General features: G+C 46.6%; 60 protein-coding genes and 1 tRNA gene. 35 read left to right on the top strand and 26 right to left on the bottom strand.

The genetic code is table 11. The annotated features are described in order from the left end of the window. Positions 1-441: hypothetical protein (locus QUB37_RS16000; protein ID WP_333163591.1), on the top strand; the 441-nt coding region annotated here is incomplete at its 5' end. Positions 442-763: 322 nt separating this feature from the next. On the opposite strand, the gene QUB37_RS15995 is transcribed toward QUB37_RS16000, so the two are convergent. Beyond that, positions 764-5914 carry a CHAT domain-containing protein gene (locus QUB37_RS15995; RefSeq protein WP_333163588.1) on the bottom strand — a complete coding sequence of 1717 codons (5151 nt, stop codon included), beginning with the start codon at positions 5912-5914 and terminating at the stop codon, positions 764-766. 205 nt (positions 5915-6119) lie between these two features. Between QUB37_RS15995 and coaE the strand changes: the two genes are divergently transcribed. Together coaE and patX are read left to right on the top strand one after the other, a co-directional pair. Next, positions 6120-6857 (top strand): dephospho-CoA kinase, encoded by a 738-nt coding sequence (gene coaE, locus QUB37_RS15990; protein WP_333163586.1) that lies wholly within the window; start codon positions 6120-6122, stop codon positions 6855-6857. 808 nt (positions 6858-7665) lie between these two features. Beyond that, positions 7666-7869, top strand: a complete 204-nt coding sequence (gene patX / locus QUB37_RS15985) for a heterocyst-inhibiting protein PatX (RefSeq protein ID WP_333163584.1) — start codon at positions 7666-7668, stop codon at positions 7867-7869. A gap of 561 nt (positions 7870-8430) precedes the next feature. Here the strand turns inward: patX and QUB37_RS15980 are convergent. After that, positions 8431-9837, bottom strand: coding sequence for a TldD/PmbA family protein (locus tag QUB37_RS15980; protein ID WP_333163583.1), 1407 nt, complete (start codon positions 9835-9837; stop codon positions 8431-8433). A 268-nt stretch (positions 9838-10105) separates the two neighbouring features. On the opposite strand from QUB37_RS15980, the gene QUB37_RS15975 reads away from it, so the two are divergent. Continuing rightward, entirely contained in the window at positions 10106-11722 is a 1617-nt protein-coding gene (locus QUB37_RS15975) for a HAMP domain-containing sensor histidine kinase (RefSeq protein WP_333163581.1), read from the top strand. 87 nt (positions 11723-11809) lie between these two features. Here the strand turns inward: QUB37_RS15975 and QUB37_RS15970 are convergent, their stop codons facing one another. The 3 genes from QUB37_RS15970 to QUB37_RS15960 all read right to left on the bottom strand — a co-directional run bounded on the left by QUB37_RS15970 (position 11810) and on the right by QUB37_RS15960 (position 19502). Beyond that, on the bottom strand, positions 11810-17326 hold the full coding sequence (locus QUB37_RS15970) for an AAA family ATPase (protein ID WP_333163579.1): 5517 nt from the start codon (positions 17324-17326) through the stop codon (positions 11810-11812). Between the two features lie 169 nt (positions 17327-17495). Beyond that, positions 17496-18998, bottom strand: a complete 1503-nt coding sequence (locus QUB37_RS15965) for a UDP-N-acetylmuramoyl-L-alanyl-D-glutamate--2,6-diaminopimelate ligase (RefSeq protein ID WP_333163577.1) — start codon at positions 18996-18998, stop codon at positions 17496-17498. A 198-nt stretch (positions 18999-19196) separates the two neighbouring features. Further along, positions 19197-19502 carry a glutaredoxin family protein gene (locus tag QUB37_RS15960; RefSeq protein ID WP_333163593.1) on the bottom strand — a complete coding sequence of 102 codons (306 nt, stop codon included), beginning with the start codon at positions 19500-19502 and terminating at the stop codon, positions 19197-19199. A 351-nt stretch (positions 19503-19853) separates the two neighbouring features. Between QUB37_RS15960 and QUB37_RS15955 the strand changes: the two genes are divergently transcribed. The 3 genes from QUB37_RS15955 to QUB37_RS15945 all read left to right on the top strand — a co-directional run bounded on the left by QUB37_RS15955 (position 19854) and on the right by QUB37_RS15945 (position 23144). Continuing rightward, positions 19854-21128: an ATP-dependent DNA ligase gene (locus QUB37_RS15955; protein WP_333163575.1), complete on the top strand. Its 1275-nt coding sequence runs from the start codon at positions 19854-19856 to the stop codon at positions 21126-21128. A gap of 89 nt (positions 21129-21217) precedes the next feature. Then, positions 21218-21793: a Uma2 family endonuclease gene (locus QUB37_RS15950; RefSeq protein WP_333163573.1), complete on the top strand. Its 576-nt coding sequence runs from the start codon at positions 21218-21220 to the stop codon at positions 21791-21793. A 109-nt stretch (positions 21794-21902) separates the two neighbouring features. Beyond that, positions 21903-23144 (top strand): exonuclease SbcCD subunit D, encoded by a 1242-nt coding sequence (locus QUB37_RS15945; RefSeq protein ID WP_333163571.1) that lies wholly within the window; start codon positions 21903-21905, stop codon positions 23142-23144. Between the two features lie 84 nt (positions 23145-23228). Here QUB37_RS15945 and fmt read toward each other — a convergent pair whose 3' ends face one another. From fmt to QUB37_RS15925, 4 genes are all read right to left on the bottom strand, one after another. Next, positions 23229-24227 (bottom strand): methionyl-tRNA formyltransferase, encoded by a 999-nt coding sequence (gene fmt, locus QUB37_RS15940; protein ID WP_333163570.1) that lies wholly within the window; start codon positions 24225-24227, stop codon positions 23229-23231. Positions 24228-24335: 108 nt separating this feature from the next. Then, a complete protein-coding gene (locus QUB37_RS15935; RefSeq protein WP_333163568.1) occupies positions 24336-24620 on the bottom strand; it encodes a DUF2442 domain-containing protein in 285 nt (94 codons plus the stop codon). Positions 24621-24623: 3 nt separating this feature from the next. Further along, positions 24624-24884 carry a DUF4160 domain-containing protein gene (locus QUB37_RS15930; RefSeq protein WP_333163566.1) on the bottom strand — a complete coding sequence of 87 codons (261 nt, stop codon included), beginning with the start codon at positions 24882-24884 and terminating at the stop codon, positions 24624-24626. A gap of 181 nt (positions 24885-25065) precedes the next feature. Continuing rightward, a complete protein-coding gene (locus QUB37_RS15925; RefSeq protein WP_333163564.1) occupies positions 25066-28281 on the bottom strand; it encodes an SUMF1/EgtB/PvdO family nonheme iron enzyme in 3216 nt (1071 codons plus the stop codon). Positions 28282-28663: 382 nt separating this feature from the next. On the opposite strand from QUB37_RS15925, the gene QUB37_RS15920 reads away from it, so the two are divergent. From QUB37_RS15920 to QUB37_RS15855, 14 genes are all read left to right on the top strand, one after another. Next, the gene (locus tag QUB37_RS15920; protein WP_333163561.1) at positions 28664-29614 is read left to right on the top strand and encodes an RsmB/NOP family class I SAM-dependent RNA methyltransferase; all 951 of its coding nucleotides are present in this window, start codon (positions 28664-28666) and stop codon (positions 29612-29614) included. Positions 29615-29679: 65 nt separating this feature from the next. Beyond that, the gene (locus QUB37_RS15915) at positions 29680-31020 is read left to right on the top strand and encodes an ABC transporter substrate-binding protein (RefSeq protein ID WP_333163559.1); all 1341 of its coding nucleotides are present in this window, start codon (positions 29680-29682) and stop codon (positions 31018-31020) included. A gap of 572 nt (positions 31021-31592) precedes the next feature. Next, positions 31593-34106, top strand: a complete 2514-nt coding sequence (locus QUB37_RS15910) for an MASE1 domain-containing protein (RefSeq protein WP_333163557.1) — start codon at positions 31593-31595, stop codon at positions 34104-34106. 296 nt (positions 34107-34402) lie between these two features. After that, on the top strand, positions 34403-38134 hold the full coding sequence (locus QUB37_RS15905) for a response regulator (RefSeq protein ID WP_333163555.1): 3732 nt from the start codon (positions 34403-34405) through the stop codon (positions 38132-38134). Beyond that, on the top strand, positions 38127-38501 hold the full coding sequence (locus QUB37_RS15900; protein ID WP_015177895.1) for a response regulator: 375 nt from the start codon (positions 38127-38129) through the stop codon (positions 38499-38501). Before QUB37_RS15905 ends, QUB37_RS15900 begins: the two co-directional genes overlap by 8 nt. Next, on the top strand, positions 38498-39556 hold the full coding sequence (locus QUB37_RS15895; protein ID WP_333163553.1) for an adenylate/guanylate cyclase domain-containing protein: 1059 nt from the start codon (positions 38498-38500) through the stop codon (positions 39554-39556). Before QUB37_RS15900 ends, QUB37_RS15895 begins: the two co-directional genes overlap by 4 nt. A gap of 77 nt (positions 39557-39633) precedes the next feature. Continuing rightward, a complete protein-coding gene (locus QUB37_RS15890) occupies positions 39634-40152 on the top strand; it encodes a Ycf51 family protein (protein WP_006631825.1) in 519 nt (172 codons plus the stop codon). A 146-nt stretch (positions 40153-40298) separates the two neighbouring features. Further along, the gene (locus QUB37_RS15885; protein WP_333163550.1) at positions 40299-41630 is read left to right on the top strand and encodes an ATP-binding protein; all 1332 of its coding nucleotides are present in this window, start codon (positions 40299-40301) and stop codon (positions 41628-41630) included. A gap of 2 nt (positions 41631-41632) precedes the next feature. Next, entirely contained in the window at positions 41633-43315 is a 1683-nt protein-coding gene (locus QUB37_RS15880) for a tetratricopeptide repeat protein (RefSeq protein ID WP_333163548.1), read from the top strand. Positions 43316-43756: 441 nt separating this feature from the next. Continuing rightward, a complete protein-coding gene (locus QUB37_RS15875) occupies positions 43757-44959 on the top strand; it encodes a tetratricopeptide repeat protein (protein ID WP_333163546.1) in 1203 nt (400 codons plus the stop codon). A 79-nt stretch (positions 44960-45038) separates the two neighbouring features. Continuing rightward, on the top strand, positions 45039-46562 hold the full coding sequence (locus QUB37_RS15870; RefSeq protein WP_333163544.1) for a carboxypeptidase M32: 1524 nt from the start codon (positions 45039-45041) through the stop codon (positions 46560-46562). Positions 46563-46691: 129 nt separating this feature from the next. Continuing rightward, entirely contained in the window at positions 46692-49112 is a 2421-nt protein-coding gene (locus tag QUB37_RS15865; RefSeq protein ID WP_333163542.1) for a sucrose synthase, read from the top strand. Between the two features lie 608 nt (positions 49113-49720). Then, complete coding sequence (locus QUB37_RS15860; protein WP_333163540.1) at positions 49721-50431, top strand: peptidoglycan-binding protein; 711 nt, start codon at positions 49721-49723, stop codon at positions 50429-50431. 223 nt (positions 50432-50654) lie between these two features. Next, positions 50655-50736, top strand: a tRNA-Leu gene (locus QUB37_RS15855). Between the two features lie 52 nt (positions 50737-50788). Here the strand turns inward: QUB37_RS15855 and QUB37_RS15850 are convergent. Further along, positions 50789-51976 carry a transposase gene (locus tag QUB37_RS15850; RefSeq protein WP_333163538.1) on the bottom strand — a complete coding sequence of 396 codons (1188 nt, stop codon included), beginning with the start codon at positions 51974-51976 and terminating at the stop codon, positions 50789-50791. Between the two features lie 52 nt (positions 51977-52028). On the opposite strand from QUB37_RS15850, the gene tnpA reads away from it, so the two are divergent. Further along, positions 52029-52427: an IS200/IS605 family transposase gene (gene tnpA, locus QUB37_RS15845; protein WP_333163536.1), complete on the top strand. Its 399-nt coding sequence runs from the start codon at positions 52029-52031 to the stop codon at positions 52425-52427. Positions 52428-52619: 192 nt separating this feature from the next. Here the strand turns inward: tnpA and QUB37_RS29860 are convergent, their stop codons facing one another. The 6 genes from QUB37_RS29860 to QUB37_RS15820 form a co-directional block, all read right to left on the bottom strand. Further along, on the bottom strand, positions 52620-52748 hold the full coding sequence (locus tag QUB37_RS29860; protein ID WP_445300031.1) for a BrnT family toxin: 129 nt from the start codon (positions 52746-52748) through the stop codon (positions 52620-52622). Continuing rightward, a complete protein-coding gene (locus QUB37_RS15840; protein ID WP_333163534.1) occupies positions 52729-52926 on the bottom strand; it encodes a hypothetical protein in 198 nt (65 codons plus the stop codon). The genes QUB37_RS29860 and QUB37_RS15840 overlap by 20 nt, the downstream gene beginning before the upstream one ends. A 252-nt stretch (positions 52927-53178) precedes the next feature. After that, positions 53179-53838, bottom strand: a complete 660-nt coding sequence (locus QUB37_RS15835; RefSeq protein ID WP_333163532.1) for a transglutaminase family protein — start codon at positions 53836-53838, stop codon at positions 53179-53181. Further along, positions 53835-56147, bottom strand: coding sequence for a DNA phosphorothioation-associated putative methyltransferase (locus QUB37_RS15830; protein ID WP_333163530.1), 2313 nt, complete (start codon positions 56145-56147; stop codon positions 53835-53837). The genes QUB37_RS15835 and QUB37_RS15830 overlap by 4 nt, the downstream gene beginning before the upstream one ends. A gap of 211 nt (positions 56148-56358) precedes the next feature. Next, positions 56359-59775 (bottom strand): response regulator, encoded by a 3417-nt coding sequence (locus tag QUB37_RS15825; protein WP_333163528.1) that lies wholly within the window; start codon positions 59773-59775, stop codon positions 56359-56361. Between the two features lie 124 nt (positions 59776-59899). Continuing rightward, on the bottom strand, positions 59900-60331 hold the full coding sequence (locus tag QUB37_RS15820; protein ID WP_333163526.1) for a response regulator: 432 nt from the start codon (positions 60329-60331) through the stop codon (positions 59900-59902). A gap of 397 nt (positions 60332-60728) precedes the next feature. Between QUB37_RS15820 and purC the strand changes: the two genes are divergently transcribed. The 8 genes from purC to QUB37_RS15780 all read left to right on the top strand — a co-directional run bounded on the left by purC (position 60729) and on the right by QUB37_RS15780 (position 69835). Beyond that, positions 60729-61457 carry a phosphoribosylaminoimidazolesuccinocarboxamide synthase gene (purC, locus tag QUB37_RS15815; protein WP_333163524.1) on the top strand — a complete coding sequence of 243 codons (729 nt, stop codon included), beginning with the start codon at positions 60729-60731 and terminating at the stop codon, positions 61455-61457. A gap of 184 nt (positions 61458-61641) precedes the next feature. Further along, positions 61642-64026, top strand: a complete 2385-nt coding sequence (locus QUB37_RS15810) for a BamA/TamA family outer membrane protein (RefSeq protein ID WP_333163522.1) — start codon at positions 61642-61644, stop codon at positions 64024-64026. A gap of 191 nt (positions 64027-64217) precedes the next feature. Then, the gene (gene lpxC, locus QUB37_RS15805; RefSeq protein ID WP_333163520.1) at positions 64218-65072 is read left to right on the top strand and encodes a UDP-3-O-acyl-N-acetylglucosamine deacetylase; all 855 of its coding nucleotides are present in this window, start codon (positions 64218-64220) and stop codon (positions 65070-65072) included. 89 nt (positions 65073-65161) lie between these two features. Further along, positions 65162-65683, top strand: a complete 522-nt coding sequence (gene fabZ, locus QUB37_RS15800; RefSeq protein ID WP_333163518.1) for a 3-hydroxyacyl-ACP dehydratase FabZ — start codon at positions 65162-65164, stop codon at positions 65681-65683. Positions 65684-65797: 114 nt separating this feature from the next. Further along, complete coding sequence (gene lpxA, locus QUB37_RS15795; protein WP_333163516.1) at positions 65798-66592, top strand: acyl-ACP--UDP-N-acetylglucosamine O-acyltransferase; 795 nt, start codon at positions 65798-65800, stop codon at positions 66590-66592. A gap of 41 nt (positions 66593-66633) precedes the next feature. Then, positions 66634-67236 carry a Uma2 family endonuclease gene (locus QUB37_RS15790; protein WP_333163514.1) on the top strand — a complete coding sequence of 201 codons (603 nt, stop codon included), beginning with the start codon at positions 66634-66636 and terminating at the stop codon, positions 67234-67236. 9 nt (positions 67237-67245) lie between these two features. Continuing rightward, positions 67246-68418: a lipid-A-disaccharide synthase gene (gene lpxB, locus QUB37_RS15785; RefSeq protein WP_333163512.1), complete on the top strand. Its 1173-nt coding sequence runs from the start codon at positions 67246-67248 to the stop codon at positions 68416-68418. Positions 68419-68554: 136 nt separating this feature from the next. Continuing rightward, the gene (locus tag QUB37_RS15780; RefSeq protein WP_333163510.1) at positions 68555-69835 is read left to right on the top strand and encodes a DNA cytosine methyltransferase; all 1281 of its coding nucleotides are present in this window, start codon (positions 68555-68557) and stop codon (positions 69833-69835) included. Positions 69836-69969: 134 nt separating this feature from the next. Here the strand turns inward: QUB37_RS15780 and QUB37_RS29855 are convergent, their stop codons facing one another. After that, positions 69970-70137 (bottom strand): hypothetical protein, encoded by a 168-nt coding sequence (locus QUB37_RS29855; RefSeq protein ID WP_445251246.1) that lies wholly within the window; start codon positions 70135-70137, stop codon positions 69970-69972. Positions 70138-70322: 185 nt separating this feature from the next. Here QUB37_RS29855 and QUB37_RS15775 point away from each other — a divergent pair, with 185 nt between their 5' ends. Beyond that, the gene (locus QUB37_RS15775) at positions 70323-70667 is read left to right on the top strand and encodes a BON domain-containing protein (RefSeq protein ID WP_333082559.1); all 345 of its coding nucleotides are present in this window, start codon (positions 70323-70325) and stop codon (positions 70665-70667) included. A 243-nt stretch (positions 70668-70910) separates the two neighbouring features. Continuing rightward, positions 70911-71282 carry a DUF4278 domain-containing protein gene (locus QUB37_RS15770; protein ID WP_333163507.1) on the top strand — a complete coding sequence of 124 codons (372 nt, stop codon included), beginning with the start codon at positions 70911-70913 and terminating at the stop codon, positions 71280-71282. Between the two features lie 119 nt (positions 71283-71401). Here QUB37_RS15770 and QUB37_RS15765 read toward each other — a convergent pair whose 3' ends face one another. From QUB37_RS15765 to QUB37_RS15740, 6 genes are all read right to left on the bottom strand, one after another. Further along, complete coding sequence (locus QUB37_RS15765) at positions 71402-72583, bottom strand: RtcB family protein (RefSeq protein ID WP_333163505.1); 1182 nt, start codon at positions 72581-72583, stop codon at positions 71402-71404. A gap of 325 nt (positions 72584-72908) precedes the next feature. Continuing rightward, positions 72909-76133, bottom strand: a complete 3225-nt coding sequence (locus tag QUB37_RS15760) for an efflux RND transporter permease subunit (RefSeq protein WP_333163503.1) — start codon at positions 76131-76133, stop codon at positions 72909-72911. Positions 76134-76801: 668 nt separating this feature from the next. Continuing rightward, entirely contained in the window at positions 76802-77746 is a 945-nt protein-coding gene (locus QUB37_RS15755; protein ID WP_333163501.1) for a GDP-L-fucose synthase, read from the bottom strand. A 405-nt stretch (positions 77747-78151) separates the two neighbouring features. Then, positions 78152-79183, bottom strand: coding sequence for a GDP-mannose 4,6-dehydratase (gene gmd / locus QUB37_RS15750; protein ID WP_333163499.1), 1032 nt, complete (start codon positions 79181-79183; stop codon positions 78152-78154). 225 nt (positions 79184-79408) lie between these two features. Then, positions 79409-80140 (bottom strand): sugar transferase, encoded by a 732-nt coding sequence (locus QUB37_RS15745; protein WP_333163497.1) that lies wholly within the window; start codon positions 80138-80140, stop codon positions 79409-79411. Between the two features lie 243 nt (positions 80141-80383). After that, positions 80384-81550 (bottom strand): glycosyltransferase, encoded by a 1167-nt coding sequence (locus QUB37_RS15740; protein ID WP_333163495.1) that lies wholly within the window; start codon positions 81548-81550, stop codon positions 80384-80386. A gap of 301 nt (positions 81551-81851) precedes the next feature. Here QUB37_RS15740 and QUB37_RS15735 point away from each other — a divergent pair, with 301 nt between their 5' ends. After that, entirely contained in the window at positions 81852-83960 is a 2109-nt protein-coding gene (locus tag QUB37_RS15735) for an iron uptake porin (protein WP_333163493.1), read from the top strand. A 467-nt stretch (positions 83961-84427) separates the two neighbouring features. Here the strand turns inward: QUB37_RS15735 and QUB37_RS15730 are convergent, their stop codons facing one another. Both QUB37_RS15730 and QUB37_RS15725 read right to left on the bottom strand, forming a co-directional pair. Continuing rightward, positions 84428-86191: an NFACT RNA binding domain-containing protein gene (locus QUB37_RS15730; protein ID WP_333163491.1), complete on the bottom strand. Its 1764-nt coding sequence runs from the start codon at positions 86189-86191 to the stop codon at positions 84428-84430. A gap of 551 nt (positions 86192-86742) precedes the next feature. Then, positions 86743-88296: an NAD(P)/FAD-dependent oxidoreductase gene (locus QUB37_RS15725; protein ID WP_333163489.1), complete on the bottom strand. Its 1554-nt coding sequence runs from the start codon at positions 88294-88296 to the stop codon at positions 86743-86745. A 243-nt stretch (positions 88297-88539) separates the two neighbouring features. On the opposite strand from QUB37_RS15725, the gene QUB37_RS15720 reads away from it, so the two are divergent. After that, on the top strand, positions 88540-89124 hold the full coding sequence (locus QUB37_RS15720; RefSeq protein ID WP_333163487.1) for a hypothetical protein: 585 nt from the start codon (positions 88540-88542) through the stop codon (positions 89122-89124). A 42-nt stretch (positions 89125-89166) separates the two neighbouring features. On the opposite strand, the gene QUB37_RS15715 is transcribed toward QUB37_RS15720, so the two are convergent. After that, positions 89167-89361 carry a tetratricopeptide repeat protein gene (locus tag QUB37_RS15715; RefSeq protein WP_333163485.1) on the bottom strand — a complete coding sequence of 65 codons (195 nt, stop codon included), beginning with the start codon at positions 89359-89361 and terminating at the stop codon, positions 89167-89169. A gap of 351 nt (positions 89362-89712) precedes the next feature. Between QUB37_RS15715 and QUB37_RS15710 the strand changes: the two genes are divergently transcribed. Next, a complete protein-coding gene (locus QUB37_RS15710; protein ID WP_333163483.1) occupies positions 89713-90372 on the top strand; it encodes a hypothetical protein in 660 nt (219 codons plus the stop codon). The last annotated feature ends 59 nt before the right edge of the window (positions 90373-90431 follow it).

Here is a 90431-nt window from a genome sequence, read left to right as displayed (position 1 = left end):
TGGTTGGCTTGGGTGGGAAAACGAACTCTACCTTTAGAAATAGTTTGGTTTAAGTATTTACGACGTTTTGGAGTGGATCATTGGTATCGGTTTGCCAAGCAAAGATTACATTGGACATTGCCTAACCTGAGAACTCCCTCTCAATGTGAGCGGTGGAGTGATTTAATGCCCTTGATGAGTTGGCAACTCTGGCTGGCTAGGGATTTAGTTAAAGAAAATCGACTGCCTTGGCAATCTGCTAGGATCGATTTAACTCCTGGACGTGTTGCCCAATCAATGTTATCGATTTTAGTTGACATTGGTACTCCGACGAAACTACCTAAACCGAGGGGAAAATCTCCTGGTTGGGAAACAGGAAAGGTACGGATATCGGCACCACGATATCCCACTGTAAAAAAACGAGTCTCTCGACGCAAAAAGTCCTCAAGATTAGTTGTTTAATCTCCTCTATTTGGAATTGTTGAGCAATAACTTGCCCGGTGTTGAAAGGCAGGTACTTTTAGATGCGATCGTTTTTTAGTCTAAACTCCAGTCATAATTTATCTGGGCTAAAAGTTTTTAGTAAACACTTGTCTACTATCAATATTTTTGGCACTAGCAGTAGAGTTTTTTTATTTTTATTGTTCCATTTTATCCCGTTTTCGATGTTGAGGTCGCGGTCTCTAGTGTGAGTTACCGCACTTTTTTAGGTATTCCCATCCTCTGAGTTGTGCGACTTGTTCTCTCCCGGTTTTTTGGGCGATCGCACCCTCTTCCTTCAGAATTACCACGGCGAACCGATCATTGTAAAAGCGGCCCAATAATAAGGATGCGACAAATTCCGATCGCCCCTGGTGGCCAACTCCGACGGCAAAGGCAGAGCTTGATTGTTGCCCGATCGTACCAAATAACCATCTTGCAACCGCACTTCACCCCGCAACATCGCCAACTGCGCTTGCCGCAAAGCCTCAGCCTTAATCGGCGCTGTACGCAACTGCTGGTAAAATTCAGTCATCAGCCCCAAAGTACCGACATCGCTGACATACCACAAACTCGCCAAAGCCGATTTTACCCCCGCGTGTACCGCCAACCCCGCAAACCCCAACTCAGCTTGTTCGTCTCCCACCGCCGTAGTACAGGCACTCAAAACCAACAACTCCACCTGCGGGTTAGATAGATTCAACTGATCCAACTGATTCAACTGCAACTTCGTATCCCAAAACTGAATGTAAGAATTTTCGGCCCCCCCAGGCTGAAAATCGCCGTGAGTAGCTAAATGAATAATTTTGTATTGCGGTTGATTGCGCTTGTGCTTCAAATTTGCCAAAGTAAAAGCTTCATTGAGAAAAGACGAACCCGGCCAAATCTTGCCCACAATTGTCGATATTTCCAACGGCACGGCAGGCAAAGGATTTTGATCGTATTTGGCAGGAAAATTCGACGCACCCATCGCTAACACTTCAGAACCCTTAACATCGGCATAACGAGTATCAGTTAAACTCAAACTCGGAATCAGCCCCAAACTGTACTTTTCTACCAAAAACTGCTTGCCGTCGTAAAGAGCAGCCAAAGGCAAAGTCCGCAAACCGGCATCCATGGAAAACACCAAAGTGTCAATCTTGTTAGCATCTAATTCCGGTTGCAGCGGTGCAATTAACCACTGGTAAAGTTCCTCGGCAGGTTCCTTGTAGTCAGCAGCATTCAATCTCCTAGGAGTTCTGATAGCATTAGTGAATTCTTTAGCAACTTGCAGCACTGTCTCGCGGCTTGCAGGCACGCTTTTAAAAACATTTTTGCCGTCTGGCAATAACAACACAAGTTCTAAATGTTTTTCTTTCGCCCACACGTAAAGGATGGCGGGTTTAACCCCAGTCAACCGATTGACGCTGCTGAGAGTATCTCGAATACTTTGCTGCGTCACTGACTTTTCAGTGACAGGGCCCCCAAAGTAACGTTCAAATTCCCGGCCCTGAGTTCTATCCCTTTGCTGCACTGCGTCGATCGGATTTATTTGTGCCATCGAACTCGATCGAGAAATTTCAGGAACTCTCACATTCCCCATACTTTCTGCTGTCACCGCACTCGTCGGCTTCTGTGGAGTTGTTGCCACGCTGGCGTTTTCTGTCGCCGCAGGCGTACCCAAATTGTCTTTTAACACCGACGGCGACAGCAGTACCGATGATCTCGCAGTCGCGTTCGACCGCGCCTCAACAGGCGCAGCAGCAGGTTCTGGCGAGATATTTTCGTTAGTGTTCTTTGGCTCCGAGACTGGGGGGCCGAGACTCACCTGAGTCACAATTTGTTGAGAATTGTCTGTCGTTTGCAGTTCCACGCTGGTAGTTGGTGCCGGACTCGGCACGATGATCGCCAGCGGCCCGATCGCAGTTGAGGAGGTGGCAGTGTTCGACTTCGAGTTTCCCGTCCCAACAGTCGTCGCCGTGCAGGTTCCCGACGGGCAAGTGCTTTGCAGCAGCGTCTGTGAACCCGATTGAGCCAGCCCGTCTGTAGAAATGCTGACCTGGGCGGGTTCAGCAGCCGTTCCTGTTCCCGCAGCCCGAAACGCTCCCCCAGCCTCGATTGCCACATCGCCGCCCGTATTGCCACGAGCTTTGATCGAAACAACTTCAACATCTTTCTGCCCGATAATTTGGCTCGAACCGGCACTTCCCGATTGCGAACTCGAGTTGATCACCCCTGTAACGATCCGGCCCGGCGCCGCAATCGAAATATCTCCCCCACTTCTGGCACCAAAAGCATCGATGTTACCGGTTTCTACCGCACCGGCGCTGCGAATATTGATAGGGCCCGCCACCCCGGAAGTTGAGCGAGATGAAACCGTAGCAGCAGTCAACTTGCCTTGACTGCTAGTGATGTTAATCCCCGCAGTCGAGGTAACGTCTCCGACGGCTACAGTACCGCCCCTCAGAGAGATCGTGGCGTTATCAGTGCCGACGATCGCACCCGTTCCCACGATCGCGCCGCTGCCCAATGGCGATCGAATCGTCGTCGGATCTTGAAATGTCAACGCCACTGGCGTTGAATTCGGCGTTGAATCTGGCGCTGGAGAACCAATCGAGATCACACCGCTACCGTCAGAACCTCCGATCGTGATCGAAGCAAACCCATTCCGAAAAGTGTTCAATTCAGCAGCAGTCAAGTTCAGAGCTTCTGTATCGCCAGAACCTTGAATTATAATATTTTGACTAGGATCAGCCGGTTGCAGCACCAGATTGCCGTTGCTGGCGATCGAATTTTTGTCACCCGTCAAGTCAATGTCGTTGCCCGTCAGGGTAATATCTCCCCCTGTTTGGGCGCCACCAGCTTCGATCGTCCCTGCAGTGATTCCATTGCGCCCCGTCAGCGTCACATTCCCCGCGCGATCGCCCCTCGTGTCGATCGCCCCTGCAGTCACCGTACCCTGTGCAGTAACACTAACATCTCCCGCCGAATTGCCTATATCTTCGGAAGAATTGACAGAAGTGTTGATGGTGCGGGCTGTTCCAGTACGTAGCTGACCGGTTGTGACATTGCCTGCGGTGCTAGCGATGCGAATTTCCTGATTGTTGGTAGTGATATTTCCGGTTCTGATATTGCCGTCAGCTTTGAGAGTAATAGAGGCATTGTCGGCCGCTGTCAAAGAATTTGTGGTAGTGATTGTTCCCAAACCCCCTGGCGATTGAATAATTAGCGGATCATAAAAGGTGAAATCGTTGGCAATCAGAATTGAACCGATACCGTTGCTGCGGCCGATCGTAATTCCAGCAAACCCATTTTCCAAACTTCCGAGGTCGTTTGCCGTCAGATTCAAATAAATATTAGTACCGACATCTCCAGAACCGCCGATCGCAATATTTTGACCGGGACTCCAAGGTTGCAGTACCAAAAACCCAGTGCCGCTGACTGAATTTTTGTCGCCTTTGAAATTAATTTCATTACCAGTCAAAGTAATGTTTCCAGAACCCGCTGCGAGCGAGCTCACTCCCAGAACATTCTGAGCCGTCACAGTTACATTTCCCGTCGCTTCCGGGCCGCTGGCATCAAGTTTTTGGGCCGTTACGTTCAGACCTTCGAGCACAATATTCCCGCTGCTGCCGGTGCTGGGATTGGATGAAGAAATATTGTTTGCAACAGTCGAACCCGGACTAATCAAACTAATATTTCCGCCGTTGCTAGACAAATTGCCCGCAGTAATTTGACTTCCCGAAATGGCTAGCGCACCGCCAGCCGTGGTAATTGTATCTCCAGAATTCATCGAAAAAACACCCGCACCATTGCGATCGGCATCTGCTCTAAATGTTACCGAACCAGTAGTTGCTTGAAAGCTCAACTGATTGTCCGCCAAATCAGCAATTGTAATATCATTGAGCGCTTCGAGAACCACATTTGCAGTCGCCGACATACTTTCCAAAGCTCCAGCCGAAATTGTCAGCGAAGGCTCAGAATTGTTTTCCTGTCCTGGTAGCGTTCCTGTTGCCAAAATATTATTGTTGGCAATTATTGCCGCATCGCCCGCAGCTTCTGAGGAATCTGTAATGAAAATATTTTCTGGATCTAACAGCAAAGTCCCCAAACCGTTCGTCCCGGAAGTATCGACAGTACCGTTAAAAATCAATCTTTGCTTGCCCGAAACTTCCACAAACCCCCCAACACCTGCGGTTGCCGTTGCAGAAACGCCATTTGCGGTGATGCTGCCCAAAAATGCTGTTGTGTTGTCAGCCCAGACAACAACACTGCCGCCGTTGCCTGATTCAGTTGCGTTGGCGGCGATCGAACTTTTGCCATCCACGTAAGTCATCCTGGCATTCGGCACAGTTCCCTCGCCTCGGTAATCTCCCCCGATCCGCACCGTTCCGCCACCGTCCGGCCCCGAAGCCTCAATCTTCGCTCCCAATAGCCCTACCTTGTCGCCTAACACGTTGACGCTTCCTCCCACGCCCCCCCTGGCAGACACGTCTGCAGAACCCGCTACCAGCGCAGTTCCAGCATCTGCAGGCACTGTTTGGTCGCCTGTGAGCACGACTTCACCTTGAGCGTTCGTAGTTATACCCGTAGCGTTAGCCACGCCGGGGCCCGAAAGCAGCCGAGGTAAAGTCAGCGGAGAGAAGGGAACCGCTTCGGAACCCGACACTCCGGCTGCTGGAGCAACTTCTAAACTCAGCAAAAGTCCGTTTTGACTCAACCGCACCAGATTTTCACCAGGGACAGCCGCCACAGTAATTTGACCGCCCGGGGCTGAAAGTTGGCCTGTACTGATGACCGTACCGGCGAGCAAAGTCAAATTTTGCCCCGTGCCGACAGCCAAGTTACCGGCATTGACAATACTTCCGGGCTGTGGGCCAAAAACAAAAGCATTGGGCGTTCCGACTAGGGCTGCGTAGTCGATCGCCCCAGTACCGTTGAACCAGCCGTTGTCAAAACCGATACCGCTAGCAGTGGTAGCAAAAAAAGACCCGGACACATCGAGTCGGGCATTCGTTCCAAAAATAATCCCTGCGGGATTCATCAGCAACAAGTTAGAATTGCCGCCACTAACTTGAATTAGACCGTTGATTAAGGAAGCATCCCCGCCGACAACACGACCGAGGATATTTTTAACGCTTGGGTTGGTGATGAAATTGGCAGTTTCGCCAGAATTCAGACCGAACCGAGTAAAACTGTGGAACAAATTTGCTCCGTCTCTGGAGGGAGTGCCGCCTTTAATATCGTAGCGAGGAGACAGCCCTGTACCTGGGATGGTGACAGTGGTTCCGGTGCCGTCTGGGGCTGGAGTAATAGATTGTGCCGCAGCAATTTGAGATTGGGGATAAATTGCCACGAGTACCCATCCGTTGCTGTTTTCTTTGAGGAAAACCAGGCTGGGGAAAAAATCTACTATCAAAAATCCAGCAAGGGGAATTGCTGCCAGAATCGACCGCACAGCACGTTGAGCATTCATAAGTTTGCCTCGGTCTAGACCTTAATTCGAGTTTAAAATTGAGATTTTAGGTAAAAAAGAGTCGATCGCACCCCAACGCTGACACTTCCTAACGCGAACTCTCGATCGCAAATCTTAAATTTTAAGTCTAAATTTGATTGTGTCACCAACATAGCAAAGACTGACAGTAAGTGTCGAAACACAGGAAGTTTAAACAGAGAAAATTATGAGCGATCGAATTGTCCGTCTGATCGGTTTAACTGGGGGCATCGCCACCGGTAAAACCGCCATATCTAATTATCTGGCAGATGCCTGTGGATTTCCGATTTTAGATGCCGATATTTACGCCCGCGAAGCTGTGAACCCCGGTTCGCCAATACTTGACTCTATTGTAAAACGATACGGCGCGGGTATTTTGCTCCCGGATGGCAATTTAAATCGACCCGAGTTGGGAAGTATTATTTTTTGTAACGCAGACGAGCGGCAGTGGTTGGAACAACAGATTCACCCTTACGTGCGCCGCCGATTAGTTGAGGAAACTCAAAGCTGCATTGCTGCATCGAGTTTGGTATCCCAAGACACACAGGATTTAGGTACAAAGACTCAAGAAACCGGCTTTTTTCACCATCATCAAAAGCTAGAACCGAGTATTGTTGAAAAAAAAACCGGTTTCTGTGCCAAGGCTGACACGTTGACTTTGGTTTTGGTAGTGCCGCTGCTGTTTGAAGCTAACATGACTGACTTGTGTACCGAAATTTGGGTAGTGTACTGTTCACCCAAAGTGCAGTTAGAACGACTAATGCAGCGAGACGGCTTGAGTTACGATCGAGCTAATGCCCGCATTAACGCCCAGTTGCCGCTAGCTCAAAAGTGTCAACAAGCTGATGTTATTTTGGACAACTCGTCAACCCTCGACTCGCTATTCCTGCGGGTAGATTTGCAAGTCAGTCGCTGTGAGATTTGATACTTGAGATTGACTCGGCGATATCAGTTTTAAAACCTGGTTTTTTACTTTCTGCGCGGCAGTTCGATTTGAGAGTTGAGATTTGAGATTGACTCCACGATTTTGTCAACGGGCTTTTTTTTCCCAACCGCTTTCGACTCCTCCTTCGGAGTGGCGCGTAAGCGCTTTTGTCACAAAGCAAGATCAGAAAAGATCAGAAAAGATCAGAAAAAATAAAAGGTTCACAATTTATTTAAAAATACAATAGCAATCATTTATGAAGTTAATGTAAAAAATTAGGCACTGCCCCCTTTAAGGAATCTCATTCACCAAGATATTTATATGTAACGTGCTGATGGCGCGCCTGGGTACTCTCCTGTTGTGTCTTTAATCCCCCGATTGCGGCTTCAACTCAATAAATTATGAAGTTAATCATAAAAGTCGTAAAACTTTACAATTGGCGGTTTTTGTTTCCTTGTTGGAAGGTCGTTTCCAGAGGATTCCAGAGGCGATACCATTTTAGATTTTAGATTTTAGATTTGGGAAGGATTTATAACTACCAGGGTTGGGAATACGGGCATAGAAGAGTAGCATTCTTTTTTTGAACATGGTCTTGAATTCTGCTGGTTGCCCGCCAGTAGCAGATAACTAGAAATTACCCGCGAACAAGCGAGCTAGATAATGGATTTCACCCGCTTTTAACCAAAACTAAAAAAATTGTAGGTGCCGTCACTTACTAATTGATGACTTCGCCACAAATATTTTTTTTATCCTGATAGCAGAGTACACACTGCGTATCAAGAAGGGGAAAATACAAATACCAAAATTTATGATGCGCGTTTACTCTTCCATCCTGATGTCCAGCCTGTTACTGAGTTGTACCGCAGTTAACGCTCAAAGCTTAGAAACTCGATCGACCTTTTTTGCTCAAGACAACTCTGCTCCCGAAATTTTAACCGCCGTAGCCGAGACTCAAACCTTTTACGAAGATTACGATAAAAATAAACCGCCCGGACGAGGCGACGGGAGATAATCCCAAATAAATGGCTATTTTTGCAAAAAAAAAGCGAAATCTACTGACTTATTACTTGTGTAAATTTTGCTTTTTTTTATATTAACGAAGGAATTCAGAATTTATCAAACTAAAAATTAACCGCCATTAGTTCCGGATATGCAAAAAAAAGTCTGTATCGGGGAGGAGAAACTTTGAGCTAAAACTTCACAATGTATACTCTGAAGCAATTGGCATTATTAAGCGCACTATTGGCTAGCGCCATAGCTGTTACTCAAAAACCAGAAAACAGTTTAAGATCGGAAAATCAGTTTACTACATCTCAAAAACTGTTATTAGCTAAAGATAGCGGTAGCAAATCACAACGCTGTAACTCCTCCCCGACTCCGGGGTGCTCTCGCCGAGATAACGTCAGTGATATGTAGAATTAAATCTCGGAATGCCAACAAAAATCTAGGATTAAGATTTCTATATTTTTGGGGCGGGTGGGAAACCCCACAAGAAAATTTAATTTTCTTAGGAACAAGCCGGAAAGCCTGTTCCTAAGAATGATGCCTGATGTGAATTTAAGCGGACTTGATATCAATCCTCCTCAGCAGCTTCGCCACCAACAACGACATCGCGAATCCGCAAACTCGGGCCGCCGCAGCCCACGGGCAAACCGCTTTGCCCTGCCTTGCCGCAGCCCCCGGATTCATCCCAGTAGAAATCGTCGCCGATCGCCTCAATATCGGCTAAAGTGCTGAAAACATTACCCGAAAGAGTAACATCCCGCACCGGATTGTCCAGTTTTCCGTCGCGGATCATCCAAGCTTCGCCGGCACTGAAAGTAAACATTTCGCCGTTAGTCATGCCGCCTTGCCAATTGCGCGCATAAACACCTTCTTTGATACCAGAAAATAAGTCAGCAACTGGCGTGTCACCCCGTTCGATCCAAGTATTCGTCATGCGGACGATCGGCGGATAGTGATAATTCAAACAGCGAGCATTGCCAGTAGGCGTTTCTCCCAATTTGCCCGCAGTTTCCCGCGAGTGCAGTCGCCCGACTAAAGCGCCGTCTTTAATTAACTGAGTAGTAGTCGCGGGAGTGCCTTCATCGTCGTAGAAATAGCTGCCTCGGTGTCCCTCTGGCGCTGCACCGTCGAAAATTTGCAAGTTTTTGGGGCCGAACTGGCGGCCGAGGGTCATAATTTCCAAGATGTCGGGATTTTCGTAGGCCATGTCGGCTTCGGAAAGGTGTCCGAAGGCTTCGTGGACGAATAATCCGCTCAAAATTGGGTCGATGACGACGGTGTAGGTGTTGCCTTGGACGGGGGGTAAGGCTAGGGAATCTACAGCACGCTGGGCGGCGCTGCGAACTTGAACATCGAGATCCGTTAAGTCTTCGTAGGCTTTGCGGGAACCAGTGGTTTCGCGGCCAGTTTGTACGGTTTCCCCGCTGCGGGCTGTGGCGGCAAAGCGCATTTCCATGTCTGCCCAACCTTGTTCGAGCATGGTGCCTTCGGAGGTGGCGAGGATGATGCGCTGGGTGCTGTCGCCGTAGCGCACGGAGATTGTGGCGATGCGGGGGTCAATGCTGCGGAGAATGGCCGCGTAGCGATCGCACAATTGCTTTTTGTCAATTAGGGGAACCAGACGGGGGTCTGTTCCTGTCAGCGGCAGCAAGCAAATGTCTTGTATTGGGCTGACAGGCGCCAAGATCGTTTCTTCTTCGCCGATCAGTTTTGCCGCGGCAATGGCTTCTTCGATTCTTTCGGCGAGGGTGGAAAGTCGGTTAAAGCTGGCAAAGCCCCAGCCGCCTTTGTGACAAGCTCTGACTTGACCGCCTATTGAGACTCCTTCGCTGAGGGTTTCAATTTTTTCGCCCCGCAGCAGGATGTCGGTGCCTTCGGCTTCTTCCAGTCGAATTGCCAAATAATCGACTTGGTGGCGGTAGCGTGCCATTAAGTCTGACAGCAGATTTTTCGAGTCGGCGATCGAGGTGGGCATAAGGAAAGCACGGTGTTTAACTTACTTCATTTTGCACTTTTGTCAGGGCGATCGTGCAAAATATCGCCCCAAGCACGGAGATTGCGACTTATTGGTACGGTTCTGCCAATATCGTTAGTTAACAAATGTGGATATCCTGTGAGTTAGGAGGAAGGTGCAAGAAATTATGCGGGATTTTTTGATCGTGCTGGTGCTTGACTCCTAACTCCTGAACTTTCCTATACATAAATACTTCACCCTTCATGCCTCCGAAGGTGGGTTTATAACTGTGAATACTTACTTTTTACCGACAATAAGCGAAATTTTAGCCTCCGAAGGCCAAGAAAATGACCTGAGTCTCTTTGATGCTAAGTTGGCGGGAGAAAACAACCGCCATCGGTGTCCTGCAAGCCGTGGGGCTTCTCGGCTGAAAGCTGAACACGAATGGTACGGGGCGATCGCAGCTTTGAATCAAATGCTCGATCGGCAAAAAGCAGCACAAAAAACAGATGTCGATCGACAATTTGCTCGATCAAAAATCTCCAATTCCTGTCAGGGATTGGTGTTGTCTGGCCCGTCTTCGGTTTTGACTGACCCTGAGAGGGCCAACGGCTTTGCCAATTGGATTTTTACCAGTATTCCCAATAACGATGCAGCTTTGTGGTCTTTTCGGGCTAGACAAACTTTAGCTTTAATGCCGGCGGCTGATGTGCAAACATCAGCGCCTGCAGCGGCCCCGGCTTTGGCTTTGGCAAGTGGCGATCCCTTAGCCAACGAGCAGTTTTGTTTGGTTTTAACTGCTCGTTTTAGCCTGGTGATGGTTTTGGGTGAAAATTCTGCAGGAATTCCGGCTTTTCTATTTTCTTTCGATCCGCAAGTAGTGGCGAAAGCTTGGGAGGTTTTGCGGCGCAGGGTGACTGAAAGCGAATGTTTGCTTGCCAATTCTGACGGTAGCTTCAATTTACCAGTTAGCAAATTCACTAATAATTCTACTAAATTAGACGCGCTGTTCCAGCAATTTTTGCCTGTGGAACCCCATTATCAAACGGTGATGCAGTTCAGCCGCTTGCTGTTGCATAATTTGCCGGTTGGGAAAGATGAAGCAGGCAGAATAAAGGATGAAAGAATTGATGATTGTTTGAACCCCAGGCATAAAAAGTTATCGGCTACAGATATCAACTGCAAATCTCCAATTCCTCTGGCTACTAAAGAGGTGGAATTGCTACAGGCGATCGCCCACGAAGTCCGCACCCCTTTGGCTACCATTCGCACGCTGACTCGCTTGCTGCTGAAACGTCCCAAACTCGATCCGGTGGTGGTCAAGCGTTTGGAAATGATTGATGCTGAGTGTACCGCTCAGATCGATCGCTTCGGTTTAATTTTCCGCGCCGTGGAATTGGAAATGTCGCACGCTAAAAATTCTGGCGTGCAGCTAACAGCAATGTCCCTCGGTGAAGTGCTACAAAATAGCATTCCCCGCTGGCAAAAACAGGCGAGTGTTCGCAACCACACTTTGGAAGTTATTGTGCCGAAAAAGTTGCCTGCGGTAGTCAGCGATCCGACGATGCTGGATCAGGTTTTAACTAATTTGATTGAGAATTTTACTCGAACTTTGCCTTCCGGGAGTCGCATTCAGGTGGAGGTGACATTAGCCGGCAATCAGTTAAAGTTGCAGTTGGAATCGGAACACCTACCTGAAGGTAATGGCGCATCAACTTTTGCAGCTAAGGCAAATGGTCCTTTGCGATCGATCGGGCCTTTGTTGATGGTGCAGCCGGAGACGGGAAGTTTGAGTTTAAACTTGAGCGTGACTAAGAATTTATTTCGGGCTGCTGGCGGGAAGTTGGTAATTCGCCAGCGGCCCCAAAAGGGTGAGGTGATGACGGTATTTTTGCCGCTGCAATAGTGATTAGTGATTAGTGATTAGTGATTAGTGATTAGTGATTAGTGATTAGTCATTAGTGATTAGTCATTAGTCATTAGTCATTAGTCATTAGTCAATTAAAATCTCAATGACAAACTCGGTTCCTTCTCCCGGTGTAGAAAAACAACTCAGTTTTCCGCCGTGTTTTTCTTCTACAATTTGACGTGCGATCGCCAGTCCTAACCCAGTTCCTTTGCCCACATCTTTAGTGGTAAAGAGATGGTCGAATATACGATTTTTTACCTCGTCTGACATTCCTTTTCCGTTATCGGCGATGGAAATTTTTACCTTTTCACTTTCTACTTGTGTCCGAATAGTGATGTGATTGGGATGGGCTTGAATTTCAGCAAAACTCCGTCCTTGATTCGATTCTTCTAAGGCATCGATCGCATTTGCTAACAAATTCATAAATACTTGGTTTAATTGTCCCAAATAACATTTTACTTTGGGAATCTTGCCGTACTCTTTAATGATTTGAATTTCAGGATGCTTGTCGTTCGCTTTCAGGCGATGGCGTAAAATCATCAAAGTGCTATTGAGTCCTTCGTGGATATTAGCCTCAACTTTATGGGCAGTATCGGCGCGAGAGAAAGTGCGGAGGGAGGTGCTGATGTTTTTGATGCGCTCGCATCCTATTTTCATGGAACTCAACATTTTGGGTAAATCTTCTACTAGATAATCTAAATCTATTTCCTCTGCTTTCTTAATCAATTCTGCTTCCGATGGAGGATACTTTTCTTGATAGAGGCGCAAATAATCAATTAAGTCTTGGACTCCAGCATGAGCTTCATTAATGTTCCCGGCAATGAAACCAACGGGGTTGTTGATTTCATGGGCAACCCCGGCCACTAGATTACCTAATGCTGACATCTTTTCACTTTGGATCATTTGCATCTGAGTTTGCTGAAGTTCATTCAAAGTCTGCTGCACTTGGTGATAAAGGCGGGCATTCTCCAGAGCGATCGCCGCTTGACTAGAGAGAAAATTCAGCACTAGGAGGCGATCGCGACTAAACACCCCACTGGTTATCCGATTTTCTAGATACAAAATGCCGACCAAATTCCCCTGATTTAGAATTGGCAAACCCAGCAAACTCTCTGGTTGATGGTGATCTAAATAATCGTCAATCACAGGCAGATCAGTTTTGAGGTGATCGATGACAACTGCTGCTAGGGTGTTTTTGACATACTGGATTAATTTAACAGGAACGGTGGGATTATTCTCTAGGGGTTCCCTTTGCAGGCTAATGTTTTCCCACGTAGCTATCGCCCGCACTTGCCATTGTTGATCTTGGCAGAGCATCAGTGCACAGCGATCGGCTCCAGAGTTTTGTAGCATGGTTTGGGTCACAATTTGCAGCAACTCATCCAGGTCGATCGTGCTGGAGATCATTTGGGAGATTTGCAGCAGGGTCGTAAAATCTAGAGCATGGTTGATCGAGGTGCTTGAGGTAGTGTGGTGGGTGCCCGAATGAATGGAGTAGGTGGGATTGGTGAGGGTGGATAGGGTTTCTAACATAGTGAAGGGTTGGGCGCACTGTTGTAAGATGGGGCGCAGCAGATCGGGATAACGTTTTTCTAGGTCATCGGTTTTGGCTTTTGCTCCCCAGCGGGCGTAACAATAGTAGGCTTCCTGCATATAGCCTGCGGCGACTTTTTCTTTGCCCCAGTCGAGGTAGAATTTAGCTGCAAGTTCGTGGGCGAGGGCTTCTTCGTTGAGGAATTGGTTTTCTTTAGCGAGGATGATTGCGCGATCGTAAAAATCAGCAGCCTGCCATTTTTGTTCAGCAACACGGGCCATCTCCGCCTCTAAAAGCAGAAATTTGGACAAACAATTTTCAGGACAGTTCTGTGCCCAGATTTGAAGTTGTTCCCTATTCTCTTGAACAACTTCTTGATAATCTTTTGGTAGTTTTTCCGGTACTCCCCCATAAAGTTGCAATACACTCAAAGACTGATAAAAACAATGCAGGACACGTTGAAATTGTCCATAAAGTGTATTAGAAAACTCAGCCGCAGCTACTAACATTTCATAAGCTTTAGCATACTCACCGTAGGTGAAAAACAAAAAGGCTTTAGCGAAATAGTAAGTGCTACTGCCATAGCCATAGCCAATTTCATTGAACGTTGCTAGCGCCGACTCTTCATCAAATGTTTCAGAGCTAAGGCTATACTTCCCTATTGTTAGCCCTTGCAAATTCTCAAGGAGCTTGCACTGAAGAATTAGGGCAAACGCTGTCGTAATCTCCGTCCGTTCCGCAAAGCTGATGTACTTTTCATGTCGAGCCAGCAAACTGTGAATATCGCTGGATACGATCGCCTGCTGCCAGAAACTGAACAGAGCACTGTGATGACACCAAGAAAAATCGCCTACCTCCATTGCCCCCTGATAAGCAGCTTGTTGCAGAACAAGATTAGAACTAACGTGCTTGCGCCAATGGTTGATAAAGTTGCCGAAGGACATATAAATTTTGCCATTCAGGGTGGTGTTATGAAATTTTTCATTCACCTTCAACCCTAAAAGTCCAAACTCATAGCCCAATTCATAGTCTTGGAAGCGTTGACAGAGAATTGTTCCATACCAAACATAAACAAAACCCGCCACATTTGTATTCCCGTATTGCAAACAGAGATTGGTCATGTGTAAAACAACCAGCACTAACAAATCCTGATTAGTTAGGTAAGTAGGCGGTACCATATTCATTAGCAGTTTGATCAGCATCTGGCGTTCTTCATCGACAATGAGTGGTGCGTCGATTAGTCCTGCAACTGCGCGCTGATTTAAGGTTTTTTTAACTTCCAGAGCCATCCCTTCTAACTCGGCTTCATTTGGCATAATTGCCAGTTCTAAGCCTAACAGTTTCAGTCCTTCAATTCCTACCTGAATCGCCTTTTGATACAGGGCTTTATTTTGATAATGGGTTAGCTGAATAGCAATAATTTTAGCTCGATCAAGAATATATTTAGCAGAGCTAAATGCGAGGTCTGTCAACTTTTCAGCTTCCTCAAAATTTCCAGCCAAAAATTCAGCTTCAAGGCTTTCTAAATACATCGTAAATGTTAATCTATAGGCAGATTCCCAGTTATTGCTGGGTAGGAAACTTAAACCGAAAGCGAGATATCTTGTCGCCGATTCATAAGCCGTTGAGAGTTTGGCTCTCTGCCCTGCAAAGAGGCTAATTTTAGCAAGCCTTGTTCGTTCTTCTTGCTGCGTTATTAGCTCGGAGCCAATGATAAAATGATTAATAATATCGAACACTTCTTCTCCTCTTTCAACTTCGGAGAAATTCGGAAGAAGTAACTGTCCTATTCTGAGATGGGTTGCTTGCTTTTGGTCATCAGGAATTAATGAATAAGCAGCTTGCTGAACCCGATCGTGTAGAAACTTGTAGTGAGGTAATTGAGCTGCTGTCGTTGGCAATGCAGAGCTGGTTGTCCGCTCTTCTTTTCCTAGATAAAACTTGTAAATTTCACTGGTTGGTAAGATGAATCCTTCTTGCAATGATTTCCATAAATCCGCAGCAGTTTCTTCCGGTGACTTCTCGCTGACTACCGCCAATGTATTCAAATCAAAGTGCGCTCCTATGCACGCAGCCAACTTCAGCACATCCTGAGTTTCTGGTGGCAACTTCTGCAATTGCACCGCCATAAACTCCACTACATCATCGGTGATAGTTAGGGCTTTGACTTTGGCGATATCGCACTGCCACCCCCCTGTTATCCCCCTCTCTCTCCCCTGGGAAAGGGGGGTGGGGTCAAACACAATCAGCCCATCTTCCTGTAGCGCCCTGAGAAATTGCGTGGCAAAAAATGGATTGCCTTTGGTTTGTTGATAAGCTAACTCGGTTAATGGCTGAGCCAGAATGCGATCGCACGAGAGGGTATCTGCTATCAAATCGTTAATATCGGCTTGACTCAGAGGTTGCAAGGTAATAGTATTTACCGTTACTTGGGATTTTTCCATCTCTGCTACTGCCAACATAAATGGATGAGCTGGGGATACTTCGTTATCCCGATAGGCTCCAATTACCAGCAAATTTTGACTATCTTTTTCACTCATCAACACTTGCAAAAGCTTCAGGGATGCTGAATCTGACCATTGCAAATCATCTAAAAAAATCACTAAGGGATGTTCTTTTGTAGCAAAAACCGAGATAAATTTTTGAAATAGTAAATTGAAACGATTTTCGGCGGCACTTCCCGAAAGTTCAGAGACAGGCTGTTGTTTACCAATAATTCGTTCTAATTCAGGAATTACTTCTACAATAACTTGACCATTTTCGCCAAGAGCCTTGATAATTTTCCTTTGCCATCGTTTGAGCTGAGCGTCGCTTTCTGAGAGTAATTGATCCATTAAATCTCGGAAGGCTTGCACAAAAGCACTAAAGGGAATGTTACGTTGAAATTGGTCGTATTTGCCTTTGATAAAATAACCGCGTTGGCGAACAATGGGTTTGTGAATTTCGTTGACTACAGCGGTTTTCCCAATGCCGGAAAATCCGGCAACTAGCATCATTTCGCTGCGGGATAAATTCGAGTCACGCCACTCCTCCTTAATCAAAAGGAGGTCTTCTTTTCCCTCGTTTCTATCGGTTATAGGCTCTTTTGGGGAAGGAGAATTAGAGGGGTTTGCTACTCGATCGAATGCTGCTAATAATGCAGCGACTTCGGTTGCTCTGCCGTAGAGTTTTTCGGGTATGATAAAGCGATCGCAAAAATCTCGCCGCCCAATGGCAAAACTCTCAATTTTACCTGTCTCATTGAGTTGTTGCAAACAAGTTTTTAAATCGGCTTTCAGCCCTAATGCACTCTGATACCGAGCTTCGGCATTTTTTTCCATCAATTTGCTGACCATCTCCGAGAGAACAAGGGGAATTTTGGGGTTAATTTCATGTACAAATGGTGGGTGCTGGGCAATGTGACAGTGGATCAATTCCATCGGATCGCTGGATTGAAATGGCAATTTTCCTGTCAGCAATTCGTAAAAAGTTACACCTAGTGAATAAAAGTCGGTGCGGTAGTCAAGGCCGCGATTCATTCTTCCTGTTTGTTCGGGAGATAAGTAGCTTAATGTTCCTTCGATCACGTTAGGACTCATCAGCATTTGAGTTTCTCGCGGCAGCAAAGATGCAATACTAAAGTCAATGAGTTTGACTTGTTTAGTCTCAGGATTTATTAAAATATTGGCGGGTTTAATGTCTTTGTGAATTATGCGGTGGCGATAAAGTATATCTAATGTGTTGCTTAGGTCGATCGCAATTTGGAAAAAATCAACCAGAGATTGCACGGCTTTTCCTTTCCCCGTCCATTCCTTCAGAGAAATTCCCCCGAAGTCTTCCACAATCAGCGCATAGCCGTTGCGGTAGGGTTCCAAGCTGTAGGTTTGGATGATTCCGGGTAAATTCAGGTTTTTGGCGATCGTGTATTGATTGCGAAAATGCAAGAGTTCGCTGAAGCTGGGATACTCGTTCCGCAAGACTTTGATGGCGACCGGTTTTTGGTCCGAGAGGCGAATTCCGCGATAAACTAGGGTGCGAGTGCCTGAGTAAATTCGAGCGAGAATTTGATAGCCAGTTAATTCTATCATAACAATAATTATTTCGCTATTAAAATATTTTATTTTACTATTATAATCTACTGCAAATCAGATTATACCTTCGTATCCATACTTAAAAATACAATAAATTTTACAGCCAGCGAACAGCTAACAGTTAACGGTTAAGTGAATTCACTTAACTGTTAACTGTTAACCGCATTCACTTAACCGAATTCATTCTCGCTTTCAAGGCATCTCGCGCTTGTTCTCGATCGTCAAAATGGACTTTTTCGGTGCCCAAAATTTGATAATCTTCGTGTCCCTTTCCTGCAATCAGCACGCCATCTCCCGGTTTAGCTTCCATAATAGCAGTGCGAATTGCAGCGGCTCGATCGCACATCACGATCGGCTTTACTGCGGCGGGAATTCCTGCTAAAACATCCTCCAAAATGCGATCGGGATTTTCAGTGCGCGGATTGTCGGAAGTAACAACCGCTAAATCAGCTAATTGTGCAACGATTTTACCCATGATCGGCCGCTTAGTGCGATCGCGATCGCCACCGCAGCCAAACACGCAAATCATCTGACCCGGAATAAACGGCCGCGACGCCTTCAACAAGTTCTCCAAACTGTCTGGAGTGTGCGCGTAATCCACAATAACGCTAATATCTTGGTCGGGACTAATTTGCACCCGTTCCATCCGTCCCGGAACTCCTGAAAACTGAGATAACTTCTCCACAATTGCGGACAAATCTAAACCCAATTCTAAAACAGCACCAACAGCAGCCAACATATTTGATAAATTGAACTGACCAACTAAAGGCAAAGAAAAAGCTGTTTCACCCTTGGGAGTGTGCAGCATTCCCTTAACTCCATTGGGCTGATACTCCAAATCAAAAGCATACAAATCTGCGGTTTTCAGAACAGTGCTGTAACTCCAAACTAGGTCGGACTTTAAACTTTCAACTATCCGCTGCCCGTAGGGGTCGTCAATATTAATTACAGCGCGCTTTTTGAGATAATCCGAACTAAATAAAAGCGATTTTGCCTCAAAATAATCTTCCATATCGCGGTGATAATCGAGATGATCTTGAGTCAAATTTGTAAAGACAGCAACTTCAAAACTACACCCCAAAACTCGCTGCTGCGCTAAAGCGTGGGAACTGACTTCCATCACCCCGTGTTTGCATCCGGCGACTACAGCTTCTGCTAATTGCTTTTGCAGGTCAACTGCAAAAGGTGTGGTGTAAAGTGCAGTTTGTTGGAAGCCCGGCCAGCGAGTATAAAGCGTGCCGAAAATCGCCGTCGGCAACTGCATTTGATTGAGCAAAAATTCGATTAAATGAGTTGTGGTAGTTTTGCCGTTAGTCCCGGTAACGCCGACAAGTTTTAATTTGCTAGCTGGATTGCCGTAAAAAGCAGTTGCTATTTGACCGCAAACTTGAGCCATATCCGCTGCTGCGATGACGCAACTACCCCCGTCTTCGGAAGGTGTCTTCTCGGCTGCTTGGGTGGAAATTATGGCGGCAACTGCACCAGATTCGATCGCACTTTGCCAAAAATCTCCGCCATCTACCCGAGTTCCCGGCATTCCCAAAAACAAATCACCCGCCTCACAAGCGTGGGAATTAGTGGATAAACCCTTGACTTCGGCATCGAGGGCGGGATGTTGCGCGTCAAAGGAAATGCTGGGAACTGCTGCTAATAATTCTCTCAATTTCATCTAAAAAACTCCTCGCTTGAATGTCTTGAATATGACTGGCGGAACACATTGTTTGAGCCATTCTCTACAGGTTTTTGCTGTATGCGGTGCAAACCCTACGTTTTTTTATGCGCGGTGTAAAACCTATCGGCCTAGAGTAAGCTGCACACCGAGCACCCTGAAGTCAGGATTAAAACCTGAGTTTTTGGGTAAATCGTATTATTGTGATCGATCGATTTGCAAATATTTCTGTAACATTTGCTCCAATTGGGCGACACTACAGCGGGGAGAAGGACGGGGTAACAGTTCTTCAGTGGAGAATGCAGCCTCGCCAACAGAATTTATTGGCTGCGGCTGCACTTTAAACAAAACTGGAACTTCGTACTGATAAGCTTGAAACCAGTCCTCGCGTTCAGTAATATCTCGGACTTCGAGTTGAAACTTGACACTTTCAATCTGTTCGAGTTTTTCTTGCAACCCTTCACACAAGTGGCATCCGGGTTTGCTGTACAAAATCAATCGCATCATAACAGTAATATTAAACTCGATCTTAAATTCTCAAACCGGCGATCGCCAGTTGGCGAACTCAACGCGAGTAAGACGCAACTCACGGCTTTATTGGTCGCAATGCGCGATCGAAGTTATCTTAGCATTGGCAGCGAACAGATTACCGCGCTTGACAATCAAAACACTACAACCCCATCCCTCTTTTTCTTCTCTTCCTCTGTGCCCTCTGCGCCTCTGCGGTAAAAAAATAAATCTAGTTCACCAATGAAAGAGTTAAATTTATTCACATAACCTAATTGTAAACTCCACCTTGACTAATAAATCAATCTTTAGTATAGTATATAAATATCCCTACATAAAGGAGGCAGTATGGACTGCACCGAATACGCAGAAGCCAAGCGAAAAGCAGCTAAAAAAATTAGCGCCGACATTCGAGAACGCTGGAACAATCGCATCGTGACGCGAGGATTGCACTTGATGGGAGAAGCGGGGGCAGTGCAGTATTTGGCTGATTACGGGCGGGGAATTGGAACGGCAAAAGTTATTGGTTTTGCACTGTGCGCGGAGTCGGAAGGATACCCGGAAATGGCGATCGGCTTTTGGAAAAGAGCGTTTGAATTGGAAACCGGAGAAAAGCCGATCGCCCTCAATACTCCAAACAAATCTAGCACCAATCTTGCTGCTGCAAAATCAGCTACCGCTGCCAACATAGAGACTGTTAATAACCCCGTAGTTCCCGAATTACCACCGCACTTACAGCCGGGAAGGATTGTCACCATGCAGCCGGTTGACGCGCCGAGTGAACGTTCTTATTACATCGAAAATCCCGATTATTGGGGACAGCCAAAACGCGACGGCAATCGAGTAGTGGTCATCGCGACGCCAGATAAAGTATACTACCAATCGCGATCGACTAACCTGCGGCAACAAGCATCGGTTGAGATCGATCGCACATTAATCGACACAGCCGCTAAAATTGGCACCTTTGTTTTAGACGGCGAACTGTATTACAAAAGCTGTACAGGCAGCGAACACCGTACCGGGGCGCAAGCTGCTACAGTTAATATTGAAAGCGGTTTTCCGACTACTCAGCCCAGCGCAATTTATGCCATTTTTAAAAGTTTGTTTTTCAAAGGCAATGATTTAACTCCCGTGGCAGAATCCGAACGAATTGCAGTGGGAGTTGAAGTTGGCGAAATGCTGGCGAATTTATCCCCAGCCTTTGAAGTTGTACCGACATTTCGCACCACCGCCGAAAAGCTATTCCTGGCAAATCAGCAGGAATCCGAAAATAAAGAAGGCGAAGTTTGGGTGTTGCACAACTGTCACTATGTCGGGGGAAAAGATGTTAAGAAATATCCGATGGTGAGAACTAAATACTGTCAAGAACACGATTTGTTTATTGTGGGTTTGACGGCGACCAAAGTTGCGGGGCGGCCGTTTAGCGCCGTCAAAGTAGCGCAAGAAATTGAGGGCAAATTAGTCCCAGTAGGAACTGTGGGAACCGGGTTTAGCGCGGAGGAAATGCAGGAAATTGCCCGACTCTACGAGGCTAACCCCAAAAGTGTCAAAATTAAAGTGCGATCGCAGGGTTTGACGGAAAGTGGCAAATTATGGCACGCACGATTTCTGGAGTTTTGTTAAATTTGTAGGGAAACGGCACTGCCGTTTTCTTCCCCAAATATGCGAGTTCCAACACATAGTATCAGATAAAATCAGCCGAGTAAAAATCAATGGTTATCAGCAAAAACAATTTCTACATTTCTCCAGAAGAGTACCTAGAAGGCGAGCGAGTAAGCCCGATCAAACACGAATACAGACGCGGACACGTTTATGCAATGACAGGGGCAAAAAAGCCTCATATTGTTATTGGTAGTAATTTAGTTAGGCTGCTGGGAAATCATCTTCTGAATACACCCTGCTTAGTTTTATCATCAGATATAAAAGTCCGACTGGAAGAGGCAAATTGCTATTACTATCCTGATGTAGCGGTGACTTGCGGCGAAAGAGATACCTCAAATACTGAAGATTTCATTTTATATCCATCTTTAGTAGTTGAGGTATTGTCGCCCTCAACAGCAGCTTTCGACAGAGGCGATAAATTTGCCGATTACCAAACTTCTCCGAGTTTGCAAGAATACGTACTCATCACTCAATCTGAGATTAAAATTGAGTGCTTTCGGCTGAATGAGTCAGGAAATTGGGTTTCTCAAACTTACGGACAAGGAGATAGAGTAGAATTTGTTAGTGCGAATTTTAGTTGTGCAATTAGCGAAATTTATCAAAAAGTCCCCGGCATCATATTGTGATGTATGAAAAACAACTTTCTTTGGTTCGTAGTCAGGAATGCAAGTCCTTCTTCTGAGGACTTCCGTCCTCACTACGAACCAAAACGATAGCTAACCAATAGAAAAAACAATGATTAAAATCTTACACCTTTCAGACATTCACATGGGAAGCGGCTTTTCCCACGGCCGGATTAATCCAGAAACTGGTTTAAATACGCGACTGGAAGACTTCGCGGCGACGCTGAGTAAATGTATGGATAGAGCAATTTCTGAACCCGTAGATTTAGTCATATTCGGCGGCGATGCTTTCCCAGATTCGACGCCTCCACCGTTTGTCAAAGAGGCTTTTGCTCGCCAATTCAGCCGCTTGGTTGACGCGCAAATTCCGACTGTTTTGCTAGTAGGAAATCACGACCAACATTCTCAGGGACAAGGTGGCGCGAGTTTGGGAATTTATCGGACTTTGGGAATACCTAAGTTTATTGTAGGCGATCGCCTGGACACTCACCTCATTCAAACCCGCAGCGGGCCAGTACAGGTGGTTACTTTGCCTTGGTTGACTCGATCGACCTTAATGACGCGATCCGAGACTGAAAGCCTGTCTATGGGCGATGTTAACCAATTATTAACCGAAAAACTGACGATCGCAATGGAAGGCGAAATTCGCCGCCTAAACCCCGACATACCAACCGTACTTTTAGCGCACTTAATGGCAGATAAAGCAAGTCTGGGTGCCGAACGTTTTTTAGCAGTTGGCAAAGGTTTTAACATTCCCGTTTCCATGCTAACTCGCCCTTGTTTTGATTACGTTGCTCTCGGCCACGTTCACAAACACCAAAATCTCAATGCTTCCAACAATCCGCCAGTAATTTATCCCGGAAGTATCGAACGAGTTGATTTTAGCGAAGAGAAAGAAGATAAAGGTTTTGTGTTAGTTAATTTGGAACGGGGAAAAGCTGAGTGGGAATTTTGCACTTTGCCCGTGCGGGTGTTTCAGACGATTAAAGTGAATGTTTCCGAATCGGAAAATCCGCAAGCCGAGTTAGTTAAAGCTATTGGCAAGAAAGAGATACAAGATGCGGTTGTGAGATTGATTTACCAATTGCGATCGGAACAATTAGATTTAATCGACAATGCTGAATTGCACATACTTCTGGGCGAAGCGCACAGCTACACAATTCAGCCGGAATTAGTCAGTCAGTTAGCGAGGCCGCGCTTGCCAGAATTGAATGCTAATAATAGTATAGAACCGTTAGAAGCTTTGAAAACTTATCTGGCAAGTCGCGAAGATTTGAAAGATGTTGCTGAGAGTATGTTAGAGGCGGCACAAGGTTTGTTGGGCAATACGGAAGAAGTTTTGGTGGAATTTTAAGTCAATAATCGCGCATCTAATTACAAAATGATTTTGCTGCCCAATATTGTAGGGTGGGCATCTTGCCCGCCCTAAATATACTATTTAACTCCCCAAAATCTCACCCACCGCCAACCGAGTTCCATTGGCAAAATCCACCCCCGACTGCACCTTTTTCCCCGCTAACTGCACCTCCCGCAACAATAATAAACCATCACCGGTTTGGACGATCGCTCCCAACCCCTTCACAACCTTAACAACTTCCCCATTCGCGCCCGATAACTGGGCTAAAACAGGCCATTCGCGTTCCAAAACTCTCAAATCCGCTGGCATTTGCAGCCAATATTCCGGCCCGACGGGCACAGTAGCTATCACCTTCAGAGAATTGCCGCGAAAAGTCGTCGTGCAATCCGGGAAAAAGCCCCTAACTTGATTGTGAAGGGCGATCGCACTTTTCGACCAATCCAGCACATAATCTGCACTCTTAATCATCGGTGCGTAAGTCGCCTCAGCATCATCTTGAACAACAGCTTTAACCTTATCGTCTCTCAATTTCACCAAAGTTTCTATCAACAAATCCGCCCCAACTTCCGCCAACCTATCCGCCAAAGAATCAGCATTATCCAACAGCGAAATACCAGCAAAAGCCTTCAATAGCATCGCCCCAGTATCCATCCCAGCATCCATCAGCATAGTAGTAATTCCAGTTGTCTTTTCCCCGTCAAAAAGACAGCGCTGAATCGGCGCGGCACCGCGATACTTCGGCAAAATTGAACCGTGAACGTTAACGCAACCCAAACTAGGAATATCCAGAATTTCTTGAGAAAGAATTTGGCCGTAAGCCACCACCACAAACACATCCGCCGCCGCTTCTCGCAACTTAGCAAGCGTTTCCGCATCTTTCTTAATTCGCTGCGGCTGCCAAACCGGGAGACTGTGATTTAAAGCCACATCTTTTACAGGTGAAGGCATCAATTGATTCCCTCTTCCCCGACGTTTGTCCGGCTGAGTCACCACACCCACAACCTCGCATTCTGGGTGACTTAGCAAACTGGATAAAGTAGGAACAGCAAAATCGGGAGTGCCAAAAAAGACAATTTTCATAGATTTTTAGTTAAGTACATAGGTTTTTTGAATGATTAGTAATTCATTCATGGTATCATTTTAAGCTGCCGCGGTTGTGACAGCAAGATTTTTATCTGTATACTAAATCTAAAATCTACTGACAGATTCTTTTTTATACGTACCGATTGGCTGATTGGTAATAATTGAGTAGAGAACATCCGGGTCTAAATCGGCTCCATTTTCCCAATAAATAGTTCCCAAATCTGGATTAACTTTGACTTTAACAAAGTAACTAAGGTCTTCTAAAGGGGAAAAAATTCCCGTAAATTCAATCAGTTTACTGATATCAACAACTCCCTCTATATCGTCTTCAAACTTGAGATGTAGTTGATATAATTCAAACGGCTTAACCGAGATAATATCTTTAAGCATTTTCTACTCCAACGGTGTGATAGGCTCTAAAGGAGATTGAACTCTAGCTAGTTGCCAGTTTTGCATTAGTTCTGTCTGATGAATAGCCGCCCATTCTATAACTAGACCTAAGATGCGGGGGGAAAGTTTACCTTCTAAAATCGAAAGAGTTTCGATATCAATGATAGCTTTTTGTTGATTGTAGCGGACGTGAAAATGTGGAGGCGGGTGGTCTTTGTAGTACATGGTGATGATGATACCTAAAAAACGGCTAATTTCTGGCATTATCTCGCCTTCTCCATTATCGGTTGGAAAATGATTCCTGAATTGTTCATTATATACCGAATGAAATCTATTGACGGTTGTTTAGCGAATCTGTTGGCTGTAACGAAGTATTTTCCTAGAAAAACCCGGTTTCTACCCACTCATCGCCACTTCCCCGAAATAAAAATTGAGCGCTAACGCACTACCGGAAAATGAAATAGAGCAAAAAAGCAAAGAAGATTACACACAGGCAAGACCCCCCTCCGCTATCTTCTTCCTCCCGGTGCAAAGGTTCCGCTGGTGCTGGTTTACCTTGACGTTCTCTTGCTTCTGCTTCCCGGCGCAAACGTTCGACTTCTGCTTCCCGGCGCAAACGTTCGGCTTCGGCTTTCCGCTGTTGACGTTCGCTTTCTTCTGCTTCCCGGCGCAAATGTTCGGCTTCGGCTTCCGGCTGGAGAGCCAAAGCCTCCACTACACGAAAACCCCTGTGCAAGTTCGAGTAGCCCGCAGAGAGGTAGTTGCGGTTGCCAGCACGGCAAAAGACCGCATAGTCGAACCACGAACCCCCACGCTGCACCCGATTATTATCTCCGCCAGTTCCCCTGGAACTACCATCGGATGGTGCGCCGTTATAATTGCCATGCCAAGGATCAGCACACCATTCCCAAACATTCCCGTGCATATCGTATAAACCAAAGGCATTCGGCGGAAAACTCCCCACTGGCGTTGTTTCTTGGCGATAAAGTCCTTTGGGTGCCCAACTGTAGGGAACATTGCCATCATAATTAACTAAATCTGGGGTAATTGTTGGACCAAAGTGAAAAGGTGTTGTTGTATCTGCGCGACAAGCATATTCCCATTGGGCCTCACTCGGCAAACGATAGGTTTTCCCTGTTTTCTCCCGTAGCTTCTGACAAAAAATTACAGCATCATGCCAGGATACATTTTCTACAGGCCGCTTCGCACCTTTAAAATGAGAAGGGTTATTTCCCATCACAGCTTGCCATTGTTCTTGGGTAATGGGATATTTTCCGATATAAAATGGTTGGGCAAAAGTGACCTGATGTTGCGGGCGTTCATTATCATTACCTTCTCCCGACGGTGAACCCATCATAAAACTACCCGCTGGGATATGCACCATTTCCAGCTTCACCCCATTGCCTAAATCTTCGTCTTTCTGATAAGCTTTCCCCGACTGCTTGCTACTTCGTTTTCCATTCTTGTCCACCGTAATGATTTCAAAAGTAAATTCTTTACTTTTACTGGCTTTTTCCTGCCGGCGCAAACGTTCGGCTTCGGCTTCCCGCTGTTGACGTTCGCTTTCTTCTGCTTCCCGGCGTTGAATCTTTACTTCCGCTTCCTGGTTTCTATCCTTTAATACACCCAAAGCAACATCGCGAGTGTGCGAAACACCTGGTAAACTCGGATTGAGTTGCAAGGCCAGATTAAAATCTTCAACTGCCTGTTCTAACTGTCCTAATTTATGATAAACTAGCCCGCGATGATGGTAAGTATGAGCATCATTAGGATTTAATCGCAGTACCCGGTCAAAATCTGCGATAGCGCCCTCATAATCGCCAACTTGATAATAAGCCAAACCGCGCTGAATATTCGCGTCTAAGCGAGAACTATCTAACTGTAAAACTTGATAAAAATCTGTAATTGCCGAGGAATATTCCCCATTGTTTGACCGTTGTAAACCCCGTTGCCAACAAGACTCGATCGCGCTTAGTTGTAAATCCGCCCCCAAACCTTGCAAACATTGATTTAGCTTGGTTACATAGGGCAAATCATCAATGGTTAAAGCCGCAGCCAAAGCATTTAATAACTGACTTTGTTCTGGAATCGGCAAACCATGCAGCTTTAACCAATCTTGGACAGACAAATATAACTGTGCTGCGGCCCACTGCTTGTCAGCCAAACTCAACAGAGATACAGCTAAATCCAAACGCAAATCAGGAATTAATGCGGACTGTTCTTCAGCCAAGTTGTCATATAATGCCTGATAATAACCCACTGCAATTTCTATGACAGTCTCCTGTTCCTCTGCGGGCATTTTTGCCAACATTTCCGGGAGTAACTGCGGCAGCAAAGGTGTTTTTTGCTCGTTTGGAGGCAGAAACATCAGACAATATTCATCAACAATTAACCCCGCGATTAAAGCATGGAGTATTCCCATAAATTCTGCCAAATCATTGTAATCATTTTTGTGCAAATGATAAGGGCGATGAATTTCGCTTAAATCTTCTCCTTCCTCTAGGGCACCGCGTTCAATTTCCGAAATTCGTAAATTTTGCTGATAGCCTTGAACTGTTTCCTCACCATAACGGCTATCAAAATCAGCCACAGGCTTACCAGAGTCAATATACGCTTGTCGTTTCCCTTGCCAATTCACAGCCCGTTGTTTGGCACAATCATACAATACCTCAACCCAAGGTAACTTATTAATTGGGGTCTGGTAGCGATATTTTTTAAAATTAATATGCCAAAAGCCAAAGCGCAAATAAAAGTCATCGGGCGTGGCGGATGAGTCTAAAATGAGTGTGGGAATTACCCGCAAACCTGCAAATAAGTTTTCCGCCGCCGCTTCTTCCCGAAAAACATTACTCCGCCAATAACCGCCCATAAATTGCACTGGCCGGCCCTCGGTGATATACTTGTCTAGGAAGTTTCGCAGATAATTGCTTAAAAATTCCTCAGATACCGGAAAGTTTTGATTTGGTCTAGCAGCATCGTGAGTCAAGACTGGCGGTGATAAGAAAACTCGTAAAATGGGTGTATCTTCGGGGTTGATGTTGGCAATAATGTTTTCGGCAGTGACTAAAATTGGGGAATTTTCTAAGTTTTTTTGTTTGACAATGGTGGCAATTGCTGTTTCGCGATTTGCCTGAGCAATCTCTCGTGCTAAGAGAGAATCTAACTGTTTTAATTCTAGTTGGAGTTGACGCTGTTCGGCGATGCAGAATTTTTGCAATTCGGCGCGCAATACTTCTAGTTGGGCGCTGTGTTCGCGGTTGAGTTGGCCTTCATTGGCTTGAAAATCCCAATTTAATTGCGCTAATTTATCTTGTAACTCGCGGTTAAGCATACCTTCATTGCCTTGAAAAGCAATATTCATTTCTGCGAGGTATTCCTGTAAACCTCGGTTTAATTCGCCTTCTTCCCTTGTGACATCAAGGGTGGCTTGATGTTGCAAGGCTTGGAGAATAGAAATATTTTCTTGTAGCTTTATTTGTTTGTTAGCGTTTTCTGAATTAATCTTGGCAATAGAAATCGCCGTGTCTGCATTGATGTTAGCAATAGAGAGGGCGGTTTCAGCTTGGATATCTGCTTGATATTTTGTCGAAAAAAGTTTCGCATTAGCATCATCTCTAATCTGAACCAAAACACTTTTTTTTCCTGGCAATGCTTTCGTCATAAAAAATTGCTCCTATTTTGTATGGTTAAGGTTTGATCAACAAGATATTGATGGAATCTAAGCGTTTTTTGGGGCTGTTGCTGGGGTGTGGGCGGGTTTATTCAGATGATTGGTGGGTGGCACAATTGAGCGGTGAACCAGTCCCTACGGATTTTATTGAAGATTATACCAATAATTTTACCATTCATGTAGGAGCGGGTTCATCCACATATTTGCTACCCATCGACAAACGATCAAAACCCCCCCACCCCTCTTTGGGATTTTTAATGGCGACGCACCCTAGGACTGCTTGATTAAAGTGAGAGAGGGGTGTTCCGAAGGACGATCGCCTACAATCTATAGGTGGTAAAGTTGTCAAAATTTCGATCATATCTCCTCGAACATGGAAAAACCGTCAAATCTCCTGCTGAAACTCAGCCGCAGCTTATTTGCCGACACCGCCGAACAAGAAAAGTTTATTCATGCCGTCACCAATCCGCAAGCTTTTAATCCTGCTATCTTGTGGGTGCAACCAAAACCAACAGAAAACTCATTTTATCTCGAAATTCCCGTTTCTTGGCAACCGCAATTTGTAGATAGACTGGCATTAGAATCCCAGCCGGGAAAACATTCCTTACATCAAGCAGGACATTACTACTGTCTAGACTTTTCCTCAATCTTCGCCGCCTCCACCTTATTAACAATATCGCAGCCAATCAAAGTAATCTTAGATATGTGCGTCGCCCCTGGAGGAAAAAGTATATTTGCCTGGAAAACATTAAACCCAGAATTGCTGTTGTGCAACGAAGCCATAGGCAAAGGCATGGGAATGTTGATCTCTAATTTAAGACGCTGCCAAATTCTACCATCCGCCACCGCCAACGTCGATTCAAAAATACTTGCCGAAAAGATGCCACAAACGGCTAATTTAGTAATAGTAGATGCTCCTTGTACTGGTCAATCACTCTTAGCAAAAGGAGACAAAGCACCCGGCTGCTTTCATAATGTCACCATCAACAGCAATGCCAACCGCCAAAAAAGAATTTTAGCCAATTCTGCTAAAATTGTAGCGCCCCAAGGTTATCTTGCATACATGACCTGCACTTATTCAACCGCAGAAAATGAACAAGTCAGCGAATGGCTGTTAAGCAAATTCCCCGAATTTCAGTCAGTCACTGTTCGTCATTTAGAAAAATATCGATCGCACCTGACAGAAATTCCTTGCTATCGGATGTGGCCACAAGATAGACTAGGAGCTGGAGCTTCCACCGTTTTGTTTCAAAACACCTCGGATGGAGAAAGAAATCCGCTACCAGCAGATTTTCTAGATTTAGCTCGTTTTACCAACCTCTAACTATCGGCGTCCATCCCCGTTCATCTGCGGTTAAAAAAGTCTTCTTCCCTGAATCTAACTAAAAAATGATATTATCCAAATTATCCAAAGCAATTAAAAGACCACTCCAACTAGCGATCGGCATTTTACTTACCTTAAATCTGCTAATATTAAGCGGCTGTCAAAACAGCACAACACCCGCAGCCAAAAACGGCGAACCACTCGAAATCACACTGTGGCACGGCATCAATCCTCCGCCAAATCGCGACGTATTTCAAACCCTTACAGACAAATTCAACCAAACACATCCTAACATCGAGATCAAACCAGTTTACATCGGTCAGCCCGACCAACAACTACCAAAAATACTAACAGCAATAGTTGGAAATGCACCGCCTGATTTGTTGTGGAATGGCCCCTCAATTGCAGGAAAACTAGCAGAACTCGACGCAATTGAACCCTTAGAAAACTGGCTCGACAGATCGCCCCGGAAAGCCGAAATTGACCCGGCACTCTTCGAGTCAATGGAACTTGGCGGACATACTTGGTCAGTTCCCCTAGGCACAAACAACGTCGCCATATTTTACCGTCCCAGCTTATTTGCAGCAGCAGGAATCAAAGAAGTGCCGCAGAATTGGGCGCAATTAAAGCAAGTAGCCCGATCGCTCACGCGAGACACGAACGGAGACGGCCGCACAGACCAACACGGCATAGTGCTCCCCCTAGGCAAAGGAGAATGGACAGTATTTACCTGGCTGCCATTCATGTTCAGCGCAGGCGGCGAACTCAAAGGCAAAATACCTCAAAGTCCTGTACCTCAAATAGATAATCCCGGTTCTCAGGCCACCTTAGAATTGTGGAGCGACTTGTTAAAAGAAGGTTCAGCAATATTGTCAGCACCCGAACGCGGTTACGAACTCGACAATTTCATCGCCGGGAAAGTCGCCATGCAAATCACCGGGCCGTGGACGCTAGCACAGTTGCAGCAAAGCGCGATCGACTACGCAGCAATGCCTTTACCGATGCTCAAACGCCCCGCAGCCGTCGTAGGGGGTGAAAACATATTTTTAATGAAAACCTCGCCAGAACGAGAGCGAGCAGCCCTAGTATTCTTAGAATACGTTATAGGTGAAGAATTCCAAACAGCATGGGCATTGGGAACAGGTTACTTGCCCATTAACTTAAAATCGAGACAGAGCCAAGCTTATCAAAGCTTTGTGGAAAAAAACCCTGTTTTGCGAGTATTTTTAGAACAAATGAACTCAGCCAGAGCGCGACCCATTATATCAGGTTACTCCCGCCTATCAGAAAACCTCGGTCGCGCCATAGAGGCAACCCTTCTCGGCCGCAACCCCCAAGACGCCCTTCAAGAATCTCAAGAGCGTTTGACACTAACCTTAGATATTACAACAGCCAAAGAGAAATAGACAATAAAAAATATTTTTTTTAGCTGTAAATTATCCGCTTTGACTGTATTCGAGCGACAGACTTGAAGCCTCGATTGATTGGTTAAAAATCTAGTGAAAATCACTACAGCCTGCAATTCTAATCAGAAACCGTGTTTCTTGCCCCAAACTTACCGAAAAGCAGAGATTTTACGTCGCTGTTATTGGTATTTTAGGTATTTTAGGTATTTTAGGTATTATTGAGCATCGTGCAAGATGTTAGGGTGAATAGAGTTACGATCGCCCGACACAAAAAGACACCCGCTGTCGCTCGGTAATAAATTTTTAACAAAAACCAAAAATTTCCAAACCAATTGCTTAGCCATTAGAGATATATTTACAAAAAAGCGATACTCCCGAAATTCATGGGCAGATTTGATCGAACAAAAAAACCACTCCCTCAACGGCACCACAAAAAGTTAGCTCAAAAGCTTCTCCCACTACCTACCACTCATGACCTACCATCACTTAATAGAAACATTTTCTCTACCCTCTGCCTGTCCCGTGCCACCTACTGAGACCCCAACAACCGTCCACCTTTTCCCCAAACGACCATGCAGACAAAGTTCCTTAATGCAATCAAAGGACATTCCTGGCGGTACTTCCTCGCAGTAGGCGCGATCGCCCTGGTCTACTATTGGGCGTCGCAATTCGCCATTTCCACCCTCACCCTCAGTTCAGAAATTTACCCGATGTGGCCAGCAGCAGGAATTGCCCAAGTCGCCCTGCTGCTGTTTGGGCGGCAACTGTGGCCGGGAATCGCGATCGGAGGCTTCCTGTTCAGCATGAACGTACCGTCGGCCAACATCGCCACGGCATTGATCTCGGCAGGCGCCAGAAGCCTGCAAGCGTGGACGGGAACTTATCTACTCCAGGGCATTAACTTTAGCGCCGGGCTCGATCGGCTCAAAGACGTTTTAGGAATAGTCGGGCTAGCAGCCTTGGGATCTACCCTGATCAGCTCCACAATCGGCAGCATCCTCGTATGTCTGAGTGGTATATCTAGCTGGAGCGATTTTGGCACGATTTGGGGGACTTGGTGGGTGGGAGACGCTATGGGAATTTTGCTCGTCGCCCCGCTGCTACTGACGTGGCAACAATTGCCCAAAGTCCCCACCCATCGCAAACAGATAGCTGAACAAGCGATTTGGCTGCTGCTGCTACTAGCAGTCGGCTGGCTCGTCTTTTGCTCCCGCACCCGCGCCGCCTACGCCCGCTATCCCCTCGAATACTTACCATTTCCCCTAGTAGTTTGGGCTGCCTTTCGATTCGGTCAGCGCTACACCGCCCTCTCCAACCTCATCCTCTGCGGCTTCGCCATCTGGGGAATAGCCCGAGGCAGCGGCCCCTTCCTCAAACACGCCAGCAGTATCCCCCAAGCACTGTTATCCCTGCAAGCCTTCATCGCCGTCATCGCCGTCACCGGCTTAGTCTTAGCTGCCACCGTCGCCGAACGCCACCAAGCAGAAGCCTCCCTGCGCGCCAGCGAAGCCAGCCTCGCTAACGCCCAGCGCATCGCCCAGCTAGGCAACTGGGACTTAGACCGCAACGCGCAGCAATTGCGGTGGTCAGAGGAAATTTACCGCATCCTGGGACAGGAACCGGGAACTTTTGAACCCAGCCTTGAAGCCTTCTTGGAATACGTGCACCCTGAAGACAGAGAATTAGTCAAAACCTCGATCGAAGCCGCTTTATTTCAGCAACAGCCTTACAGCATCGACTACAGGCTCATACTCCCCAACGGTAGCAACCGCACAGTCTACGAACAAGCGGCCGTCACCTCCCTCTACATCACCAGCACCGTCCAAGACATCACAGACAGAAAGCAAGCCGAAGCCGCCCTACGTTCTTCAGAAGAAAGATTTTCCAAGGCCTTTCACGCCTCCCCAGTCGGGATCAGCATCTGCACCCTCACGGATGGATGCTTCCTCGATGCCAACGAAAGCTTTTTGCGCTCATTAGGGTGGCTGCGGCACGAATTTCTCGGCCGCACTCCCAGCGACTTAGGAATGTTTGTCAATTCAGAAGACGGGGGGCGGCTCGCCCAGATTTTGCAATCACAAAATTCGATCAGCAACCAAGAAATCAAAATTTGCACCAAAGCCGGCGAAGTCCGCGACTGGCTGCTGTCATTGGAACTCATCCACCTCGGCAGCACTCAGTGCGTTTTAATCATGACCACCGACATCACCGAACGCTTGCGTTCCGAAGAATTCCGCCGGGCCGCATTAGCCGCCGAAGCTGCAAATAGATCCAAAAGCATTTTTCTCGCCAACATGAGTCACGAACTCAGAACCCCCCTCAACGCCATCATTGGCTACAGCGAGATCCTGCAAGAAGACGCCCGAGACCTTGGTGCCGAAGAGTTCATCGACGACCTCCAGAGAATTAACACGGCCGGTCAGCACCTACTCGCGCTGATTAAAGATATTCTCGACTTGACCAAAATTGAAGCAGGCCACACCGACTTGCACGTCGAAACTTTCACCATTCCAACTCTGGTTGAGGAAGTAGTTGCCACGATCGCGCCGCTGGCGGACAAAAATAGCAATATTGTAGAAATACAATGCCCCGAAAATATTGGCTCGATGCAGACCGACTTGACTAAACTCCGGCAGTCTCTGCTCAACCTCCTCAGCAACGCCGCGAAATTTACTTGCTCCGGCGCGATTACCTTCGCCGTTACCCGATCCGTCGAAACCCCCGCCGACTCTGCAAAGAAAGACAAAAAACTTGGAGCGTATAGAGAAGGTGGCCAAGCTGAAAATAGCTTATCTCTCTTATCTTCCGCTCAAGATTGGATCATTTTTACGGTCAAAGATACCGGCATTGGCATGAGTCCCGAACAGTTAGCCAGAATCTTTGAGCCTTTCACCCAAGCCGATTCCTCCACTACTAAAAAGTACGGCGGCACTGGTTTGGGGCTGACCATTACTAAGAAATTCTGCGAAATGATGGGCGGAGACATTACCGCATTCAGCGAGGAGGACAAAGGTTCTACTTTTATCATTCGGCTGCCAGCTATTTTCACCGACCTTTCAATTTCAACCGAAAATTCTGATAAATAATAATTTATTGACATTTCTTTTCGAGCGTTTCCGGTTTTATTAGCCTCCGCAATTCGCTGATTCTTTCGCTAGCAGGTATCGAGATTTTAAACATATAGCCAAATCATTAAAGCCGTTAGGATATAATTAGCGCAGTTTAAAGTTTTTTGGAGAGCAGAGATGCTCAATAGGCTTTTCGATCAAACCTAGTATTTGCTTGATCCCGTAGCTTTCGACTAACTGTATAGCTGCGTATATATAATATTATTAATTAACAAGATATACTGTAGAAAGTTGCCTACAAAGCGCCAGAAAATATGCACCCCCACCTCCAGCGCCAACTCGAACAGCTCGGTTTAGTCGGCGAGTCTCCCCCTCCCACTGCTGAGCAGTGGCAGCTTTTATTAGAGCAGGTAAGTTGTAGCTATGACGGAGTTCAGAGTCAGCAAGAACTTCAGCAGCAGGATTGCTGGAACTCGGAGACAGTGGCGCTCAAGGATTTAACTGACTCGCCCCAGTCCCCTAAAGACTCTCCAACAGCTTCACAATTCGATCGACTGCGGGCGAGTGTCAACAGTTGGGGGGCAGGATTGTGTATCCTTGACGCGAAGGGCTGTGTAATCTCGGTGAATCCAGAAGCAGAACGCTTGCTGGGGTGGCAAGAGTCGGAACTTGCAGGCGTTTCTCTGCTAGAGCGCATCGGGAAGCAAAAGGAAGGCAACAAATCCCAAGTTTTGACGGTTCCGAAACAGTTCCCAAGCAAGAGTGAAGATAGGCCGATCGCACCTACACTAGATTTACAAGAGGCGATCGCTTCCGGTCAACCTTGCAACAACTGGGACGACGAGTTTTTGTGTCGCGACGGCAAGATGTTACCAGTTTCCTATTTTTTCCATCCCGCAGTTGAGGGCAGCGAAATATCAGTCTTGGTGTTTTTTGACATTTTTGACATTAGAGAACACAAGCAATCGCTCTCGATACTGCAAGCAGTTCTAAAATCTACAGATGCAGGAATTCTGGCGGTTGACAGAAACGGCAATATATGTGATTATAATCAGAAATTTCTAGAGATGTGGGGTTTGTCCGCCAGCCAAGGAAAGTTGAGCCGATCGACCTTCGGCACACTCAAAAACACGCTCAAAACAGGATTACCCTTCGACAGGGAACAATTAAAATACCCGCAAAGATTTCTCGAAAACGTGATTAAAGTGTCGGCAGATTCAGATACTCAAATCAGCGAATTATTAGAATTTAAAGACGGAAAAATTCTGGAATTAAATTCGTTGCCATCAAAAGTCGGAGCGAGAACAGTCGGTAGAGTCTGGAGCTTTCGAGACGTTACTAAACTCAAAAAACAAGAACAATATTTGCAGTATCGAGTAGAATTAGCTCAGTTGATTGCCCGTTTGTCAACCGATTTTATCAGCCAGCCCTTATCAGAAATAGATCAAAGCATCGATCGAACCCTGGAAGCGATCGCCACTTTGAGCGGGTTTGACCGCAGTTACATCTACCTGTTATCAGAAGACAAAACCCGCGCCGACAAAACCTACGAGTGGTGTGGCGAAAGCATTCCTGCAGTCAAAGACAGCACCGACAAACCAATAGAACTCGCACAAATCCCTTGGCTCGCAGAAAAACTCGATCGCGCCGAATGCCTCTATTATATTCCAGAAATCGGCGAACTCCTGCCCTCAGCAATCGCCGAAATTGCCTATTTTCTCTGTCTAAATTCAGCCCAATTCCAGACAGACTTCGCATCCCAAACAGTCAATCAAACAGCAACCGCCTCAATAGCTTCGATTGGCGCTTCCCTCAATAATTTAGAATCCCAAAAACCGCTAATCAATATCCAATCACTGATAATTATTCCCCTAATTTCTAATAAAAACCTAGTAGGATTTCTCGGATTCGATGGCTTAAAGCAAACAGCAGGTCGAGCAACCGAAATATCCACAATATCCACACAGCTAAAAATGGTAGGAGAAATGCTCGCCAATGCCCTAGAGCGCAAGCGAGCAGAAGCAGTCTTGAGACAATCCGAAACAAAATACCGCAACATCTTTGAAAACGCAGTCGAAGGCATATTCCAGACCACCTCAGACGGGCGCTACCTCAGCGCCAATCGCGCACTAGCCGAGATTTACGGCTACGAATCCTGTGCCCAAATGCTAGCCGAACTCACAGATATCAACCGCCAATTTTACGTTGACCCGAATCGGCGTGCCGAGTTTATGGCCCAATTGCGCGCGCGCCACCAAGTGTCAAAATTTGAATCCCAAGTATACCGCCGAGACGGCAGCACGATCTGGATTTCCGAAAACGCCCGCAGCATCTGCGACGAAAGCGGCAGCGTTTTGTACTACGAAGGCACAACCCAAGACATCACCGATCGCAAACAGGCAGAATCCGCCTTGCAGTCGGCCCTAGAAGCAGCAGAATCAGCCAACCGGGCAAAAAGCACATTTCTCGCCAACATGAGCCACGAACTTCGCACACCCCTCAACGCCATCATCGGCTACAGCGAAATGCTTCAAGAAGAAGCCGAAGAATTGGGCAGTTGCGAATCGATTCCCGACCTCGAAAAAATCTGCAGCGCCGGCAAACACTTGCTGTCCCTGATTGACGACATCCTAGATATTTCTAAAATTGAAGCAGGTCGAATGGATCTCTACTTAGAAACCTTCGACATCCATACCTTAATTGAAAGTGCTGTTGCTACGGCCAGGCCACTGGTCGAGAAAAACGGTAATACCCTAGAAGTGTACTTTCCAGACAACCTCGACACCATGCACGCGGACATGACAAAAGTGCGGCAAGTGCTGCTTAACTTGCTCAGCAACGCTGCCAAGTTCACACAAAACGGGAGAATTGCGATCGGAGTGGAAAGAATTAAAAATGAACAATTAAAAATCAAAAATCAAGAGGAATCTTCCCAAATTTTAATTTCCAACTCCGAATTTTTAAGTTTCCGCGTCGCCGACACCGGCATCGGCATGACACAAGAGCAATTGGAGCGAGTTTTCCAACCTTTCACCCAAGCTGATGCCTCGACTACCCGCGAGTACGGTGGCACCGGTTTGGGACTAGCAATCAGCCAGCGCTTCTGTCAGATGATGGGCGGTAGCATTGAGGTCAGCAGCGCCTTGGGCTCCGGCACCACTTTCACCGTGCTCTTGCCGAAAGCCATCAAACAGCCGGAAATCCCCAACAAAGTCCATGACAGCACTAGCCCTCCCGACGCCCCCGCTGTCGGCACGGTGCTGGTAGTGGACGACGACCCGATCTCGCGGGATTTAATCCAGCGCGCCCTCAGTCGCCAAGGACTGCACGTAGAAGTCGCCGGTGGTGGCGAGCAAGCTCTCCGGCTCGCTAAGCAACTACGGCCAGACGCCATTACCCTCGACGTGATCATGCCCGGAATGGACGGCTGGGCGGTACTCTCAGCGCTGAAGGCCGATCCTGACCTTGCCGAAATTCCCGTAATCCTGCTATCCTTTGTGGGCAACAAAAGCCTCGGCTTTGCATTGGGTGCCTCGGACTACCTCACCAAACCAGTGGACGGCAAACGGCTGGCTGCTTTGTTGAACAAGTACCGACGCGACCAAGACGGCGTTGCAAGTAGCAATTTGACCTGTCAGATTCTAATTGTGGAAGACGACGTTGCCACGCGCGAAATACTGCGATGCGTACTAGAAACACAAGGCTGGGCAGTAACGGAAGCTGATAGTGGGCGCGCTGCCCTCGATCGGCTAAAAGTTGCTCGCCCGCACCTGATATTACTGGATTTGATGTTGCCAGAAATGGATGGTTTTGAGTTGATCGGGGAACTTCGCAAATCCCATTCGGGAGATCCTATACCGATTGTTGTGATCACGGGGAAAGACTTGACATCGGCCGAAAGCCAGCAGCTAAACGGCTACGTCGAGCGGGTGCTACAAAAGGGAGTCTACAGTTGCGATAGTTTATTGCGCGATGTTCGCTCTATAGTCAATAACAGGTTCGATCGCAGGTACGACTCGAAAGGCAAGGAGAACACCAATGGCTAAAATCCTGTTGGTCGAAGATAACGAAATGAACAGGGATATGCTTTCCAGGCGTCTGGCCCGCAAGGGACACGAGGTCTTTATTGCTGTTGACGGTGCTGAGGGAGTGTCGATGGCGCTCGCGAAAGTACCAGATTTGATTTTGATGGATATGAGTCTGCCGGTTCTCGACGGGTGGCAAGCAACGCAGCAAATTAAGGCGGCTCCTGAAACTAGCAGGATTCCGGTGATTGCGCTGACGGCTCACGCAATGGCGGGCGATCGTGAAAAGTGTCTGGCTGCAGGCTGCAATGACTATGACACTAAACCGGTCGAGTTTCCCCGACTTTTGGGTAAAATTGAAACTCTTCTGAAAGAGGCCCTGACATGAAAGGTGACGAGGGCAGCGTGCTGGTTGTTGACGACAATGAGGTAAACCGCGATTTGCTGGCCCGCCGACTTCAGCGTCAAGGCCATCTGGTGACTGTTGCTGAAGATGGTCTCCAAGCTCTGGAAATGTTGCGAAGCGTTCCTTTTGATTTGGTTCTCCTAGACATTATGATGCCGCAAATGAACGGCTATCAGGTGCTCGAAAGTCTGAAGGCGGACGAGAATTTGCGCTACATCCCGGTGATTATGATTTCGGCGGTGGACGATATCGACAGTATCGTCCGGTGTATAGAGTTGGGGGCGGAGGATTATCTTTCTAAACCGTTCAATCCGGTATTGCTCAAGGCTCGGATTAGCGCTTGTTTAGAAAAGAAGCGGCTGCGGGATAAGGAACAGGCGTATTTACATGAGTTGGCCCAGGAAAAGGAAAAGTCCGAGCGTTTGCTGTTAAATATTTTACCGAAGGCGATCGCACAGCGCCTGAAACACGGGGAAATTACGATCGCAGACAGTTTCGCCGAGGTAACAGTGATGTTTGCCGATTTGGTCGGTTTTACTAAACTTTCGTCTCATTTATCGCCGGCCCAGTTGGTGGAGTTGCTCAACGAGATTTTTTCGGCTTTTGACGAGTTGGCCGAGCGCTACGGACTTGAGAAAATTAAGACGATCGGCGATGCTTATATGGTGGTTGGCGGTTTGCCGACGCCCAGCGAGGATCACGCCGAGTCGATCGCGGAAATGGCGCTGGAAATTCAAGCAGCAATGACTAAGATCCGTACCAAGGGAGGTCAGCCGCTCAGCATCCGCATCGGCATCCACACAGGCCCGGTGGAAGCTGGGGTAATCGGTACTAAAAAATTTACTTACGATTTGTGGGGAGATACGGTAAATACAGCTTCCCGGATGGAATCTCAAGGCGTCCCCGGCAGCATTCAGGTGACAGTTGCTACCTACGAGCGCTTGCGGGGTAAGTACGTTTTTGAGGAGCGCGGCGTGATTCCAGTGAAGGGGAAAGGCGATATGATGACTTATCTGCTTGTGTCCCGAAACGCTTAATTAATCATTGGGCATTGGGCATTGGGCATTGGTAACTAATATCAACAGTCAACAGTCAACAGTCAACTAATCATCAAATGAACGTAAATTCTAATCTTTTAATGTACGCCCAATGGGCGGGAATTCTGACAGTAGCTTTAGCTATTTTAACAGTTATAGCATTTATCTTCAAATGGGGTTTTCGCTTCCGATTGGTAGGAGTGACCAGCTTTATGGGAGTAATTGCTGCCAGTATATTCGGTCTGGGTTTGGGACTGTTTTCCCGTACAGAAATTCCTGGTGCGGTGCGCTATTCTTTAGTTTACGATACTGGCGGCGCTCAAACAGTAGTTACTGTGCCACCTACGATCACCGAATCGGAATTAGAAGCAACGATGCAGCAAGCGGCTGCGGATTTGTACTCTCCAGGGCGCTCTGGGCGCGGCAGAGACTACATGACAATCCGGGTTCGTACAGTGGTACATCCTGAACCTGGGTTGTCGCAGCCGCTGTTTTTGGGCGAGGTGAGGCGATCGCTCGCGACTCGTTATGATGACAAAATGGCGATCGAAATCTTCCCCGAAAAAGTTGCTATTCTGAAAAAGTATCAAGCCTAAAAGTAGTGATTGTTGGGTGCGCGATGTGCACCCAGCCTTTTGCATAGATTCGATCGCTCTTATTAAAATTATCTGCGTTTATCCCTGTTCATCTGCCTTAAATCTGCGGTTGAGCCTATAAAAAACCAAAAATACTAAAAAAAATTATGACTCAAAATACAGAAAAACTACTAAAAGACCTCTACAACGCCTTTAACCCATCTTCTCCTTTACCAGCAGGCGACCCGCAATATGTTGACTGTGGGGAAGTGCGAGGAGATGACAATATTACCCTAGACTTGGGCCTCAATATTGAGCGTTCAGAACCGATGACTTGCCAGTTGTATGCAGGACATCGCGGTGCTGGAAAATCAACGGAATTGCTGCGGCTACAGCAACACTTGAACAACAAAGGTTATTTTGTAGTTTATTTCGCGGCTGACGCGGAAGATATCAATCCCGAAGATACTGAATATACAGATATTTTGCTAGCTTGCACCAGACACTTATTAGAAGCAATTAAAGAGGCTGACTCCAAGCCTTTGCTCAATTGGATGAAAGACCGCTGGGACGATTTAAAAGATTTAGGGCTAACAGAAATATCTTTTGAAAAATTGAGCTTAGAGGCGCAAATTAGTCAGTTTGCCAAGTTGACGGCGAATGTGAGAACTCAACCGAGTCTGCGTCAAAAAATCCGAGAAAAAGTTGAACCCCAAACACAAACGCTGATTGATGCGCTAAATGAGTTTATTGGCGATGCTAAAAAAAAGTTGCCCAATAAATATTCGCAACTGGTAGCGATTGCCGATAATTTAGACCGGATTGTGCCATTTTCTGCGACAGACGCAGGAGGACGCAGCAATCTAGACCAAATTTTCTTAGACCGCAGCGAACAACTCCAAGCTTTAGATTGTCACGTCGTTTACACTGTACCGATTTCCCTCGTGCATTCTAACCGTGCTGCTGATTTAAGCGATAAGTACAATACTCCGCAAGTGCTGCCAATGATTTTGGTACAGAATCTAGATGGTAGCGCTCACCAACCGGGACTTGCTAAAATTAAAGAGTTGATTAAGAAGCGGGTGCAAAAAATCGCTCCAAATCTATCTTTAGAAACAGGCTTGTTTGACACCGAAGAAACCCTAGAACGGCTGTGCTTGATGAGTGGAGGTCACGTTAGGGATTTGATGAAGATGATGCGAGAAGCTGTGAATCAAACACAAAATTTGCCAATTACTGCCAAAGCGGCCCAAAGAGCAATCACGAAAGAGCGGAATGTCTACCGCAAAACTCCCGGACAAGATGAATGGTCAATTTTAGCAAAAGTCTCTATTTCTCACCGGATACTTAATGAAGAAAAGCACCGCAATTTGTTATTTAACCGCTGTATTTTGGAATACCGATATTTTGATGATGAAGGAGAAATGCAGCCTTGGTATGATGTTCACCCGCTAATTAAAGGCATTCAGGAATTTAGGGAAGCAGTCACTCTACTTTAGCCATGAAACCAGAAGCAATTGATTGGGACGAAGATTTGCCACCGGCAGAACCGGAGGAAGAATATCTAACTCTGGTACGCACTCTCAAGCGGACAGATGGCTTTAGCTTGTTGTTTGTGGAGTGTTCACCGGCGGAGGGAGAACGCTTGATTACTAGAGTTAAAACAGATATTCCGCAGCAAAATATTGAGGTTTTGCGGCTGAAGGAATCGGTTTATGATTTTTACAATCTAATTGAAGAGTTGCCAAATGGCGATCGCATCAATATCCTATTCGTCCAGGGTTTAGAATATTCACTTTATGAATACGAACAAGAGAAAAAGGATATCGGCTGGGAAAGTAAGGATATTTACTCTTACAGTTGGCGGGGAGTGCCGCCTGTTTTAATTAATTTAAACCAGCAGCGAGAACGATTTCGAGATAATTTTAAAATCTGTTTTGTTTTTCTGTTGCCTAAGTTTGCTATTGATTATTTTATTCAGCGGGCACCTGATTTCTTTGATTGGCGATCTAGTCTATTTAAGTTGTCGATGGATGAAGAAAGCTTACAAGCAGAATCAAAGCAGGCTTGTTCCGAAAGAGGGAAGCGAGAAGATTATCTAGCTTTGACTCCCCAAGAAAGGAAACGGGAATTGGTGAGGATTCAATCTTTAATTGATGAGGATGGGCAAACACCCGAACAACAAGCAGAATTGTTTTATGAACAAGGTTTATTGTATGGCTATGCTGAAGAATATACAAAGGCGAGATTCTCCTTCGACAAAGCCTTAGAAATCCAACCAGATTCATACGAAGCCTGGAACTATCGGGGCAGGGCACTAGGTAATCTAGGAAGATTGGAAGAAGCGATAGCCTCCTTAGACAAAGCCTTAGAAATCCAACCAGATGATCACGAAGCCTGGTACATTCGGGGCATTGCACTTCGTAATTTAGGAAGATTGGAAGAAGCGATAGCCTCCTACAACAAAGCCTTAGAATTTAAACCAGATTATCACGAAGCCTGGAACAATCGGGGCATTGCACTGCGTAATTTAGGCTTATTGGAAGAAGCGATAGCCTCCTACAACAAAGCCTTAGAATTCAAACCAGATAAAGACAAAGCCTGGTATTGTCGGGGGATTGCACTGTATAAATTAGGAAGATTGGAAGAAGCGATAGCCTCCTACAACAAAGCCTTAGAATTCAAACCAGATAAAGACAAAGCCTGGTACTATCGGGGGATTGCACTGTATAAATTAGGAAGATTGGAAGATGCGATAGCCTCCTTAGACAAAGCCTTAGAAATCCAACCAGATTTACACGAAGCCTGGAACAATCGGGGCATTGCACTGCGTAATTTAGGAAGATTGGAAGAAGCGATACCCTCCTACGACAAAGCCTTAGAAATCAAACCAGATTTACACGAAGCCTGGTACAATCGGGGCATTACACTGCGTAATTTAGGAAGATTGGAAGAAGCGATACCCTCCTACGACAAAGCCTTAGAAATCAAACCAGATAAAGACGAAGCATTTTATAATAAAGCTTGCTGCTATGCCTTACAGAGTCAGATTGACCAAGCGATTCAGAATTTGCAGCAAGCCATCAATCTGAATCCTGGCAAATACCGAGAAATGGCAAAAACTGACTCGGATTTTGACAGCCTGCGATCGCATACTCGGTTTCAAGCCTTGATTCAAGGATAGGGATTTGCCCTTGGGCAGGGCGGGTTTATGAGATTGTCGGTTTTAGGCAATTATTGTTGGTAAAACCCGCCCCAACAGCATCAAAAACACTCTTATTATTTATTAGTCTGTCAACGCAGACTTCGCTTGACAAGACGCGGTTTCAACCGCCGATCGCTCAAAAGGGTTACGTTAAAATGATATCTTGGGTGAGGTTTGTCACACCTCAGCGCGATCGCCCTTTCCTCTTTTCTACGCAGTAATATAAAAAAAATAGTATTAATCTATACCTACAAATCCCCGATGTAGGATTATATTGAAAAAAATTGAAAAAGTTCCCAAAATCCTGTAAAATTGCCATAAATAACCAAATAATATCGATCGAAAGCACTCACAGGCAAAAAAGATCGCATATAAAAAAGAAAAGTATCAACTAGACAGAAAATAAAGAGGTGAAACCCCTTGCAAAAATTAGCCAGCATAGAAAAGCCGATCGACTCAGGGGAAAAATCCATAGCAGTCAACACCCAAAAGGCTCAAACCTTGTACGATCGCGGCAACGCCCTAGAAGCAATGGGACGATTCCAAGCTGCGATCGAATCTTGGGAAGAAGCGATCGAACTTGAACCAAAATTTTATGAAGCCTGGTACAACCAAGGCGTAGCCCTCAAAAAATTGGGCCAGCTAGAAGAAGCGATCGCAGCCTACAACCAATCCCTAAAAATCAAACCCAACAATCCCGAAGCGTGGTATAATCGCGCCAACGTTTTGCGGAAGCTCAACAGACTCTCAGAAGCGATCGCATCCTACGAAAAGGCGATCGAACTCAACCCCAGCTACCCCGAAGCCTGGACGAACCGCGGCAACACCCTCGTCAGCTTAGAGAAATTATCAGAAGCGATCGCCTCCTACGAGAAAGCTATAGCCATCAAACCAGACTACTGCGAAGCTTGGTACAACAAAGCATTTGCCCTGAGAAAGTCCGACCAAAATACAGCGGCGATCACTTCCTACGACAAAGCGATCGAACTCAAACCAAACTTGCATCAAGCCTGGTACAACCGCGGCTTAGCCCTAGCCGATGAAAAACTCTACCCGGAAGCCGTCGCCTCCTACGACCAAACCCTGCAACTGCGGCCGAATTCCGCCGAAGCCTGGAACAAACGCGGCACGGCGATCGCACAAATGGGAGAATTTGAAGAAGCGATCGCATCCTGGGACAAAGCCCTCGCACTCAAGCCAAACGACAGCGAAACCTTTTACAACCGTGGCTTAGCCTTCGCCAACTTACAACGCTTTGAAGAAGCAGTCGCCTCTTGGGACAAAACCGTAGAGTTGCAGCCAGACAACATCGAAGCCTGGTACAACCGCGCCATAGCCCTCAAAAAAATCCAACGATTTACCGACGCGATCGCCTCCTACGATAAAATCATCGCACTCAACCCCGACGATCCCAACCTGTACTATCAAAAAGCTTGCATTTACGCCCAGGAAAAAGCAGCAGGCGAACTCACAAACAGCCCCGAACTTGTAGCCACCAGTCTCGCGCTGGCGATCGAAAACTTATCCAGGGCGATCGAACTCAATCCGCAGAAATACCGGAAATTGTGCAAAAATGACTCTAAATTACTTACAATACGGGAAGAAGTGCGGTTTTTAGCTTGATTTCAGGGTAGCTATGATTGATGGATACGGATGCCGCACTGCAACCTTTGTAGGCAAAACAGCACCATAAAGCCCAATCATGCAAACCCTAGACAAAACTCAAGCAAAATTCGCTCAACTGGCAGCCCATCTCAGAGAAGTTACGGACATCGAATCAGCCTCGTCGCTGCTGCATTGGGATCAATCCACTTATATGCCCCCCAAAGGTGCAAGTGCCAGAGGCCGCCAGTTGGCTACTCTCAAACAAATATCCCACGAAAAATTTACCGATCCAAAAATAGGTGAACTCCTAGAAGACTTGCGTTTCTACGAACAAACTCTCCCCTACGACTCCACCGCAGCCAGCCTGATCCGCATAGCCCGCAGAGACTACGATCGCGCCGCCAGAGTCCCCGCAACCTTCATGTCCGCACTCTGCCGCCACCAAGCCGACAGCTACGAGGCTTGGGCAGCGGCTAGGGCAGCCAACAATTTCGCAGCCGTTGAGCCGTATCTCGAAAAAACCCTAGAATTAAGCAGGCAATACGCCGAGTTTTTCCCCGGCTACGAACACATCGCCGATCCTTTGATCGATCGTAGCGACTACGGCATGAAAGTATCCCTGCTGCGCCCGCTTTTCGCCCAACTGCGTCAAGAATTAGTGCCGATAGTCGAAGCCATCACCTCGCAACCTCCCGCCGACGACTCCTGCTTGCACCAAGACTTCCCCGAATTCCAACAACTAGAATTCACTCGCAAAGTTGTAGAACGCATGGGGTTCGACTTCCAACGGGGACGGCAAGATACCACCCTGCACCCGTTCATGACCAACTTTTCTATAGACGACGTGCGAATTACCACCCGCGTCTACGAAGACCACTTGGATCAAGCACTCTTCAGCAGCATCCACGAAGCCGGACACGCCCTCTACGAACTCGGAAATTCCCCGGAATTTGAAGGCACGCTTCTGGCTGGTGGCATTTCCTCCGGCGTGCACGAAAGTCAATCGCGACTTTGGGAAAATCTGGTCGGGCGCAGCCGCGGTTTTTGGGAATGTTTCTACCCGCAACTCCAAGGCATATTTTTGCGACAGTTGGGACACGTATCCACAGACGCATTTTACCGGGCAATTAACAAAGTCTCGCGATCGCTCATCCGCACCGACGCCGACGAAGTAACCTACAATCTCCACGTCGCTATCCGCTTTGACCTAGAATTGGCAATGGTAGAGGGAAAACTAGCAGTGCGAGACCTCCCCGAAGCGTGGAACGAACGGTATAAAACCGACCTCGGCGTTGTCCCCGCCACCGACAGCGAAGGCGCGATGCAAGATGTTCACTGGTATGTTGGTACGATCGGCGGAATGTTCCAAGGTTACACCCTCGGCAACTTGATGAGCGCCCAATTCTACGAAACAGCAGTAAAAATCAATCCTGAAATTCCCGTAGAAATAGAACAGGGCAATTTTAGCGTACTCCACGACTGGCTAAAACAAAATATCTACCAGCACGGCCGCAAATACACTGCTGTCGAATTGATCGATCGGGTTACAGGTTCACCTTTAACTATCGATCCCTTTATCCGTTACATTCGCCATAAATACGGGGAGTTTTATGTCATTTGAGGGATAGCAACTTCACTTTGCAGACTTTAAAATTACAAAAAAAGTAGCCGCTTAAAAAAAAGGGCGATACTGTTTGAGTATCGCCTAATTTCGCAGCGGAAATCAAAAGTCTTAGATAAGGGAGTATGTATGTCTGAACTCTTTCAGGCTGTTATCGCCAGCGACGAAAAAACCGACTTACGTCAGTTTGTCAGCGATTTGCGCGCATTGGGAAACAAATATTTACTGCGAAACGACATAGTTAACGCTTTTGCCGCCTACTGCACCAAATACGAAAAGCCCGAACAGTTCCATCAATCTTCTCTTTTAAGCAAACTGATTTACTACGTTCAGGAAATTCTTCTCGAAGATGACAGCCTTTGCGTTCTGCTGCGACCAAAAATTGCTACAATGGAAATAGTGCGAGTGGCAGACGACTTGACTGTTGAGCAGATGACAGTGCAAGAATTGCTCGATGTGCGCGATCGCTACGTCAACCATTTTCATCCCCAAGAAGGCGACATCCTCGAACTAGATTTCGGCCCTTTTTACGATTATTCCCCCACAATTCGCGACCCCAAAAACATCGGCAAAGGAGTGCAATTCCTCAACCGATACCTGTCCAGCAAACTGTTTCAAGATCCCAGACAGTGGCAAGAAAATCTATTTAATTTCTTGGGTCTTCACCGCTACAATGGCGTACAATTACTAATTAACGAGCGCATAAAATCCCAAGAACAACTTTCAGAACAAGTCAAAAAAGCCCTCACCTTTGTCGGCGATCTTTCTGAAGAAGAACCCTACGAGAGATTTCGATTGGTTCTGCAAATGATGGGTTTCGAGGCAGGTTGGGGAAATACTGCCGCCCGCGTGCAAGAAACCCTAGGAATTCTTGACGAATTAATTGATTCCCCCGATCCGCAAACCCTAGAAGCATTTATTTCTCGCATCCCGATGATTTTCAAAATCGTCCTAGTTTCTCCTCACGGCTGGTTTGGCCAAGAAGGAGTTTTGGGGCGACCGGATACGGGAGGTCAGGTAGTTTATGTCCTTGATCAAGCCAAGAGTTTAGAGAAACAACTGCAAGAAGACATTCATCTTGCCGGTCTCGATAGTTTAGGAGTCAAACCTAAAGTAATTATTCTCACCAGGTTAATTCCTAACAGCGACGGCACGCGCTGTAACCAACGTTTGGAAAAAGTTCACGGTACAGAAAATGCTTGGATTTTGCGGGTTCCCTTCCGCGAATTCAATCCGAAACTGACTCAAAATTGGATTTCTAGATTTGAGATTTGGCCTTATTTGGAAACTTACGCTATCGATGCAGAAAAAGAACTGTTGGCTGAGTTTCAGGGCAAGCCCGATTTAATTGTCGGTAACTATTCTGACGGGAACTTGGTAGCGTTTTTGCTGTCTCGCAAACTCAAAGTTACTCAGTGCAATATTGCCCATGCGCTGGAAAAATCTAAATATTTGTTCAGCAATCTCTACTGGCAAGAATCAGAGGAAAAATACCATTTTTCGCTGCAATTTACTGCCGATATAATTGCCATGAATGCAGCTAATTGTATTGTCAGCAGCACCTATCAAGAGATTGTGGGCCAACCCGATAGTGTCGGTCAGTACGAATCTTACCATTGTTTTACGATGCCGGATTTGTACCACGTCGTGAACGGGATTGAACTGTTCAGCCCTAAATTTAACGTCGTGCCGCCGGGAGTTAACGAAAGTGTGTACTTTCCCTACACGCGGATCGAAGACCGGGTGCAAGGCGATCGCGATCGACTCAACGAATTGCTGTTTACTCTAGAAGACCCCGAACAAGTCTTTGGAACACTCGACGATCCGCACAAGCGCCCTTTATTTTCGATGGCGCGGCTCGATCGCATTAAAAACATGACAGGCTTAGCAGAATTGTTTGGAAAAAGCCAGGAACTGCAAGAAAAATGCAACTTAATTCTAGTAGCTGGCAAACTGCGGGTCGAAGAAACCGAAGACTACGAAGAAGCAGAAGAAATTAAAAAGCTCTACGCAATTATCGACCAATACAACCTTCACGGTAAAATTCGCTGGTTGGGAGTGAGGCTTTCCAAAAGCCTGTCCGGCGAAATCTACCGGGTAATCGCCGACGCCCAAGGTATATTTGTTCAGCCAGCATTATTTGAAGCTTTCGGCTTGACAATTCTCGAAGCAATGATTACCGGTATTCCCACTTTCGGGACACAGTTTGGCGGCCCGCTGGAAATTATTCAAGATGGGGTAAATGGGTTTTATATCAACCCGACTAACCACCAGGAGACTGCCCAAAAACTTCTAGATTTTTTATCGAAATGCGAACAAAATCCCAACTCTTGGTATGAAATTTCAACGCGAGGGATTGACCGAGTTTACAGCACCTATACCTGGAAAATTCACACGACCAAGCTGCTGACTCTGGCGCGGACTTACGGTTTTTGGAACTACTCGTCCAAGGAAAACCGCGAAGATATGCTCCGCTACATAGAGTCGCTGTTTTATCTGATTTACAAGCCGAAAGCGAAGGCTTTATTAGCAGAACACGCGAACCGATAAATGCCGAGTTTTGCTTTTTATATCAAATCCATTGGTATCGGAATTATTCTTCTCTTCCCTTTCTCTGTATCCTCTGCGTCAAAAGGGGTTTAATAATTCCGATCCAACCGAAATTGATATTACGGGGGGATAGAAGGAAAAAACTTCGCCTTTGATAGATCAACTTTGTACAAAATACGCCTGTAAAGATTTGTGAATGACGGCAGGTTTTGTACCATAAGACTGAGGCTAAAAGACGTGGTTTATACGAAAATATGTGCTTTGGTAACGAAACATCTCGGAATCAACCGGGTTTATTAGGAATAGTGCGAACCGGCCCCTACTTCTAAGACGTAACTTCTGAGTGCTGGTGTCCCGATTGCCGAAATTCTAGAGACCGGGGCAGATATCGCAACCGCGCCAGACGCTTAGAACCTTCTTAATGGCTCCAACCAATACGGTCTATTACCCCTTCCCTCGGACTTCTTGTTACCCGATCGCGAAGTAGAAGGATCTTCTTCCTTCTTGCTTCTGCTATATGTCTCAGAAAGCTGTCCGGGTAATACAATTAGATTTAGAAACATGAAAACAGCGAAACCTTGTCAAACCTCACTAACAGGATGAAATTTATGCGTGTGACTACTGTTACGATTTTCAGCTTGATTGCTCTGCTAGCTCCCGGCTTAACCCGAAAGGCCACTGCTGCTTTCGACTCCGAACCCTTGGTGCAGGAACAGTACCGCAGAGACTTTACGGCTCCCGCCGATCCGGGTGCCTCAGCATCGCCCGAAGGAAATTCCCAAGGAGATATGTTTAACAAGCCTTTTTACGCGGGCGAGCAGGCGCCAGTGAAAAAGGAAAAAACTATCTCGGCGGGAGCTGACGGGCCAGAAGTTGCCGCCATACAGCAGCGCTTGCAGGTGCACAGTTTCAAGGTGGGGACGATTGACGGTACCTATGGCTCTCGCACTACATCGGCGGTTCGTGCTTTTCAGCAGTCTAAGGGTTTGAACGCAGATGGCATTGTGGATAAAGAAACTTGGACAGCTTTAGCAGCAGATCCGGCATCAGCTTCTGAAACTGTGCAGAGCAATGCTCCAATTCTGAGCAATGCTGCTGTTCCCGGCAATCCTCCAACTCTTCTAAATAAAGGCGCTGTCGGTTCCAAGGTGAAGACGCTACAGGTGCGTTTGGAAATGCAGGGTTACGATCCGGGCCCGATCGACGGCATTTTTGGCGCTCGCACTGCTACGGCTGTCAAGAGCTTTCAGGAGAATAAGGGTTTGACCGCTAGCGGCATGGTAGACGAAACAACCTGGAAATCGCTCGGCCAAAAGTAAGTGACAAGTGAAAAAAACGGAAAATTGCTGTGGCGATAACTCATGATTGAACCCGGTGTCCCAAAATGACCGGGTTTCTCGATGTTGAGCGATCGAGCAATTTGGTCATAAGCCGGCGGATTTATCAGTGGGTCGCTTTGTTTAATCTAAAATCTAAAATCTAAAATCTAAAATCGATTGACCGATCGCTCTGTTGTGTGCTATGGTATTTAAATGTCTAAATGCGGATATGGCGGAATTGGCAGACGCGCCAGATTTAGGTTCTGGTTCCGAGAGGAGTGAAGGTTCAAGTCCTTTTATCCGCACTACTCTTAATGCTTTGTACATCAATAGTTTCAGGTGTCGAGCTTGAAATACTCACCGTCCTGAAGGAGCGGTGATTCTTGACGCTTCATAGGGTTCTGCTACCGAAGTAGTCTGACAATCCCTCTGCGCCCGTTTTGAGTCGTGGCGATTCCCCATCCCGACTTTTTCGATATTTTTGGATGCGTTTTGATCTCTATCTTGCTCAGCACCACAACTAACACAAAGCACTGAACGAATAGACAAATCAATCTTGCCCCATTTAAAACCACAATCCGCACAAACTTGGCTAGTAGGTGCCCACCTACTAATCACTTGAAACTCTCTACCAAATTTTTCAGACTTAGCCTCACAGAGAGTTCTAAACTCCCTCCATCCTTGTTGGCTAATTGCCCGTGAAAGTTTCCGGTTTTTCACCATTCCTGATATATTTAAATCTTCCAAAACAATCACTTGGTTTTCGTTGACTACTTTGGTCGATAATTTATGTAGAAAATCTTTGCGGGTATCAGCAATGCGGTTATGGAACCTAGCAATTTTGATTTGAGTTACATTTCTCCTTTTGGAGTCTTTTGGTTGACGAGCTAATTTGCGTTGGAGTTTGCGGATTTTCCGGTCTAACTTTTTATAGCTAGGACTTTCAGCTTTTTCACCATTGCTCATCACTGCAAAAGTTTTTATTCCCAAATCGATTCCGATACTTGGGTTTTTGGCATCAGAATGGACGGGTTGAACTTCTACAACAAAGCTTAGGAAATAACGATTTGCACAATCTTTGATTACTGTGACTGAGCTAGGTTCAGATGGAAGTTCTCTTGACCATATTGGCTGGAAAATGCCAATTTTGGCTAAATAAACACCGCTATTTTTAAAAGAAAAGCCTCCAATCCGAAATCTAGCAGACTGGCTGTTTGTTCTTTTTTTGAACTTAGGATAACCAACCTTGCGACCTTTCCGTTTTCCTTTACAGGAATCGAAAAAGTTCTTGAAAGCTGTTTCTAAATCCGCTACAGATTGCTGTAGAGGAATATTAGAAACTTCGCTCAGCCAGACTCTTTCTTCTGTCTTTTTCGCTTGAGTTATTACGATTTTTTGCAGATCGGCTGAACTTGGCTTTTTTTCAGACTGCTTGCAGAGAGCTAGACTGTCGTTCCAGACTTTTCTGACACAGCCAAACAGCCGAGCCAAGCTCTGCTTTTGTTCTGTTGTCGGATAAAATCTGTACTTAAATCTCGCCTTCATGGTTATATTGAATGTTGGTCTGTAAGTTTGATTATATATTGGTTAGTAAATAATGACAACCGTTTACCGTCGAGAACGAAATTCTGTTACAGAACTTAAAGTACACTTGGTCTGTATAACGAAATATCGTCGGTCTGTATTCACGAGCGAAAGTCTTTCCTTGGTTGAAAAGTCGTTTCGAGATGTCGCTCAAAAAATGAACTTTCAAGTGCTAGAGTTCAATGGCGAAGAGGATCACGTTCATGCGCTGATCGAATATCCGCCCAAATTGTCGATATCTCAAATCGTTAACGCATTGAAAGGCGTATCCAGTCGTCGTTACGGACAAGCTGGACACAAAAAACCCCACAAAGAAGCATTGTGGAGTCCTAGTTATTTTGCTGTTTCTGCTGGGGGTGCGCCTTTAGAAGTTTTGAAGGAGTATATTAGAAATCAAGAAAAGCCGTCCTAGAAGGACGGGGCTTGTATCCCATTTTTCTTGGTCAAATAATTGGTCAAACGGACAGCAATCTGTCAACGCGGACAAATAATTTGACACTCGACAAATGATGCTACTTTCTTTAGATCTTCCACAACATCTTCCGGCATACGGATCGTCACGCTAGTCATTGGACGGTTTCGATCTAATCGCTGCTTTAATGCTTCAACCTTGATACTCTGCCCTCTCCTGACGAGTTGCTTTACGTGCTGAAATAATCCGAATGGCATTTTCTTCACGCTCAATGTGAACCACATACAGTAGATTCCACCGACTACCTAGCCCAATCACCATCACGCGCTTCCTCATTGCGGCTGGCATCAACGACAACTAGAAATGGGTCAAAGAAGGATTCAGCAGTTTGTTGAAAAGTAACCCCCTCCTGATTTGTGGGATTAATCTGCGCTTTTGAGTCGTCCGATACGAAGGTAATGCCATTGAGCACGAAGTATACATTCAGGTTCCCTAGCATAGGTAAAATGTATTTACAATGTCAATGCGTTATTCACAAAAAACGATGGTTTTCAAACTACTGCCACAGCCTGTGCTGCTTATTGGGGCATTTCACTTGTGTTTTTCCATGAACACGAACGACAGGAGTTTGTTTATTTTTTCACTATTGAATAGCTTGTATCCGAGCCGCTCATAAAGACGAATGTTGCGACTCTTTTGCCCGTGAACAATTCAAAACGCTGCGCCTGCTCAAAGCAGGATTCGATGTGTATCATAATAGCAAACCATAACTCTTCGCGGACTCCAACGAAATGTCTGGGAGATTACAAAGCATATCATCCCATGTCTTCTGTGCTTGCAGTGCTTCTATAACGACTTGAAGCGGCTCTGAGAATATGGCTGGAAAATCTGCCTCTTCGGAAAACTTAATCTTAAACGCTAACTGTTCTTGAGGTGGAGTGAACTGAGCGTTGACTGCTTCTTTGTTACCTCTTGCATCAACTCGATACCAACCAACTTCAGGTAAATGGATGGCATTGAAACCGTGCAAACTATACGGCGCACCCTTGTCATCAATACTCAACCGCTGGTAGCAAAGACCTGCTGGAATTTCATTTGCCCTTAGTAACGCTGCTAACAAGTGACTTTTCGCATAGCAATACCCTGTTTTGTGCTGAAGTACATCTGAAGCTCTACAGGTTACAGGACTCATTTGATAGTCATAACTGTGACGAATTTCATCTCGCACCCACTCAAAGCAAGCCTTAGCTATCGCCGTTGGTGTCTCATATCCCGATGCGATTTGTTTAGCACATCCCATAATTTCAGGATGCTGCCAATCAATAACTTCACTCACTTTCAAGTATTCTTCCATGTCAACCGCTAGGAACGCTACAGCCTCAATTGTAAACACCTTACCAACTAATTTCAACTGTGTTCGCTACTAACCTTTTCATCCTCTGTTCCCTCTACGTTTTCTGGGGTTCGTTCACTCTTTCCTGGATTCAACTCAATCTTTTTCTGCTGACGTTCCGACGCTGCTTTTTGCAGCATTTTTAACCTTTCTGGATCAGCATTCGATCGCCAAAACAACTTATGATCTTTAATTTTAACGCAATTTTCCTCCAAATACTTCATCCATTCCCGATGTTTCTTAACTGCGCCACCATCTAGAATACCTAACTTTTCTTCTTGGCGGGTGAGTTTAGCAAACTTGTCATAATGGGGATAACTAGCAGTAACAAAAGCTTCTTTTCTTACTAAAATTGGTGGATTATACACATCAGAATAGTCTTGATAGCTCACAGAAAGGTCGCGCAAGTCTATGTGCATAGAAGTGTGAAGGGCGGGATGCGGGTTAGTGTCAAAATCGGGATAGAATAAATAGGAAATCTGAGGTTTGCGAGCGTGAAATTTGATAATTGTAGCGCCGTCAAGCCTGCCAATCGTGCGGTTGGCGCAGCCTTCGTAGAGTCGCAGCAAAGGGTCAAGTTCTTCTAATGCAGAGACGTGCACTGACAGGGAACCGGGCTGTTTGTAGCCGATCGCACTATCTTCGCAGCAATCCGCAACAATATCAGCTTTGCCCAAACTGTACAGCATTAAATCAGCCAAAGTGCAAGCTTTTTGATAATTGTCAAACAAACCTTTGATGTCATTGCGGATTTGAGCCGGGAGTCGGCGCATTGAAGGCCGCTCGCCCAAACCATTGAGAGCGAGATATACTAGCAAATCCTGGCGGCGCTTGTCGGCGATTGTCTCCCAATCATCCGCATCCGTTGCTTGCAAAATCACCCTCCAAGCGCGATTAAAACTGTGAAATTCCCCCTTGATCGCCGATTCTTCCGCTAGTTCGCCTTTAACCGGAAGGCGGCCCCGATCGCTCACAAAAGCCATCAAAGGAGCCAACATTTCCGCATAATCCTCAAACCGCTTAACTTGCGATCGCACTCTGGGAGTCGATAAGTGCGATCGAAACCGAGAAGCACGAAAACCTTCACCCTCCGCAGCATCTCGAAACACAAAATAAATTCCCAAAGCCACAGGAATTGCATCAACATTCAAAACTTGGTCAATATAAACCTTCAACTCTTCTTGTTCGTAATACTTCTGAAAAGTATTCCGAGAAGTAATCACCCCATCCCCGTAAGCAATTTGACCTCGATCACTATCGTCAATCAAAACCTGAGCCGCCACAACTAATAAATTCTTAGTTAATTCCCAAGCATTCAGCAAAGCTTCTCGTCGTTCCGCCAAAGATTCAATGACATTAATCACATAACCAATATTCACAACATCAGCACAAATTCGCGGAGTATCCGGCTGATAGTATGGGTCCCAACCAGAAATAGCATAACCCTCTTGTGCAATATATTTAACATCCCCACCGTAACCGCAACCGTAATCAAAAAAAGTCGCTCCGTCCCTTACTAAATCAGCTTCTAAAACCAGACGCAGAGGTTTAGAAAGCGAATTGCGTACCATTGCAGCTTTGTGCCGCTCGATCTTAGGAATTGATACCTCGCTATTCTCCTGTTTCAAACGCTCGACAACAGTATGATCTTGGATTTCTACACCGCAATATCCCAAGTATTTGAGCCAACCGTCGCGAGTGCCGATAACGCTAGTATTGTCAAGCAGCCCCCACTTTTCCTCGCTGCGAGTCAGCCTGGAAAACTTTTCGTAATGGGGATAATCCGCAGCTACAAAAGTTTCCTTACGGTGCAAAACCGGCGGATTTTCGCTGTTGCTGTAATCAAAACATTTAACTTCCCCCGTTGCTAGATTAATCTGGATGCTGGTTTGCAAAGCAGGGTGAGCATCTGTATCGAAATCAGGGTAAAAAAGATAAGATATTTTAGGTTGATGGAGTGAAATTTTAACTAAAGTTGCTTCATCAATATTTTCCAGAGTGCGTCTGGCACAATTTTCGTAGATTCCGAGGACAGGGCTGAGTGTCTGCAAAGCGGAAACGTGAACGTAAAAAGCCGTCGGTAATTTTTTTCCCACCTTGCTGTCGCGACAGCAGCGAGCCACCTTTGCTAGGAGATTGTCAACACATAAATTATTGATATCATCGAGCGAGTACGGCACAGCATTTGCAGAATCTTGCTCAGAGATAGCCTCTTTTTCATACAAGAAAACTTCCCGAGCAAAAACCATTAAAGGCGTTAGCAGTTTTTCATCATTTTCTAATGAATTGCTATCTAAAAAAGTGTTTGTACTGGTATCGTAATTCATAGCTAAATTAATTATTTTTTTTAATTAACCGCAGAGAACGCAGAGGACACGGAGTGAATAACTAAACAAAATTTTCCTATAATTTCTATATGTAGGATGCACACTCCGTAACGTACCGCTCGCTTTATTTGTTAGTCTATTAGAGAGGGACTTCGTTTTTGTAATGGGGATTTTAATCACCCACTAATATCGACTCCGAACGAGTAAGATATTAACCAAAGATTCGAGTCTCCACAAATTCTTGAACCCGGGCTAAATGACTGGACAAACTCACTAATATGTTCTCAATCCTCTCAATATTTAACAATTCTACCTCTGGTGGTTCAGATTGAAAGCCTCGCGCTTGATGCTCCAATTGTGCGGCCAAATCAGACATCAGAGCCACTCCCACATTAGCAGAAGTTCCCTTGAGACGGTGTGCTTGATATTCCACAGCTTGCCAATCTTTAGCTTCTAAAGCTAGTTTGGCAGCAGCCAAATCAGCTTGGGCGTCTGCCACAAAAGCTTGCAAAAGTCGCTCTGGCAATTTAATATTAACTCGTCCGAGTTGCTCCAATCTGCTCTTGTCGAACAGTCCGTCGGACTCTCTATGTTCCCAAGTTTGAAGTGCGATCGCCCTTGGTGTCGGCAGAGCCAAAACCTGCGCTTTTTCCACAATTTCTGTATAATTTGTTGCTGATTGAGATTTATTTTCCGAATTAATACTTTTAACTCCATACTTATTTTCACCTTGAACATTTAGGGCTTCATACTTTTTCAGGGCCGCCGCCAAAGCATCTAAATCTACAGGTTTGCTGAGATAATCGTCCATCCCCGCCGCCAGACACTTTTCTCGTTCCCCCGGCATAGCATGAGCAGTTAAAGCCATCACAAAAGTATGCCGATCGCTTCCTTCGATTTCCCTCAACTTTTGCGCCGCTTTGTAGCCGTCAAGTACCGGCATTTGACAGTCCATCAGCACTAAATCATAGCTTTTTTTTGCCAGCAAATCCAGCGCTTCTTGACCGTTGACCACGCAGTCAGCCTGATACCCTAAAACTGCTAACTGTTCGACAAGAACTTGTTGATTTATCGGGTGGTCTTCCGCCACCAAAATTCTCAGCGATGACAGCGAATTGGGAGTAACATATTGAGAATTAACTGGTGGCAATTTGCAAGTATTAGCAGCCTCCACTTTCCCAAAATCTCCCGTTCCCTTCACCGGCGCCTGCAAAGCCTCCTTGAGGCGGCTTGGCCGCACCGGCTCGATCAAATATCCGTTAAAACCCCGACTGCAAAGCGCTTCAGCCTTCGGCTGTTCCCGCAAAGCAGTCATGGCGATTAACGAGCCAACTGTCGAGGTCGATCGCACTTTCCTAGCAAATTCCTCCGCATCCAACTCCGGCATTTGCAAGTCCACAAGCACCACATCCCAGCTTTTTCCCCCCTCCCCCGAATTCTGAGAAATCCCGCCCTGGGCATTGTTCAACCAAGTCAAAGCCTCAGCAGCAGTTTCTGCCTCATCGCAGCGGGCCCTCCAACTTTGAGCGAGCGATCGCACTGCTGCCCTCCTCAAAGTGCTTCCAGAGACTACTAACAGCTTCTTTCCCGCAAGTTCGGGATCTTGAGGCTCAACTTGCAACTGTTTTTCCAAAGGTACAGTAAACCAAAAAGTCGAACCGCTGCCTAGCAAACTGCGAACTCCAATCTCGCCACCCATCATGTCCACTAACTGCTTGCAAATAGCCAAACCCAAACCCGTTCCGCCATAAGGCCTAGTAGGAGAATCGTCTACCTGAGAAAAAGATTGGAACAGCTTTGTTTGCCCTTCGGCCGAAATTCCAATACCAGTATCCCGCACCGAAAAGAGCAATCTTGCCTCTTGTCTACCGTCTGCCAGTCGGTTGCCCTGTTTCACAGTTATGTGAACTAGAACTTGACCGCGATCGGTAAATTTTATTGCATTCCCCGCCAAATTCAGCAAAACTTGCTTCAATCGGCCAGAGTCGCCCACCAACTTTCTCGGCACCGAATTGTCAACTAAAATATTCAATTCAATACCTTTTTCCTCTGCCAAATGCGCTATCATTTCTATCACAGACTCAACGCAGCTATCCAAATCAAAATTAGACTTTTCCAGCCGCATTTCTCCAGCTTCAATCTTAGAGAAATCGAGGATATCATTAATAACGTTCAGCAAATGTTCAGCACTGCGGTAAATAGTCTGAGCGCACTCCTCCTGTTTCTGTTCCAGAGGAGCGCGCAGCAGCAACTGAGCCATTGCCAAAACCCCATTCATCGGAGTGCGAATTTCGTGACTCATGTTCGCCAAGAATTGCGACTTCACCCGGCTAGCTTCTAAGGCTGTTTCCCGCGCTTCCACCAACTCATTAATCTTGTCGGCAACCATCACAATTCCCCCGACTTTCTCGTCTGGATCGTACCAAGGGTGAGCAGCCCACCGCAGGTACAGAACAGAGCCGTCAGCTCGTTCCCAGGCATCTTCGCTCACAGAAACTACCTGACCTTTGAGCGCTTGTTGGTACATTACTTTCCAGCGATTCGGTGTATCTGGAAACAATTCGTAATGGCTAAAATTATTCAGAGATGGCAAGTTTAAATTGAATTGACTAACCCATTTTTTAGAGTTAGCCATATAGCGCATTTGTGTATCGAACATCGCCATTGCTACAGGCACGCAAGTAATAATTTGTCTCAGTTGCTGCCGTTCCCTTTCCAGAGCATCTTCCGCCTGTTTCCGCTCAGTAATATCGCTAATCATGCCGGCCATTCGCAGCGGTTTTCCTTGGGAATTGCGCTGAGCTTTTCCCTGAGAAGTACAGTAGCGGTAAACACCGTTCGAGTGTAGCAGCCGGAATTCTACATTATAGTCTATTTCTTGTTCCAAGTGAGCGGCGATCGCCCCGACGATTCCCTCTTTGTCATCGGGGTGCAGGCGGTTGTATAGAGCGTCCATAGTCCTGCCAAATTGCTTTCGCGACAAACCGATAATTTCCAAAAGGCGATCGTTCCAATAAACCTCATTTTTACTTAAATCCCAATCCCAAATTCCGTCGTTCACTCCCTCTAAAACTAACCTGTACCGTTCTTCACTTTCCTTGAGCTTTTGACTGGTATGAAACGCCTGAAATTCGGCGCGGTAAACCCGCATCGCATTGGACAAACTGCGAGACAAACTTTCGGGAGAAAGCTTATTTTTAGCGATATAATCAGAAGCTCCTGCCTTCATCAATTCCACAGCAATTTGTTCGTCGCCTTGACCTGTGAGTACAATTAAGGGAACTTTCAGCCCAGCTTCTCGTAGATATTTTACCAAACTCAGTCCGTCTCCGTCCGGCAATCCGTAGTCGAGGAATACGCAGTCAAATTTGCACTCAAATATTTGATTTAATAGCAGCCCCTTTTCTGTCTCCTCAACCTCGCTTAAAGGTTGAGATTTATTTTGTTGGGAGAGTTTCGCGGTAGCCTGCATAGAATTTTTACTGACCGAGAGTTGGGCCAGCGCATCCGCGCAGTCTTCTGCTTCTGTAACTTCTGCCGAAACACCAGCGGACTTGAGCGAACGTTTGATCGCCATTCGATCGACTGCATCGTCATCAACTATCAGAATTTTGAGAATTTTGTCCATAACAACCGAATTGTGGATTACTCCGAAAAAGCTGCGGCTTACAAAAAGTAATTAAAATAAATGCCACGCTGAAAAATCACCAAGCTACATTAAAAAATAAATTTTTTATTAAATTTTCCCTCTTTTAGGGAATTTCGCTCAGCATCCAGTATCTGTTTAGGGTAGCCATAACTTCCACAAAGTTAGAAAAAGTAACAGGTTTAAGAATATAGCCCGCTACATTCAAATTATAAGCTTTTACTTTATCTCTATCTTCATTAGAAGTCGTGAGGACGATTACCGGAATCGACCTCAAACATTCATCCTGTCGCAATTCTTGCAAAAACTCGATCCCGCTCATTCTCGGCATATTCAAGTCCAGCAAAATCAAGCGACGCGCTTGAGGCATGGGAGGATCGGTTTTTCCTTCTCCCCGCAATATAGATAGAGCTTCTAATCCATTGGCAGCAATGTAGAGGGGGTTGACGATGTTATTTTTTTTGAAAGCTCGCCGGACGTTCATCACATCAACCTCATCATCTTCTACCAAGAGAATATGAATTTTTTTGTCTTGCATAAATCAGCCATTTTATAGATGTTTTTTAAGCGCCTGTCTCGTTGGCGAGGTTTAGTCAGCACGGCTCGCCAACCCAGCAGGTTTAATCTCTATTGTCCTTTGTGAAGAATCATTTATGCCGGGGCCGATGACGGTATCTACCTACAGGTGTACTTGCCCCTCATTCGATTTTAGATTTTAGATTTTAGATTTTGGAGGCGACCCCACGGATAAATGCGGGGGCTTAAGGATTTTAGATTTGAGATTTTGGATTGATTCCACGGATAAATCTGGGGGCTTGTACCCTCAAGAAATTCTTTGTCAGAGAATGAGCGGCACAGCCGAGATCCAAAAACTCGCCAAGAACGCCCGATCGAGCTACTGTAAAATCTAAAACTCATCTACATTATTAATCGCCATGTCAGCCGATCGCAAACTCTACGAAGGCAAAGCCAAAATCCTCTACTCGACCGAAGACAGCGAAATTTTGCTGACCCACTTCAAAGACGACGCCACAGCCTTTAACGCCCAGAAACGCGGCAGCATCGTCGGCAAAGGCGAAATCAACTGCGCCGTATCCGCCCACCTGTTTCGGATGCTAGAAGCCAAAGGCATTCCCACCCACTTCATCGACACGCCGGCCCCCAATCAAATGCGAGTCTGTCGCGTCCAAATCTTGCCATTGGAAGTCGTCGTCAGAAACATTGCCGCCGGCAGTCTTTGCAAGCAAACCGGACTCGCCCTCGGCACAATTGTCAATCCGCCGCTGGTCGAGTTTTATTACAAAAACGACGATTTGGGAGATCCGCTGCTGACCCCCGGCCGGCTCCAGTTAATGCAGCTAGCCACCCCCGAACAAGTAGACCAACTAGAAATCGCCGCCCGCGAAATTAACGAAATACTCAAAGAATTTTTCACCCAGTGTGGCATCACCCTGGTAGACTTCAAACTAGAATTCGGTATCGACCAACATCAAAATCTGATCCTCGCCGACGAAATCAGTCCCGACACCTGCCGCCTCTGGGACAACGCAGAAGCCGACCCCGACGCCCGTGTTATGGACAAAGACCGATTCCGTCGCGATTTAGGATCGGTAGAAACCGCTTACCAGCAAGTTCTCCAACGGGTTCTCGCTCAGAAAGTCTAGAGACCTTGGTAATGCGCTAGAATTGCACAGTTTGTCACCCTTCTCTTTCGATGTCAGCAATCAGCGGTCAACAGTCATCAATTAGCGGTCAGCGCGAAATTCCACCGACTTATATAACTAATGACTAATGACTAATGAATAATGACTAATGTGGTGTGTGGATTGCCCAAAAAAGTGAACAAAAATGCGTTTATCTGCTGTATTGGTGGCAGTTTTTACTGTCTCAGCAACATTCGGGTTATCAAATTCGGCAAGTGGCCAAACATCCTACTCTGAATCAGCAGAGGAAGCTTTGGCTGCCGTTCCGCCCGCCCCGTCGATCGAATTACCCGATCGCCCCATTCCAGAATTAACTGAAAGTCCTCCTCAAAACCGCAAAGCCGCTAAAACCAGCAAAGGGGAAGCCCTAAAAATAGCGGCGGCCCCTGCCAGAGGAGAACCCAACAGCGAACAACCCCCAAGGCTAGTCACAGAGCCGCCCTCCCCGGTTTCACCTCCGAGCCTTCAACTCAAACCAGAGCTAGCATCCAACCCCTCCCCCGCCTCTAGCAGCCAAAACGCGCTGCCAGAGGCGCAACAGGAAAGCTCGCTCCCCCCATCGGAAGCGGCTGTAACGCCCGCCTGGATCGCAGCAGAGCTAGGGAAACCAGAGGAATCCGGGGCGATCGCTCAAAACGCCCAAGTTCCAACAATACCGGCCCCGACGGTACCGCCCACCGACACCGTTCCCCCATTGCCCCCTGGCCCAGCACCGCAGCCCAGACAAACCCCTGCACCCGCCGGGGCGGCAGAACCGCAAGTGCTAGTTGCAGAAGTTACCGTCACCGGGGCGACGGAAGACTTGGAAAGCGAAATTTACCGAGTCATCAGCACCCAGCCGGGACGCACGACCAACCGCAGCCAACTGCAACAAGACATCAACGCCATTTTTGCCACGGGCTTTTTCAGAAACGTGCGGGCAGTACCGGAAGACACCCCGTTGGGCGTCCGGGTGACTTTTATTGTGCAGCCAAATCCGGTGCTGCGGGGAGTGACAATCACCGGTCAGCAAGTGCTGCCCCAAAGCGTAATTGACGAAAGCTTCCGCGATCAATACGGCAAAATTCTCAACCTCCGCCGCTTTGAGGAGGGAGTGAAAAAAATTAATGCCTGGTATCAAGAGAACGGCTATGTTTTGGGCCAAATCACTGATGCCCCGCAAGTAGGAGACGACGGAACTGTCACCCTAGTAGTGGCAGAAGGCCAGATCGAATCCGTTGATGTCCGCTTCCTGAACAAGGAGGGAGAGGCAACAGATGCCACGGGTCAGCCGATCGGAGGCAACACTCGTCAGTTTGTCATCACCCGTGAAGTAGAACTTAAGCCCGGAGACATCTTTAACCGCACCAAGGCGGAAAGAGATTTGAGGCGGGTGTTTGGTTTGGGAATTTTTGAAGACGTGCGACTTGCCTTGGAACCGGGAACGACTGACCCCCGCAAGGCAAGAGTAATTGTTAACGTCATTGAGAAAAATACCGGTTCTCTGGCGGCTGGTGCAGGTTTGAGTTCCGCGACGGGTTTGTTCGGTACGCTGAGTTACCAGCAGCAAAACTTGAGAGGTAGGAACCAGAAATTGGGGGCTGAAGTACAAATCGGGGAACGCCAAACGCTGTTTGACCTGAGTTTTACTGACCCTTGGATTGCGGGCGATCCTTACCGGACTTCTTATACGATTAATGCGTTTAGAAGACGATCGATCAGCGTGATTTTTGACGGTGGCGAACGGGAAGTCAGATTGCCCAACGACGATCGACCCCGCGTCGTCCGCACCGGTGCCGGCATCAATTTCACCCGTCCCCTGGATCGGAATCCTTTTGCCGATTCTGAGTGGACAGCTTCAGTCGGCTTGCAGTACCAGCGAGTCTCAATTACCGATCGCAAAGGCCGGCGCGAATCCGAGGACGAACTCGGCAACCAGTTGAGTTTTAGCGATTCGGGTTCGGATGACTTGACAACTTTGCAAGCAGGTGCAGTGCGCGATCGGCGCAACGACCCCCTCCGCCCCACTAGCGGTTCCCTGCTCAGATTTGGCATGGAACAATCGATTCCTGTAGGTTCCGGCAGCATCCTCTTAAACCGCCTGCGGGCCAGCTACAGCTTGTACCTACCAGTCAAGTACACTAACTTTACCCCCGGCCCTCAAACCCTGGCATTTAGTGTTAAAGGCGGCACCGTATTCGGAGATTTGCCTCCCTATGAAGCCTTTGCCTTGGGCGGCGCCAACTCGGTACGCGGGTACGCCGAAGGCGACCTGGGAGCCGGTCGCAGTTTCCTAGAAGCCAGCGTTGAGTACCGTTTCCCGATTATTTCGTTTATCGGCGGAGCGCTATTTTTGGATGCTGGCACTGACTTGGGCACGGGCAAAGATGTCCCGGGCGACCCGGCCGGTATCCGCGAAAAGCCTGGTAGCGGTTACGGTTACGGCCTCGGCGTGCGGATTCAATCTCCTTTAGGGCCGATCCGGATCGATTACGGTATCAACGACACTGGCGACAATCAAATTCACTTTGGAATTGGTGAGCGATTCTAATTAACGAAGAGTCATTAGTCAGCAGTCATTAGTTATTAGTTAGGAGTAATTGCTAATTGCTAATTGCTAATTGCTAATTAGTAAGCTGCGCCTCGGCGCACCCTACAAATCATGTCTAAGGTGCGCGGCTCGGCGCAACCTACTGTTAACTTCCATCTTCCATCTTCCATCTTCCATCTTCCATCTTCCAAATGACTATTCACACCCTCAAATCTGAATTTGAACTGTCGGGAATCGGTTTGCACAGCGGCGAACAAACTCGCGTCCGAGTTTTGCCTGCGGAGGTTGGGGAAGGCCGCTATTTTGTCAGAATTGACTTGCCTGGTGCTCCGAGAATTCCTGCAAAAATTGAGGCGGTTTCTCAGACTGCACTTTCAACTGAACTGGCAGGTATCGATGCTCAAATTCGCACTGTAGAGCATCTATTAGCGGCTTTGGCGGGGATGGGAGCGGATAATGCTCGAATAGAGGTAGATGGGCCGGAAGTGCCGCTGCTGGACGGTTCGGCTCTGGTTTGGGTAGAGGCGATCGCCCATACCGGCTTAGTTCCTCAAGAATCGAAGCAATACCCCACTTCCTCCTTCGTCCTAGAACAGCCAATTTGGGTGCGCCACGGGGATGCTTTTGCAGCGGCTTTACCCTCAGCCGAAACTCGATTTAGTTACGGAATTGATTTTGAGGAACAGGCGATCGGCAATCAATGGTACAGTTGGTCGCCAGAAGCAGAAAGTTTTGCTAGCGCGATCGCCCCAGCCCGCACTTTTGGACTTGCTCGCCAAGTTGACCAATTGCGACAAGCAGGTTTGATCAAAGGTGGTACCCTAGAGAACGCCCTAGTTTGCGATCGATCCGGCTGGCTCAACCCGCCTTTGAGATTTGCAAACGAACCGGTGCGCCATAAAATCCTAGACCTAGCAGGCGACCTCAGTCTGCTCGGAACTTGGCCAAAAGCTCACTACTTGGCTTACAAAGCCAGTCACAACTTGCACGTCCAACTTGCCCAAGTCCTGAAAGCGGAAGCTCTAGCTACGCTAGAGAAAAGTTAGGAAAAAACAGGTGATCTGTGAAGATTGCATCTTCCTTCTTCCTTCTTCCTTCTTCCTTCTGCCATACCACACTCAAAAGTCTTCAAGCAATGTCTACGCTGACTGAAGTTAACACCCTCAATACTGCTAATTCTGAATCCGTCTCCACCAAAAACGGTGAAGATTCTCCAGCGGTTAAATCTACTTTTACTCTCGAAGAAGTTCAGAAATTATTGCCTCATCGCTATCCTTTTGCACTGGTTGACAAGATTGTTGATTACGTGCCGTCCGAGAAGGCTGTAGGAATTAAAAATGTGACTTTCAACGAACCGCATTTTCAAGGGCATTTCCCCGGACGACCGATTATGCCTGGAGTATTAATTGTCGAAGCGATGGCTCAAGTTGGCGGTATTGTTCTGGCTCAGTTGCCCGACATCAAGCAAGGATTGTGGATGTTTACCGGAATTGATCAAGTCAAGTTCCGTCGTCAGGTTGTACCGGGCGATCAGTTGCTGATGACTGTAGAATTGCTGTGGGTAAAACGCCGCCGCTTCGCAAAAATGCAGGCTCTGGCTGAAGTAGACGGACAAAAAGTTTGTGAAGGAGAATTGACGTTTTCGATGGTAGATTAAATTGGGGAATTGGTAACGGGTAATTGGTAATTTATAACTAAGAACAGCCAACAGACAACAGCCAACAGTCAACAGACAACGGACAACAGCCAACTGACAACTGACAACTGAAAAATGCTTACTTTGATTCACCCAACTGCTGTGATTCATCCCCGCGCTGAACTTCACCCGACTGTAGAAGTGGGAGCTTATGCTGTAATTGGGGAAAGAGTGAAAATCGGGCCGGAGACTAAGATTGGCGCTCATGCAATTATTGACGGGCTAACAGAAATAGGCGCTCGCAATCAAATTTTTCCCGGTGCGGCGATTGGTTTGGAACCTCAAGATTTGAAATACGAGGGTTCTCTGACTAGGGTGAAAATTGGCGACAACAATCTGATTCGGGAATACGTGACAATCAACCGCGCTACAGGAGCCGGAGAAAGCACGACAATTGGCAATCATAATCTATTGATGGCTTATGTTCATGTGGGACACAATTGCGCGATCGCCGATCGAGTAATTATCGCCAATGCTGTAGCCTTAGCCGGACACGTTAAAATCGAGTCTCAAGCCCGCTTGAGCGGTGTTTTGGGCGTTCACCAGTTTGTCCACATCGGCCGCTTGTCTATGGTGGGCGGCTTGAGCAGGATCGATCGAGACGTACCTCCTTATATGCTAGTCGAGGGGAATCCTTCGAGAGTGCGAGCAATCAACAAAATAGGCCTCGAACGCGCTGGTTTTACAGCAGAAGATTTGCTAGTTTTGAAGAAAACTTTTCGTGTTCTATACCATTCTGGCTACACTCTAAATCAAGCTTTGGAACAGTTGGATTTGTTGCCGGAAAATCCCCACTTGCAGCACCTGCAGAGATTTGTGCAGCAGTCTATAACCAAAGGGCGGCGCGGTTTGATTCCTGGCAAAAAGTAAATGAGGTAGAATAAACCTATGAACTAAACGACTGTTGCCCGATGAATGTATATACTTCAGTCAAATCTACATCCCCTGAAACAGAACAAGATGGCTGCATCAGGTTCTCAGATGTTAGTTGGGAGCAATTTGAAGCGATAGAAGCAGCTTTTAAAGATGTCAGAGGTGTGAAGTTTTTCTATCTCGATAAAAAACTGCAAATTATAACTGTCTCGCCCGAACACGAAGTAATCAAGAAAACTCTCTGTATGCTGCTAGAGGCATATATGAGAGCAAATGGGATTCGATTTTACGGCAAGGGCGGCCCGACTCTAGGTAACAGAGAATTAGGCGGTAGAAAAGAGCCAGATGATTCTTATGATATAGGAACGCAAAAAATAGTCCCAGATATTGCTATTGAAGTGGTAATTACCAGTGGCGGGATAAATACTCTACAATTCTACAAAAGATTGGGCGTTCGGGAAGTCTGGTTTTGGCAAAATAGTCAGTTATCTATCTATTACTTAACAGGTGAAAATTATGAGCAGGTTGCCAAGAGTACATTCATTCCAGATCTGGACTTAGAATTACTGCTACGCTGTGCTAATATGCCCGATCAATATGATGCTGTTACCGAGTTATTAGCAAACATCTCACCTGTATAAATTCAAAATATGAAAATTTTTATCAGCACTGGTGAGGTTTCGGGCGATTTGCAAGGAGCTTTGTTAGTTGCAGCCTTAAAACGTTACGCTGTCGCCGCTGGTTTGGAGTTAGAAATAACCGGATTGGGCGGCCCTCGTATGGCGGAAGCGGGTGCTACGATTTTAGGTGATACTTTGGGCATTGGTTCTATGGGCCTTATAGAATCAGTGCCGTACATTTGGCCCACAATCAAAGTTCAGCAAAAAGCTAAACAATATCTCAAAAACTTCCGCCCGGATGCTGTTGTATTGATTGATTATTTGACTCCAAATCTCGGTATTGGCAGCTATATCCGTCGCTGTTTGCCTGATTTGCCCGTGGTTTGGTACATCGCACCTCAAGAATGGGTTTGGTCGATTTCTCCTCGCAATACTGATCTGATTGTCAGTATTTGCGACCAACTTTTGGCAATTTTCCCAGAGGAAGCTAGTTATTATCAAAAAAAAGGAGCCCAAGTGAGTTGGGTCGGTCATCCTTTGGTGGATAGAATGCAATCTGCGCCCAGCCGGGAAGTTGCCCGCAAAACTTTGGGAATTTTGCCGGAACAGGTGTCGATCGCCCTAATTCCCGCTTCCAGACACCAAGAAATCAAGTACCTGATGCCGGTTATATTTGAGGCAGCTCAAATTATTCAAGCTAAATTGCCGGAAGTTCATTTTTGGATTCCGCTTGCTAATAAAGCTTTTCGCAGCAAAATCGAACAGGCGATCGAGAATTACGGTTTGCGGGCTACTTTGTTAGAAAATCAAACTCTGGAAATCTTGGCCGCTGCCGATCTGGCGATTACTAAATCTGGTACTGTTAATCTGGAGTTGGCTTTGCTGGATGTTCCGCAAGTTGTCCTCTATCGCGTCAGTCCAATTACGGCTTGGATTTTTCGCCATGTGCTGAAATTTTCGATTCCTTTTATGTCTCCGCCCAATTTGGTGCAAATGAAGCCGATCGTCCCGGAGTTGCTGCAAGACGAGGCGACTGCGGAAAATATAGTGAACCATGCACTGGAATTGCTGCAAAATGCCGATCGACGCCAGCAAACTTTGGCGGGTTATCGGGAAATGCGCGAAAGTCTCGGAGATGTGGGTGTGTGCGATCGGGCCGCTGCGGAAATAATGAAAAATGTCAAATTAAATACAGCTTATTAAAGCATTTTTCGTATTGAAAGGTTATGTATAAACCCGGTTCCTTTGTGGCTGGATCGTAGACAAACCCACGATTTATTACCAGAAACGCGGTTGATTTCCTTAAGTTCTATTAAAGCAACTTTTTTATTGAAATGTTATGCCAAGCAATCGGAAAAAGCGACCGATCGCTGTTGATTTATTTGCAGGCGCGGGCGGCATGACTCTGGGCTTTGAACAAGCAGGTTTTGATGTACTTGCATCAGTCGAAATTGACCCTATTCACTGCGCCACACACGAGTTTAATTTCCCGCTGTGTTCTATTCTGTGCAAAGATGTCACACAGCTTACGGGCTCAGAAATTCGGAAAAAATCGGCGATCGGGCGGCGCGAGATTGACGTAGTAATCAGCGGTTCGCCCTGTCAAGGATTCTCGATGATGGGCAAGCGCGATGTGGATGACCCACGAAATTCTCTAATTTTTCACTTTCAGCGCTTAGTTTTGGAGCTAAAGCCCAAGTTTTTTGTAATGGAAAATGTGCCGGGAATTGCATCAGGAGAACACAAAGAACTCCTGAATGTTTTAATTAGCTCTTTTCTGAAACGGGGCTATAAAGTAGAAGAAAATTATCAAGTTCTCAACGCTGTTCACTATGGAGTGCCGCAAGCTCGCAAACGATTGTTTTTGATTGGGTGCAAAGAAGGTTATGAGCTACCAAAATACCCTCAGCAAACTACTATACTGCCGAAAATTAAAATTCCTAAACGCTATAAAAAAATTAATTTACCTGCTGTCCCGACAGTTTGGGATGCGATTGGAGATTTGCCGGAAGTGGAAAACTACAGCGAGTTGCTGCACCGAGATTGGGTGATGGCGGAGTACGGAAAGTGCAGCAATTATGCGAGTATAATGCGCGGAATTGATGGTTTGGATGATGATTATTCCTACGATCGCGAGTACGATCGACAAATCCTCTCTTGTAGTTTACGAACCAAACATTCTCAGGAATGTATGGAAAGGTTTCATGCTGCCAAACACGGCGAAAAAGAGCCGATCAGCCGTTTTTACAAGCTTCACCCCGACGGAGTTTGCAACACTCTCAGGGCCGGAACCGACAGGGCGAGGGGGGCTTATACTTCGCCGAGGCCGATTCACCCGATCGCCTCTCGGTGCATTACAGTCAGAGAAGCTGCGCGACTGCATTCTTATCCTGACTGGTTTAGATTTCACGTCACAAAATGGCACGGTTTTCGCCAAGTCGGAAATTCTGTACCACCGCTACTGGCGAAAGCTGTCGCAGCGCAAATTATTAGCGCTTTAGGGGTGACAGCCTTTAAGCCGAGTCTCAAGCTGACATGGGGAGATGATTCCTTGCTTAAACTGAATTGGTCGGAAGCAGAACAATATTATCTAATATCAAATCCGTTAGCATCGGAATAGTAAATTCGAGTTGACTGTTCACTGTTCACTGTTGACGCCGTGCACAGTCAACCGTCAACCGTCAATATCATGTATGAGTGTAACCGGAAATGATATAAAAAGTTAAGAATTAGATTTACAGCGTATATGCAGGACTACCCCCAATTAAGCGCAGGGCAAAGTCCCTGTATCAGCGATCGCACTTCGATGACCAGCACAAGATGTCCTGGGTAGTTAAACAAACCGGGAATGTAATCCGGCGCGCTGTGCAGTTTGTTCAAGGTAAAAGTGGGAACTATTTCGACTACTGGTCTGCAATCCAAGGCGTAGCGATCGTCCTATACATAAAATAGCCAAATCAACATCTAGATATCAGGGTAAATTTGAGATTGTAAAAGTCTGCCGGAAAACATTGTGAGAAATTTCACTGAGTTTTGCAACAATTACAAGTCTTTTGGACTTCTAGAGCTATTGTGTAAAAAGTGTATTTTCAGGAGACTCAACTACTATGGGTTGGTTTAAAAGACTGTTCGGACTCGAAAAGCCTGCACCCCAGGCTGAACCGATGGCACAAGTAGTACAGCAAGCAGCACAAGCGCAATCCATCGCTCCTGCGAAAGTCGGCCCAGACGGAAATTTTGACGAAAGCGGCTTAGCGAAGCGGGTTGCTTTAGCTTTTGACGCCGATGCAGAAGTTGCTGATATCGAGACTGTTTATGTGGCTCAGCTCAGCAGCACCGTTGTTCTCAAAGGTCAAGTTCCGAGTCAGGAAATTCTCGACAAGTTGGTGGCGATCGCCTCTGCGGAAGAAGGTGCCACAAACGTGCAAACCGATCAGGTGACAGTCGGCTAGTTCTTCCCAAGCGAAGCAGTTTCGCTCCGGGTGCTGCTCGAATTAGTCAAAAACTCGATTAAACCCGCTGCGGCGGGTTTTTTCTTGCCGTCTCCCCCCTCCAAATATTAATTTTTGTAAATAAAGCGGATTCATCTCAAAAAACCGTATAATTGAATACAGAAACTAAAAAAGTTTTAGCCAAAAAAACCAACCCTGACCTGACTGCCCTTTTTATCTCCATAAATATAAGGATCAAAAAATATGAAACTCACTTATCGCGGTTCAAACTACGAGTACGACATTCCGACAGTTGATATGGTCGAAGGGGAAGTCGCGGGCAAATACCGGGGGCAAAACTGGAACTATCGGTATCCGAGACACATTCCCAACCCCAGAAAATACGGCGGCCCAAACTATACCAAAAAGCGAGATGCTCAAGCTGGCGATCGGGATGTCGCAGCAGCTAACGCCCCAGGGGCGGTTAAATCTTACCCAACAGTTATGGAAGTGGCGCAAGTGCACCGGGCGAATCTTTGCAATATTCTCGATCGTAGAAAGGAAGCAGCCAAGGCCAAGGGCGATGAAACACTGCTGCGCTTGCTAGAAATTGAGTCGAGACAAATGGTGTGTTAGAGAAAAGCTTCAGAAAACAAAGCGTTTGTCCAGAGGGGGAAATCGAGTTAAGCTCAATTTCCCCCTTCTTCCCATAAAGCACTTTCCAGGTAAGTGAAGTACAAATAAACCAGTTTCTGTCAACCCTTGACACAAACCACCTGCTTCAAAGTCGCCACAACTTCCACCAAATCCGACTGCTGACTCATCACCTCATCAATCGGCTTATAAGCCCCCGGAATTTCATCTAAAAATTGCTCATCTTTGCGGCACTCAACCCCCTCAGTCTGCCGCACCAAATCATCGAGAGTAAATACATTCTTCGCTTGATTTCGAGACATCAACCGCCCCGCACCGTGACTGCAACTACAGTAACTTTCAGCATTTCCCTTCCCTTTAACAATGAAAGATTTCGCCCCCATCGAACCCGGAATAATTCCGTAATCCTCTACATCCGCGCGCACAGCACCCTTGCGAGTCACATACACATCTTCGCCAAAATGCACCTCTTTTTCCGCGTAATTGTGGTGGCAATTCACCTCTAATAACGGCTTAACAGATTTGCCACCCGCGACGTGCTTTTCCACAATTCGCTTAAACCGATTCATCATCACATCGCGATTAAAACGAGCATAATCTTGCGCCCACTGCAAATCGTGCCAGTAAGCCGCAAACTCCCGCGTACCCGCTACAAAATAAGCCAAATCTTTGTCAGCCAGATTAATTTCTGCCAGTTTAGCTAAATCTTTAGCCGTCTCTATATGCTGCTGTGCGAGCAAATTTCCAATTCCGCGAGAACCGGAATGCAGCATCAGCCAAACAAAGTTTTCAGTATCAACGCAAACCTCAATAAAATGATTGCCGCCGCCGAGGGAACCCATTTGTTTTAAGGCTTTATTGTTTTGGTGCTGCACACCTTGATGAAGTTCCTTAAATTCACCCCATCCTTGCCAGTTGGTGACAGTTTTTTCTACTTCCTTGTTTTCGGAAAATCCGACAGGAATTGCAGCTTCGATATCGAGGCGAATTTGTTTGAGTTTGCCTTCTAATTTTTCAGCCTTGAATGGCATTTTAATCGCAGCCATCCCGCAGCCAATATCCACGCCCACAGCAGCGGGAATAATCGCTTCTTTTGTGGCAATTACTGAACCGACTAAAGCACCTTTTCCTAAATGTACGTCGGGCATTAGTGCGACGTGTTTGAATACAAAGGGCAAAGATGCTACGTTTGCGGTCATCTTGGTTTCTTTTTCGCCCAGGGCGTGATTTGCCCAAGATAGCACGGGTTTTGGGGCTGATATGTCTAATTTTTCGTAGGGCATTTTTGTTTAAGTTGGTTTTGCAAGTTAGGCTGTGTAGTATATACTGTAGTATAAATAATTTCTAATGTCAAATTCACCTTACTGGCTGATTTTATTACGCTGCGTCAGCTTAACATCAAATGCAGCACCGATATTTTTGGTAAGTCCGACAGTCCGACAGGGAATGAATTCCCTGTCTCATAGCAAAAGTCCTCTGAAAGAGGACTGAAATCGATAAGGCTTTCCCTCACAATCAGCAGTCGGTTAAAAACCGACTTTCGCTTTGAGGCAGGGGTTTAAACCCCTGCCGAATTGCGTCGAAGTGCGTATTTGCTGACGCTACATTTTACAAATTCGGAGTCTTTCTCCCCACCTTCTGCACGGGAATAGCCACCGCCTGCGGCTTCTTCTTCGCTGCAAATATTCCGAAGAAATCGTGCAGCAAAATATAAAAACACGGAATAATAAACAGCGTCAGCATAGTCGCCAGCGACAAACCGGAAAACACCACCACACCCAGCGGTTGCAAGAATTCCGAACCGTCTCCAATGCCCAAAGCTAGGGGAAATAAACCCAAAACTGTGGTAATAGTTGTCATCAAAATCGGACGCAAGCGCTGAGGTGCCGCCCTGAGAATTGCTGTTGTGCGATCGACCTTTTCGTCTTCCAGAATTTGGTTCGCCAACTCCACCATAATAATCGCATTATTTACCACAATTCCCACCAGCAAAATCGCCCCCACAATCACCGTTGCGCCGATCGCAGTTTTAGTCGCATACAGCCCGAAAATCCCCCCAGCCAAAGCCAGCGGCACCGTTAACATAATCACCAGCGGATCGACAAGCGAATTGTACTGCACCGCCATCACCACAAATACCAAAAACGCCGCCAAAGAACCCAAAACAATCAGCGAACTTTGCAATTCCCGGTTAGTTTCCGCCGCCGAACTAGGTATCACTCGCACTCCCGGCGGTAATTTGATTTCCGACAAAACTGTATCCACTTGTTGCAAAGCAGCGCCCAAACTCGCCCCCTTATTAACATTCCCAGCAATCATGAAAACTTGGCGCTGGTTAAGCCTTTGAATTTCCCCAGGGGCTTTTCCCAGTTCAATATTCGCTACATCGCTCAAGCGGATAATGCTGTTATCCCTAGCAGTTAAAGGGATAAATTTTAGTGCGGAGATCGATTGAACAGCAGCGCGATCGAATTGTACCCGCACATCAACCAAACGGTTTCCCCGCTGCAATTGCGTAGGAACAGAACCTTGAATAGCTGTCTGAATCGCCTCTCCAATTTGCCTCGCATTCAACCCGTATATTTCTGCTTGTTCCCAGTTGGGGCGAATCTGCACTTCCGTTTGCTGCGGGTCGGCATCCGGGCGAAAAGTAGCTAAATTTACCTTCTGATCCAAAGTTGCCAATATCTCACGGCCAGTTTGCTGCAATATTTGTTCGTTTTCGCCCTGAAGCAGGACATCAACTTCCGCGCCGCGCACTGGCGAATTAGTTAAAACTAAACCCCGCACATTTTCTGGATTCAGGCGCAAACGAGTATTTTTGGGCAAGTCAATTTTTTTGTTCAATTCTTGCGTAACTCGCTGCACAAAATCCAATGTATTGGTGCCAGGTTTCAGCGTAATGTTGCAGCCGCCACGCAGCACATTCTCAACCGTATTGTTGCCGAATAACAGCCCGCCCACCGTCGTCAAAGTGTATTGAGTTTCTGGTTGGCTGAGGATAATTTTATCCGCTTCGGCCATGATTCTTTGGTTGGTTGCCAAATTTGTGCCTGCAGGAAACAAAGCGAACAATCTCGCTTGACCGGTATTAATTCTGGGCAATATTTCCTGGGGTATTTGACCAGCCATCAGCCAACTGCCGCCGCCCAATCCAATAATCGCTACTGCAATGATAATCAACCGCCACCGCACTATGCCCGATAAAAATTTACCGTAACCGGCGGTAGCATTGGTAAAAGCTCGATCGAATGCGCGCAGCGGCCAAAAGTTGCTCAAACCGCTGGATACCCGCAGCGCTAGCAGTCGAGAAGCCATCATCGGTACAACTGTCAATCCGACAATCAGAGAGGCGGCGACGGAAAAACTGATGGTGAGAATTAATTCGTTGAAAAGTAAGGAAACTAAGCCGCCTATTAGCAAAAATGGCAGTACGGCAACTAAGTTAGTGATGGTTGAAGCAAATAAAGCTGATTCTAATTCTTGGCTGCTTTTTTCTGCTTGCTGCATCAACTGCTTGTTACTTAAGCGCTGACCGTTTGCACTGTTTTTATTGCTGGTTCCTTCGACAATATTCTCCAGCATGACGATCGAGTTATCGACCACAATTCCCACACCCAGTGCCAAACCGCCCAAACTGAAAACGTTCAGAGATAGGCCAAAAACTCCCATCAGGATAATCGCCATTAAAGTTGCGAGGGGAATTGCCACGACAATAATCAAAGTTTGGCGAAGGGAAGCGAGGAACAGCAATACAGATGCCCCCGCTAAAACAGCCCCGGTTAAACCAGAAAATAGGACGTTGCTAATAGAATCGCGGATGAACTTAGACTCGTCGAAGGTATTGACGATAGTCGTGCCTTCGGGAATTGCCCCGGATGCTTTTAATTCTTCTAGCCGCTTTTTGATGCCATCTACAACTGAGATTGTATTCGCGTCCGGCTGCTTTTGAATGCTAATTTTTACGGCGGATTTCTGATTGAGAAATACTTTAACTCGTTCTTCTTCTGTACCGTCAATTACCTGAGCAAAATCGCGCAAAAACACTCGTCTGGGCGGATTAGAACCCGATGCTTGAAACGAAATTTCCTGAATTTCTTTTGCATTCCGAAACCGCCCCACAGTGCGGGTTAAAGGTTCCGCAGCTTCTTGCCGCAGCCGCCCGCCGGAAGTGTCGAGGTTGCGGGATTCCAGCGCTGATAAAACATCGGAAATACTGACACCTAAAGATTGCAAGCGATTTAAGTCAATATTTACTTGAATTTCTTCTTGCACGCCGCCGGCAACGTCAATTGCTGCTATTCCAGGAATTACGTTTAGTTCTCTGGATAATTCTTCGTCTGCAAATACGCGCAAATCAACTCCTTGCAAGGAGTCGGAAGTGAGGGCAAATTCGTAAATCGGCTGCTGGGAAGGGTCAACCTTGAAGAGTCTGGGGGATTCAACGGTATCGGGAAGTCGGTTGCGGATGCGGTTGACAGCGGCGGTGGCGTCGTTGAGGGCCTGGTCGATGTTGCCCCCCGGTTTGAAGAATAAATCGACGCTGACTTGTCCTTCGCGAGTCCGGGAGAAAACTTGGATAACGCCTTCAGTGGCGGAAAGTCCTTGTTCGAGTGGGCGGGTAACTTCGTCTATTGCTACTTCTGGGGAGACTCCGGGGGCGTCTAAGCGCACGCCGATGCGGGGATAGGTGATGGATGGTAGCAAGTCAACGGGCAGTTGGGTGATGTAGAAAAAGCCCACGATTATAATAGCAAGTGTCAGCATGAGGGTGCCGATGTGGCGACGAATGGCGGTCGCGCTAATGCTGAAGCCGGGTTTGTCGGGGGTCATTTGATTTTAGATTTTAGAATTGAAAAGTTTACTCAGTCAGTCAGCCTGCAAAGGAATGAATCGCGGGGCTGGCGACCAAATTGTTTTCGGTCAGGCTTTATTTTGTATAGGGAGTGAGAGAATATTTACGCTCTGCACCTGACCAGTAGTATAATAAATTTTAATAACTTGTGAAAAATGTTTTTTTGAATATTCCTTTAGAGGTAGTCGATCGCCCAAAACGCAGATTGGCATAAGTTGCGATCGGCTTTTTTATCGATCGAAAGCAATTGCGATTTACCGCCCGGAGTGGGGGCGGGTTTACTATATTGTTGGTCTTACCCACAGATTGTTTGTAAAACCCGCCCTTCCATTCTTATTCGGCGTTGCTGATTTACGGTATGAAAGGCTAAATATGCCGCGTCTTCCGTACTTAGTGTGTTAATTTATCGAAAATTAATGGCATAATTTTTTACACCGCAAGGGTTTCCGGTCTTACTTGAGTTAATTTGGAGGCATTTTTTCCTTCGATTCATACATAGCTTGAGTTTTAACTACTTAAACTAATCGTTTGGTACACCAAGTAAGGGAGAGCCAGCTTTACTAACAAGTTCTTTCTGCTGATTTACTTCCATTCACCATCTTTCCTAAAAAAACCCGGTTTCTTCAAGAAACCGGGTTTTTCACACTCAAACTGCGTGTTTTCGATACCAATCAATCGTATTTCTCAATCCTTCCTTAAACTTCACCTCCGCAACAAAACCAAACTTTTCCTTAGCCCTTTGGGTATCCAAACAGCGGCGCGGCTGACCGTTCGGTTTGTCTGTTTCCCAAACAATTTCACCCTCAAATCCCATCAATTCGCAAATGGTTTCCACTAAATCGCGAATTTTAACTTCGCTATTCGTTCCCAAATTAACCGGGTCAGATTCACTGTAATCTTGCGTTGCCATCACAATTCCTCGGGCGGCATCTGTGGAATACAAAAACTCGCGGCTAGGGCTGCCGTCGCCCCAAACTGGCAGTGTTTTGTCTCCCCTTTCTTGGGCTTCGTAGACTTTGCGAATTAATGCGGGGATGACGTGGGAACTTTTCGGGTCAAAGTTATCTTCCGGGCCGTACAGATTTACTGGTAGCAAGTAGATACCATTGAATCCGTACTGCTGGCGGTAGGATTGCAGTTGCACTAATAAGGCTTTTTTGGCAATTCCGTAAGGTGCGTTAGTTACCTCTGGATAGCCGTTCCAGAGGTCGTCTTCTTTGAAAGGAACTGGGGTTAAATTGGGATAAGCGCAAATGGTGCCGACGCAAACAAATTTTTCGACTCCTGCTTCGTAGGCGGCGTGGATTAGTTGCGCGCCCATCATCAAATTATCGTAAAATAATTCAGCGGGTTTGACTAGGTTTAAGCCGATGCCGCCGACGTGGGCGGCGAGGTGAATGATAATATCTTGTTTGTCGGCGGCGCGCTTACAGTTTTCCATAACGCGGAGGTCGCACTCGCGCGATCGAGTCACCGAAACTTTATCAGCATCGGCCCCTGCTTTCACTAACTGGTCGATTACCTGACGGCCCAAGAAACCGGCGCCGCCCGTGACTAGAATGCGTTTGTTGGTTAAATCCAAGCTGGTCATAATTTTAGCCTCGGGATTTTGAATAAAGGTCGATCGACAATTTCAATTCTAAAATACTTGCTTTAGCCAAAAAAAGCTTTCAGCCACTGCAGACGCTTAGCAACAAATCGGTTTTAACTGCCGCAGATAGGGACAATCCGATCCGTCCACACCCTAAAGTTAGATTTATGGGCTGCGAGTCCTCAACTATCTTTTTAATGTTTTTGTTGGCCCGCACATCCCAAAATTTGGTCAGCAATTAAGCTGGTTCTTTGAATACCGATCGCGCTAATAGTTGTAACAATCCTCCGATCGTTTGTGAACGGCGTGTAGGGGCAATTTCCCCGGTGCGCGCCTTTGGCGAATGGGGGCATAGCGGGGTACTACCCCTACAAATTGTTCGCAGTGACGATCTACTTTTTCGGCTCAATCAAATCCGTTGCCAGAACCTCTAGCTTGCTGATCGAGAGCTTTTATGTCAGCATCTACCATTAAATGTACTAACTCCTGAAAAGTTACAGAAGGTTCCCAATTTAACTGTTGGCGTGCCTTAGTCGAATCACCAATCAACAGTTCGACTTCTGCAGGACGCAAGTAGCGTTCGTCAAACTCCACATATTTTTGCCAATCTAAATTGACGTAAGTAAAAGCTAAATCGAGAAATTCCTTAATGGAATGGGTCTCGTTAGTAGCAATGACATAATCGTCAGGCTTGTCTTGTTGGAGCATCAGCCACATCGCCCGCACGTAGTCTTTAGCATAGCCCCAGTCCCGCTTGGAATCGAGATTGCCCAAGAAAATCTTTTTCTGCTTGCCGGCGACTATTCTGGCAACGGCGCGAGTAATTTTGCGAGTTACAAAAGTTTCGCCACGGCGGGGAGATTCGTGATTGAACAAGATGCCGTTGCAGGCAAAAAGTCCGTAAGATTCGCGATAATTTATTGTTTGCCAGTGCCCGTAAACTTTGGCGCAGGCGTAAGGACTTCTGGGATAAAAAGGAGTTGTTTCCTTTTGCGGAACTTCCTGCACCAAACCAAACATTTCCGAAGAACCTGCTTGATAGAACCGCACTTCTATGCCGGTGCGGTGCTGATAGTCCCGAATTGCTTCTAGCAGCCGCAATACTCCCATTCCTACTGCGTCAACCGTATATTCCGGCGAGTCAAAACTGACTCGAACGTGAGATTGAGCGCCTAAGTTATAAATTTCTACCGGCTGGACTTCTTCCAATATCCGGCGGAGAGTGGTGCCGTCCGTCAAGTCGCCGTAGTGTAGAAACAGGCGCGCACCCTCGTTGTGAGGATCGACATAGATGTGGTCAATTCGATCGGTATTGAAACTAGAACTGCGGCGGATAATGCCGTGAACTTCATATCCTTTCTCTAACAGTAATTCGCTCAAGTAGGAGCCGTCTTGACCTGTAATACCTGTTATTAGCGCTCGCTTGCGTTGCGTCATCTGATTTTCCTTTGACAGGCTGTGTTAATTCACAATAAATTTTTTGGCAGAGGCTGTTGCTCGCTGCCGGCCGTATTCTCAAACTCTACGGTAACTCACAATTCTCCGATCGGCATCAAGGAACTGTTTAGTTTTGACAAAGAGTTTGTCGCTTGCTGTCAGTAGTCAGCATCAGTGGCCAGTAACAAATAAAACTAACTACTGATTGCTGACTGCGGACAAAAATTAATATGCGCCGTTATTTTTGGGAAAAATCACAACTCCAATTGTTTTGAAAAGAATCCACATATCCATCCAAAGGTTTTTGTCATTTGCGTAATAGAGGTCGATTTGGACTCGGCGAGGATAGGGAATGTCGTTGCGACCAGACACTTGCCACAAGCCTGTAATTCCAGGTCTTATGGTGAGAATTTTGTTGATGTGACGGCCGTATCTCGGCAGTTCTTCTTCAACTAAAGGTCTCGGTCCGACGACGCTCATATCTCCTTTTAAAACATTCCAAAACTGGGGAAACTCGTCTAAACTGGTCATTCGTAAAAATCTTCCAATCCAGGTAATTCGAGGGTCTTGTTTCAGCTTGAAATTGTCCTCAAACTCTTGACGCAAATGCGGAGAATTTTCCATGATTTCCAGCAATATATCGTCCGCATTTTCCACCATCGTTCTGAATTTAAGGCAATAAAACCTTTTACGGTTTTTGCCTACTCGTTCCTGTACGTAAAAAATAGGACCGGGCGAGCTTAAGGCGATTAAGAAAGCCAAAAGCAGGTAAACCGGAGCAAACAGGATCAGAACCGATAAGGAAAACAGGATGTCGAATAACCGCTTGAAAAGTTCTCCGTCGAGGCTCTGTAGAGAACGACTTATGCGTCTATCTCCTTGCAGGACAGACCCAAAACCGCGTCTTGCGATCGCTCGAATTACCTTGCCGGAGATTAGTTGGCTGTCGGCAGTCATCTTACTCCTTCACTTCACACCACACACAGTCCTGATCATAAAGCCTCAAGACGCTTTGTTCTCTGAATTATGTTTCCAATACTCAATTTTCTGCCTTCTGAAGGCTTCAAAAGGCAGAAGGAAGAAGGAAAAGGGCTTCTGGCGGCAGAAGGAAGAAGGCATCAGGCACCTATCCAGAGGCCTTCTGAAGGCACTTATACAAAGGCAGAAGGAAGATTGTCCCGCTATGGGGCTCTGGCACTCTCAAGCCTCAGACTCAGTAAAATCACGGGAGTGAAATTCCTGATAGCAGCGTTCCACAAAAGCTAGATAGCGCTGCCCAAAAACTTCGGAGGCAAACTGTTCAGCGCGCAACCTGCAGATTTCTGGCTCAAATTTGCCTTGCAACTGCTCAAATTCCTCGACAGCCTCGACTAATGCTGCTGCGGTTTGGGAGGAAAAAAATAAACCAGTCCCAGTCTCTGGGTGTTGGCGAATGTCGAGGACTGTCTCCAAAGCGCCCCCTGCTGCATAGGAAATTACCGGCGTTCCGCAAGCTTGAGCCTCTACCAAAGCTATGCCAAAATCTTCGCAAGCTGCATATACAAAGGCTTTCGCCTCTGCCATGTACTTTTCCACTAGGGAGGCGGGCTGCCAGCCGAGCACTTGCACGTTGGGTTTGGCGATTTGCCGAATCATTTCTAATTCTGGCCCGGTGCCGATGACAATTAGAGTATGCCCGAGTTGATTGAATGCTTGGACGATCGCACTTACGTTTTTGTAACTTACCAACCGACAAACTGTGACGTAAAAGTCTTGTTTTTGCCGCATCAAGGAAAATCGCTCGATATTTACCGGCGGATAAATCACCTGGGCCCGCCGCCGATAGCACCGCCAAATCCGGCGCGCAGTGTGTTGAGAGTTAGCGATGAAATAATCAACACGATTGGCTGCAATTACGTCCCACTGCCGCAGTCGATGCAACAAATATCGCGTCAGCAGACCCTGGATGCCCCGTCCGGCTTTGCTGCTACGCAAATAGTCAAAAGTTAAGTCCCAAGCGTAGCGCATGGGTGTGTGGCAGTAGCAGACGTGCAGTTGCTGGGGACTGGTGAGGATGCCTTTGGCGACGGCATGGGATGATGAGAGGATGATGTCGTATTCTCGCAGATCTAGTTGTTCGATCGCGATCGGCAGAAATGGCAGATATTTTTGGACACCGCTGCGGGCTCCGGGAAAGTGCTGCAAAAATGTTGTGCCAATCTGTCGGCCGAAAAGATAGCTTTCGGGATTGGCTGATTCAAAGTCGATGAGGGCATAGACATCTGCCTCGTCTACGTGTTTGAGGATTTCCTGCACTACCAGTTCTGAACCGCCAGTAGCTAAGGGCGTCAACCATTCGTGAACTAGGGCGTATTTGAGTTTTTTCACTTGTATTTGTAGCCGATCAAACGATTTGTTAGCGCCAGTGCTGTCAATATTAGTCTTACTGAGGGATCACTTACGCAATATCCAGCCATCAACCAGGTTTCTAGGTAGGTATCTAGGTCAAACCAAGAATTTTGGGAATAAACGGAGTTTTTGTCCAATCAACCACAGCAAAACTGCACTCTCCGGCAGTGATTTCCCAGATTGTTGACAATTAATACTATTAGGCTCAATACTGAGGGTGATTTGCGATCGCCTAAATCTTCGGAATCGGCGATCGACCCTAATGTGGTGTGAGGAAAAAATGTCCAAGTTTTTGTGGAAGGGATTTTTAGTTAGTCCGGGTGTAGTGGCAGCAAGTTTAGTCATATCTTCGACGGCGCTAGCAGAGCAACCTGTAGAAATTGCCACGGCAGCTCAAACTGATAAATTGCAATTAGCAGTTGCTGCAACCGAGGCAGCCAAGTCTGAAACGGCCAAGCCTGAGACAGCCGAATCAGCGTCACTAGATAGCAACTTGACTGTTGAAACTATTGAGAAAGAAAGTGCGAACCTCTACGAGGGCTTTCCTTCGGATCGCTTCGCTAACGCTAACGATCCCATCGCCCCAGTTGCCGAACACGCAAAAACACCGGAAGTTGCAGCAGCAGATTTAGGCGAAACCAAACCCGCAGTCGCGCCCGCAAATTTAAGTCCCGAACAACCTGTCGCGGAGCAAATTCCCGCCGTAGCGCCCGCAAACTTAAGCGAAACGCAACCCCCCGCACCACTGCCTAATTTAAACGCAGAAAAATCCGCCGCACAGCCCGATCAGATTTCGCAATCGACTGATCCAAGTGCCAAACCTCAAGCACAGTCGAATGTTTTAGAACAAATCAACCAATACAGCGCCGAAGACAGTAGCAGTGAAGATGCGGCCGGCCAAGTAACATCTGTGTCGCAACTTTCCGACGTTCGACCCACAGATTGGGCGTTCCAAGCTTTGCAGTCTCTAGTAGAGCGCTACGGGTGCATAGCTGGCTATCCTGACGGCACTTTTCGCGGCAACCGGGCGATGACTCGCTACGAGTTTGCAGCAGGTTTAAATGCGTGTTTGGATAAAGTTAGCGAGCTGATTCAAGGCGGTTCCAGAAATCTGGCGACGCGAGAAGATTTGGCTTCTGTGCAAAGGTTGCAAGAAGAATTTGCGGCGGAATTGGCAACTTTGCGCGGCCGCGTCGATGCTTTGGAAGCGCGCACCTCTGAATTAGAAGCAAATCAGTTTTCGACTACGACTAAACTCAACGGCGAAGTGATATTTGGTTTGGCGGGTATCGCCAGGGGAGAGGATGCTGAAGGTAACGATGCCGATAAAGCGACGGCTTTTGGCAGCAGGGTTCGTATCAATTTCGACACGAGTTTCTCTGGAGAAGATTTGCTGAGAACTCGACTGCAAGTTTTGAATCTGGGTTCGTTTTCTACTAATAATACGAAAACCGCTGAAGGGGAATTGCGGTTTAATGCCGGGCCTTTTGGCGAGGCTAGCAATACTGTAGGTTTAGATGCGCTGCTTTACCAATTCCCTCTCGGCAAAAGCACTACTGTAATTCTAGAAGCCAACGCCGGCGCTGCTGATGATTTTACCAACACTGTCAACCCTTACTTTGACGGAGACGGCAGCTACGGTGCTCTTTCTAACTTCGGTACTCGCAACCCGATTTACTATTTAACTGGTGGTTCTGGCATCGCTCTGCGGCATCAGTTTGGGGAAAAACTGGAACTGAGTTTGGGATATTTGGCCGGCAACGCCGCGAGCCCGACGCGGGGAAATGGTTTGTTCAACGGCTCTTACGGCGGTTTGGCTCAGTTGACTTTCAAACCGAGCGAGAGCATGGCTTTAGGTTTAACTTACGTTAACTCCTACAACTTCGTCACCGGTACCGGCAGCAATGCTTCTAATTTCCCGGCGCGTCTAGGTTCCTTTGGGTTCGACAGCGATAGCACTCTGCCAGTTTCTAGCAATTCCTACGGCGCGCAAGCTTCGTGGCAGTTGAACCGGAGATTTGCAATTGGCGGTTGGGCGGGTTACACCAACCAGCGCATTTTATCCAACTTTGCTACTCCTACGGGTTCTGTGCAGCGGGGCGATCAAAAAATCTGGAACTGGGCCGTTACTTTGGCTTTTCCCGATTTGTTGAAAGAAGGAAATGTGGCGGGGATTGTGGTAGGTATGGAGCCGCGGGTGACGAGTTCTACTAATCGGACTTTGCCGGAAGATAAGGATACTTCGCTGCACGTTGAAGGTTTTTATCAGTTTAAGTTGAGCGATAATATTGCTATCACTCCTGGTCTGATTTGGCTGACTGCTCCCGACCACAATAAGAATAATTCTGATTTGGTGATTGGGGTTGTTAGAACGACGTTTACTTTCTAGGAGCAGCACTTGGGGATTTTAGATTTTAGATTTTAGATTTTAGATTTTAGATTGGCAGTTTTCATCTAAAATCTAAAATCGCCAATCTAAAATTGTCCGAGCTTGGGTTTAATGTTTCAACAAAAACGACCAGCTTTAGCTAAAGCTGGTCTGCACAAATAGTTAAATCCGTTGTGTTCCCACAGTGTTTTTCTCACAGTGAGGAAATCCAAGTTGCACGTTTCTTTGCAAATGGTTCTCAAACAAATATCATCTCTCTTAAGTGGTATTTTAACAACAAAATTTAATTGTTTGTAACAAGACTTTACATTACAGTGGAATATTAATTGTTAGGGGTATCGCACTTTTTCTTACTTTGTATAAAGTAGCAGGGCTTCAAAAGCCCGGTTTTTGTGTGGGTTTCTGGCTACCAAACCTGTTATTTTGCCTAAAAACGCCCCTCAGTCATTTTACGCACTTTGTATAAATCAAGCCGGAGCTTGCTGCGGTCTGCCCCAGACAATTCGCTCCTGCTTGTATACAACCATACCCGGTTTAGCACCTTTCGGCTTGTATACATATTTCGGTTCTGTATAAACCACGGGGACTTGTTCGCTGTGGCGGGCGCGACTGTAGTAAGCAGTCATGTCGGCGGCAAATTGCAAATCGGTTTCTTCAGCCACAGTACCGGGTTTGAGACGCAGCAAAGCGTGACTTCCGGGAATCTCTAGGGTGTGGAACCACAAGTCGTAGTCGTTGGCGGTGCGAAAAGTGAGTTGGTCATTTTGGCGGTTGTTGCGCCCGATTAATAATTCAAAGCCGCTGGGGGTTTGGTAGCGGTGAAATTCGATCGCAGCATTTTTGTCGGTACTGCGGTAATCTGGTACGTCTAGATATTTTTGCTGGATCAGTTCTTCGCGGATTTCGGCGAGGGTTTGCAAATCTTGGGTGTTGCGGTAGGTTTCCAATACTGAAAGTGCGACTTCAACTTGTTCTAAATAGTCGATTTCTTCCTGTACGGCTGCTAACAAAGGTTCTACTGCAATGCGGGCTCTTTTAAGTTTTTGGTGTTTTTTGTAGATTGCTTGAGCGTTTTGAACTGCATTTTTTTCCGGGTTTAGGGGAATAGCAACGGGTTCCTCGGTTTCAAAGTCTGGGAGAGAAATTGATTTCATTCCTGGTTCCCAATGCTGCAAATTTGCCATCAGCAAGTCGGCTTGGGATTTGTGGGTGTCGGCGTCTGCTGATTGCTGCAAGCGTTCTTTAAATGTGTTGGCTTTGAGGCGCAGTTTTGCCAGGACGGTGTTGAGTTTTTGGGTAAGCTGATGCCGCAGTTGGGCAAATACTTCTTGATTGATTTCGCCTGTGTAGTAGCTGTTAAGTATTTCTTGAACCGAAGAGAAGGAAGAATCAGAGGGCGGGCACGGGGGCACCGCCCCTACATTGTGATTTTCTGGTGTCGGCCAATCGATGACGGTGTAACCTTCGGGGGTAAAACTTGGGTGAAATTTGGAGTTTTCTAGGCATTGCAGCCAGTATAGCCAGCGCTGGAATAGTTGCTGCCATTGGTCGGGATTGAGGCTGTCGGTGGATTGTTCGGGGTCTAAAGAAGCCGATCGAATCATTGACAAAACTAAGGCTTTACTCATCCCTCGGTAATTCTTCAACAGATTGCCCTTTAATTGCCCAGGAACCAGGCTAATTCGTGATTGCCAGCGGTTTTGAGATTCACTCAAACTCGGCACTGCATCGGTCAAAGACGGGGGCATTTCGTAGGGCTGCCCGGTTTGGATGGGACGGACGGTGGACTGTTTGGCGCTGACTTGGTGGGCGCAGGTGACAACGAGGTTGTCTTGGGCGGTGAGGATGACGTTGCTGTACTTCCCCATGATTTCCGCGTAGAGATGCCAGAGGGCGGGTTCTCCGGGGCGTTTGGCGAATTGCAAGTCGATGACTCTTTCCCAGGATGCAACGGGGGCGATGGAAACTAAGGCTAAACCGCTGAGTTGGTGCCGCAGTTGTTCGCTGAAGGTGAAGGTGTCGGGAATGCGGGGCGGGGGGTCGCCGACGCAGATGCGGGCGGCCACAGGATGCCAGGAAAGGTCAATCCAGCCGCGCCCTTTCATGGTGCGGAGGGCTAGGGACACGGTAAATCGATCGCGCTGGTAGACTTGTTCTAAGCGCGCTGGCAGCCATTGGGCTCGCAGTTCGCTGCAAGCTGCGGTTAAAGTTGTAAAGTCTACGGGTTGCACGGTGGCCTCTTTGCGATCGAACTATCTATTTCTATGCTGACAGATATCGGTCACATTTTACTAACTATAGCCTTTCTCTGTAACATGAGGTGGACGCTGGATAAGCGGGGATAGGGCATAGGGCATAGGGCATCGGGCATAGGGCATACCTCACCAAGATTGAGAACTGCTGTATATACAATTATTGTTTACTCTTGCTTCGCGTCCTTCGCTATGAAAGCGCTTCCATAATTCCGTTAACAAATAATATCAATTACGGTTGCATTGGAATGATTTAACCGCAGAGAACGCAGAGTCAGAGAACAGAGAACAGAGAGATGAATACAGGACGATGAAGGGCGGATTTGATATAACAAATAACTAATAAACATTTCCTAAAAAGCAGGTTTTGAACAGGCAGGATGCCTGTTTCACAATAATTATGGGAGATGTCTAATAATATCAATTCCGGCTGGATCGAAATGATATCAAATCAGTCAACAGTCAACAGTTAACAGTCAACAGTCAACAGTCAACAAGCACCGAGGGTGCAACCGGAATCGATATAACAACTAACTAATAACTTCCCGAATCAATTGCAAATGTTTGTACAAAGGTGCGATCGTATTGGCCGCGATCGCACCGCTAGCAGCCACAGCGGGCAAACCAATTCCCGGAAACGTCGAATCTCCGCAGCAAAACAGCCCCGCTAAAGGCGTTGTCGGGCCCGGAAACAAGCCGCTGCCCGCCCGAATTCCGGGCCCGTAGGAACCGCGATGGCGGCGCAAAAACCGTTCGTGGGTGAGGGGTGTCCCAACTAAGGTGACTTCGCAGCGCGATCGAATATCGGGGATAATTCTCTCTAAGGCTTCCCACATTACCTCGGCGCGCGCTTGTTTTTGCCGCTTGTACTCTTGGCTGCTGCGATCAAGCTTTTGCCACAAATCGTAAGGCTCGTTTCCGGGCGTATATGCGTGAATGACGTGCTTTCCCGGAGGCGCGAGGTCGGGGTCGAGGAGGGAGGGAATCGAGACGAGAACGACGTTCTGAGGGGCATAAACGCCTATTTCCCAGTCTTTGACGAAGATGTAGTGACAAGCCAAGTCCGATCGCACTCCGGCAGCATCAATTCCCAGATGCAGGTGCATGAAGCTGTCGCACTCGGGCGTCGCCTGCCGCTGTTGCCGAAACCTTTGCGGGACACAGGTTTCAGGCAACAGTTTCAGGGTATCCCAAACGGATGCGTTGGAGACGACGGCTTTGTGCGATCGAATAATTTTGCCCGATCGCAGCCGCACGCCCGCAGCCCGGTTGTTTTCCACCAAAACTTCTGCAACGTGGGAATTTAGCAGCAACTGCCCTCCGTGGCGCTCTAAACCGCGTACCAGGGCATTTACCAAAGCTGCACTACCGCCGATCGGATAGTCCAAAACTGCATTGGGGCGATACCAGTCGGCGAACATGAAAGCGACTTCGGCTGCGATCGTTCCGTCGGCGGGAAGTCCAGACAGCAGGAAACACAACAAATTCAGCCAATTTCGGACAAACGGATCTTTGACATTTTTGTCCATAATTTTGCTGAAAGGGCCTGCAAGTGCGATCGCGTCGCCAGCACTTTGCAGGAAAGCCGGCGCAAATTGACCGAGGGTAAAAATAGCGCCCAAATCGAAGCGCAAAGCCAGGGAGGGCAAGGCTATGGCAGCTTTGGCGTAGGGTTCCATGATGCGCTGGAGTTGCTGCCATTCGGCGACTGCTTCGGCGCCACGCATTTGTGCGAGCACTTCGCCAAATTGACTGGCACCAACGGATGTGTCGAAATCGCCTTCTGGCAAACAGCAACCCCAGGTATCGTAGGTGATGCAGGGGAGTTTTTCGCCGATCGCATCCAAAACTTGCCGCAGCGGATTGGCAGACGGGCTGTAGGATAATCCTGAGTACAGGGATGGCCCGGAGTCGAAGCTAAATCCGTCGCGTTCAAAACCGTGTGCGGCCCCGCCCGCGATCGAATGGCTTTCGCAGACAATCACGTCAAAGCCATATCTGGCAAGCAGTGCACCGCAACTTAAGCCGCCAATGCCGCTGCCGATGATGATGATTTCTGTGTCTGTGGGGGCGATCGCAACCATGTTTTTCTCCGCTACTTCAGCTAATATTATCAATGTCTTGCAGCTTTAGGACTTAGGCCTTTAACAGATGCGATCGTCCCTAGCCCCCCTTAATAAGGGGGGGACAAGAAGCAGTCAAAGTCTTTGTTAACAATGGCTGGTTCAGAAGCATTCAAAGTCAACCCCTACTCCCCTTCTTAAGGGGGATTTAGGGGGATCTAGACTCAGCTACCACCCTTAAAATACAAATCTGTATATTATTAAATGGAAAATCTATCTATTCTAGAACAAGCTGCCAAATCTACTTCTAAACCATCTCCCGACGCTGTAGTGGCCGCCCTCCTAGAAGCTGAGAAAAACGCGAAAAAAAACAAAATTCGCTATTCTTTCGAGCAATTAATCGGCAACTGGCAACTCTGCTTTATCACCGGCACAAAAAAGACTCGACAAAAAGCGGGGATTGTTTTGGGTGCGGGACGTTACATCCCTCAGTGGATTGCGAAAATTCAAATTGCTTATTCGGCCGAATCTGTTGCTGAAGGGGAAGAGAATAGCGAAATCGGCAGGGTGGAGAATTCTGTGCAAGTTGGGGCGATCGAACTAACTCTTTCGGGGCCGACTAAGTTTTTGCCTAATAATATTTTAGCTTTTGATTTTACCAGAATTACGGTGAAATTGTTGGATAAAACTGTGTATCAAGGATTTATTCGCGGTGGAGAAGCGCGGGAGGCGGAATTTTTTAGTTTGAGTGTGGGGAAGCAGGCATTTTTTGCATATTTTCTGGTAGAAGATGGGATAATTGCCGCTAGAGGAAGGGGCGGCGGCTTGGCTTTGTGGGCAAGAGTTTAGCGGCTCTTAATTGCCTGCAATATAGCAGGGAAATAACTTTATTTATTTCGGAGTTTTGGGGATATTTGTTCTGCTTGGCGGTTGACTTCTATTGTTTACTGCATCAATATTACTCAAAGTCGTAGCTTCCCGAATGCGATCACCAACTTGTCGCAGAATTGGTAAAGCTTGGTTAAAATATTTCAATGCTTCTTGCGGCTGGGAAATGGTGTCGTACACTAAACCAATATTATTCACAGTAGCAGATTTCCCCTGCGATCGCCAAAGGTATCGACTGCGATTAATCTTGATTGTTATATCCTCTGTTGGTAAGCAGTTCTAGTATTTCGACTAGGGAATTGACACAGAGCCAAATCATGAACTATATTAGAGACATGGATGCAGCAGAAATGCTCTAAGCATGACATTTCGTTACACACTCTAGTCGAGGAAATTCCGGTAAAGACGTTCTGAATAGCAAAGTTTATTTTTTTCAGAAACTATTTAAATAGTGTTTTTTATTTGAGGGTTCCTCTAATTTATTATTTCAATAAATTTGTGGATATTAGTATTTAGTATCGAAATGCAAAAAACTGTGAGAGTTATTCAATGACTGATATCCAGGAAAAACACTACAGCCAAATGATGTCTTTCATCGCAAGAAATCGATGGTTATTTAATGAAAAAGTAGAGAATAATTGTCAGCGAATTGATGTCCAGAATGGCAAGTTTACTAATTGTGTGAAGGTTTATGGAACAGGAACCATCCAGATTCAAGGTTCTGAATCCAAATTAAGGGAGGCACTGCTCAAAGCAAAAGAAGCAATTGAAAATGAGGAAAGCCTTGGAGATATGCTTCCTTTTGAGATTGAGCGATTTCCCGAACTTTTAAAGGAAAGAGTCCCTGCTATAGATCCTGTAATTGTCCGATTTATTGAGGAAGCCATTATTACATTGAAAGCAGGCTCTAACTTAGGTTGTGCTTTCTTGCTTGGTGGTGCATCTGAAAAAACGATTTATTTATTAATAGATGCCTCTAAAAAAGCTATTAAAGACGAAACATTAAAGAACAAATTTGTATCTAGAACGTCGGGAAAATTTATATTTAAAATTTTTGATGAATTCAAGCAATCATTTAAGAGTTCCAAAAATAAACCTCAAGGTTATGGTTGGACAAACGATATAGAAATCAAAATTGAGCAAATATTTCAATTTTGTAGGATATGTCGTAACGAAGCAGGACACCCACACCCATTTGTGACAAGTTAAGAAAAAGTGCAAATTGTCAAGGGGGTAGACCAAAAAAGGTAAAATAGGATGAAACCTTT

Origin of the sequence: Microcoleus sp. AT3-A2 (genome assembly GCF_036705685.1) — a bacterium.
GTDB lineage: Bacteria > Cyanobacteriota > Cyanobacteriia > Cyanobacteriales > Microcoleaceae > Microcoleus.
The sequence above is the reverse complement of the archived record's forward strand: the minus strand, read 5'-3'. Positions and strand labels throughout refer to the sequence as shown.

Coding starts and splice junctions, on each gene's coding strand:
- QUB37_RS15995 (WP_333163588.1), bottom strand. CDS start 5,914: ATGAATGCTCAACGTGCTGTGCGGTCGATTCTGGCAGCAATTCCCCTT.
- coaE (WP_333163586.1), top strand. CDS start 6,120: ATGAGCGATCGAATTGTCCGTCTGATCGGTTTAACTGGGGGCATCGCC.
- patX (WP_333163584.1), top strand. CDS start 7,666: ATGATGCGCGTTTACTCTTCCATCCTGATGTCCAGCCTGTTACTGAGT.
- QUB37_RS15980 (WP_333163583.1), bottom strand. CDS start 9,837: ATGCCCACCTCGATCGCCGACTCGAAAAATCTGCTGTCAGACTTAATG.
- QUB37_RS15970 (WP_333163579.1), bottom strand. CDS start 17,326: ATGATAGAATTAACTGGCTATCAAATTCTCGCTCGAATTTACTCAGGC.
- QUB37_RS15965 (WP_333163577.1), bottom strand. CDS start 18,998: ATGAAATTGAGAGAATTATTAGCAGCAGTTCCCAGCATTTCCTTTGAC.
- QUB37_RS15960 (WP_333163593.1), bottom strand. CDS start 19,502: ATGCGATTGATTTTGTACAGCAAACCCGGATGCCACTTGTGTGAAGGG.
- QUB37_RS15955 (WP_333163575.1), top strand. CDS start 19,854: ATGGACTGCACCGAATACGCAGAAGCCAAGCGAAAAGCAGCTAAAAAA.
- QUB37_RS15950 (WP_333163573.1), top strand. CDS start 21,218: ATGGTTATCAGCAAAAACAATTTCTACATTTCTCCAGAAGAGTACCTA.
- QUB37_RS15945 (WP_333163571.1), top strand. CDS start 21,903: ATGATTAAAATCTTACACCTTTCAGACATTCACATGGGAAGCGGCTTT.
- fmt (WP_333163570.1), bottom strand. CDS start 24,227: ATGAAAATTGTCTTTTTTGGCACTCCCGATTTTGCTGTTCCTACTTTA.
- QUB37_RS15935 (WP_333163568.1), bottom strand. CDS start 24,620: ATGCTTAAAGATATTATCTCGGTTAAGCCGTTTGAATTATATCAACTA.
- QUB37_RS15930 (WP_333163566.1), bottom strand. CDS start 24,884: ATGCCAGAAATTAGCCGTTTTTTAGGTATCATCATCACCATGTACTAC.
- QUB37_RS15925 (WP_333163564.1), bottom strand. CDS start 28,281: ATGACGAAAGCATTGCCAGGAAAAAAAAGTGTTTTGGTTCAGATTAGA.
- QUB37_RS15920 (WP_333163561.1), top strand. CDS start 28,664: ATGGAAAAACCGTCAAATCTCCTGCTGAAACTCAGCCGCAGCTTATTT.
- QUB37_RS15915 (WP_333163559.1), top strand. CDS start 29,680: ATGATATTATCCAAATTATCCAAAGCAATTAAAAGACCACTCCAACTA.
- QUB37_RS15910 (WP_333163557.1), top strand. CDS start 31,593: ATGCAGACAAAGTTCCTTAATGCAATCAAAGGACATTCCTGGCGGTAC.
- QUB37_RS15905 (WP_333163555.1), top strand. CDS start 34,403: ATGCACCCCCACCTCCAGCGCCAACTCGAACAGCTCGGTTTAGTCGGC.
- QUB37_RS15900 (WP_015177895.1), top strand. CDS start 38,127: ATGGCTAAAATCCTGTTGGTCGAAGATAACGAAATGAACAGGGATATG.
- QUB37_RS15895 (WP_333163553.1), top strand. CDS start 38,498: ATGAAAGGTGACGAGGGCAGCGTGCTGGTTGTTGACGACAATGAGGTA.
- QUB37_RS15890 (WP_006631825.1), top strand. CDS start 39,634: ATGAACGTAAATTCTAATCTTTTAATGTACGCCCAATGGGCGGGAATT.
- QUB37_RS15885 (WP_333163550.1), top strand. CDS start 40,299: ATGACTCAAAATACAGAAAAACTACTAAAAGACCTCTACAACGCCTTT.
- QUB37_RS15880 (WP_333163548.1), top strand. CDS start 41,633: ATGAAACCAGAAGCAATTGATTGGGACGAAGATTTGCCACCGGCAGAA.
- QUB37_RS15870 (WP_333163544.1), top strand. CDS start 45,039: ATGCAAACCCTAGACAAAACTCAAGCAAAATTCGCTCAACTGGCAGCC.
- QUB37_RS15865 (WP_333163542.1), top strand. CDS start 46,692: ATGTCTGAACTCTTTCAGGCTGTTATCGCCAGCGACGAAAAAACCGAC.
- QUB37_RS15860 (WP_333163540.1), top strand. CDS start 49,721: ATGCGTGTGACTACTGTTACGATTTTCAGCTTGATTGCTCTGCTAGCT.
- QUB37_RS15850 (WP_333163538.1), bottom strand. CDS start 51,976: ATGAAGGCGAGATTTAAGTACAGATTTTATCCGACAACAGAACAAAAG.
- tnpA (WP_333163536.1), top strand. CDS start 52,029: ATGACAACCGTTTACCGTCGAGAACGAAATTCTGTTACAGAACTTAAA.
- QUB37_RS29860 (WP_445300031.1), bottom strand. CDS start 52,748: ATGGTGATTGGGCTAGGTAGTCGGTGGAATCTACTGTATGTGGTTCAC.
- QUB37_RS15840 (WP_333163534.1), bottom strand. CDS start 52,926: ATGCTAGGGAACCTGAATGTATACTTCGTGCTCAATGGCATTACCTTC.
- QUB37_RS15830 (WP_333163530.1), bottom strand. CDS start 56,147: ATGAATTACGATACCAGTACAAACACTTTTTTAGATAGCAATTCATTA.
- QUB37_RS15825 (WP_333163528.1), bottom strand. CDS start 59,775: ATGGACAAAATTCTCAAAATTCTGATAGTTGATGACGATGCAGTCGAT.
- QUB37_RS15820 (WP_333163526.1), bottom strand. CDS start 60,331: ATGCAAGACAAAAAAATTCATATTCTCTTGGTAGAAGATGATGAGGTT.
- purC (WP_333163524.1), top strand. CDS start 60,729: ATGTCAGCCGATCGCAAACTCTACGAAGGCAAAGCCAAAATCCTCTAC.
- QUB37_RS15810 (WP_333163522.1), top strand. CDS start 61,642: ATGCGTTTATCTGCTGTATTGGTGGCAGTTTTTACTGTCTCAGCAACA.
- lpxC (WP_333163520.1), top strand. CDS start 64,218: ATGACTATTCACACCCTCAAATCTGAATTTGAACTGTCGGGAATCGGT.
- fabZ (WP_333163518.1), top strand. CDS start 65,162: ATGTCTACGCTGACTGAAGTTAACACCCTCAATACTGCTAATTCTGAA.
- lpxA (WP_333163516.1), top strand. CDS start 65,798: ATGCTTACTTTGATTCACCCAACTGCTGTGATTCATCCCCGCGCTGAA.
- QUB37_RS15790 (WP_333163514.1), top strand. CDS start 66,634: ATGAATGTATATACTTCAGTCAAATCTACATCCCCTGAAACAGAACAA.
- lpxB (WP_333163512.1), top strand. CDS start 67,246: ATGAAAATTTTTATCAGCACTGGTGAGGTTTCGGGCGATTTGCAAGGA.
- QUB37_RS15780 (WP_333163510.1), top strand. CDS start 68,555: ATGCCAAGCAATCGGAAAAAGCGACCGATCGCTGTTGATTTATTTGCA.
- QUB37_RS15775 (WP_333082559.1), top strand. CDS start 70,323: ATGGGTTGGTTTAAAAGACTGTTCGGACTCGAAAAGCCTGCACCCCAG.
- QUB37_RS15770 (WP_333163507.1), top strand. CDS start 70,911: ATGAAACTCACTTATCGCGGTTCAAACTACGAGTACGACATTCCGACA.
- QUB37_RS15765 (WP_333163505.1), bottom strand. CDS start 72,583: ATGCCCTACGAAAAATTAGACATATCAGCCCCAAAACCCGTGCTATCT.
- QUB37_RS15760 (WP_333163503.1), bottom strand. CDS start 76,133: ATGACCCCCGACAAACCCGGCTTCAGCATTAGCGCGACCGCCATTCGT.
- QUB37_RS15755 (WP_333163501.1), bottom strand. CDS start 77,746: ATGACCAGCTTGGATTTAACCAACAAACGCATTCTAGTCACGGGCGGC.
- gmd (WP_333163499.1), bottom strand. CDS start 79,183: ATGACGCAACGCAAGCGAGCGCTAATAACAGGTATTACAGGTCAAGAC.
- QUB37_RS15745 (WP_333163497.1), bottom strand. CDS start 80,140: ATGACTGCCGACAGCCAACTAATCTCCGGCAAGGTAATTCGAGCGATC.
- QUB37_RS15735 (WP_333163493.1), top strand. CDS start 81,852: ATGTCCAAGTTTTTGTGGAAGGGATTTTTAGTTAGTCCGGGTGTAGTG.
- QUB37_RS15725 (WP_333163489.1), bottom strand. CDS start 88,296: ATGGTTGCGATCGCCCCCACAGACACAGAAATCATCATCATCGGCAGC.
- QUB37_RS15720 (WP_333163487.1), top strand. CDS start 88,540: ATGGAAAATCTATCTATTCTAGAACAAGCTGCCAAATCTACTTCTAAA.
- QUB37_RS15710 (WP_333163483.1), top strand. CDS start 89,713: ATGACTGATATCCAGGAAAAACACTACAGCCAAATGATGTCTTTCATC.